The 86,984-nt window shown below is 68.1% G+C and carries 82 protein-coding genes, 2 tRNA genes and 2 pseudogenes (1 of these 86 running past the window's edge); 54 read left to right on the plus strand and 32 right to left on the minus strand.

The genetic code is table 11. The features are described from left to right. The 9 genes from trpB to ABZ412_RS28165 form a co-directional block, all read left to right on the plus strand. On the plus strand, positions 1 to 563 hold the final stretch of the coding sequence (gene trpB, locus ABZ412_RS28125; RefSeq protein WP_357285832.1) for a tryptophan synthase subunit beta. 724 nt of this gene lie to the left of the window's left edge; the window shows 563 of its 1,287 coding nt (coding positions 725–1,287); its start codon lies beyond the left edge, outside the window; the stop codon is at positions 561 to 563. Then, on the plus strand, positions 560 to 1,360 hold the full coding sequence (trpA, locus tag ABZ412_RS28130; protein ID WP_357285835.1) for a tryptophan synthase subunit alpha: 801 nt from the start codon (positions 560 to 562) through the stop codon (positions 1,358 to 1,360). The genes trpB and trpA overlap by 4 nt, the downstream gene beginning before the upstream one ends. A gap of 138 nt (positions 1,361 to 1,498) precedes the next feature. Then, positions 1,499 to 2,701 (plus strand): prolipoprotein diacylglyceryl transferase, encoded by a 1,203-nt coding sequence (gene lgt / locus ABZ412_RS28135; RefSeq protein ID WP_357285838.1) that lies wholly within the window; start codon positions 1,499 to 1,501, stop codon positions 2,699 to 2,701. Between the two features lie 228 nt (positions 2,702 to 2,929). Further along, entirely contained in the window at positions 2,930 to 3,301 is a 372-nt protein-coding gene (locus ABZ412_RS28140) for a hypothetical protein (RefSeq protein ID WP_357285840.1), read from the plus strand. A 55-nt stretch (positions 3,302 to 3,356) separates the two neighbouring features. Next, complete coding sequence (locus ABZ412_RS28145) at positions 3,357 to 3,857, plus strand: NINE protein (protein WP_357285843.1); 501 nt, start codon at positions 3,357 to 3,359, stop codon at positions 3,855 to 3,857. A 193-nt stretch (positions 3,858 to 4,050) separates the two neighbouring features. Beyond that, positions 4,051 to 4,806 (plus strand): transporter substrate-binding domain-containing protein, encoded by a 756-nt coding sequence (locus ABZ412_RS28150; RefSeq protein ID WP_357285846.1) that lies wholly within the window; start codon positions 4,051 to 4,053, stop codon positions 4,804 to 4,806. Between the two features lie 20 nt (positions 4,807 to 4,826). Further along, positions 4,827 to 5,495 (plus strand): amino acid ABC transporter permease, encoded by a 669-nt coding sequence (locus ABZ412_RS28155; protein ID WP_357285849.1) that lies wholly within the window; start codon positions 4,827 to 4,829, stop codon positions 5,493 to 5,495. 90 nt (positions 5,496 to 5,585) lie between these two features. Continuing rightward, positions 5,586 to 7,010, plus strand: coding sequence for a pyruvate kinase (gene pyk, locus ABZ412_RS28160; protein WP_357285851.1), 1,425 nt, complete (start codon positions 5,586 to 5,588; stop codon positions 7,008 to 7,010). 13 nt (positions 7,011 to 7,023) lie between these two features. Further along, positions 7,024 to 7,935 carry an acyl-CoA thioesterase II gene (locus ABZ412_RS28165; RefSeq protein ID WP_357286008.1) on the plus strand — a complete coding sequence of 304 codons (912 nt, stop codon included), beginning with the start codon at positions 7,024 to 7,026 and terminating at the stop codon, positions 7,933 to 7,935. Positions 7,936 to 8,050: 115 nt separating this feature from the next. Here the strand turns inward: ABZ412_RS28165 and ABZ412_RS28170 are convergent, their stop codons facing one another. The 3 genes from ABZ412_RS28170 to ABZ412_RS28180 all read right to left on the minus strand — a co-directional run bounded on the left by ABZ412_RS28170 (position 8,051) and on the right by ABZ412_RS28180 (position 10,008). Further along, on the minus strand, positions 8,051 to 8,452 hold the full coding sequence (locus ABZ412_RS28170) for a hypothetical protein (RefSeq protein WP_357099926.1): 402 nt from the start codon (positions 8,450 to 8,452) through the stop codon (positions 8,051 to 8,053). 155 nt (positions 8,453 to 8,607) lie between these two features. Next, the gene (locus ABZ412_RS28175; protein WP_357285854.1) at positions 8,608 to 9,300 is read right to left on the minus strand and encodes a low molecular weight phosphatase family protein; all 693 of its coding nucleotides are present in this window, start codon (positions 9,298 to 9,300) and stop codon (positions 8,608 to 8,610) included. Between the two features lie 195 nt (positions 9,301 to 9,495). Then, entirely contained in the window at positions 9,496 to 10,008 is a 513-nt protein-coding gene (locus ABZ412_RS28180; RefSeq protein ID WP_357285857.1) for a DUF4188 domain-containing protein, read from the minus strand. A 183-nt stretch (positions 10,009 to 10,191) separates the two neighbouring features. Here ABZ412_RS28180 and ABZ412_RS28185 point away from each other — a divergent pair, with 183 nt between their 5' ends. Beyond that, positions 10,192 to 11,676: an NAD-dependent epimerase/dehydratase family protein gene (locus ABZ412_RS28185; RefSeq protein ID WP_357286010.1), complete on the plus strand. Its 1,485-nt coding sequence runs from the start codon at positions 10,192 to 10,194 to the stop codon at positions 11,674 to 11,676. Between the two features lie 44 nt (positions 11,677 to 11,720). Further along, entirely contained in the window at positions 11,721 to 12,476 is a 756-nt protein-coding gene (locus ABZ412_RS28190) for a ferritin-like domain-containing protein (RefSeq protein ID WP_357285859.1), read from the plus strand. A 107-nt stretch (positions 12,477 to 12,583) separates the two neighbouring features. Here ABZ412_RS28190 and ABZ412_RS28195 read toward each other — a convergent pair. Beyond that, a tRNA-Leu gene (locus ABZ412_RS28195) sits at positions 12,584 to 12,670 on the minus strand. A 222-nt stretch (positions 12,671 to 12,892) separates the two neighbouring features. Between ABZ412_RS28195 and ABZ412_RS28200 the strand changes: the two genes are divergently transcribed. From ABZ412_RS28200 to ABZ412_RS28225, 6 genes and pseudogenes are all read left to right on the plus strand, one after another. Then, on the plus strand, positions 12,893 to 13,516 hold the full coding sequence (locus ABZ412_RS28200) for an ANTAR domain-containing response regulator (RefSeq protein ID WP_357097904.1): 624 nt from the start codon (positions 12,893 to 12,895) through the stop codon (positions 13,514 to 13,516). Positions 13,517 to 13,787: 271 nt separating this feature from the next. After that, positions 13,788 to 14,978 (plus strand): branched-chain amino acid ABC transporter substrate-binding protein, encoded by a 1,191-nt coding sequence (locus tag ABZ412_RS28205; RefSeq protein WP_357286013.1) that lies wholly within the window; start codon positions 13,788 to 13,790, stop codon positions 14,976 to 14,978. A 79-nt stretch (positions 14,979 to 15,057) separates the two neighbouring features. Beyond that, positions 15,058 to 16,098: a branched-chain amino acid ABC transporter permease gene (locus tag ABZ412_RS28210; RefSeq protein ID WP_357285862.1), complete on the plus strand. Its 1,041-nt coding sequence runs from the start codon at positions 15,058 to 15,060 to the stop codon at positions 16,096 to 16,098. Then, on the plus strand, positions 16,095 to 17,327 hold the full coding sequence (locus ABZ412_RS28215) for a branched-chain amino acid ABC transporter permease (protein ID WP_357285866.1): 1,233 nt from the start codon (positions 16,095 to 16,097) through the stop codon (positions 17,325 to 17,327). Before ABZ412_RS28210 ends, ABZ412_RS28215 begins: the two co-directional genes overlap by 4 nt. Before the next feature lie 206 nt (positions 17,328 to 17,533). Next, positions 17,534 to 18,250: pseudogene (locus tag ABZ412_RS28220) on the plus strand (ABC transporter ATP-binding protein); the annotation flags it as partial. A gap of 153 nt (positions 18,251 to 18,403) precedes the next feature. Further along, complete coding sequence (locus ABZ412_RS28225) at positions 18,404 to 19,099, plus strand: ABC transporter ATP-binding protein (protein WP_357286016.1); 696 nt, start codon at positions 18,404 to 18,406, stop codon at positions 19,097 to 19,099. A 76-nt stretch (positions 19,100 to 19,175) separates the two neighbouring features. Here ABZ412_RS28225 and ABZ412_RS28230 read toward each other — a convergent pair. After that, positions 19,176 to 19,248, minus strand: a tRNA-Trp gene (locus ABZ412_RS28230). 121 nt (positions 19,249 to 19,369) lie between these two features. Here ABZ412_RS28230 and polA point away from each other — a divergent pair. After that, positions 19,370 to 22,105 (plus strand): DNA polymerase I, encoded by a 2,736-nt coding sequence (polA, locus tag ABZ412_RS28235; protein ID WP_357285868.1) that lies wholly within the window; start codon positions 19,370 to 19,372, stop codon positions 22,103 to 22,105. A 539-nt stretch (positions 22,106 to 22,644) separates the two neighbouring features. Then, on the plus strand, positions 22,645 to 23,076 hold the full coding sequence (locus tag ABZ412_RS28240; RefSeq protein ID WP_357285871.1) for a 2-keto-3-deoxygluconate kinase: 432 nt from the start codon (positions 22,645 to 22,647) through the stop codon (positions 23,074 to 23,076). A 70-nt stretch (positions 23,077 to 23,146) separates the two neighbouring features. Here ABZ412_RS28240 and trxA read toward each other — a convergent pair whose 3' ends face one another. Both trxA and ABZ412_RS28250 read right to left on the minus strand, forming a co-directional pair. Then, a complete protein-coding gene (gene trxA / locus ABZ412_RS28245; RefSeq protein ID WP_357285874.1) occupies positions 23,147 to 23,515 on the minus strand; it encodes a thioredoxin in 369 nt (122 codons plus the stop codon). 61 nt (positions 23,516 to 23,576) lie between these two features. Then, the gene (locus tag ABZ412_RS28250) at positions 23,577 to 24,098 is read right to left on the minus strand and encodes a 2'-5' RNA ligase family protein (protein ID WP_357285877.1); all 522 of its coding nucleotides are present in this window, start codon (positions 24,096 to 24,098) and stop codon (positions 23,577 to 23,579) included. A 102-nt stretch (positions 24,099 to 24,200) separates the two neighbouring features. On the opposite strand from ABZ412_RS28250, the gene ABZ412_RS28255 reads away from it, so the two are divergent. From ABZ412_RS28255 to ABZ412_RS28270, 4 genes are all read left to right on the plus strand, one after another. Continuing rightward, positions 24,201 to 25,286, plus strand: a complete 1,086-nt coding sequence (locus ABZ412_RS28255) for an isocitrate/isopropylmalate family dehydrogenase (RefSeq protein ID WP_357285880.1) — start codon at positions 24,201 to 24,203, stop codon at positions 25,284 to 25,286. Between the two features lie 151 nt (positions 25,287 to 25,437). Continuing rightward, positions 25,438 to 26,343, plus strand: coding sequence for an ABC transporter substrate-binding protein (locus tag ABZ412_RS28260; protein ID WP_357285882.1), 906 nt, complete (start codon positions 25,438 to 25,440; stop codon positions 26,341 to 26,343). Positions 26,344 to 26,349: 6 nt separating this feature from the next. Then, the gene (locus tag ABZ412_RS28265) at positions 26,350 to 27,288 is read left to right on the plus strand and encodes an amino acid ABC transporter permease (protein ID WP_357285885.1); all 939 of its coding nucleotides are present in this window, start codon (positions 26,350 to 26,352) and stop codon (positions 27,286 to 27,288) included. Between the two features lie 84 nt (positions 27,289 to 27,372). Next, positions 27,373 to 28,125 carry an amino acid ABC transporter ATP-binding protein gene (locus ABZ412_RS28270; RefSeq protein ID WP_357098025.1) on the plus strand — a complete coding sequence of 251 codons (753 nt, stop codon included), beginning with the start codon at positions 27,373 to 27,375 and terminating at the stop codon, positions 28,123 to 28,125. Between the two features lie 48 nt (positions 28,126 to 28,173). Here ABZ412_RS28270 and ABZ412_RS28275 read toward each other — a convergent pair whose 3' ends face one another. Further along, positions 28,174 to 29,013 (minus strand): alpha/beta fold hydrolase, encoded by an 840-nt coding sequence (locus ABZ412_RS28275; RefSeq protein WP_357285888.1) that lies wholly within the window; start codon positions 29,011 to 29,013, stop codon positions 28,174 to 28,176. Then, positions 29,010 to 29,435: a helix-turn-helix domain-containing protein gene (locus ABZ412_RS28280; RefSeq protein ID WP_357285890.1), complete on the minus strand. Its 426-nt coding sequence runs from the start codon at positions 29,433 to 29,435 to the stop codon at positions 29,010 to 29,012. Before ABZ412_RS28280 ends, ABZ412_RS28275 begins: the two co-directional genes overlap by 4 nt. A gap of 112 nt (positions 29,436 to 29,547) precedes the next feature. On the opposite strand from ABZ412_RS28280, the gene ABZ412_RS28285 reads away from it, so the two are divergent. Continuing rightward, positions 29,548 to 29,709, plus strand: a complete 162-nt coding sequence (locus ABZ412_RS28285) for a hypothetical protein (RefSeq protein ID WP_357285893.1) — start codon at positions 29,548 to 29,550, stop codon at positions 29,707 to 29,709. On the opposite strand, the gene ABZ412_RS28290 is transcribed toward ABZ412_RS28285, so the two are convergent. Continuing rightward, the gene (locus ABZ412_RS28290; RefSeq protein WP_357285895.1) at positions 29,667 to 30,608 is read right to left on the minus strand and encodes a LysR family transcriptional regulator; all 942 of its coding nucleotides are present in this window, start codon (positions 30,606 to 30,608) and stop codon (positions 29,667 to 29,669) included. The two genes, ABZ412_RS28285 and ABZ412_RS28290, sit on opposite strands and share 43 nt — an antisense overlap. A 71-nt stretch (positions 30,609 to 30,679) precedes the next feature. Between ABZ412_RS28290 and ABZ412_RS28295 the strand changes: the two genes are divergently transcribed. From ABZ412_RS28295 to ABZ412_RS28305, 3 genes are all read left to right on the plus strand, one after another. Further along, positions 30,680 to 32,041, plus strand: coding sequence for an FAD-binding oxidoreductase (locus ABZ412_RS28295; RefSeq protein WP_357285898.1), 1,362 nt, complete (start codon positions 30,680 to 30,682; stop codon positions 32,039 to 32,041). 128 nt (positions 32,042 to 32,169) lie between these two features. Continuing rightward, on the plus strand, positions 32,170 to 33,045 hold the full coding sequence (locus ABZ412_RS28300) for an SPFH domain-containing protein (protein ID WP_357285901.1): 876 nt from the start codon (positions 32,170 to 32,172) through the stop codon (positions 33,043 to 33,045). Next, complete coding sequence (locus tag ABZ412_RS28305) at positions 33,045 to 33,209, plus strand: hypothetical protein (RefSeq protein ID WP_357097856.1); 165 nt, start codon at positions 33,045 to 33,047, stop codon at positions 33,207 to 33,209. Before ABZ412_RS28300 ends, ABZ412_RS28305 begins: the two co-directional genes overlap by 1 nt. On the opposite strand, the gene ABZ412_RS28310 is transcribed toward ABZ412_RS28305, so the two are convergent. Together ABZ412_RS28310 and ABZ412_RS28315 are read right to left on the minus strand one after the other, a co-directional pair. Then, positions 33,210 to 33,365: a hypothetical protein gene (locus ABZ412_RS28310; protein ID WP_357285904.1), complete on the minus strand. Its 156-nt coding sequence runs from the start codon at positions 33,363 to 33,365 to the stop codon at positions 33,210 to 33,212. Positions 33,366 to 33,425: 60 nt separating this feature from the next. Beyond that, positions 33,426 to 34,298 carry a methyltransferase domain-containing protein gene (locus tag ABZ412_RS28315; protein WP_357285907.1) on the minus strand — a complete coding sequence of 291 codons (873 nt, stop codon included), beginning with the start codon at positions 34,296 to 34,298 and terminating at the stop codon, positions 33,426 to 33,428. A gap of 267 nt (positions 34,299 to 34,565) precedes the next feature. Between ABZ412_RS28315 and rpsA the strand changes: the two genes are divergently transcribed. Together rpsA and ABZ412_RS28325 are read left to right on the plus strand one after the other, a co-directional pair. Next, positions 34,566 to 36,032: a 30S ribosomal protein S1 gene (gene rpsA, locus ABZ412_RS28320; RefSeq protein ID WP_357285909.1), complete on the plus strand. Its 1,467-nt coding sequence runs from the start codon at positions 34,566 to 34,568 to the stop codon at positions 36,030 to 36,032. A gap of 180 nt (positions 36,033 to 36,212) precedes the next feature. Next, positions 36,213 to 37,736, plus strand: a complete 1,524-nt coding sequence (locus tag ABZ412_RS28325; RefSeq protein ID WP_357285911.1) for an alkaline phosphatase family protein — start codon at positions 36,213 to 36,215, stop codon at positions 37,734 to 37,736. A 115-nt stretch (positions 37,737 to 37,851) separates the two neighbouring features. Here ABZ412_RS28325 and ABZ412_RS28330 read toward each other — a convergent pair whose 3' ends face one another. Continuing rightward, positions 37,852 to 38,070 carry a hypothetical protein gene (locus ABZ412_RS28330; RefSeq protein ID WP_357285913.1) on the minus strand — a complete coding sequence of 73 codons (219 nt, stop codon included), beginning with the start codon at positions 38,068 to 38,070 and terminating at the stop codon, positions 37,852 to 37,854. A 288-nt stretch (positions 38,071 to 38,358) separates the two neighbouring features. On the opposite strand from ABZ412_RS28330, the pseudogene coaE reads away from it, so the two are divergent. After that, positions 38,359 to 39,303 (plus strand): annotated as a pseudogene (coaE, locus tag ABZ412_RS28335) (dephospho-CoA kinase); the annotation flags it as partial. 76 nt (positions 39,304 to 39,379) lie between these two features. Here the strand turns inward: coaE and ABZ412_RS28340 are convergent. Then, entirely contained in the window at positions 39,380 to 39,904 is a 525-nt protein-coding gene (locus ABZ412_RS28340) for a DUF402 domain-containing protein (RefSeq protein WP_357285915.1), read from the minus strand. A gap of 212 nt (positions 39,905 to 40,116) precedes the next feature. Between ABZ412_RS28340 and ABZ412_RS28345 the strand changes: the two genes are divergently transcribed. Next, positions 40,117 to 40,593 carry a hypothetical protein gene (locus ABZ412_RS28345; RefSeq protein ID WP_357097840.1) on the plus strand — a complete coding sequence of 159 codons (477 nt, stop codon included), beginning with the start codon at positions 40,117 to 40,119 and terminating at the stop codon, positions 40,591 to 40,593. Between the two features lie 73 nt (positions 40,594 to 40,666). Here ABZ412_RS28345 and ABZ412_RS28350 read toward each other — a convergent pair whose 3' ends face one another. Then, on the minus strand, positions 40,667 to 41,251 hold the full coding sequence (locus ABZ412_RS28350; RefSeq protein WP_357285917.1) for a DUF402 domain-containing protein: 585 nt from the start codon (positions 41,249 to 41,251) through the stop codon (positions 40,667 to 40,669). Positions 41,252 to 41,617: 366 nt separating this feature from the next. Here ABZ412_RS28350 and uvrB point away from each other — a divergent pair, with 366 nt between their 5' ends. After that, a complete protein-coding gene (gene uvrB, locus ABZ412_RS28355) occupies positions 41,618 to 43,783 on the plus strand; it encodes an excinuclease ABC subunit UvrB (protein WP_357285919.1) in 2,166 nt (721 codons plus the stop codon). Between the two features lie 158 nt (positions 43,784 to 43,941). Here uvrB and ABZ412_RS28360 read toward each other — a convergent pair whose 3' ends face one another. Continuing rightward, positions 43,942 to 44,412: a VOC family protein gene (locus ABZ412_RS28360; protein WP_357285922.1), complete on the minus strand. Its 471-nt coding sequence runs from the start codon at positions 44,410 to 44,412 to the stop codon at positions 43,942 to 43,944. A 56-nt stretch (positions 44,413 to 44,468) separates the two neighbouring features. On the opposite strand from ABZ412_RS28360, the gene ABZ412_RS28365 reads away from it, so the two are divergent. From ABZ412_RS28365 to ABZ412_RS28375, 3 genes are all read left to right on the plus strand, one after another. Continuing rightward, positions 44,469 to 45,332, plus strand: a complete 864-nt coding sequence (locus tag ABZ412_RS28365) for a helix-turn-helix domain-containing protein (RefSeq protein WP_357285924.1) — start codon at positions 44,469 to 44,471, stop codon at positions 45,330 to 45,332. Between the two features lie 89 nt (positions 45,333 to 45,421). Further along, positions 45,422 to 45,841 (plus strand): DoxX family protein, encoded by a 420-nt coding sequence (locus ABZ412_RS28370; protein WP_357285926.1) that lies wholly within the window; start codon positions 45,422 to 45,424, stop codon positions 45,839 to 45,841. A gap of 349 nt (positions 45,842 to 46,190) precedes the next feature. Further along, entirely contained in the window at positions 46,191 to 46,643 is a 453-nt protein-coding gene (locus ABZ412_RS28375) for a universal stress protein (RefSeq protein WP_357097823.1), read from the plus strand. Positions 46,644 to 46,757: 114 nt separating this feature from the next. Here the strand turns inward: ABZ412_RS28375 and ABZ412_RS28380 are convergent, their stop codons facing one another. Both ABZ412_RS28380 and ABZ412_RS28385 read right to left on the minus strand, forming a co-directional pair. Beyond that, complete coding sequence (locus ABZ412_RS28380) at positions 46,758 to 49,043, minus strand: ATP-binding domain-containing protein (RefSeq protein ID WP_357285928.1); 2,286 nt, start codon at positions 49,041 to 49,043, stop codon at positions 46,758 to 46,760. Between the two features lie 158 nt (positions 49,044 to 49,201). Further along, complete coding sequence (locus ABZ412_RS28385) at positions 49,202 to 50,536, minus strand: diguanylate cyclase (RefSeq protein WP_357285930.1); 1,335 nt, start codon at positions 50,534 to 50,536, stop codon at positions 49,202 to 49,204. A gap of 178 nt (positions 50,537 to 50,714) precedes the next feature. On the opposite strand from ABZ412_RS28385, the gene ABZ412_RS28390 reads away from it, so the two are divergent. Beyond that, positions 50,715 to 51,860 carry a beta-ketoacyl synthase N-terminal-like domain-containing protein gene (locus tag ABZ412_RS28390; RefSeq protein ID WP_357285932.1) on the plus strand — a complete coding sequence of 382 codons (1,146 nt, stop codon included), beginning with the start codon at positions 50,715 to 50,717 and terminating at the stop codon, positions 51,858 to 51,860. Between the two features lie 7 nt (positions 51,861 to 51,867). On the opposite strand, the gene ABZ412_RS28395 is transcribed toward ABZ412_RS28390, so the two are convergent. Both ABZ412_RS28395 and ABZ412_RS28400 read right to left on the minus strand, forming a co-directional pair. Then, the gene (locus ABZ412_RS28395) at positions 51,868 to 53,613 is read right to left on the minus strand and encodes a GAF domain-containing sensor histidine kinase (protein ID WP_357285934.1); all 1,746 of its coding nucleotides are present in this window, start codon (positions 53,611 to 53,613) and stop codon (positions 51,868 to 51,870) included. Positions 53,614 to 53,684: 71 nt separating this feature from the next. Continuing rightward, on the minus strand, positions 53,685 to 54,332 hold the full coding sequence (locus ABZ412_RS28400) for a response regulator transcription factor (RefSeq protein WP_357285936.1): 648 nt from the start codon (positions 54,330 to 54,332) through the stop codon (positions 53,685 to 53,687). 261 nt (positions 54,333 to 54,593) lie between these two features. On the opposite strand from ABZ412_RS28400, the gene ABZ412_RS28405 reads away from it, so the two are divergent. Together ABZ412_RS28405 and uvrA are read left to right on the plus strand one after the other, a co-directional pair. Beyond that, positions 54,594 to 55,430: a sigma 54 modulation/S30EA ribosomal C-terminal domain-containing protein gene (locus ABZ412_RS28405; protein WP_357285938.1), complete on the plus strand. Its 837-nt coding sequence runs from the start codon at positions 54,594 to 54,596 to the stop codon at positions 55,428 to 55,430. Positions 55,431 to 55,577: 147 nt separating this feature from the next. Then, positions 55,578 to 58,580: an excinuclease ABC subunit UvrA gene (gene uvrA / locus ABZ412_RS28410; RefSeq protein ID WP_357285940.1), complete on the plus strand. Its 3,003-nt coding sequence runs from the start codon at positions 55,578 to 55,580 to the stop codon at positions 58,578 to 58,580. Positions 58,581 to 58,763: 183 nt separating this feature from the next. On the opposite strand, the gene ABZ412_RS28415 is transcribed toward uvrA, so the two are convergent. From ABZ412_RS28415 to ABZ412_RS28430, 4 genes are all read right to left on the minus strand, one after another. Continuing rightward, entirely contained in the window at positions 58,764 to 60,680 is a 1,917-nt protein-coding gene (locus tag ABZ412_RS28415; RefSeq protein ID WP_357285942.1) for an ATP-binding cassette domain-containing protein, read from the minus strand. Between the two features lie 36 nt (positions 60,681 to 60,716). Further along, positions 60,717 to 61,826, minus strand: coding sequence for a 3-oxoacyl-[acyl-carrier-protein] synthase III C-terminal domain-containing protein (locus tag ABZ412_RS28420; RefSeq protein ID WP_357286018.1), 1,110 nt, complete (start codon positions 61,824 to 61,826; stop codon positions 60,717 to 60,719). Positions 61,827 to 61,994: 168 nt separating this feature from the next. Further along, complete coding sequence (locus ABZ412_RS28425; protein WP_357285945.1) at positions 61,995 to 63,479, minus strand: fatty acid desaturase; 1,485 nt, start codon at positions 63,477 to 63,479, stop codon at positions 61,995 to 61,997. Between the two features lie 212 nt (positions 63,480 to 63,691). Beyond that, positions 63,692 to 64,522 (minus strand): LppX_LprAFG lipoprotein, encoded by an 831-nt coding sequence (locus ABZ412_RS28430; protein ID WP_357285947.1) that lies wholly within the window; start codon positions 64,520 to 64,522, stop codon positions 63,692 to 63,694. Between the two features lie 403 nt (positions 64,523 to 64,925). On the opposite strand from ABZ412_RS28430, the gene ABZ412_RS28435 reads away from it, so the two are divergent. Further along, positions 64,926 to 65,762: a class I SAM-dependent methyltransferase gene (locus tag ABZ412_RS28435; RefSeq protein WP_357285949.1), complete on the plus strand. Its 837-nt coding sequence runs from the start codon at positions 64,926 to 64,928 to the stop codon at positions 65,760 to 65,762. Between the two features lie 6 nt (positions 65,763 to 65,768). Next, positions 65,769 to 66,377 carry a TetR/AcrR family transcriptional regulator gene (locus tag ABZ412_RS28440; protein WP_357285951.1) on the plus strand — a complete coding sequence of 203 codons (609 nt, stop codon included), beginning with the start codon at positions 65,769 to 65,771 and terminating at the stop codon, positions 66,375 to 66,377. A 75-nt stretch (positions 66,378 to 66,452) separates the two neighbouring features. On the opposite strand, the gene ABZ412_RS28445 is transcribed toward ABZ412_RS28440, so the two are convergent. Then, entirely contained in the window at positions 66,453 to 66,821 is a 369-nt protein-coding gene (locus tag ABZ412_RS28445; protein ID WP_213560615.1) for a DUF1844 domain-containing protein, read from the minus strand. A gap of 332 nt (positions 66,822 to 67,153) precedes the next feature. Here ABZ412_RS28445 and infC point away from each other — a divergent pair, with 332 nt between their 5' ends. The 4 genes from infC to ABZ412_RS28465 all read left to right on the plus strand — a co-directional run bounded on the left by infC (position 67,154) and on the right by ABZ412_RS28465 (position 69,471). Next, the gene (gene infC, locus ABZ412_RS28450) at positions 67,154 to 67,852 is read left to right on the plus strand and encodes a translation initiation factor IF-3 (RefSeq protein WP_357286021.1); all 699 of its coding nucleotides are present in this window, start codon (positions 67,154 to 67,156) and stop codon (positions 67,850 to 67,852) included. Between the two features lie 64 nt (positions 67,853 to 67,916). After that, a complete protein-coding gene (gene rpmI / locus ABZ412_RS28455; protein ID WP_033090982.1) occupies positions 67,917 to 68,111 on the plus strand; it encodes a 50S ribosomal protein L35 in 195 nt (64 codons plus the stop codon). A 69-nt stretch (positions 68,112 to 68,180) separates the two neighbouring features. Then, a complete protein-coding gene (gene rplT / locus ABZ412_RS28460; protein ID WP_040807291.1) occupies positions 68,181 to 68,561 on the plus strand; it encodes a 50S ribosomal protein L20 in 381 nt (126 codons plus the stop codon). A gap of 106 nt (positions 68,562 to 68,667) precedes the next feature. Next, positions 68,668 to 69,471: an RNA methyltransferase gene (locus tag ABZ412_RS28465; RefSeq protein WP_357285954.1), complete on the plus strand. Its 804-nt coding sequence runs from the start codon at positions 68,668 to 68,670 to the stop codon at positions 69,469 to 69,471. A 6-nt stretch (positions 69,472 to 69,477) separates the two neighbouring features. On the opposite strand, the gene ABZ412_RS28470 is transcribed toward ABZ412_RS28465, so the two are convergent. Continuing rightward, positions 69,478 to 70,050 carry a TetR/AcrR family transcriptional regulator gene (locus tag ABZ412_RS28470; RefSeq protein ID WP_357285957.1) on the minus strand — a complete coding sequence of 191 codons (573 nt, stop codon included), beginning with the start codon at positions 70,048 to 70,050 and terminating at the stop codon, positions 69,478 to 69,480. A gap of 104 nt (positions 70,051 to 70,154) precedes the next feature. On the opposite strand from ABZ412_RS28470, the gene ABZ412_RS28475 reads away from it, so the two are divergent. Both ABZ412_RS28475 and ABZ412_RS28480 read left to right on the plus strand, forming a co-directional pair. After that, positions 70,155 to 71,606: an MFS transporter gene (locus ABZ412_RS28475; RefSeq protein WP_357285960.1), complete on the plus strand. Its 1,452-nt coding sequence runs from the start codon at positions 70,155 to 70,157 to the stop codon at positions 71,604 to 71,606. A 29-nt stretch (positions 71,607 to 71,635) separates the two neighbouring features. Next, entirely contained in the window at positions 71,636 to 72,157 is a 522-nt protein-coding gene (locus tag ABZ412_RS28480) for a hypothetical protein (protein ID WP_357285963.1), read from the plus strand. Here ABZ412_RS28480 and lipB read toward each other — a convergent pair. Next, the gene (gene lipB / locus ABZ412_RS28485) at positions 72,135 to 72,806 is read right to left on the minus strand and encodes a lipoyl(octanoyl) transferase LipB (protein WP_357285965.1); all 672 of its coding nucleotides are present in this window, start codon (positions 72,804 to 72,806) and stop codon (positions 72,135 to 72,137) included. The genes ABZ412_RS28480 and lipB overlap by 23 nt on opposite strands. Before the next feature lie 185 nt (positions 72,807 to 72,991). Between lipB and pheS the strand changes: the two genes are divergently transcribed. The 3 genes from pheS to ABZ412_RS28500 all read left to right on the plus strand — a co-directional run bounded on the left by pheS (position 72,992) and on the right by ABZ412_RS28500 (position 77,433). Further along, on the plus strand, positions 72,992 to 74,050 hold the full coding sequence (gene pheS / locus ABZ412_RS28490) for a phenylalanine--tRNA ligase subunit alpha (protein WP_357285968.1): 1,059 nt from the start codon (positions 72,992 to 72,994) through the stop codon (positions 74,048 to 74,050). A gap of 32 nt (positions 74,051 to 74,082) precedes the next feature. Then, on the plus strand, positions 74,083 to 76,584 hold the full coding sequence (gene pheT / locus ABZ412_RS28495; protein ID WP_357285970.1) for a phenylalanine--tRNA ligase subunit beta: 2,502 nt from the start codon (positions 74,083 to 74,085) through the stop codon (positions 76,582 to 76,584). A 63-nt stretch (positions 76,585 to 76,647) separates the two neighbouring features. Then, a complete protein-coding gene (locus ABZ412_RS28500; protein WP_357285973.1) occupies positions 76,648 to 77,433 on the plus strand; it encodes an alpha/beta hydrolase in 786 nt (261 codons plus the stop codon). On the opposite strand, the gene rho is transcribed toward ABZ412_RS28500, so the two are convergent. Beyond that, complete coding sequence (rho, locus tag ABZ412_RS28505; RefSeq protein ID WP_357286024.1) at positions 77,420 to 78,652, minus strand: transcription termination factor Rho; 1,233 nt, start codon at positions 78,650 to 78,652, stop codon at positions 77,420 to 77,422. The genes ABZ412_RS28500 and rho overlap by 14 nt on opposite strands. Before the next feature lie 149 nt (positions 78,653 to 78,801). Here rho and ABZ412_RS28510 point away from each other — a divergent pair, with 149 nt between their 5' ends. The 4 genes from ABZ412_RS28510 to ABZ412_RS28525 all read left to right on the plus strand — a co-directional run bounded on the left by ABZ412_RS28510 (position 78,802) and on the right by ABZ412_RS28525 (position 81,352). Next, complete coding sequence (locus ABZ412_RS28510) at positions 78,802 to 79,311, plus strand: hypothetical protein (protein WP_357285975.1); 510 nt, start codon at positions 78,802 to 78,804, stop codon at positions 79,309 to 79,311. Positions 79,312 to 79,343: 32 nt separating this feature from the next. Continuing rightward, positions 79,344 to 80,375 carry a hypothetical protein gene (locus ABZ412_RS28515; protein WP_357285978.1) on the plus strand — a complete coding sequence of 344 codons (1,032 nt, stop codon included), beginning with the start codon at positions 79,344 to 79,346 and terminating at the stop codon, positions 80,373 to 80,375. A 200-nt stretch (positions 80,376 to 80,575) separates the two neighbouring features. Beyond that, a complete protein-coding gene (locus ABZ412_RS28520) occupies positions 80,576 to 81,016 on the plus strand; it encodes a hypothetical protein (protein WP_357285981.1) in 441 nt (146 codons plus the stop codon). Between the two features lie 45 nt (positions 81,017 to 81,061). Next, positions 81,062 to 81,352 carry a hypothetical protein gene (locus tag ABZ412_RS28525; protein WP_357285984.1) on the plus strand — a complete coding sequence of 97 codons (291 nt, stop codon included), beginning with the start codon at positions 81,062 to 81,064 and terminating at the stop codon, positions 81,350 to 81,352. Here ABZ412_RS28525 and ABZ412_RS28530 read toward each other — a convergent pair. From ABZ412_RS28530 to ABZ412_RS28545, 4 genes are all read right to left on the minus strand, one after another. Further along, a complete protein-coding gene (locus ABZ412_RS28530) occupies positions 81,328 to 82,443 on the minus strand; it encodes a helix-turn-helix domain-containing protein (protein WP_357285987.1) in 1,116 nt (371 codons plus the stop codon). The two genes, ABZ412_RS28525 and ABZ412_RS28530, sit on opposite strands and share 25 nt — an antisense overlap. 2 nt (positions 82,444 to 82,445) lie before the next feature. Beyond that, positions 82,446 to 83,324, minus strand: a complete 879-nt coding sequence (locus tag ABZ412_RS28535; RefSeq protein WP_357285989.1) for an alpha/beta hydrolase — start codon at positions 83,322 to 83,324, stop codon at positions 82,446 to 82,448. Between the two features lie 123 nt (positions 83,325 to 83,447). Beyond that, a complete protein-coding gene (locus tag ABZ412_RS28540) occupies positions 83,448 to 85,022 on the minus strand; it encodes an FAD-dependent monooxygenase (RefSeq protein ID WP_357285992.1) in 1,575 nt (524 codons plus the stop codon). A gap of 161 nt (positions 85,023 to 85,183) precedes the next feature. Next, positions 85,184 to 85,921, minus strand: coding sequence for an alpha/beta hydrolase (locus ABZ412_RS28545; protein WP_357285995.1), 738 nt, complete (start codon positions 85,919 to 85,921; stop codon positions 85,184 to 85,186). 272 nt (positions 85,922 to 86,193) lie between these two features. On the opposite strand from ABZ412_RS28545, the gene ABZ412_RS28550 reads away from it, so the two are divergent. Next, the coding region (locus ABZ412_RS28550) for a DUF222 domain-containing protein (RefSeq protein WP_357285998.1) at positions 86,194 to 86,984 on the plus strand (791 nt) is incomplete at its 3' end.

Here is an 86,984-nt window from a genome sequence, read left to right on the forward strand (position 1 = left end):
AGATCCAGGCCCACATCGGCCGGCTGCCCGACGCCGTAACCGCCTGCGTCGGTGGCGGTTCCAACGCGATCGGCATCTTCCACGCCTTCATCGACGATCCGGGCGTACGCCTGATCGGCTACGAGGCCGCCGGCGACGGCGTCGAAACCGGCCGCCACGCAGCCACTTTCACCGGTGGCACCCCCGGCGCGTTCCAGGGCGCGTACTCGTACCTGCTTCAGGACGAGGACGGGCAGACCATCGACTCGCACTCCATCTCCGCGGGTCTGGACTACCCGGGCGTCGGCCCGGAGCACGCCTACCTCAAGGACACCGGGCGCGCCGAGTACTACCCGATCACCGATACCGAGGCCATGGACGCGCTCATGCTGCTGTCCCGCGCCGAGGGCATCATCCCGGCCATCGAGTCCGCGCACGCGGTCGCGGGTGCGATCAAGCTGGGGCAGGAGCTGGGGCCGGAGAAGGTCATCGTCGTGAACCTGTCCGGCCGCGGCGACAAGGACATGGACACCGCCGCCCAGTGGTTCGGGCTGTTCGACAAGCCCGAGGGGGACGACAAGTGAGCCAGCAGTCCCGTCTCGCGAACACCTTCGCGGCCTGCCGCGAGGAGAACCGCGCCGCGCTCATCGGCTACCTGCCCGCGGGTTACCCCGACGTGCAGGGCTCGATCGACGTGTGCAAGGCGATGGTCGAATCCGGTTGCGACATCATCGAAGTCGGCGTCGCCTACTCCGATCCGGTGATGGACGGCCCCACCATCCAGCGCGCCGCCGAGCAGGCGCTGGCCGGTGGCGTGCGGGTGCGCGACGTGTTCAAGGTCGTGGAGGCCATCTCCCAGGCGGGCGGCAAGGCCGTCGTCATGACCTACTGGAATCCGGTGCTGAAGTACGGCGTGGACAGCTTCTCCCGCGATCTCGCGGCGGCGGGCGGTCTGGGCCTGATCACCCCCAACCTGATTCCGGAGGAGGCCGACGACTGGTTCGTGGCGTCCTCCACCCACAACCTGGACCGCATCTTCCTGGTCGCGCCGTCCTCCACCGAGGAGCGGCTCGTCAAGACCCTCGAGGCCTCGAAGGGCTTCGTGTACGCGGCCTCCACGATGGGTGTCACCGGCGCGCGTGACGCGGTGTCGTCCATGGCTCCGGCGCTGTGCGCCCGCATCCGCGCCCACTCCGACATCCCGATCGGCGTCGGCCTGGGTGTGCGCAGCGGCGCGCAGGCCGCCGAGATCGCCTCCTACGCCGACGGCGTCATCGTGGGCTCGGCCCTGGTGACGGCGGCGGCGCAGGGCCTGGACGCGATCCGGGCGCTGACCGAGGAGCTGGCGCAGGGCGTTCGCTCGGCGGCGGTCGCTTCCTGACCGAGGGACCTTCTCGAAAGGTGTGTACCGAATTCGGTATACACCTTTCTTTTCGGCCGCGGATCACTCGGTGGTTCGCGGCCAGTCTCGCTCTGGACTGAGCGGAGGGCAGATCAAACACTGCTACGGTGGGGACTCGTGACCTTACGAGCCCTTGCCGAGAGCACCGGCGCCGATGTCCTGGCCTACATTCCCAGCCCGCCTCGCGGCGTGTGGTACCTCGGGCCGTTCCCGCTGCGCGCCTACGCGATCTGCATCATCATCGGCATCGTCGCGGCGATCTGGCTAGGTGACAAGCGGTGGGTGGCCCGCGGCGGCGAGTCCGGCGCGGTGCTCGACATCGCCATGTTCGCGGTGCCGCTGGGCCTGATCGGCGGGCGGCTCTACCACGTGGCCACCGACTGGGAGAAGTACTTCGGGCCGCATCGCAAGCCCGACGCCCATTGGTGGGCGATCTGGCAGGGCGGGCTCGGCATCTGGGGCGCGGTGCTGCTGGGCGCGTTCGGCGCCTGGATCGGCTGCCGCCACTATCGAATCCCCTTGCCCGCCTTCGGTGACGCCATCGCGCCGGGCGTGCTGCTGGCCCAGGCCATCGGACGCCTGGGCAACTACTTCAACCAGGAGCTCTTCGGCCGCGAGACGACCCTCCCGTGGGGCCTGGAGATCTTCGACCGCTTCGACGCCAACGGCGGCTCCGACCCGATGAACGGCGTCTCCAACGGTGTGGTGGTGCACGTCGTGCAGCCGACCTTCCTCTATGAGCTGCTGTGGAATCTGCTCGGCGTCGCGATCCTGCTGTACGTGGACCGCAAGTTCCGCATCGGCCACGGCCGCCTGTTCGCCCTGTACGTGGCCATCTACTGCTTCGGCCGGTTCTTCGTGGAACTGCTGCGCGACGACGAGGCCACCCACATCGCGGGCCTGCGCGTGAACACGTTCACCTCGGCGATCGTCTTCGTCTGCGCCGTGGCCTATTTCCTGCTCGCCACCAAGGGCCGGGAGACCCCCGCGCAGGTGCGGGCGGGCGTGGAACGCCCCTGGCCGTGGCAGTTCGGCGCCCTGCGCGCCTATGGAGCGGCCGGGGCCGCCGCGGCCGAACCCGCGATTCCGGGCACGGATGCCGCGGCGAAGGAGCCCGCTGCCGAGAAGTGCGGCGTCGACGACTCCACCGACAAGACCGACTCCGCCGCCGAATCCGAATCCGAATCCGCCGACAAGGCAGAGCCTGCCGACGAAGCGGAGCCCGCCGGCAAGGCGGAGGCCGCCGAGGAGCCGGAGAAGGTCGAGGTCGGCAAGAAGTCCGACACCGCGGACAAGGCGGACAGCAAGGGCGATTCCTGATCATGGAATCGTTCGAATCCCGTAGCGCGGCGCGGTGATTCGGGAGACAATCGGGCATCGACGGCCGCCGGTGCGGCCGTAGGGGGAACGGGTCGGCGGGAGCACCCGTACGCATGCCAGGAGGGGCGAGTGACCGGTCCGTATCAGCAGCAACCCGTTCCCGGTGGGCCACAGTACGGTCCACCGGGAACGGGACCGTCGGGGCAGCAGTACGGACTCCCGGCTCCGATGCCCGCGATCGTGCCGCAGCAACCCGGGTTCCTGATCGCGATCGGCGATATCGCGGTCTCGGAGGGCCTGATCACCACCCCGTCCGGCAGTTTCCCGCTGCGCGGGGCGATCTGGACCGCGACCGATATGTCGCAATCCTCGGAGCGGACCCCGCCCTACGCCATCGTGCTGGCGATCCTGTTCCTGCCCTTCTGTTTTCTCGGGTTGCTGTTCCTGCTCATCAAGCAGAAGGTGGTCGCCGGATACGTGCAGGTCACCGTGAACAGCGCGGGCCGGTTCCACTCGGCGATGATCGCGGTGCAGAACGAATCCACCTTCCCGATGGTCATGCACCAGGTGAATTACGCGCGCACACTCAGCGCCATGTAGCGGTCGATTCGCTTCGCCCGGCAACGAATCCGCGACAACACGCGATAATTCCTGCGTGACCGATCCCTTCCAGAAACAGCCGCCGCAGGACGGCCCCCAGTACGGCGCGCCCGGCACGGGCCCGCAGTACGGACAGCCCTACGGCCAGCAGCCCTATCCGGATCCTCAGCAGTTCGCCGCGCCCGGCCAGCAGTTCGGCCAGCCGGGTGACCAGTTCGGCCAGCCCCAGCAGTTCGCGCAGCCGGGTCAGCCCTACGGCCAGCCCCAGCAATTCGCCGCGCCCGGCCCGTACGGTCCCTACGGCGGGGACCCGGAGGCCCCGTTCGGCCGGGATCCGTTCGGAGTTCCGTTGTCGGACAAGAGCAAGCTGACCGCGGGCCTGCTGCAGCTGCTCGCCGGCGGTTTCGGGATCGGCCGTTTCTACCTGGGCTACACCACGATCGGCGTGCTGCAGCTGGTCACCTGTGGCGGTTGCGGTATCTGGGCGCTGATCGACGGCATCCTGATCCTCACCGGCAAGGTGCCCGATCTCCAGGGGCGCCCGCTGCGCGACTGAGCGCGACGCGCGCATATCGGCGGCCGTCACTCGACCGGGTGACGGCCGTGCGCGCATATCATCGGGCCGGAGCCGGATCCAGGTTTTCGCGCATCGTGATGGTTGCCGTGCCGCCCGGTCGGTCCGCGGCGTACCCTTTGTCGGTTGTTTGTCGCGTGTTGTTCACCCACACGCCCGAGGAGAGGTCCCCGTCGTGCGCCACAAGCTAGCCGCCGCCCTGCTCGCCGTCGTCGCCGCAGCGGGGCTCGTCGCCTGCAGCTCGAGCAAGGACGACGCGAACACCCTGAAGGTGGGCACCGAGGGCAACTACTCTCCGTTCACCTACCAGGACAACGGCAGCCTCACTGGCTACGACGTCGACGTGATCAAGGCCGTCGGCGACAAGCTCGGCAAGAAGGTCGAGTTCACCACCGCGCCCTGGGACTCGCTGTTCGCGGCCCTGGAATCCAAGCGCGTGGACCTCATCGCCAACCAGGTGACCGTCAAACCCGAACGCGAGCAGAAGTATTCGCTCTCGCAGCCCTACACGGTCTCCGAGGGCGTCATCGTCACCAAGACCGGCAACGGCGGCGTCCACGCCCTCACCGACCTGTCCGGCAAGACCTGCGCCCAGTCCGAGACCAGCAACTGGGCCGAGGTCGCGCGCGGCGCGGGTTGCAAGGTCGAGGCCATCCCCGGCTTCGTCGAGGCCGTGCAGCTGCTCAAGACCGGCCGCGCCGACGCCACCGTCAACGACACCCTCGCGGTGAACGCCTACGCCAAGCAGCAGGGCGCGGGCATCGTGCAGGTCGCCGGGAAGACCGGTGAGACCTCCAAACAGGCCTTCGCCGCCCGCAAGGACTCCCAGGCCCTCACCGATCAGGTGAACAAGGCCCTCGACGAGCTGCGCGCCGACGGCACCCTGGCCAAGATCTCCGAGAAGTACTTCGGCACCGACGTCAGCAAGTAAGCGGCGCGGGGCATTTCGACATGGACGACGCCACCTGGGCGCTGATCCGGCACAACCTGTGGCCCATGCTCGAGGCCACGGTGAGCAAGACGCTGCCGCTGACCGCGATCAGTTTCGCGATCGGGCTGGTGATCGCGCTGTTCGTGGCGCTGGCGCGGATGTCGAGCGTGTGGCCGCTGTCGGCGGCCGCACGCGTGTACATCTCGATCATTCGCGGCACGCCGCTGCTGGTGCAGCTGTTCATCATCTTCTTCGGCCTGCCCGCGTTCGACATCGTGCTGGAGCCGTTCCCGGCGGCGATCATCGCGTTCAGCCTCAATGTGGGCGGGTACGCGGCGGAAATCATTCGAGCCGCGATCCTTTCGGTCGCCCACGGACAGTGGGAGGCGTCGTACTCGGTCGGCATGAGCTATGCCCAGGCGCTGCGGCTGGTGATCCTGCCCCAGGCCTCCCGCATCGCGGTGCCGCCGCTGTCCAACACCTTGATCTCGCTGGTGAAGGACACCTCACTGGCGTCGACCATCCTGGTCACCGAATTGCTGCGCACCGCCCAGATGGCCGCCGCGCCCACCTTCGATTTTTTCGCCCTCTACGGCGTGGCCGCCATCTATTACTGGGTTGTCTGCCTCATCCTGGGATTCTTCCAAACCCACCTGGAGACTCGTCTGGCCAGGCACGTCGCTCGCTGACCAGCTGATAGCTGAACGGGTGCTTACGAGAACCGTATATGTGTGTGCCGGGGTCGGCATGAGCCTTACCACAGGTCTAGGGTTGAACGCGTGATGCGACGAACGAAGATTGTGTGCACCCTCGGACCCGCAGTGTCATCCGAGGACCGGATTCGTGAGCTCGTCGAAAGTGGCATGGACGTTGCGCGCCTGAACTTCAGCCACGGCGAGCACTCCGATCATGCCGAGAACTACAAGAAGGTGCGTGCGGCCAGCGATACCGCCGGTCGCGCGGTCGGCATCCTCGCCGACCTGCAGGGCCCCAAGATCCGGCTGGGCCGGTTCGAGGGCGACGGCAAAACGGTGTGGAACACCGGCGAGGAAGTCCGGATCACCGTCGACGACATGATCGGCAACCACGACCGGGTCTCCACCACCTACAAGCACCTGGCCAAGGACGCCAAGCCCGGCGACCGACTGCTCGTGGACGACGGCAAGGTCGGGCTGACCGTGCTGCGCGTCGAGGACAACGACGTGGTCTGCGAGGTCACCGAGGGCGGCCCCGTCTCCAACAACAAGGGCGTCTCGCTGCCCGGCATGGACGTGTCCGTGCCCGCGCTGTCCGAGAAGGACATCGACGACCTGGAATTCGCCCTGAAGCTGGGCGTGGACTTCATCGCGCTGTCCTTCGTGCGCTCGCCCTCCGATGTGGAGCTGGTGCACGACATCATGGACCGCGTGGGCCGCCGCGTGCCGGTCATCGGCAAGCTCGAAAAGCCCGAAGCCATTGACAATCTGGAGGCCATCGTGCTGGCCTTCGACGCCATCATGGTCGCCCGCGGCGACCTCGGCGTCGAGCTGCCGCTCGAGCAGGTGCCGCTGGTGCAGAAGCGTGCCGTGCAGATGGCGCGTGAGAACGCCAAGCCGGTCATCGTGGCCACCCAGATGCTGGAATCCATGATCACCAACTCGCGCCCGACCCGCGCCGAGGCCTCCGATGTGGCCAATGCGGTGCTCGACGGCGCGGACGCGGTCATGCTCTCGGGCGAGACCTCGGTCGGCGACTACCCGATCGAGGCCGTGCGCACGATGGCCCGCATCGTGCACGCGGTGGAGTCCGAGTCCTCGACCCGGGTTCCGCCGCTGACCCACGTGCCGCGGACCAAGCGCGGTGTCATCTCCTACGCCGCCCGCGACATCGGCGAGCGCCTCAATGCCAAAGCGCTGGTGGCGTTCACGCAGTCCGGTGACACGGTGCGCCGCCTGGCTCGCCTGCACACCCCGCTGCCGCTGCTGGCCTTCACGCCGCAGTCCGCGATTCGCAGTCAGCTGGCCTTGACGTGGGGCGTGGAAACGTTCATCGTTCCTCCGGTGGGCACGACCGACGAGATGATCCACCAGGTCGACAACGCGCTGTTGTCGATCGGGCGGTACAGCAAGGGTGATCTCGTGGTCATCGTGGCCGGCTCCCCGCCGGGTACGGTCGGGTCCACCAACCTGATCCACGTGCATCGCATCGGCGAGGAGGACCACTAATTTGAGTGCGTCGCTGGACGAGACGTCCGCGGACGTCGTCGCGGACCCCGAGGGGACCGGGCTATCGGATGATCTGCGGGTGTTGCTGCGTCTGCTCGATCTCGAGGAGAACGGCCCCGACATCTTCCTCGGACATCACCCAGAGAAGGTGTGGAGCCGCACGTTCGGCGGCCAGCTGGTCGCCCAGGCGATCATCGCCGCGGGCCGGACCGTGGGACCGGAACGGCCGATCCACGCGGTGAACGCGCACTTCGTGCGCGGTGGCGACCCGAAGCAGCCGATCGAGTACCACGTCGATCGGCATCGCGACGGCCGCTCCATCGCCAACCGCACGGTGACCGCGTACCAGGACGGGCAGGAGCTGTTCGTCATGCTCGCGGCCTTCCAGGACTGGGGCAAGGGGCTCGAGCACGGCACGCCCCTGCCCGACGTGCCGGGGCCGGAAGGCCTTCCGCGCGTGGAGGAGTCGTTCGCGGGCATGGAGGACAAGCTCCAGATGTTCGTGGACGCACCGCATCCCATCGAGATGCGCTACACCAACGACCCGGCTTGGATCCTCAAGGGCAAGGGCGAGAGCCTCGGCCACAATCGGGTCTGGATGCGCACCGACGGCGCGATGCCCGATGATCCGCTGATTCACGTTGCGGCGCTGGCGTATTCGTCCGACACCACGGTGCTGGACTCGATCATCACCACGCACGGGCTGTCGTGGGGCTGGGACCGCATCATCGCGGCGACGGTGAACCACTCCATCTGGTTCCACCGGCCGTTCCGCTTCGACGACTGGTCGCTCTACGCGACCGAGTCGCCGGTGGCGGCGGGCTCGCGCGGCCTGGCCCGCGGGCACTTCTACGCCCGCAACGGCGACCTGCTGGCGACGACCGTCCAGGAAGGCGTGATCCGCCACTTCCCGGCACGTCGCTGAGATACGGACACCGGAGATCGGGCCGCGCCCTTCGGGGTGCGGCCCGATGTGCGTCCCGAGGTCCGAGTCCCGAAATCCCCGAGGGTCTCAGGGGAACCCCTGAGAGTTTTGTGAGTCAGATCAACTCGCGGTTCTCCTCGAGGTCGAAGTTCTCGCGTTGCAGGGCGTGCACGATGTAGGGGATCGGCTCGCCCGCGGAGAGCTCCAGCAGCAGCCGCTGCTCCAGTTTGGCGATGCCCGCCTTGGTGAGCTGGCGGGCTTCCCCGACGAGGCTGAGCGCGATCTCGTAGGTGCGGCGCTCGCCCGGCTCGGCGGCGGGATGATCCAGCCGCCACTGGGTTTCGAGCACCGTGTGGGCGGGATCGTCGCACTCCACCGGGAGGGTGAAGCGCCACGCGAAGATATCTCGATCGGCGACGTATTCGTCGACCACCCGGCACACGGTCTCGGTGACGCGGCGCAGGGTGTGGGGTGTCACGTAAACATGGAGCGAAACATCCGAAATGCGCTTCGGCATGTCCTTGGTCCTGTTCTTGTGTCGAACCACCGGCAGTGGCGTTCGGCGGAACGGATAAGTGTTCCGCGCGAGAGTGTAATCCCTTACCGGACCATCGCGTCAGCAAGGTGTATTGACACGCGGACTCCGACCGGCCGGTTTGCCGGGATCGCCTGCTATCCGGCGGATTCCGCCGCGCGGCGGGCCGGCGGTGCCGAATGGGGCGACTGCGTGGCCGGTCGCGGAGAGTGCACAGCCGTTCGGGGAGATTCGCCGCGTCCGCCGTCTATCACCAGCAGCGGCGGCTGTCCGTCGGCGGCGCTGCGCGGACGCAGCGTGGCCTGCGGATGCTGATGCGCGTGCAGCGCGAGCAGCAGCGGCACCAGCGCCTCGGCGATCTTGTCGCCGACATCGCAATACTGTTGCGGGGACAGGCCGACCGGGTCGGAGATGTTCTCGCGGCCGACATAGGCGAGGTCGTCGCGCGCGGCGTGCAGGCCGACCACGGTGCGCGCACCGCTGACCTTCGCGATCCGGTACGCCTCGAGCAGGGTGAAGGTGCGGGGGAGCGCGGCGGGCACGAGTTCGCGGACCTGGTCGCGGATCTTCTCGGTCATGGTGAGCACCAGGTCGGCGCGGTGCACCATCTCGGCCTTGAGCCGCCGGGCCTTGAAGTTGGAGGCGTCACCGCCGAGGCCGGTAATCGTCTGTGCGGCCAGGGGTTCCACGGGGAAGCCCACCAAGGCGCGCACGCCCGCGCTCTCGGCGGTGAGTTCTTGTAGTCCGTGGTCGGCGGCCACCGCCACGGTGAGGCGTTCGGCGATGACGGATCGGCAAACATTTCCGCTGCAGACGAACAGGACGTGCATGCGGACAACCTATGCCCGCCGTTGTCGATTCGAAACAGTTCCGTGACCGAATCACACGTTTCAACCGCATTGTTCACGCGGTGGCCGGATGTCGCTCACTCACTGTCGACTCTCGTTTACCGGAGTGTCCGGTGGGCGACTCGTCGTGGAAGATCAGCATGCCTTTTCGCGCACGCCGAATCAATACCTGAACCGCTATTTGTCGGTCGTTCCGTATAGCGCGGATTCCGTTACCGCGGGCGCGATTTCGGATGCGGTGCCCCGGGTGCGGCCGCGAGTGGAGAACAGCCGTCCGCGGGCGGGAACGGTGGGCGCGAATCGGCCCAGTCCGGTAGCCGCGGCCATATCGTCGTAGACGGAATCGATTCCGCCCCTGGCGAAATAGGCTTCGTGCCAGAATCCGGTGCCGCCGGAATCGCGCAGGAACCGTTGCCACCATTCGCGATGCGGTTCCGAGCGGGTCCAGCGTTCCAGGCTGTCGAGATCGCGCCAATACTGCCGGGCGCCCCAATGCGGCGGCCACATCGACCACACCACGTCCTCGTGCGACAACAGCCCGTCGGGCCGGTCGTGATGGGATTGGTACAGCTTGGGTCCGATTCCCAGCAATCGCAGCATTCCCCGCGGCTTGTGCACGCGCATACCGAGCAAGATCACGACCAGGTCCGGATAGTCGGACAGGTCCGCGGTCATTCTCTTCACCGGCATTCGTGGCCTCCGCACTTCTCGGTGATCTGTGCGGGTCTACGTCACTCCCGTGCTCGCGGTTCGAAACGCGGCCCTTCACTTCCCGAGTCTACGGCTCGGGCCGTCGGCTAGGACGTACTCAGCCGCAGCACCGCCGAGCTGCCCTGGACGGCAACTATCTTCACGGTCAGGCCATTGAGGAAAATGGTGCCGCCGACGCCGGTGGATCCCGATACCGGCAACCCGAAGACGGTCGTGGACGCCGTGGTCGACAACGCGCTGATCTCCCCGATCCGCACACTGCCCCCGATCCGCGAGAACCCCGGGACCGGAATCGTGGTCGGCCCGTCCACCCGGATTTCGCAGTTGCCCTTCGCGCAGGCCCCGAGATCGGCCCCGTTCGCCGCCGCGGGCAGCCCGTCGGCCGCCTTCGCTGTCGTCTTCGCCGAATTCGTCGTGCTCGATGTATCCCGCATCGTGGTGGCCACTCCCGTCTGTGTCGTCTCCGGCACCGCGTGCCCATCGGTCTGCGCCCCGCATCCCCCCACCAGTGCGGCCATCACCACCCCCGCGCCGATCCTGGCCCATCCGGCTCTCGCCGTCGAGGTCATCGGGATTCGCATGCGCCCTCCATACTGCTGTGTCGACTACGGCTCACCGATCATGCGCGACGCGCCACCCCCGCGGCACCGCTTCCCCGAGATCAATCCCGACCGGTCTCCCTTGCCCTGTCAGAATGGCCCGGTGCGCGTACTCGTCACCGGAGCCGCCGGCTACCTCGGCCGCGCCGTCGTCGCGGCACTGCACGCCGCCGGCCACGAACCCGTCGCCATGGCGCGCCCCCCCGGGGCCGTCATCCCGGGCGCGGCCGAGGTCCGTCCGGCCGACCTGCTCGACCCCGCGGCCCTCGCGCGAGCCGTCGACTCCGTGGACGCGGTCTGCCACCTGGCCGGGCTGGCCCGCGCCCGCGAATCGATCGCCGAGCCCCTGCGCTATTTCCGCGCCAACACCACCGCGACCCTCGCCCTGCTCGAAGCCATGTCCGCCGCCGCCGTCGGCACCATCGTGTTCGCCTCGACCGCCGCGATCTACGGGGCCCCCGATCGCCAGCCCATGACCGAAGACCTCCCCGACGCCCCGCCCCATCCCTACGCCCACAGCAAGCTGGCGGCCGAGCTGGCGATCCAAGCCGCAACCCGGACCGGCGAATTCTCGGCCGTGATTCTGCGCCTGTCGAACATCGCGGGCGGACCCGACCGCGACCTCTCCCGCCTGATCCCGCGCGCGGTGGCTGCGGCGGCAGCCGATTCGCCATTGCCCGTGAACGGCGACGGCACCGCCACCCGCGACTACCTCCATGTCGAGGACGCGGCCCGCGCATTCATCGCGTGCCTGCACACCCCACCGCGTCCCGGCACGGCCACCCGCTACAACGTCGGCAGCGGCCGCGGCACGACAATCCTCGAGGTGGCCGCGGCGGTCCGGCGGGTGACCGGTGTGTCCCTCGCCCTCGATCATCGCCCTCCGGCCCCGGAACCGCCCACCCTGATCGTCGACCCGTCCACGGTCACCGCCGAAACCGGTTGGAAGCCAATCCATTCCACGATCGATCAGATCGTCGGCGACACCTGGCGCGCCGTCACAGAATCTCCACTCGGTGTCCGCCCGGTCCGCACATCCGGTTTCTAGAGTCGGTTCGGGAACGGCCCAGTAGTCGAGATCGGAAGGCTCGTATGCGCGACTCTGATGAATTCACCCGGTGGACAACGGAATTCGAGGCGAAGGCGCGAGCCCGGGCTCGCGCGGGCGATCCCGACAGCGCCGGTGGGGTGACTCTGCATCCCGACCTCGCGCGCAGCATTCAACGCTTTCAGGTGGGGGAGTCGGGCGATGGGGCGCATCTCATCGCCAAGGCCGACGGGGCGGGTGATCCGGTCTACGCGGCGGCGGTCCGGCTGTTCGTCGCCGAGGAACGCAACCACGCGCGCCTGCTGCTGAACCTCCTGCGGGCGGCGGGGGAGAAACCGATATCCGGTCATTGGACCGACGCGATCTTCGTGCGGCTGCGCCGGGGCCTGGGCCTGCGCCTGGAGCTCATGGTGCTGTCGGTCGCCGAGGTCATCGCCGTCCCCTATTACCGGACCCTGCGCGACGGCGCCCGCGACCCGCTCACCACCCGTACGGCCGCCCTCATCCTGGCCGACGAGCAACGCCACATCCCGTTCCACACCCACCGTCTGCGCCTGGGCTTCGCCTCGACCCCGGCGGTGTTCCGCCGCCTCATCCGCGCAGCGTGGTGGACCATTCTGCACGCCGCCATCCTGGTCGTCCTGCTCGACCACGGCCCCGCCCTGCGCCACTTGGGCAGCACCCGAACCGAATTCGCCCGCGCCGCCCGCGCCCTCTTCGCCCCGATCTGCGCCGCCGCCCTCCCGCCGCTCCGCGCCGAGAGCGTCCCGGCCCCTGAAGCGGGACCATCGGGCCGATGAGTAAGCGGGAACTTCTTGGCTCGGAGAATGATTCGGGCTGCCGCGGACCGCAGGGAAAAGCAGAGAAAAAGGGCCGTCCCGATGATCATCGGAACGGCCCTCGACCTTGGTGCCGAGTGTGGGAATCGAACCCACACGCCCTTCCGGGCAACGGTTTTTGAGACCGTCGCGTCTGCCAATTCCGCCAACTCGGCGCACCGGAGGGAAATGATAGCGGGTCGTGGTGCAAACCAACTAATCGAGGGGGTCGGCGCGCGACAAGGTTGTGATACTGGTCGGTTTGCGCTGGGTACGTGGGTTGTAGGGCCGGGTGAACGGTACTCTTTGGGAGACTCGGGTGCGTGCTGGTCCTGTGTGGGTGGCGCAAGACGAGGTGGCATCGGGTATCGGATTTCGGAAGCGACAGGGGTTCATCTATGGGAACGACAGCAGGGGGCGGTTCGAAGAAGGACGCTGCGGCGTCCGCCCCCAAGCGGGTGGTGGTTGCCGAGGACGAGGCGCTGATCCGGATGGACCTGGTGGAGATGCTCTCCGAGGAGGGCTATCACGTGGTGGGTGAGGCGGGTGACGGTCAGCAGGCCGTGGACCTCGCCGTGGAGCTGCGTCCGGATCTGGTGATCATGGATGTGAAGATGCCGCGCCGCGACGGCATCGACGCGGCGGCCGAGATCGCGTCGAAACGCGTTGCGCCGGTGGTCATCCTGACCGCCTTCAGCCAGCGCGACCTGGTCGAACGGGCGCGCGACGCGGGGGCGATGGCGTACCTGGTGAAGCCGTTCACCAAGTCGGATCTGGTGCCGGCCATCGAATTGGCCGCATCGCGATTCCATGAGATCGCCGCGCTCGAGAGCGAGGTCGCGAACCTCACCGACCGGCTCGAGACGCGCAAGCTGGTGGAGCGTGCCAAGGGTGTGCTCATGCAGACCCAGGGGCTGTCCGAGCCGCAGGCGTTCAAGTGGATTCAGCGCACCGCCATGGATCGACGCACCACTATGAAGGCGGTCGCGGAAGTGGTGCTGGAGAACCTCGCACCGAAGTAAGTCGCATTTGCCGGGTCGTCGCCCTGTTGTTGCCACTAATGCACTGAAGAAATTTACAGTGCGGTAACAACAGGGCGTTCCACTTTAGTTGCGATGTCACATGAATGATTCGAATGTGATGCGGACCTAACGTGGCCCGACTATGTTTCTGTGCGGGCCGATCGATGGGGCGGCCCTCCTCGGTCACCCCGGGGGCGCACAGAACATGAGGTGAATCGTGCTTGGTTCAATGACGCGCACGTCGACCATGCGGCACAGTCGCGCGGTCAGGATGCTTGTCGTCGGGGCCGCGGCCGTACTCGCATTGGGCAGTGCCGGCTGCAGTAGCAAATCGACGGACAATTCGGGCGGAGGCGGGTCGAATCTGACCATTTCGCCCCTGGTGCAGGTGGACTCGCAGGGCAAGGAGGTCCCGGTCACGGACTCCAGCGCGGCCGCCGACCCCGCCGGTGACGGCAAGGGCAAGTGCGCCCCCCAGACCATCGCGATGGCTGGCCCGCTGACCGGCGACAACGCCAACCTCGGCCTCAACATCATCCGCGGTGTGAAGCTGGCGCTGGACCAGCACAACAAGGCCAACCCCGGCTGCCAGGTCTCGGTCAAGGAATTCGACACCGAGGGCGACCCGCAGAAGGCCACCCAGGTCATTCCGACCATCGTCAGCGACCCGTCGATCGTGGCGCTGATCGGCCCCACCTTCTCCGGTGAGACCAAGGCGACCGGCGCGATCCTCAACCAGGCCAACCTGCTGTCGCTGACGCCGTCGGCCACCAACGTCACCCTCACCACCAACGGCTGGACCAACTTCTTCCGCGGTCTGGGCAATGACGGCATCCAGGGCCCGGCCGTGGCCGGATACCTGAAGGGCACCGGCAAGTTCAAGAAGATCTGCGTCATCGCCGACGACTCCGACTACGGCACCGGCCTGGCCAAGACGGTCACCGAGGGCCTGGGCCCGATCGCCGACCCGAGCTGCGCGGCCAATGTGAAGGCCAAGCAGAAGGACTTCTCCGCGACCGTGTCGAAGATGGCCTCCGCCAAGCCGGACGGCATCTTCTACTCCGGCTACTACGCCGAGGCCGCGCCGCTGGTCAGCCAGCTGCGCGACGGTGGCGTGACCGCGACCTTCATCTCCGACGACGGCACCAAGGACGTCGAGTTCACCAAGCAGGCCGGCAGCAAGTCCAAGGACGCGCTGCTCTCCTGCCCGTGTGGTCCGGCCGGTGACAAGTTCGCCTCCGCCTACAAGGCGTTCAACAACTACGAGCCCGGCACCTACTCGACCGAGGGCTACGACCTGACCACGATCGTGCTCAAGGGCATCGAGGCCGGTAAGGTCACCCGCCCCGACCTGGTCGAATACGTGCGCGGCTACGACGGCCAGGGTCTGGCCCGTCAGTACAAGTGGAGTCCCACCGGTGAATTGGCCAACGCGTTGATCTGGATGTATCAGGTCAAGTAGCGATCACCGTTAATCGGAACAGCGTGTGCCGAATTCGTTTTCGGCACACGCTGTTTTCCACGACAGCGGAAAGTAACGAATGTCTGCACCCGCTTTGGCCGATGTGACCCTCCTCGCGAGCGGATCCATCAAGTTCGATCTGTCCGGCGTCGCCGATCAATTCTGGCGGCTCACCGTCGAAGGACTGACCTACGGCTCGATCTATGCCCTGGTCGCGGTCGGCTACACACTCGTCTACGGTGTGTTGCGGCTGATCAATTTCGCCCATTCAGAAGTATTCATGCTCGGCACCTTCGGCCAGTTGGTCGGATTGATGGTGTTCGGATTCGCGGCGAGCGGTGATACGTACTCCCAGGGTGTCGGACTGACCGTGGTCTACCTCGCAGCGGCCATGGTCTTCGGCATGCTGGTCTCCGGCGCGGCCGCGGTGGCGCTGGAGCGAGTCGCGTACCGGCCACTGCGCAAACGCGGCGCGAAACCGCTGATCTTCCTGATCACCGCGATCGGAATGTCGTTCGTCCTGCAGGAATTCGTGCACTACATCCTGCCCAAGCTCACCGGCAACAAGCTCGGCGGCACCAACGCGCAGCAGCCGATCCAGCTGGTGACGCCCACCGAGCAGTTCAAGTTCTTCGGCGCGTCGGTCACCAATGTCGCGCTGGTGATCGTGCTGGCCGCGGTCGCGCTGGCGCTCACCACCGAATTGCTGATCAACCGCACCAAATTCGGCCGCAGCATTCGCGCGGTGGCCCAGGACCCCGACACGGCGACGCTGATGGGCGTCTCCCGGGAGCGGGTCATCATGCTGACCTTCCTCATCGGCGGTGTGCTGGCGGGCGCCGCCGCGCTGCTGTACACGCTCAAGATCCCCAACGGCATCATCTACAACGGCGGATTCATCCTGGGCATCAAGGCTTTCAGCGCCGCGGTGCTGGGCGGTATCGGCAACCTGCGCGGCGCGCTGCTGGGCGGGCTGCTGCTCGGCCTGGCCGAGGACTACGGCCAGGTGCTCTTCGGCGATCAGTGGCGTGACGTGGTCGCGTTCGTGGTGCTGGTCGCGGTGCTCATGGTCCGGCCGACCGGCATTCTCGGGGAGAGCCTGGGGAGGGCGCGCGCATGACGGACACGAAAACGGCTCCCGCGCCGCAGGGCTCGCCCGCGGGACGGGGCGTCGGCGACGCCATCCGCGCCTGGTGGGCCGGGCTCTCGCGACCGGCGCAGTGGGCGTTCGGCATTCCGGCGGTCATCGTGCTGGCCGCGCTGCCGCTGTTCAAGCTGCCGCTGCTGGACACGCCCGGCACCAGTTTCGGCGGGGTGATGGCGCAGTTCGCCATGTACGCGCTCATCGCCATCGGCCTGAATGTGGTTGTCGGACAGGCGGGCCTGCTCGACCTGGGCTATGTCGGCTTCTACGCGGTCGGGGCGTACTCGGTCGGTCTGCTGACCAGTCCGAACAGTCCCTGGAATCAGACCAATGGCGGCTGGCTCGATCCGCAGTGGGCGTGGCTGGCGTGTGTGCCGATCGCGATCCTGGCGACCGCGATCTCGGGTCTCATCCTGGGCACGCCGACGCTGCGCCTGCGCGGCGACTACCTGGCCATCGTGACCCTCGGCTTCGGTGAGATCGTCCGGCTGCTGGCCGACAATCTGCCCGAGATCACCAACGGCAGCCTCGGCCTGTCCCGCATCCAGTACCCGCACGTCGGCGAGTCCGACACCCATCCGGGCGGCTACTTCTCCTCCGGCAATCTCGGTGACGTGCACACCTGGAATGTGCTGGACCGGGCCAACTCCGGCACCTGGTGGTACTGGCTGGGCATCGTCCTGGTGGTCGCCGTGCTCATGCTGGTCGGCAATCTCGAGCGCAGCCGGGTGGGCCGCGCGTGGGTCGCCATCCGGGAGGACGAGGACGCCGCCGAGATCATGGGCGTGCCCACCTTCAAGTTCAAGCTGTGGGCGTTCATGATCGGCGCGGCCATCGGCGGCCTGTCGGGCGCGCTGTACGCGGGTCAGGTGCAGTACGTGAATCCGCAGGGGTTCAACGTCATCAACTCGATGCTGTTCCTGTGCGCGGTGGTGCTGGGCGGGCAGGGCAACAAGCTCGGCGTGATCGTCGGCGCGTTCCTGATCGTGTACCTGCCCAACCGGTTCATGGGCGTGAACGTGGGCGGGCAGTCGCTCGGTGACTACAAGTACCTCTTCTTCGGTCTCACGCTGGTGGTCGTGATGATCTTCCGGCCGCAGGGGCTGTTCCCGGCGCGGCAGAAACTGCTGACCTACGGGCGGCAGGTGTATCGGGCGGTGCGACGGCCCGCGGTGGCCGCGCAGACGACGGGAGCTGGACAGTGACGGGGCCGGGCGACGCGCTGTTCGACAACGAGGACATGGCGGCCGGGTACGCGCGGCCCGAGGTCGAGCCCAGCGCGGGCATGCTCGACGTGACCGAGGTGCTGCCCGTCTACAAGGACCCCGAGGTGGTCGCGGAAGTCGTTGCGCCGCACCGTGACATCGAGACCGAGGTCGGCGCGCCGCTCTTGCGCACCGACGGACTCACCATGCGGTTCGGCGGCCTCACCGCGCTCGACAATGTGAGCTTCGAGATCCGCCGCGGCGAGATCCTCGGACTCATCGGGCCCAACGGGGCGGGCAAGACGACCTGCTTCAACGCCATCTCCGGGGTGTACCGCCCGTCGGACGGCACGGTCTATTTCGACGGCAAGCCCCTGACCAAGACCAAGCGCAACGAGATCACCCGGCTGGGCATCGCGCGCACCTTCCAGAACATCCGGCTCTTCGGGGAGATGACCGCGCTGGAGAACGTGGTCGTCGGCGCGGACGCCCGGCACAAGACCTCGGTCCCGGGTGCGCTGTTCCGCACCCCGCGGCACCGCGCGGAGGAGAAGGACGCGCTCGAGCGGGGCATGGCGCTGCTGGAGTACGTCGGCATCGCGGCGCACGCGGTCGAGAAGGCGCGCAACCTCTCCTACGGCGATCAGCGCCGCCTGGAGATCGCCCGCGCGCTGGCGACCGAGCCGAAACTGCTGTGCCTGGACGAGCCCGCCGCCGGGTTCAATCCGAGCGAGAAGTCCGCGCTCATGGATCTGATCCGCAAGATCCGCGACGACGGCTACACGGTGCTGCTCATCGAGCACGACATGCGACTGGTCATGGGCGTGACCGACCGCATCGTGGTGCTGGAATTCGGCCGCAAGATCGCCGACGGGTTGCCGGAGCAGATCCGCCAGGATCCCGCGGTGATCAACGCCTACCTGGGCGTGCCCGACGAGGCCGACGCCGAGTCGGCCGAGGACGCGGCCGAGGCGCGAAGCATTGCCGCCGAACCGGTTCCGGACCTCGCCACGCAGGCGCCCGGTTCCGTCGCGCCCACCACCTCGACCGGCGGCCCGCTGCTGACGGTCGAGGACATGGTCGTGAACTACGGCAGAATCCAAGCGCTGCACGGCATCTCGCTCGAGGTCGGTCAGGGTGAGCTGGTCACCCTGCTGGGCGCGAACGGCGCGGGCAAGACCACCACCATGCGCGCCCTGTCGGGCCTGCTGCCGCTGACCCGCGGCCGCATCATGTTCCAGGGCCGCGACATCACCCGCATGAAGGCCCACGAACGTGTGGTGGCGGGCCTGATCCAGGCTCCCGAGGGCCGCGGCGTCTTCCCGGGCATGACGGTCCAGGAGAACCTCGACATGGGTTGCCACGCACGGCCGTTCGCGTCCAAGGCGGACTACACGACAACACTGGACTGGGTCTTCGAGCTGTTCCCGCGCCTGCTGGAGCGCCGCCGTCAGGTGGGCGGCACCCTCTCCGGCGGCGAGCAGCAGATGCTGGCCATCGGCCGCGCCCTCATGGCCCGCCCGCAGCTGCTGCTGCTCGACGAGCCGTCGATGGGCCTGGCCCCCATGGTGATCCAGCAGATCTTCCGGATCATCGCCGACATCAACGCCCAGGGCACCACGGTCCTGCTGGTCGAACAGAACGCCCAGCAAGCCCTGACCCGCAGCGACCGCGCCTACATCCTGGAAACCGGCGAGGTGACCAAGACCGGCGAGGGCCGGGCCCTGCTCACCGACCCCGCCGTCAAGTCCGCCTACCTCGGCGTCGGCTGACCGGCGTCGGCCGGCCCGTCCACCCCGAAAAGCATTCGGGCCGGTCACCTTCCGGTGACCGGCCCGAACCTTCAAGCAGGGGCGACAGGAATCGAACCTGCAACCTGCCGCTTTGGAGACGGCTGCTCTGCCAATTGAGCTACACCCCTTGGCGGGGGCAACGCTACCAGGTAGCGGGTCCTGGATGAAATCGGTTTCGCTGACCTGGGGCGACGGGCCGAGTATGCCCGCTGCCCACGGATGTCGGGGGCGGTACCTAGACTCTTGCGGGTGACCCCTGCCTCTACTGATCAGCGCCCTGTTGCCGTGTCCGCATCGCCGTCCGGGGAGCAGCCGACCCTGCTGCTGCTGGATGGGCATTCGCTGGCCTATCGGGCGTTCTACGCGCTGCCGGCGGAGAACTTCAAGACGCAGAGTGGGCAGACCACGAACGCGGTGTACGGGTTCACGGCGATGTTGATCAATCTGCTGCGGGACGAGAAGCCCACGCATGTGGCGGCGGCGTTCGACGTGAGCCGCAAGACGTTCCGGACCGAGGCGTACCCGGAGTACAAGGCCAATCGGGCCACCACGCCGGACGAGTTCAAGGGGCAGGTGGAGACCACCCAGGAAGTGCTGGGTGCACTGGGGATTCCGGTGATGGCCATCGAGGGGTACGAGGCGGACGATGTCATCGCCACCCTCGTCACGCAGGCCGTGCCGGAGGGGTTCAAGGTGCTCGTCGTGACCGGCGACCGGGATTCGCTGCAGCTGGTCAACGACGACGTGACCGTGCTCTACCCGAAGAAGGGCGTCTCCGAGCTGACCCGGTTCACCCCGACCGCGGTGGAGGAGAAGTACGGGCTCACCCCGGCGCAGTATCCGGACTTCGCGGCGCTGCGCGGCGACCCGAGTGACAATCTGCCGGGTATTCCGGGCGTGGGGGAGAAGACCGCGACCAAGTGGATCCGCGAATACGGGGATCTGGCGACGCTGGTCGACCAGGTGGACAAGGTGAAGGGCAAGGTCGGAGACGCGTTGCGCGCCAACCTGTCCAGTGTCGTGCTGAACCGACAGCTCACCGAGATGGTGAAGTCGGTGCCGCTGCCGTACACGCCCGAGCAGCTGGCCATGCAGCCGTGGGATCGGGACAAGATCCACCGCCTGTTCGACGAGCTCGAGTTCCGCGTCCTGCGCGACCGTCTGTTCGACACCCTGGCCCCGGTGGAGCCCGAGGCCGAGTCCGGGTTCGAGATCAGCGGCAGCGCGCTGGCGGCGGGCACCGTCGCCGCCTGGCTGGCCGAGCACGCCGGACCCGGTGTGCGGCACGGGGTTTCCGTGGTCGGCAACGGCTCGCCGGTCGCCGGTGACACCCAGGCCGTCGCGCTGGCCGCCGCCGACGGCGAGGGCGCCTACATCGACGTCCACACCCTGACCCCCGAGGACGAGAAGGCGCTCGGCGCATGGCTCGCCGACCCGGAGATCCCGAAGGCGCTGCACGAGGCCAAGAACGCCATGCACGCCCTGCGCGGTCGCGGCTGGCGGCTGGCCGGGCTCACCAGCGACACCGCGCTGGCCGCCTACCTGATCCTGCCGGGCCAGCGCACCTTCAATCTGGAGGATCTGTCGCTGCGCTACCTGAGCCGGGAACTGCGCGTCGACAATGCCGGGGAGACCCAGCTGTCGCTGCTCGACGACGAGGACGAGGTCGACGCCGAGGTCGCCAACGCCCAGATGCTGCGCGCCCGAGCGGTTTACGACCTCGCCGACGCCTTCGACGCCGAACTCGAGCGCATCGAATCCACCGCGCTGCTGCGCGATATGGAACTGCCCCTGCTGAGCGTGCTGGCCGACCTGGAGGCCGCGGGCGTCGCGGTCGACTCCGCTCAGCTCGAGCAGTTGCAGCGCGAGTTCGCCGACCGCGTCGCCGAGGCCGCCGAGGCCGCCTACGGCGTCATCGGCAAGCAGATCAACCTGGGCTCGCCCAAGCAGCTGCAGGTGGTCCTGTTCGACGAGCTCGACATGCCCAAGACCAAGCGCACCAAGACCGGCTACACCACCGACGCGGACGCGCTCGAGGGCCTCTACGAGAAGACCCAGCACCCGTTCCTGCAGCACCTGCTCGAGCACCGCGACGCCACCCGCCTCAAGGTGACCGTCGACGGCCTGCTCAAGTCGGTCGCCGACGACAGCCGCATCCACACCACCTTCAACCAGACGGTCGCCGCCACCGGCCGCCTGTCCTCGACCGAGCCGAACCTGCAGAACATCCCGATCCGCACCGACATGGGCCGCCGTATCCGCGACACCTTCGTCGTCGGCCCCGGCTACGAGTCGCTGATGACCGCGGACTACAGCCAGATCGAGATGCGGATCATGGCCCACCTGTCGAAGGACGAAGGGCTGATCGAGGCCTTCAACTCGGGTGAGGACCTGCACAACTTCGTCGCCTCCAAGGCCTTCGACATCCCGATCGCCGAGGTCGACCCGGAGCTGCGCCGCCGGATCAAGGCCATGTCCTACGGCCTGGCCTACGGTCTGTCCGCGTACGGCCTGTCGCAGCAGTTGAAGATCAGCGCCGACGAGGCCAAGGTCCAGATGGACATCTACTTCAACCGTTTCGGCGCCATCCGCGACTACCTGCACGACGCCGTCGATCAGGCCCGCAAGGTCGGCTATACCGAGACCCTGTTCGGCCGCCGCCGCTACCTGCCGGACCTGGATTCCAGCAACCGGCAGCGCCGTGAGGCCGCCGAGCGCATGGCTCTCAACGCCCCCATCCAGGGCACCGCGGCCGACATCATCAAGGTCGCCATGATCGACACCCAGCGGGCGATCCGGGCGGCGGGCCTGAAATCCCGCATGCTGCTCCAGATCCACGACGAACTCGTCTTCGAGGTCGCCGCGGGGGAGCGTGAGCAACTGGAATCGCTTGCGCGCGAGCACATGTCCAATGCCATCGAGCTGTCGGTGCCGCTGGAGGTGTCGGTGGGCGTGGGCCGCAGCTGGGATTCGGCCGCGCACTAGGGAACTCGACACGCACTCGCGAGTCGCGCGACACGCGGACCGCCCGCACCGGGTTTCGGTGCGGGCGGTCCGCGTCTCGGACGCCGTCCGCGCGTGCTGGGGCACCCGCTCGCTACCCGCTGTACGGGTTGCCGGAATTGCGTCGACCTGGGGATGTTCACGAAACGGATGTTTGCCGGGCCCACAATGTTTGCTCGCGGCCGCGCCGGAGGCCGTGTGGCGCCCGTCGCATTGGCGGTGACCTGCGACGAAGTTACTCGTGGGTCCCTCACGAATGTGGTTGCCATTGCGTGAGCGTCCCCCTATGCTCGACCCCGTGCCGAATCCCGCCTCCAGCCGCAGCGCAGCGCTCGATGTCGCAGACCGCGACCGCGCAGCGCTTATTTCGCTTACCGCGAATGTGGCCGGCGATCGCGTACTCGTAGTTCTCCGCCGTAGCGGGGTCTGATTCGGACCGGCCCCTCGCTGCGGCCGATAGAACTTTCTTTTGCTGGTCCCCTCTGTCAATTCTTCGGAAGAAGTCGGGAAGACCTAGTTCAATGACCATCACCCTGGATACCGCCATGTTCATCGCCGCCGCCCCCGCGAGCCTGCGGGCCGAATGCGCAGGACTGACCCCCGCCGAGTTCCACGACCGCTACTGCGACCCGATGGGCCCGGTGAAGCTCAGCGACTGGACCCCGATCGGCGACCGCGCCGGTACGGCCACCCTGGAAATCGCCTCCCACCTGCGCACCGTCGTGGCGACCGGCAGCCCGGTGGCCGCGCTCACCTCGGCGCTCTACGACGAGGGCTACCCGGTGGAGATCCTCGCCTTCCACCAGCGCCGCACTCAGGACGGCACCGCCACCTTCGTGCAGTGCGAGTTCAACGGCCGCCGTGGCTGGGGCGCCGCCCTCGCCGACGACGCCGCCGAGTCGACCATCCGCGCCATGATCGCGGGCATCAACCACCTCGGCTCGCGCTTCTGATCCCTCCGTGAAAAGCGAAGCGCCGCAACTCCTTCGGGAGTCGCGGCGCTGACGCTGCGGCGGGAGGCGGCTACTTGGCGGATTCCTGCTCGGCGAGCTGCTTGCGCACCTCGTCCATGTCGAGGGCCTTCACCTGGGTGACCAGATCCTCGAGCGCGGCCGGGGGCAGCGCGCCGGGCTGCGCGAAGACGAGCACGCCCTCGCGGAACGCCATGATGGTCGGGATGGAGCGGATGTTGGCCGCGGCGGCCAGTCCCTGCTGATCCTCGGTGTCGACCTTGCCGTGCACCACGTCGGGGTGGGCTTCGGACGACTTCTCGAAGGTGGGGGCGAAGCTGCGGCACGGACCGCACCACGAGGCCCAGAAGTCGACGAGAACCACGTCGTTACCGGTGACTACCTCGTCGAAGTTCTGTTCGGTCAGGGTCTGGGTGGCCATGGCTTCCTCTCGTATCGATGTCCCCGGTCCAACACCGGGCCCTGCGGTTATCTTCCCCGCGCTACCGGGCGGGCCGGTCACCGGCGGTCACCGACCATTCGGCGCGCCGGTCACCGTCCCATCGGCGGATGCCCTCCACGGTAGCCCGCACGTCCTTGTCCCAGCCCACCGCGCCCAGTGCGGCGTCGAATTGGCCCGGTTTCAGCCGGCGGGCGAGGGTGACGTGCGGGGTCCAGCTGTCGGGCCGGACATTGCCGGGGATGCCGGGGCAGTCGGCGATGACCCGGAACAGCCTGTGCTGCAAGGAGATCAGCGGTTCGGACGGCACCACCGCCCGAACCAGCACGGCGGCACGGGATCCGAAGACCAGCAGTCCGCCCAGGCGCACCGGGAACGGCCGGAAGTCCTGCTGCGCCAAGACCTTGTCCAGCCGGGGCCAGATCTCGGCAGCCACCGCGATGGTGATGTGCGGCCGGTACCCGGGCCCGGGCGTGTGCAGGCCGAGTTCGCTCAGCGCCGCCCACTGCCGCCGCACCGCGGCCTCGGACGCCTCGTCGAGCACCAGTTCCACCGATTGCACCATGGTGTCCTGAACTTACGCGCGATCCCCGTCCAGGTCTCGAAACAGGCGTGGCAGCGTGTGCCGGAGCGCGACGGCGGCGGGCGTTGCGCGAGGATGACTGCCATGACCGACAGCGACACTCGAATCCGGCTGGGCTTGCTGGAGGGCGACGGCATCGGCCCCGAAATCGTCCGTGCCACCCGGCATGTGGTCGACGACGCCTTCGAGACCACCGGCCTGCCGCCGGTGGAGTGGGTCCCGCTGCCACTGGGGCACGAGGCGATCGAGCAGTACGGCGACCCGGTGCCCGAGCAGACGCTCGCCGCGCTGGCCGAACTCGACGCCTGGATCATGGGCCCGCACGACAGCGCCTCCTACGCTCCCGAACACCGCACCGGCCTGCCGCCCGCGGGCGCGGTCCGCAAGCGCTTCGGTCTCTACGCGAACATCCGCCCGGCCCGCAGCCTCGAAGGGGTGCGCGCGCTGGCCCAGGGCATGGATCTGCTGATCCTGCGGGAGAACACCGAAGGCCTCTACGCCGACCGCAATATGGCCGCCGGTTCCGGCGAGTTCCAGCCGTCGCGGGATGTCGCGCTGTCGGTCGGCGTGTTCACCCGGGCCGCGATCGAACGCATCGCGCGACTGGGGTTCGAGATCGCGTCGGAGCGTTCGAAGAAGCTGACCGTCGTGCACAAGGCCAATGTGTTGCCCATGACCATGGGCATGTTCCGTGACATCTGTTATGAGGTGGCCGCGGACTACCCGGACGTGGAGATCGACGACGAGCACGTGGACGCGGCGGCCGCGCATCTGGTCCGCGCGGCCCGCGACTACGACGTGATCGTCACCGAGAATCTGTTCGGCGACATCCTGTCCGATCTGGCGGGCGAATTGAGCGGTTCGCTCGGTATGGCCGCCTCGGTGAACTGCTCCGATACCCAGATCATGGCGCAGGCGGTGCACGGCGCGGCCCCGACCCTGGCGGGGCGCAATCGCGCGAATCCGGTGGCGCTGTTCGGCTCCGCGGCGGCGATGTTGCACTGGATGGGTCGCACCCAGCGCTACAGCGCGTTGCGCCGGGTCGGCGACCGCATCGAGCGCTCGGTTGCTGATACGTTGCGAGCTGGTGTTGCAACGTCCGATTTGGGTGGGCTAGCCTCTACCTCCGAATTCACCGAGCAGGTGCGCGCACGGCTGCACCGCTGGTGAGCGCGCATTCCGGGCCGGGCGTGTTCGGCCCCGCTCTGGCGTGTCGCCGATTAATCTTCGGTTACCGGCCGACGCGGACGGTGTCACTCGCTTACATTTCAAACGGCGGGCGACCCACGGATGTCGCGCACCCGAACTGTGGAGGACTGCTGTGTCTGTTCGTAACTCTTTTCGCGGGCGTGCCCTGCGAGCCGCTGTCGTCGTCGCCGGTGGCGCTCTCGCGCTGACCGCGTGTACCAGTAATTCGGAGTCCAGCGGTCCCGAGGTGGCCAAGGTCGACGTGGCCAAGGTCGACACCATCGCGGCCAAGGTGCCCTCCGACATCAAGTCCTCCGGCAAGCTGACCGTCGGCGTCAACGTTCCGTATCAGCCCAACGAGTACCGGGATCCGTCCAGCGGCAAGATTGTCGGCTTCGACGTCGACCTGATGGACGCGGTCGCCAAGGTGCTGGGCCTGAACGCGGACTACAAGGAAGCCGACTTCGAGAAGATCATCCCCTCCATCGAGGCCGGCACCTACAACCTCGGCATGTCCTCCTTCACCGACAACAAGGAGCGCGAGGCCACCGCCGACTTCGTCACCTACTTCTCCGCGGGCAGCCAGTGGGCCCAGCAGAAGGGCAAGACCGTCGACCCGGACAACGCCTGCGGCAAGCGAGTCGCGGTGCAGCGCACCACCGTTCAGGACACCGACGAGATCCCGGCCAAGTCCAAGGCGTGTGTCGCCGCGGGTAAGCCGGAGATCCAGAAGGTCGCCTACGACGAGCAGTCCGCCGCCGCCAACGCGCTGGTCCAGGGCCAGGTCGACGCCATGTCCGCCGACTCCCCGGTGACCGCGTACGCGATCAAGCAGGCGGGCGACAAGATCGAGCCCGCGGGCAAGATCTTCGATTCCGCGCCGTACGGCTGGCCGGTCAAGAAGGGCTCCACGCTGGCGCCGGTGCTGCAGGAAGCCGTGCAGTACCTGATGGACAACGGCCAGTACAAGAAGATCGCCGAGAACTGGGGTGTCCAGGAGGGCGCGATCACCAAGTCCGTCATCAACGGAGCCAGCTGACCTCTTATGTCGCAGGACAAGAACCACCTCTCGATGCCGGTCGAGAGCGCCGAGCCCGAGCCGATCAAGGCGATTCCGCTGCGACGGCCGGGCCGGTGGATCGCCGCCGCGATCATCCTGATCGCCCTGGCCCTGTTCCTCTGGGGCGCCAAGACCAACGATGCCTACCACTGGAACACCTACTTCAAGTATTTGGGTGACAAGCGAATCGCCCAGGGCGCGTTGGTGACTCTGGAACTGACCGTGCTGGCCATGTTGATCGGCGTGGTGCTCGGCGTGCTGCTGGCGGTCATGCGCCTGTCGCCGAATCCGGTGCTGCGCTCGGTGGCGTGGGCGTATCTGTGGATCTTCCGCGGGACGCCGGTCTATGTGCAGCTGGTGTTCTGGGGCCTGTTCCCGTCGCTGTACAAGACGGTCACCGTGGGTGTGCCGTTCGGGCCGTCGCTGGCGCATTTCGATGTGCAGCACTGGTCGGCGCCGTTCTTCTTCGCCATGATCGGCCTGGGTCTCAACGAGGCCGCCTACATGGCCGAAATCGTGCGCGCCGGAATCAATTCCGTGGGCGAGGGGCAGCGCGAGGCGTCGGTGGCGCTGGGCATGTCGTGGTCGCAGACCATGACCCGCACGGTGCTGCCGCAGGCCATGCGGGTGATCATCCCGCCGACCGGCAACGAGCTCATCTCCATGCTGAAGACCACCTCGCTGGTGACGGCCATCCCGCTCACCACCGACCTCTACGGCCGGGCCCGCGACATCTACAGCGTCAACTTCCAGCCGATCCCGCTGCTGCTGGTCGCCGCCACCTGGTATCTGGCCGTCACCAGTGTGCTCATGATCGGCCAGTACTACCTGGAGCGGTACTACTCGCGCGGTTCCTCCCGGCAGCTGACCGCGAAACAGTTGCGCGCCTTGGCCCAGGCGCAGGTCGCCGGCGGAACGGGATAGGTGCACATGTCCGAGGATTCGATGTCGTTCTCCCAGGAATCCACGCCGCTGATCGACGGCTCGCTGCCGCCCTCGGCGGTGCCGATGGTGCGCGCCGACCGGGTGTGCAAGAGCTTCGGCGCGCTGAACGTGCTCAAGGGCATCACCCTCGAGGTGAAGCGCGGCGAGGTGCTGTGCCTGATCGGCCCGTCCGGTTCCGGCAAGTCCACCTTCCTGCGGTGCATCAACCACCTCGAGCGGGTCAATGCCGGACGCCTGTACGTGGACGGCGATCTGGTCGGGTACCGCGAGAAGAACGGCAAACTCTACGAGCTGCATCCGCGCGACGCCGCCAAGCAGCGCCGTGATATCGGCATGGTGTTCCAGCACTTCAACCTGTTCCCGCACCGCACGGCGCTGGAGAACATCATCGAGGCGCCGACCCAGGTCAAGAAGCTCAAGCGGGCCGACGCGGTGGCCCGCGCCCGCGACCTGCTGGCCCGAGTCGGCCTGGCGGACAAGGCCGATGCCTACCCCGCCCAGCTGTCGGGCGGTCAGCAGCAGCGTGTCGCCATCGCCCGCGCCCTGGCCATGGACCCCAAGCTGATGCTCTTCGACGAGCCCACCTCGGCGCTGGACCCGGAGCTGGTGGGTGAGGTGCTCGGCGTCATGCGGGAACTCGCGGCCTCGGGCATGACCATGGTGGTGGTCACCCACGAGATGGGTTTCGCCCGCGAGGTCGCCGACCAGCTGGCCTTCATGGACGGCGGTGTCGTGGTGGAGGCGGGCGATCCGCGCGAGCTGCTCGCCAACCCCCAGCACGACCGGACCAAGGCGTTCCTGTCGCGAATCCTCTAGGTCCGCAACGAGATCAGGGAGCCCCCAGTACGGGGGCTCCCTGATCCGTTATGTGCGGAGGAACTCCAGCACGGGCGCGGTCTGACCGAGGACGGCGTGACCGACGCCCGGGAGCACCCGGATGGTCGCGTTCGGGATGGATCGCTGGGCGCGGCGGGCGGTGTCGGCGGACTTGAACATGACGTCGTCCGCGCCCACGATCACCAGGACCGGCATGGTGAGGGCGCTCAGCTGCGCGTCGGTGAAGATGGGCAGTTTGCCGGTGCGCGGGTTGAAGTGGGTGAAGGTCAGCGTCACGTCGTCGAGGATCTCGGCGTGGTCGGTGAGGTTCAGGCCGGTGACGATGGCGGCCGAGCGGCGCAGGTCGTGGTTGCTGAACAGGTGGTCGAGCAGGTTCTTGAAGATCCAGCCGAAGCGCTGCTTGCCGATCCCGCCGGGGCACAGCAGCGCCAGTTTGGTGACGGCGCCGGGCCGGCGGACCGCGTAGTCCAGGGCGGTCCAGCCGCCCAGCGACATGCCGACGAAGGCCGCCGCGGAAATGCCCAGTCCGGCAAGGACATCGTCGAGCCACGACGCGACCGCGTCCGAGCCGAGCACCGGGCGCGACTCGGCGCTGCCGCCGGGCTCGCCCACCATGTCGACGGCGTAGACGCGGAAATCGGTTGCCCAGGAGGCGATGTCGCCGAGCCAGGTGGCGGAGTTGGCTCCGGACCCGTGCAGCAGGATCACCGGCGGCGCGTCCTTCGGGCCGGAGGCCAGCACGAAGGTGTCGCCCTCCCGGGTCGGAATGTGCAACTGCTCCACCGCGACCGGCCAGCGGCGCACCAGTTCCTGATAGCGGGCCTGGATGGCGGCCCGTCCGGCCTCGGACTTGTAGATCGCGTTCACGACGCGAGAACTCCTTCCATGTATTCGAGCAGCCGAGCGGTATCGCCCAGGCCGCCGACGAGAATGACCTTCAGCCGGGCGCGTTCGCGGTCGTAGAAGGTCTGCACCCGCAGTGGTTGCCCGTCTCCGGTGTGGGTGCCCGCCGCCGCGGTCAGCAGCGTGCTCACCCGGTCGGCGATCGAGGGATCCGCGGCGTCGACCTCGACGATGCTGGACACCTCCGAATACCGTTGCGGGGCAGTCGATCCGCCCTCGGGTGCGGGCAGGCCGGTGAAGGCTTCCAGATCGGCCCGGGTGATGCGGTACTGCTTGCCGATGCGGGTGGCGGGCAGCTTTCCTTCGCGCACGTACCCGCGCACAGTGCGCACGTGCAGGCCGAGGCGTTCGGCGACTTCCTCGACGGAGTAGAGACGATCGGTCACGAAAACTACCCTAATGTTCCCTATATGGAGTAGCAATAGGGAAGTTTAGGTAATTATGTGATGGCACTTACGCGCCTGGCACTGCGTGATCGCCGCTGTCGGAGGCGGATTCGTGGTCGGGATCCGGGCGCTGTTCGCGCACAACGTCGTGATGTTCAGCCTCCCGAATCACCGCAGCGACGCCATCGAGCACATCGTGACCGGCGTCGTGCTGCTGGCGCTGGTCGGGATTCAGGCCGTCCGCGACCGCGGCCTGCGGGCCGTGTTCGCCTGACCAGGCGTCTTCCAGCTCGCCAGCGCGATGCGGAGTTGGCCGAGCAGGACTTTCGTGGCCGGGCTCAGGGGACGCTCGGTGCTCCACGCCAGCACCAGGCGGCCGCACATCGCCGGATCGATCTCCAGGGTGCGGATCCCGAGGCGAGCGGCCTCCTCCGCCGGGATTCTCGGAATGACGGCGATGCCGAGGTCGTGGGCGGCCAGCCGGATGAGCAGCGGGGGCGCGGCGGCCTCGAATGCCACATCGGGTATCAGAGAGGCCGCGGCGCAGGCGTTCTCGAGTAGTGCGCGCAGCCCCGTGCCGGTGGGCAGGCAGATGAGTGGGTGCTCGCACAGTTCGGCCAGGGTGATCCGGGCTCCGAAGCCCTCGGCCGCCACCGGCACGGCCGCCACGATGGTGCTCTCGTAGATGAGCTCTGTGCCGATGCTCGGGTCCAGATCCTCCGAGATGGAGAGCAGGCCGATGTCCAGCTCGCCGCGACGCAGAGCGCCGTACATGGCGTCGGAGGTGTCCTCGGTGAGGGAGATGCCGATCTGCGGATGATCGCGGTGGAAGTCGGACAAGACCTGCGCGATGTCGATCTCCTCGCCCGCCGCGCCGGAGATCAAGCCGACCCGCACGTGCCCACGCAGCAGACCGGTGAATTCGTCCACGGTGTGGGTGATGCGCTCGACCTGTTCGAGGGCCGCGCGGGCGATCGGCAGCACCGCCTCGCCGACCGGGGTGAGCGTGACCGAGCGGCTGGTCCGATCCAGCAAGGGTTGTCCCAGTTCGCGTTCCAGCTGCCGGATCTGCGCGCTCAGTCCGGGCTGGGCGAGGTGCAGACGGGCCGCTGCCCGGGTGAAGTTCGCCTCCTCGGCGACCGTCACGAAGTAGCGCAGCTGACGCAGTTCCATAAGTGATGATTCTAGCTACGAGAAAAACTATCTGTTGGAGTTCTTGTTCCGGGGCGAGCAGGGTAGGAGACATGACGAAGACAGCGATCACCGAACTGCCCACCACCGGCCCCGTCTTCCAGCCCGGCGACACCGGCTACGACGCCGAAATCGCCGGATTCCAAACCGCTTACACCCACCGGCCCGCCGTTATCGTCGCCGCCGCCCACGCCCAGGACGTGCGGGCCGCCGTGGAATACGCCGCGCGCCACGGTCTTCCGATCGCCGTGCAGGCCACCGGCCACGGCCTCTCGGTAGCCGGCGACGGCGGTGTGCTCATCACCACCCGCCGCCTGACCGACATCCGCGTCGACCCGGCCGCCCGCACCGCCCGCATCGGGGCGGGCGTGCGGGCCGGGGCCTTGATCGAGGCGGCCGCCGCGCACGGCCTCGCGCCGCTGAACGGCTCGTCGCTGTCGGTCGGCGTGGTCGGTTACCTCCTGGGCGGCGGGGTCGGCATCCTGGCCCGCGAATACGGTTACGCCGCAGAGCATGTGCGGGCCATCGAGATCGTCACCGCCGACGGGCGGCTGCGCACGCTGGCGCCGGGCGACGAATTGTTCGGCGCGGTGCTGGGCACCGGCGGCAACTTCGGCGTCGTCACCGCGCTGGAACTGGACCTGCTGCCCGTCACCCGGGTGTACGGCGGCCAGCTGCAGTTCGACACCGCGCTGGTGGCTCCCGCACTCGAGGCGTGGCGGCTGTGGACCCAGGACGTGCCCGAGACCGTCACCTCGGCCATCACCATGCTGACCTTCCCCGACATCCCGCAGCTGCCCCCGCACCTGCGCGGGCGGTACGTGGCGACCATCAATATCGCGTTCACCGGCACCGAGGAGGACGGCGAGCGCCTCGTCGCTCCGCTGCGCGCGGCCGGCGAGCGGATGACCGACGACCTGCGGATGATGCCGTACACCGAAAGCCATGCCATCTACCGGGATCCGGATCACCCGCACGCCTACACCGCCACCAACGCGCTGCTCTCGGAGCTGCCCGCCGACGCCGCCGACGCCTTCCTGGAGGCGACCGGACCCGGGGCCGCGCTGCCGACGGTGGCCGGATTCCGGCACCTGGGCGGGGCGTTGAGCCGCCCGGGGCCGCACGGAATCTCGATGGACCACCGCGACGCGCAGTACATCGCGCGGGCGCTGGCCATGCCGCGGCCGGACAACGCCGAGCAGGTGCGCGATCAGCTGGATCTGGTGCGAAAGACGTTGGAGCCGTGGACCGTCGGCCACAACCTCAACTTCCTGTACGGCGGCGGCGATGAGGCCGACGAGGCGCAGACGCGCGCCGGATACTCCGATGCCACCTACGACCGGCTCGCGGCGCTCAAAGCGCGGTTCGACCCCGCCAACCTGTTCCGCAACAACCGCAATATCCGGCCGAATTGATCGGCCGGGACCCGTAGTCCCTTGCCCCGCCGCACCGTTGCGCGGCGGGGCGATCTGCTGTTTCAACCTTGCCGCACCGCTGTGCTCGCGCTATCGTCGTGATATCACTTCGATACTAGGAGAGTGTCATGGAGTTGCGTCGAGCCTTCCGGTTGAACGGCTTCCTCGTGCTGGGGGTCTTCATCCTGTTGGTGATCGGAATGGTGCTGGAGTCGCACGCGCTGAGCACCGGAGCCGAAGGGGGTGCGCGGACCGTCATCGGCATCGCGCTGGCGGTCACCATCCTGGCCGCGGTGCTCGCCGCCAGCGGCTTCATCACGGTGAATCCCAACCAGGCCAAGGTGATCCAGTTCTTCGGCCGCTACATCGGCTCGGTCGGCGAGTCCGGCTTCCATTGGGTGACCCCGCTGTCCAGCCGCCGCGGCATCTCGCTGCGCATCCGCAACTTCGAGACCCAGAAGCTGAAGGTCAACGACCTGGACGGCAATCCGGTCGAGATCGCCGCGGTCGTCGTCTACCAGGTGGTGGACAGCTACAAGGCCGCCTTCGCCGTCGACGACTACGAGGACTTCGTACGCACCCAGTCCGAGACCGCGGTCCGGCACCTGGCCACCACCCACCCGTACCAGACCGACGACGCGAGCACCTCGAGCCTGCGCGACGGCGCGGAGGTCGCGGGTGAGCTGACCGCGGAGCTGCGCGCCCGCACCGAGCTGGCCGGCATCGAGATCATCGAGGCCCGTATCACCCACCTCGCCTACGCGCCGGAGATCGCCCAGGCCATGCTGGTTCGCCAGCAGGCCGCCCAGGTGGTCGCCGCCCGCAGCCGCATCGTCGAAGGCGCGGTCGGTATGGTCGGCATGGCGCTGGACCGGCTCGCGGAACAGGGCGTGGTCGATCTGGATGAGGAGCGCAAGGCGGCGATGGTGTCCAACCTGCTGGTCGTGCTGTGCGGGGACCGCTCCGCCGCACCCGTGGTCAACGCCGGCACCCTCTACGCCTGATGTCCGCCGCCAAACGCGAGCCGAAACGCGTGCTGCTGCGCCTGGACCCGGCCGTCCACGACGCCATCGCCAAATGGGCGGCCGACGACCTGCGCAGCATCAACGCCCAGATCGAGTACGCGCTCCGGATGGCTCTCAGGCAAGCGGGCCGCGAACCCAAATAGTCACGACACCGGTTCGGCACTGTCGATCAGGTAGCTTCCCCCGGACGGGACCAGTCGCGCACGCCGCGGCTCGGTCCCGTTCCGGCCGTCGGCGTAGCGCGGGGTCGGCCGATAGGTCACCGTCGACCGCCCGGTGTCGGCCGACAGTTCCGCCACCGCGACGGAATCGACTTCGCCCCCTGGGCGTGTCGCTGGAAGCGATCGGGTCGATCGGTCTCAGTTCGCTTTTTCGGTGACGAAAATAGCTGTGCCGGGGAAGATCTCGCCCCGGAGGGGGCTCCACTGGCCCCATTCGCGGTCGAGCCATTCGGGCCAGTCGGGCTCGATGATGTCCTTCACGATCAGCCCCGCGGCGACGATCTCGCGGACGCGGTCGCCGATGGTGCGGTGGTGCTCGACGTAGGTGGGCTCGCCGTCGGGTCCGACCTCCACATAAGGAGTGCGGTCGAAATAGGGGATGGTGGCGCGCAGGCCGCCGGGGCCCGGATCATCGGGGAAGATCCAGCGCATGGGGTGATTGACGGAGAAGACCCAGCGGCCGCCGGGACGCAGGACGCGGTGAACCTCACGCATCACCCGGGCCGAGTCGGCGACGAAGGGGACCGCACCGAAGGCCGAGCAGGCCAGGTCGAACGATTCGTCGGCGAACGGCAAATCCTCGGCGCCCGCCTGAATCAAAGGGACGCGGGGTCCGCCCGCCGCCATCGCGGCCAGACCGCGGTCCAGCATGGAACGGGAGATATCGAGGCCGACGGGGTGCGCGCCGTGCGAGGCGAGCCAGCGCGAGCAGGGGGCCGAGCCGCAGCCGATCTCCAGGATCCGCTTGTCCTCTATATCGCCGAGCAGATGCCAGTCACCCTCGTGCAACCCCTCCGGGCACCACACGAACTCGCCGGCGGGGGAGTCCACGCCGAGGAAGTCGGCGTGCGTCTCGTGGTAGGCCGCCGCGTCGGCGTCCCACCACTTGCGGCTGGCGCGCTGACTCGACTCCGAATCGACCTTGGCGCGGGTCACTCCCACCGTGCCGAGCAGGGCATTGGCCTGGGCGTGCCGGGCGTCGTCGGGGGTGGCAGAGTGATCTTCGGACATGGACACACCCTAGCGAGGCTTGCGATGAGACCCATGTTTGCTTGGTACAACACCCGTCGCGTACGCTGTTTTCCGCGAGTGTCTTCTGTACCCGGTTTCTCGAGACCGCGTAGAGCAGATAATCGTGCTGTGAGTCCGCAAGCTGTCTTTGGAAGTTACAGCCACGGCAGCGTTGTGCAACGTTAGATCCATTGCCCGCTGTTCGCAGCAAAACCGAAAGTCCACATGTCCACTACCGACCACAATCCGTCCGGAGCCTCCCAACACATGCCCACCACTGTCACCTCGCCGCAGGTTGCCGTCAACGACATCGGCACTGCCGAGGACTTCCTCGCCGCCATCGACAAGACCATCAAGTACTTCAACGACGGCGATATCGTCGAAGGCACGATCGTCAAGGTCGATCGCGATGAGGTCCTTCTCGACATCGGTTACAAGACCGAAGGCGTGATCCCGTCTCGCGAACTGTCCATCAAGCACGATGTCGACCCCAATGAGGTCGTTTCCGTGGGCGATGAGGTCGAGGCCCTCGTTCTCACCAAGGAGGACAAGGAAGGCCGCCTGATCCTGTCGAAGAAGCGCGCTCAGTACGAGCGGGCTTGGGGCACGATCGAGGAGCTCAAGGAGAAGGACGAGGCCGTCAAGGGCACCGTCATCGAGGTCGTCAAGGGCGGCCTGATCCTGGACATCGGTCTGCGCGGCTTCCTCCCGGCGTCGCTGGTCGAGATGCGCCGTGTCCGCGACCTCCAGCCGTACGTCGGCAAGGAGATCGAGGCCAAGATCATCGAGCTCGACAAGAACCGCAACAACGTGGTCCTGTCGCGTCGCGCCTGGCTCGAGCAGACCCAGTCCGAGGTCCGCAGCGAGTTCCTGCACCAGCTGCAGAAGGGCCAGGTCCGCAAGGGTGTGGTCTCCTCCATCGTCAACTTCGGTGCCTTCGTGGACCTGGGTGGCGTGGACGGTCTGGTGCACGTCTCCGAGCTGTCCTGGAAGCACATCGACCACCCGTCCGAGGTCGTCGAGGTCGGCAACGAGGTCACCGTCGAGGTTCTCGACGTCGACCTGGACCGCGAGCGTGTCTCCCTGTCGCTCAAGGCGACCCAGGAAGACCCGTGGCGTCAGTTCGCCCGCACCCACGCGATCGGTCAGATCGTGCCGGGCAAGGTCACCAAGCTGGTTCCGTTCGGTGCGTTCGTGCGCGTCGAAGAGGGCATCGAGGGCCTGGTGCACATCTCCGAGCTGGCCGAGCGCCACGTCGAGGTCCCGGACCAGGTTGTCGCCGTCGGCGACGACGCCATGGTCAAGGTCATCGACATCGACCTCGAGCGTCGCCGGATCTCGCTGTCGCTGAAGCAGGCCAACGAGGACTACACCGCCGAGTTCGACCCGTCGAAGTACGGCATGGCCGACAGCTACGACGACCAGGGCAACTACATCTTCCCCGAGGGCTTCGACTCCGAGACCAACGAATGGCTCGAGGGCTTCGAGAAGCAGCGTGAGGAGTGGGAGACCCGGTACGCCGAGGCCGAGCGTCGCCACAAGATGCACACCGCTCAGATGGAGAAGATGGCCGCCGACGCCGCCGCCGAGGCTGCCAACGGTGGACCGCAGAACTACTCCTCGGAGTCCGGTTCGCAGGCTGCCGCTTCGTCCTCGGACGCGCCGGCCGGTGGCTCGCTCGCGAGCGATGCGCAGCTGGCCGCGCTGCGTGAGAAGCTGTCGGGCAACGCCTGATCCGCTGATCCGCGTTAAGCGATAACGAAAGTCCCCTGGTCCTCGACCAGGGGACTTTCGTTTACCAGCGGTTCGCTGGGCTGTCATGATGCGCAGGTTGGATACGAACTGGACGTGCGACCGATCCGTGTCGGCACCGTCCCTTCACTGTCACTTCTAGTGGGAAGGCACCACCGGAGCATGGGCGTGTTCGCCGGAGTCAACAGGCGGGAATTTCTGGCGAAAGCCATGGCAGCGGGCGGTGCGGGCGCGCTCGCGTCGGTCGCCGGACCGATCATCGAAAAGGCTTACGCCGCAGACCCGGCGGGCATGGGCGGCCTCGGCGACATCGAGCACTTCGTATTGCTCATGCAGGAGAACCGCTCCTTCGACCACTACTTCGGCACCATGTCCGGGGTGCGCGGGTTCGACGACCCGTCCCCGGCCTGGAACCAGTACGGCTACACCCCCGGCGTCGGCCCCACCGCGGACGGCTTCCTGAACCCGTTCCGCCTCGACACCACCCGCGGCGCCAGCCTCGACGGTGAGTGCATCAACGACCCGGACCACAGCTGGGCGGCCATGCACAAGGCGTGGAACAACGGCCGCAACGACGGCTGGATGCCCATGTCGATCGCCTCGGTCGGCCCCGGAAACGCGCCCGCCGCAATGGGTTACTACACCCAGGCCGACATTCCGGTGCACTGGGACCTGGCCAATGCCTTCACCCTGCTCGACAACTACCACTGCTCGGTGCTCGGCCCGACCGACCCCAACCGGCTGTACTGGATGTCGGCGACCATCGACCCCGAGGGTCACCATGGCGGACCGCTGCTCGAGACGCCGACCCTGATCCCGCAGAACGCCTACAGCTGGCGGACCATGCCGGAGAACCTCTCCGATGCCGGCGTCAGCTGGAAGATCTACAACAACCGGGACGTCGGTCCGCTGTCGTCGGTGATCCTGGACGGCATGATGGGCTGCTTCAAGCAGGCCGCCGACCCGAATTCCGAACTGGCCCGGCGCGGTAAGGCCCCGGCGTATCCGCAGGACTTCGCCGCCGACGTCGCCGCCAACCAGCTGCCCGCCGTGTCGTGGGTGATCCCGTCGCTGCTGAACTGCGAACACCCCGCGCTGCCACCGGCTTTCGGCGCGGTCGGCATCATGCAGGTGCTCGACATCCTCACCTCCAACCCGGCGGTGTGGGAGAAGACCGCGCTGATCATCAGCTACGACGAGAACGGCGGCTTCTTCGACCACGTCACCCCGCCGACGGCGCCCGCGGGCACGCCGGGGGAGTACGTCACGGTGCCGATCGACAAGAAGCACGAGGGCATCACCGGGCCGATCGGTCTCGGCTACCGCGTACCGGGCCTGGTCATCTCGCCCTACAGTCGTGGCGGCCTGGTCGCCTCGGAGACCTTCGACCACACCTCGCAGCTTCGACTCCTGGAGCGTCGCTTCGGAGTCGACGTGCCGAACCTGACGGCGTGGCGGCGCAGCGTCACCGGTGACATGACCTCGGTCTTCGACTTCGGTTCCGGCCCCGATGCGTCCAAGCCCGTGTTCGCCCCGGCGGACCGGAAGGTCAACGACGCCATCGCGCAGTGCGGTCCGAACATCGCCCTCGGGACCGCGACCGTCGGCACCCCGTACCCGGTGCCGCCGAACTCCATGCCGCGTCAGGATCCCGGCACTCGGCGCAAGCCCAGTGGCATCGTGTAATTCCGCTGCCGCGTAAGGAGACACGCGCACAACACAGTGGCTCGGTCCGGTTCGGACCGAGCCACTGCGTGTGTATGTGGCGAATCAGGGAGCGGTGCTGGAGATTCCAGCGGGATCAGCCGACGGTGGCAGGCACCCAGCGGCGGACGACGCCGGACTCGGGTGACGGTTTTCGCCTGGCGGTCGCGCTGTGCCGGGCCGGCCTGAACAGTGCGGTCAGCCAGGACCGTCCGTGCTCGGCGAGAGCGGCTGCGACGGCGGGGATCTCGATGCAATGCACGGTGCCCGCCAGGCCCAGACGGTGGCGACCCGTCTGGAGGTTCTTGGTGCTCACTGATGTTCCTTCTCTTGCGTGTTAACCGGCCTGAAGATCGCCTGCGGCGAACGATAGCCGAACAAAAGTGTGAGTCACCGAATTTTGCGGGGCGTGTGCCCCGGCGTGTCGGAATGTTGCCGACAAACGGTCGGGATTGGCCGGAAAAGTTGCGAAATGATCTCGCCGGCATCACGGAACGGGCAAGGACTGTGCTTGCAGGTGAAAAGACCGGGTCGAGTGGGTAATCCTGACAGGCCGAGTAACCCTGGCACGCGCCGGAACCGGCGGCGGTGCGAGACTGGTCGAATGTTGCGAATCGGTCTCACCGGAGGCATGGGCGCGGGCAAGTCCACCGTGGCCCGCATTCTCACCGAGCGCGGAGCCGTGCTCGTGGACAGCGATGTCATCGCGCGCGAGGTGGTCGCCCCCGGCACCGAGGGCCTGGCTGCCCTGGCCGCCGCGTTCGGCGACGACATCCTCGCCGCCGACGGCAGCCTCGACCGGCCCGCCCTGGCGGCCAAGGCCTTCGCCACCGACGAGGCCCGCGCCACCCTCAACGGCATCACCCACCCGCTGGTCGGCAAGCGCACCGCCGCACTCATCGCCGCCGCGCCCGCCGACGGCATTGTGGTGCAGGACATTCCGCTGCTGGTCGAGAACGGCCTGGCGCCGTTCATGAACCTGGTGGTCATCGTGGACGCGGCCGAGGAGACCCGGGTGCGCCGCCTGGTGGAGTTCCGCGGCATCGATGAGGCCGACGCCCGCGCCCGCATCGCCGCCCAGGCCACCGACGCGCAGCGCCGCGCCACCGCCGACGTTCTGCTCGACAACAATGGCGCGACCGGCCTGATCGACGCCGAGGTGCACCGGCTGTGGGACGAGCGCCTCGTGCCCTTCGAACGCAATCTGCGCACCCGCACGCCCGCCGCGCGGCCGGAACTGCCCGTGGTGGAACCGAATCCGGAATGGCCCGCGCAGGCGCGGCGGGTGATCGCCCGCCTCGCGCTGGCGTGCGCGGCCGACGCGGCGAGCATCGAACACGTCGGGGCGACCGCCGTGGCCGGCAAGCCCGCGGCCGACGTCCTCGACATCCGGATCACGGTCGCGGCCGGGGTGGACCCGGACTCGCTTCGGGATCGCTTGGCGGACATCGGTTTTCCGCCGGTCGCCGCGGACGCTCCGCCGGCCGCGGGTGTCGAGCTCGCGGCGGGGGAGCGGCTGCACGCCAATGCCGACCCGGGCCGTCCGGTCAACCTGATCATCGGCGCCTAGCCGACGAAAAGGGCCGTCGGCACCCCTCGGTGCGGACGGCCCCTGGTTTCTCGGTCTACATCCAGGTGAGCGTGATGCCCTGGGAGGCCAGCCAGTCCTCGAAACTGTGTCCGTGCGCGGCGATTCCGTCGATGGTCGCGGTGGCGGACTCGATGGCCTGCTGGGCCTCGGCCAGGGTCAGGTAGTCGGCGGCGTGGGCGGCCAGCAGCTCGTCCACGTCGAGGAGCTCCACCTCTCTGCCCTGCCGCACCACCAGATCCAGGTAGTGGTCCACCGACTTCCACTGCTTCGGCCCGACCTGTGCGAACTCGCCGATGTCGATGTAGTAGTCCTGGTCGCGCAGATGCGCGGGGGTGAAGTGGAAGACGGTGGCGCGCAACGACACCGTGGGCAGCAGCCAGGATTCGATGTAGTGGAACTCGGGATGGTCCGAGGTGCGGGCCATGTACAGCCCCCACGGCTCCACCTGGTAGCGCTCCACCTGCCGCACGAAACCCTTGGGATCGATATTGGTGAGCTCGTCGATATTGAAGTACTCCACCTTGGGTCGGTGCAGATCCACCGCGGGCGCCCGAGTCATGTCATTCAGCATCGCGTGTCGAGCGGCGGCCGTCCAGGGGAGCGGGGGTGGCGTCGCTCGCGGATTGCTGGAATCCGGCGCGGAGCGGGGCGAATATTTTGAAAACTCTATTTGAAGCGAGCGTGTTTCGCTATGGTTCGGTTGCGCTGTATCGTCGCGCACGACGACCCGCCGTTTCGTGGGCGGGGCCTCAACCGTAAGGGAATACCTGCATGAGCGAACAGAAAACCCGTGCCCGCCGGGTCGGCATGGGCCTCACGACCTTCGGCGCGGTGGCTGGAACCATCGTCCTGGCCGCGCCCCAGGCCGGTGCGTGGCCGACCGGCCTCGAGGTTTCCGGCACCAGCCACAATGTCGGCTGCTCCTACACGCTGACCGCGTCCATCGATGTGGACCGGCTGCTGTCGGTGGCCTTCCGTGACAACGGCACCGAGCTGCCGGGCAGCCCGGTCACCCCGTCGCTGCTGAGCGGCAAGGTCACCATCAACTGGACTCCGAGCACCGCGGGCAAGCACACGCTGACCGTGACTCAGACCCTGATCTCGAAGTCGATCGACGTCGACGTCGCCGAGGCCAACCCGCTGACCAGCACCGGCAGCGTCGGCTGCGGCCTGAGCAGCGGCTCGAGCAGCCTGTTCCCGAGTCTGTCGGGCGGTCTGAACGGCCTGCTGCCGAGCATCTCCGGCTAGTCGGAGGGCGGAGATACCCGCAAGACCTCGCCCGGTCCGGATCCATCCGGACCGGGCGTTCGCGTTCTCGGAGTCAGAGCCAGGTGAGGGTGACGCCCTTGGTGGCGAGCCACCGGTCGACATCGTGCCCGCAGGCGCCGAGGCCGTCGACCACGGCGGCCGCCCGCTCGATGGCCCGGTGGGTCTGCGCGGTGTCGAACTGCCCGGCCGCGTGCGCGGTCAGCAGGTCGTCGATGCCGAGCAGTTCGGGCGCCCGGCCGGGCCGGGCCACCACGTGGAGATAGTGGCTCTCGGCGCGCCACTTCTTGTCCTCGCACGGCCCGTACTCGCCGATGTCGAGGTAGTGGGTCTGGGTCCGATCGTGGCCCGGGCGCAGGTGATAGACCGTGGCGCGCAGCGACAGCTCCGGCAGCAGCCAGGACTCGACGTAGTGGTACCGCGGATTGTCCACTGTCCGTTCGATATACAGACCGAACGGTTCGGCGTGTAAACGCTCCACGGGGTGCAGAAACCCGCGATAATCGGTCCACGACAGATCCGCGAGATTGAAATACTCGAGTCTGGGGCGATGCGGGGACACCGCGGGGGTGCCGTCGGCCGTCCGGTGCGGGCGCGCGCCATTGGTGGAATTCCGCTGTGGCGTAAACAAACCGGTCATCGCCATGCCTTCTCTCGAATCGTGCGACCAGCGAGCTCAGAGTACACCCGGAACGTGGGATTCAAACCGTCGTGAACGGACTGAGATCTACGCGACACCGATCGGTATGGACGGCCTGAAATCCGTTGCGGTAACGGTCAATTCAGACATTGGAAGTCCTTTACCGAAATGAGTACCGGACTAGAGAATTCGGAGCCGGCGCGCGATTGGACGGGTGTGCTCCGCGCGGGCAGCCATCGCGCGGCGACGAGTCCGATCGTGACCGGGGTCACCGCCGATCGTGGCCGGGGCCACGGCCGGGTCCGCCGTCGGTGAACAGGCGAGCGGCTCCGTGTTCTTGTCGGTGGTCCGTCCTAGGCTGGTGCCATGGCTTTCGCAACCGAGATCCCGGACGACCTGCCGCTGGCCCATTCGGAGCATCGGCCCATCGGTGAGGTCGAGCGGACCGACAGCCAGTTCCAGGTGGTCAGCGAGCACGTTCCGGCCGGTGACCAGCCGGCCGCCATCGCCGAACTCGAGCGGCGCATCCGCTCGGGGGAGAAGGACGTGGTGCTGCTCGGCGCCACCGGTACCGGTAAGTCGGCGACCACGGCCTGGCTGATCGAGCGGTTGCAGCGGCCCACCCTGGTCATGGCCCCCAACAAGACCCTCGCCGCGCAGCTGGCCAACGAGCTGCGCGAGATGCTGCCCAACAACGCGGTCGAGTACTTCGTCTCGTACTACGACTACTACCAGCCCGAGGCCTACATCGCGCAGACCGATACCTATATCGAGAAGGACAGCTCGATCAACGACGACGTCGAGCGGCTGCGCCACTCGGCGACCTCGAGCCTGCTCTCGCGCCGCGACGTCGTGGTGGTCGCGTCGGTGTCGTGCATCTACGGCCTCGGCACGCCGCAGTCCTACCTGGACCGGTCGGTGCAGCTGGAGGTGGGCACCGAGATCGATCGGGACCGGCTGCTGCGCCTGCTGGTGGACGTGCAATACACCCGCAACGACATGTCGTTCACCCGCGGTAGTTTCCGGGTGCGCGGCGATACCGTCGAAATCATTCCCTCGTACGAGGAATTGGCGGTGCGCATCGAATTCTTCGGCGACGAGATCGAGGCGCTCTACTATCTGCACCCGCTGACCGGTGATGTGGTGCGCCAGGTGGATATGGTCCGGATTTTCCCGGCCACCCATTATGTGGCGGGTCCCGACCGTATGGAACGCGCGGTGCGCGACATCGAGGCCGAACTCGAGACGCGGCTGGCGGATTTGGAGAAGCAGGGCAAACTGCTGGAGGCGCAACGGCTTCGGATGCGCACCCAATACGACCTGGAGATGATCAAGCAGGTCGGTTTCTGCTCGGGTATCGAGAATTACTCGCGGCATATCGACGGGCGGCCCGCGGGTTCCGCGCCCGCCACCCTGCTGGATTACTTCCCCGACGATTTCCTGCTCGTCATCGACGAATCCCACGTGACCGTGCCGCAGATCGGCGGCATGTACGAGGGCGACATGTCCCGCAAGCGCAACCTGGTCGAGTACGGCTTCCGGTTGCCGTCGGCGGTGGACAACCGGCCGCTCACCTGGGAGGAGTTCGCCGAGCGGATCGGGCAGGCGGTGTACCTGTCGGCCACTCCCGGCCCGTACGAATTGGGCCAGACCGGCGGTGAGTTCGTCGAACAGGTGATCCGCCCGACCGGCTTGGTGGACCCGCACGTGGTGGTCAAGCCGACCAAGGGGCAGATCGACGATCTGGTGCACGAGATCCGGCTGCGGACCGAACGCGACGAACGCGTCCTGGTCACCACGCTGACCAAGAAGATGGCCGAGGACCTCACCGACTATCTGCTGGGACTCGGTGTGCGGGTGCGGTATCTGCACTCGGAGATCGACACCCTGCGCCGCGTCGAATTGCTGCGCCAGTTGCGCCTGGGCGAATACGACGTGCTGGTCGGCATCAACCTGCTGCGCGAGGGCCTGGACCTGCCCGAGGTGTCGCTGGTCGCCATTCTGGACGCCGACAAGGAAGGCTTCCTGCGCTCCTCCACCAGTCTCATCCAGACCATCGGCCGCGCGGCGCGCAATGTGTCCGGTGAGGTCCACATGTACGCGGACAAGATCACCGACTCCATGCGCCACGCCATCGACGAGACCGAGCGCCGCCGGGCCAAGCAGGTCGCCTACAACGAAGAGCGCGGCATCGATCCGAAACCGTTGCGCAAGAAGATCGCCGACATTCTGGACCAGGTGTACCGCGAGGCCGAGGAGACCGAGGTCGAGGTGGGCGGCTCCGGCCGCAATGCCAGCCGCGGCCGCCGCGCCCAGGGCGAGCCCGGACGCGCGGTGAGCGCCGGCGTCTACGAGGGCCGCGACGTGCGGAACATGCCGCGCGCCGAACTCGCCGACCTCATCAAGGACATGACCGCGCAGATGATGAACGCGGCCCGCGAGCTGCAGTTCGAGCTGGCCGGTCGCCTCCGCGACGAGATCGCCGACCTGAAGAAGGAACTACGCGGCATGGACGCCGCCGGTCTCTCGTGAGAGAGGGCCTGCGGCGCAAGGGCATTCGGCGGCCGGGGCGGGGAGGTGACGCGCGTCGGGCGGATTGCGGCCGGGCGTGCGCCGGAACGGTGGCCGGATTGTCCGAACTCGGCGGTCCCCGCTCGGCGAACCGGTCGCCGGGCGGGGAAGCGGCGTGCTCAGGCCTGCTGGGCCATCCACTCGTTCACGCGGCGTTCGGCCTCTTCACGGGAGACGTCCTCGACCCGGGTCATGACGATCCAGCGGTGGCCGAACGGATCCATGACCCGGCCGTAGCGGTCACCGGTGACGAAGGTCTGCGGCTCGGAGACGAAGCGGGCCCCGTTCTCGGTGGCCAACTTCGAGACCGCGTCCACATCGGGGCAGTAGTGCACCACGCTGGTGTGGACCCAGTCGTCGGCGGGGGCGCGCAGGCCCTCGTCGGGGATCGGCATGCCGACCTGGATGGTGGAGTCGCCGATCAGCAGTTCGGCGTGCGCGGCCTGGCCGTCGGGAAGATCGTTGCGGCTCAGTACCTTCGCGCCGAACACGGCGCTGTAGAAGTCGATGGCCGCATTGGCGTCGGGGACGGCCAGGAAGCAGGTGATGGAGTGGTAGTCCTGCGGGATCGGATTCACTGTGTCGCTCATGGCTACTACCTTCCTCGGCGCGGCCGCGATGGTCTTGTAAGAAAGCGACAGGGACTATGACCAGCGCTGACAATCCCGAGAACCGGTTCGCGCCACGGCCGGTGCCGCCGCCGGAGACCGCCAAGGGCATCCTGCGGCCGCGCCAGCAGAACGCCACCAACAATCACGCCCGTCTGCCCGCGGGCGAACGGGTGTCGCGCTATGTCGAGTGGTACTGGGCGGTCCGCTGGGACCGCCGCGGTGAGCCGCCGTTCCATGCCGAGGTGCTGCCCTACCCGTGCGTGAACCTGACCTTCGAGCGCACCCACGAACGCACCGGCGCCTTCGTCACCGGCGTGTGGACCACCAAGTACGTGCGCGAATTGGCCGGGGCGGGTGAGACGTTCGGGGTGAAGTTCCGGGCGGGTGGCTTCGGCGCGTTCACTGGGCTGGATGTGGGCGCGCTCAGCGACACCTCGGTCCCGGCGGCCGAGATCTTCCCCGCCGCCGACACCCTGGCCGAGGCGGTGCTGGCCACCGGCGACCCGCTGCTCCGCCGCGAGCTGATCGAGGACTTCCTGGTGGCGGCCCAGGGCGTCGAGGGCGACCAGAGCGCCTACCGTCAGGTGCTGACGATCATCGAGGCGATGGAGCACGATCGCGACCTGACCCGCGTGGACCAGGTCACCGAGCGTTTCGGCATCCCGGTCCGCACCCTGCAGCGCCTGTTCCGCCGCTATGTCGGGGCGGGCCCGAAGTGGGTCCTGCGCCGCTATCGGCTGCAGGACGGCGCGCACCTGCTGGCCGAGGGCCGCACCTCGGACCTGGCCGCGCTGGCCCTCGAGCTCGGCTATTTCGATCAGGCGCACTTCTCCAACGAGTTCGCCAAGGAGATTGGAATGCCTCCGCTCGAATACGCCCGCATCTCGCTACCGTCCTGACAAACTGGCTGGTACGGGAATAGCGGTGGACCTGATGATGTTGGTTGCCATGTCACCCAATGGCATATCGATCATCGAAGGAGCGGGCCATGGACGTGCTGGTGTTGATCGGACGGATCCTGTTCGCATTGCTGTTCCTCGGCTCGGGCTTCGGGCATCTGGCCCAGAGTGCGTCGATGGCGCAGTACGCGCAGTTCAAAGGCATACCGATGCCCACGCTCGCGGTGCCCGCCTCGGGCGTGCTGCTGCTGGCCGGCGGGTTGAGCGTGCTGCTGGGCGTCTGGGCCGACCTCGGCGCACTGTTGCTGATCCTGTTCCTGGTGCCGACCGCCTTCCTCATGCACGCGTTCTGGAAGGAGACCGATCCCGAGGCGAAGCAGGGCGAGATGGTGCACTTCAACAAGGACATCGCGCTGGCGGGCGCGTCGCTCATGCTGTTCGCCTTCTTCGCCTACGTCGGCCACGATCTCGGATTGACGCTCACCGGACCGCTTTTCGACCTCTCCTAGGAAATCCGCGGCGACCGGCAAAACGAAGTCACTGATTCCCGGGCCGTTCGTTGTGACGTGACACAACGAACGGCCCGCGGACATTTCGGGCTTGTGACGAATCTCCCAGGCGTGCAAGGCTGTTGGCATTGTGTGTTCCGCGTCGCGATCGCCGGGAAATTCGCTGGTAGCCGGGGCTGCGTTCGGAGCGTGCCGGGAATGTCACAGTCGCCGATCCCGCCACGCGGTGTGATGTGTTGCGATATCGAATATTTCCGCCGGTTATGCCGCTATTGTCAGGCGAAGTTGCCGCGGTGAAAACCCCACTGTCGAGGAATCCGCGGCCCCGACCCTTGTACTTGGAGGAGAAATGACCGCCTACCGGACGATCGTCGTCGGTACCGATGGCTCGGACTCGTCGTACGTCGCCGTCGAGCGGGCCGCGGCTCTGGCCGGCGACGAGGGCGCCACGCTGTACATCGCCTGCGCCTACTTCCCGACCGACGACCGCGATGTCGCCGCGGCCGCGGATGTGCTGAAGGACGAGGCCTACCAGGTGCGCGGCTCCGCGCCCACCAGTGAGATCCTGCGCGTCGCCCGCGACAAGGCCGTCGCCCTCGGCGCAGTGAACGTCGTGGAGAAGCCCGTCGTCGGCGAGCCGGTCGAGTCGCTGCTGGACCTGGTGAAGGACGTGGAGGCCGACCTGCTGGTCGTCGGTAACCGCGGCCTCAACACCCTGGCCGGTCGCCTGCTCGGCTCGGTGCCCTCGGACGTGGCCCGCAAGTCGCGTTGCGACGTGCTGATCGTGCACACCGTGCGCTGAGTGGGGCTGCCGCCCCACACTCCAGGACGAAATCGGGGGCCTGGCCCCCGAACCCCCGTTCCTACGAAGCGGACGAGCCCACCGGGCTCGGCCGCTTCGCTGTTCACCGGCGGGTCAGGCCAGCCGGTGCAGTACCGCCGGCAGGTCCTCGGTGTGCACCACGGCCAGCCGCTGGGTGGCGCGGGTCAGCGCCACGTACAGGTCGTTGAGTCCGCGCGGCGATTCGCTCAGGATCCGGTGCGGTTCGGCCAGGATCACCGCGTCGAATTCCAGGCCCTTCACCTCGTGGACGGTGAGCACCCGCGTCGAATCATCGGACAGGTGACCGAGTTCGGCGGCCAGATCGTGCGGCACGATGACCGCCGTGGTGCCGGGATGCTCGGCTTCGGCCGCGATCAGCCGTTTCACCTCGTCGGCCAGCTCACCCGCCGTCACCTGGGTCGCGGCCGGTTCGAAACCGGAGTCGCGGACCGAGCGCGGCGCGGGCGCGGCCGGATCGATGGCGGCCAGCACGTCCCCGGCCACCGCCATGATCTCCGAGGGCGTGCGGTAGTTGACGGTCAGCTCGGTGAGCTTCCAGCGTTTGGCCACATACGGTTCCAGCACCTGCTGCCACGACGAGGCGCCCGCCGGATCGCCGGTCTGGGCGACGTCGCCGACCGCGGTGATCCACCGATTCGGGATGCGGCGCATGACCATCCGCCACGCCATGGCCGAAAGCTCCTGCGCCTCATCCACGATGACGTGCCCGTAGGTCCAGGTGCGATCCCCGGCGGCGCGTTCGGCGGTGGTCTGGCGGGTGCGGACCTGCTGACGCTCGGCGAGCTGGGAGGCGTCGATGAGGTCGTAGGCCATGAGCAGTTCGGGGTCGAGGTCGTCCTCGAGATCCTGTGGCGCGGAACCGGTCAGGATGTCGAGGGCGTCCTGCGCCTCGGCGAGCTGGGCGCGCCAGCGGCGGCGGGAGCGCTCGCGCTCCTCGCTGTCGTCGATGCCGAGCAGTTCGGCCAGTTCGTCGAGCAGCGGCGCGTCGGCGTCGCTGAACTCGCCGCTGTCGGAGCGCCGCAGTTCGGCCCGATCGGCCGCGCTGAGCTGTCCGCCCGCGTTGGCCAGGCGTTTCGGGTCGGCCCACAGCCCGCCCAGCACCTCCTGCGGGGTGAGGATCGGCCACAGTCCGGCGATGGCGCGCTGGATCTCGGCGTCGGCGCGCATCTCGTCGCGGATCTCGGTGAGATCGGTCTGGCTCAACAGGTTTCGCCCGCCCAGCGGGTTGGAGCCGATGGCGGCGGCGAGCTGATCGGTGAGCGCGTCCACCACCGCGGCCGCGAAGATGGGCCGGGCCAGGTTGTGCGGGCGGCGCGAGGAGCGGGCGCGGCCGCGGGCCTTGGTGACGATCTTGCGGTCGAGTTCGAGCTGGTGGCCGTCGAAGTAGAGCGGGATGGTCTCGCGCGGCACGTCCTGCCAGTCACGCACCGCCTTCTTGAGCACCTCGAGCATGTCGAGGGAACCCTTGAGTTCCCCGGCGCGCAGCGAATCCTCCAGTGTCGCTTGCACTCCCGGGTACAGGTTGCCGACGGTGGACAGCAGCACGCCGGTCTCACCGAGCGAGGGCAGCACCTGGCCGATGTAGTCGAGGAAGGTGGAGTTCGGCCCGATGATCAGCACACCGGCCTTGTCCAGCTGCTGGCGGTAGGTGTAGAGCAGGTAGGCCGCACGGTGCAGCGCCACCGCGGTCTTGCCGGTGCCGGGCCCGCCCTGCACCACGAGCACGCTCTTGTGCTCGGAGCGGATGATCGCGTCCTGCTCGCTCTGGATGGTCTCGACGATGTCGTTCATGTGCCCGGTGCGGGCGGCGTTGAGGGCGGCCAGCAGCGCGCTCTCGCTGCCGACGCCGCCGTCGGCGCCGATCACCCCCGCCGCCTGGGCGGCCTCGAGGCTCAGGTACTCGTCATTGACCCCGGTGACCTTGCGGTTGCGGGAGCGGATGTGGCGCCGCCGGGTCACCCCGTCGGGGGCGGCGGTGGTGGCCAGGTAGAACGGCCGGGCCAGGGGAGCGCGCCAGTCCAGCAGCAGTGTCTCGTAGTCGGCGCTCTCGTCGAGGATGCCGATGCGGCCGATGTAGCGGTTCTCGCCGTCGCCGTCGTTCTCGCCCGGGGCGATGTCGATGCGGCCGAAGCACAGGCCGTGCTCGGCGGCGTCGTACTTGGACAGATCCTCGGAGTAGAGCTGGGTGAACGACTCGCGCTCACTGCGCGCCTGCGGGGTGCCACCGGTTTCCAGGAGCACGGTGCGCAGCCGCCGCTGGGCGTAGGCGCGCATGCCGTCGAGCTGTTCGTAGAGCTTCGTGAGGTACTGCTGCTCGCGTTCCAGGTCCGGGGATACCGCGTCAGCGGAATCGGGCACAGAACGCTCCTCGGTGAGGTCGGGCAAGACGGAACTCCTTGTTCACCACGTCCGCCGTGCGGGGACGGCGCGTGAAGCATCGAGAACAGAGTTGTCGAGTCTAGTGCGCCTTGCTTGCCCGCGCCGTATCGCCAGGTGACGAGGCGTGGGTGCCCGGGTTACGAGGCGTGGGTGCTGTCGGTGCGTCGCGCCAGCGGACTGTTGTGGTGGTTGGGCGGCTTGGCCCGGTACATGGCCAGGTCGGCGTCGTGCAGTACGGCTTCCGGTGTGCGGGTGTCGCCGGCGTGCAGATGGGTGACGCCGATGGAGGCGTCGACCTGGATGCGGTGTCCGCGCGCGACGATCGGCTCGGAGGTGGCCTGCCGCAGCCGGGCGATGAGGGCGTCCAGATCGTCGCCCAGGGTGCGCCCGGACAGCAGTACCAGGAATTCGTCGCCGCCGATGCGGCCCACCACGTCGTCGGCGCGCAGCCCGCGCTGCAACCGCTGGGCCACGATCTGCAGGACCGTGTCGCCGATGGCGTGGCCGAGGGTGTCGTTGATGGTCTTGAATCCGTCCAGGTCGATGAACAGCACGCTCGATACCGGCAGTGTCTCGGTGGTGCCCAGCGCCGCGGCCAGCTTCGACAGCACCAGCGACCGGTTGGCCAGCCCGGTGAGCGGATCGTGGGTGGCCTGGTACTCCAATTGCCTTCGGCTGGCCCGGAATTCGGTGATGTCGTTGAACGAGGACACCGCGGGGGAGTTCGGGTCCTGAGGGTTGAGCAGGCGGCTGTTGGCCGAGAGCCAGCGCCGCTGCCCGTCGGGGCGGTCCAGCCCGAACACGAACCGCGTCACGTCCTCGCCGGTGGTCAGGGTGCGGATGACCGGATACCAGGTCGAGGGCATGGGCTGGGCGTTCGCGTCGAGCAGGCACAGTGGCAGGTCGTCGATATGGGTGCCGATCAGGTCCTCGGCGTCGTAGCCGAAGATGCGGCGCGCGGCCGGATTGGCGGATTCGATGCGGCCGTCGCGGCCGATCACCACCACGCCCTCGTCCAGCTGCGACACCACGGAGGTGAAGAACTGCTCGGCGCGCCGCTGGGCGGCCTCGGCGCGGCGCTGCGAGGTCAGGTCGTGCACGACGACCTGATAGGCCAGATGGTCGTGCCAGGCGGTCAGCACCGACACGGTCTCGACCTCCACCGAGTGCCCGTCGCAGCGCAGCAGGGTCATCTCGGCGGGGTCGGAGGCGGTGCCGGCGATGGTGAGCCGGCGGATGCGGTCGAGCATGGGCGCGACCGACGGCGGCGCGACGAACTCGGTGACGGGCCGCCCGATGACGTCCTCGGGTTCTGCGGCCGCGAGCATGCGCAGCAGCGCCGGATTGGCGTAGACGATCATTCCGCGTTCGTGGACCACGATCCCGTCCGGGCTGTAGTCCACCAGGGACCGGTAGCGCTGGGCCAGCTGTTCGGCGTCGGCCGGGAGGTTTGCCCGATCGTTACCCACCATTTCGTTCACCCCCTGATCGTCGGTGCGGAACACGTCGATGGAGCACGGCACCATTCTGTTATCTGGAAATTTGCTGATGCAGCTTGCCGACCGTATTGAATGAATTAACCGGAGAGGAGCGATGTAAATGCCTGGCACTATCCCCGTCCCGATCGCCGACGGTCAGCATCAAGATCATATGACGATTGCCGGTATCGGTGCCGTGACCGGGTACGGCTGGGGCCGAGAAACCCTCTGGGAGGGTTTGCTGAGCGGCAAATCCGCGGCCCGGCTACATCCAGGGTACGGGCCCGAACGTGATCGGCACGGGTGGGTTGCTCGCGTGCCGGAGGGCGGTGATCCGGACTTGCCGCCGAGCCGCTACCTGCGCGCGGTCCTGGACTCCGCGCGCGAAGCGGTCACCGACGCCCGCAGCCGCGGCTGGCGGCCCGGCCGGACCGTCGGACTGCTGCACGCGATCGTGCTCGGCAACCTCGACGAGTGGCAGGAGTTCTTCACCATCGACGGCGGACAGCGGCGCTCGCGCGACTATCTGCGGCTGATCCCCTCGACCCCGGTGTCGATGCTCATGAGTGAGTTCGGCTTCCACGGACCAGCCATGAACGTGAGCGCCGCCTGCTCCTCGCTCAACGTGGCCCTGGTCACCGCCCGACTATGGATGGACCACGGCCTGGCCGACGATGTGCTGGTGGTCGCCACCGACCTGTCGGCCTCCCCGGACATGGTGCAGGCGTTCGTGAATCTGGGCGCGGCGGTCTTCGACGCCGATCCGCTGGAGGCGTGCCGGCCGTTCCAGGAGGGCAGTCGCGGCTTCGTCTTCGGCGAGGCGTCGGTCGCGTTGATGCTCACCCGCGACGCCGACCGCCCCTACGCGGCGGTGCTCGGCGGGGCCATGACCAGCGACGCGTACCACGTCGTCTCCGTGGAGCCGTCGTTCGAGCAGATCTTCGACTGTGTGCACCGCGCCCTCGCCGCGGCGCAGGTGCGCCCCGAGGAGATCGCCTGCCTCAGCGCCCACGCCTCCGGCACCGCCCAGTGCGACGCGGCCGAAACCGCGCTGCTGGCCCGGATTTTCGACGACCGCCCGCAGGTGACGGTGCTCAAGCCGCTGGCGGGGCACTGCCAGGCCGCCTCGGCCGGGATCGAGGTGGCCGCCGCGGCCATGGGCTACGAGCGCGGTCTGCTGGTGTCCGCGCCGATCGTCGCGCCCACACGCACCCGCCTGGTGGACGGCGTGCAACCCGGCATCCGCGGCCTCACCCTGAAGACCGCGCTCGGCATGGGCGGCAGCAACAGTGCGGTGGTGCTCGGCCCGATCGTGTGACTCCCGGTCAGTGCAGCGGCACCGACCAGTGCAGTTTGGTTCCCGTGGTGGTGGCGTCCTCGTCGTCGCCGTTGGTGGCGCGGCGCGGGTATACCGCCAGCCGCCCGCCCGACTGTTCGGCCCGGCGCGCGAGGTTGGTGAGCCCGCTGGGCGTGATCGAGTCCGGGATCCCGCGGCCGTTGTCGGCGACCACGATGGTCAGATCGTCGGCCACCCCGATGTCGATGGTGATGGTGTCGGCCCCCGAATGCCGGACCGCGTTCGAGACGGCCTCGCGCACAACGGCTTCCGCGTGATCGGCGAGCGCGGGCTCGACCACCGACAGCGGTCCGGTGATGTGCATGAGCGCCCGGATGTCGGTGGCGGTGGTCTGCTGCTTGACCGCGCGCTCGATGCGCTGGCGCAGCCGGGTGCTGTGCCCGTCGCCGCCGTGCAGATCGAAGATCGAGGTGCGGATCTCCTCCACCACGTCCTGCAGATCGTTGATCGCGTCCGCGAGCCGGCGCTGCACTTCGGGCACCCGCGCGCGCGGCACCGTGCCCTGCAGCGCCAGCCCGATGGCGAACAGCCGCTGGATGACGTGGTCGTGCAGATCGCGGGCGATGCGGTCGCGGTCGGTGAGGATGTCGAGTTCGCGCATGCGCCGCTGCGCCACCGCCAGCTGCATGGCCAGCGCGGCCTGATCGGTGAAGGCGGCGATCAGCTCCACCAATTCGTCGGAGTAGGGCGCGGATTCGGCCGAGCGCAGCGTGATCAGCACGCCCAGGGTGGAATCGGGGGTGTGCAGGGGCAGCACCAGGGCCGGGCCGATATCGGCGATCGGCGTGCCCAGGTCGATGTGGCGGCCGTCGTCGAAACGCAGCGGGGTGCGGGTGGTGAGGGCCTGGCCGACGGCGGTCTCGACAGTGTGTACCGCGTGCCCCGCGGGCGGCTCGCCCGGCCCGGACCACTGCGCCACCACCAGCTCGGTGATGTGCTCGGGCGCTTCCTCGGGGTCGGCGACCACGGCCAGCAGCGCCTGCTGGGAGGCGGTGAGTTCGCGCGCGTGCGCCACCACGTGCGCGAGCACCTTGCTCGGTTCGGTGTCGGCGAGGAATTCGGTGGCGATGTCGCGGGTGGCCTCGATCCACGCCTGCCGGGTGCGGGCCTGCTCGTAGAGCCGGGCATTGTCGACGGCGATACCGGCCGCGGCGGCCAGCGCCTGCAGCAGCACCTCGTCGTCCTCGGTGAAGGGGTGCCCGCCGGATTTCTCGGCGAGATACAGGTTTCCGAAGATCTCGCCGCGGATGCGCACCGGCATGCCCAGCAGGGTGCGCATCTCCGGATGGTGTTCGGGAAAGCCGACGGCGGCGGGATGGCGGGTCAGATCGTCCAGGCGCAGCGGTTCGGGCTTGTCGAGCAGCAGTCCGAGCACGCCGTGGCTCTCGGGCATCGCCCCGATCTGGACCCGGGTCTGCTCGTCGATGCCGTGGAAGATGAACTGGCTGGGCTGTTGTTCGTGCCCGAGCACCGCCAGCGCACCGTAGCGGGCGTCGACCAGGATGGTGGCCGCGCGCACGATGGTGCTCAGCGTCTGGTCCAGATCGAGCCCGGAGGTGACCAGCAACATCGCCTCGACCAGCCCGTCGATCCGATCGCGGGCGTCGATGATCTGTTCGACTCGGTCCTTGACCTCGGTGAGCAACTCGCGTAATCGCAGCTGCGACAGCGTTTCACGCACCGAGTAAGGGCCGGTGCGGGGAATGTCGTGCATGTATGTCCTGCGGTCCGGCGGATACGCCACGTCAGCGCGATTCTATGCGCGCCGAGGTTGCCGTGCGGTTGTCATGCCGAACGTGGTTGCCCCGTACGCAATTTCGACGCCAGCACGGCCGCCTGGGTGCGGCGTTCCATCCCGAGTTTGGCCAGCAGCCGCGACACGTAGTTCTTGACCGTCTTCTCCGCCAGGAACATCCGTTCGGCGATCTGCCGGTTGGTGAGGCCGTCGCCGAGCAGGTCGAGCAGTTTGCGTTCCTGATCGGTCAAACCGGCCATCGGGCCGTCGAATTCGGTGCTGCGCCGCAGCCGGGCCATGAGGGCGGCGGCCGCTCGATTGTCCAGCAGCGAGCGGCCCGCGCCCACCTCCTTGATGGCCTTGGCCAGCTCCATGCCCTTGATGTCCTTGACCACGTAGCCGCTGGCGCCGGCCAGGATGGCGTCCATCATGGCCTGCTCGTCGGTGTAGGAGGTGAGGATCAGGCAGCGCAGATCGTCGATGTCGGCCAGCAGGTCCCGGCACAGTTCGATGCCGTTGCCGTCGGGCAGGCGCACGTCGAGAACCGCCACGTCGGGGTGCAGCGCCGGGATCCGGGCCAGTGCCTGGGCGACGTCGCCGGCCTCGCCGACCACGGTCAGCTCGGGGTCCTCCTCCAGCAGATCGGTCAGACCGCGGCGGACGATCTCGTGATCGTCCACCAGGAAGACTCTGATCACGACGGCCTCCAGGATGTCGGTGATGCGCGCTCGGTTCGCGCGCGTGCGCGAACGGTCCCGGTCAACGTAACTCGCGGCGCGGCAACGGGATACCGCCGAAGGTCCCTAATCTCCGGGTGGATCGGCGGCCCGAGATCTTTTGTCGGAGACTTTTCCCCGAAAGTGGTCTGTTTCGGGACTTTCGGCACTGTCGGGCCCGCGTGACGTGTGTTGCCATGGAGTTCGGTTGCCGGGTCGGATACAGGGAGAGCGGGGTCGGCGATGGGCGCGTTCGATGTGTGGTCGAGTGGAATCGATCCGGATTTCGTGGTGACCACACACGGGCCTGTCCCGTCGGGGGAGGTGACCCGCGTGGCGCGCGGACTGGGCAGGGTATTGCGCCGGCACGGGGCCGACGGGCCGGTGCGGGCGCGCCTGCACTGGCCCGATCCCGACGACGGCGATCCCGAGGCCGGCACCACCCTGGCGCAGGCGAGCGTCCGAGCACTGGGGAAGGCGTTCCGGGTGCAGGTCGCCGGGCCGGGACGGTTCGCCGCCACCTTCGCACTGGAACGGCTGGACCTGCGACTGGGCTGCCCGCCGGACGAATTGTCCAGGCCCTGGCCGGATCCCGCGCGGCCGTCGCTGTCCGCGATCACCGAGCCGCGGCCGATCGTGCGGCGCAAGGACTGCCGACTACAGGTGGCCACGCCCGCGGCGGCGGCGCGGGTGCTCGACGCCATGGACTACGACGCGCACCTGTTCATCGACGCCGACACCGGATCCGAGGCGGTGGTCTGCTGGACCGGGCCGCTCGGGGTGCGCACGCTGGGCCGTCCGCGGGACGGCGTGCCCGTGCTGCTCGAGGACGAGGCGGTGGCCCGGCTGTGCCTGGGCGGGTTGCCGTACCTCTTCTTCATCGACGCCGACGTCCGCCGCGGGCGGCTGCTCTACCGCCGCTTCGACGGCGATCTGGCCCTGGTCGCCGCGGCCGGGTCCGAGGATCGCGCCCGCGATCGGGAGCGGGCGCGGCAGCCGCGGGTGATCTCGAGCTGTGTGCGCCGGGCGCTGCCCAGCGCGGCCGGGGCCGCCGGGGCGATCACCGAGAAGTCGGCCTGAGCCGGGTGCGGGCGACATCACCCTCACCCGTCGCAATAAACACACTGTGACCAGCGTTTCAGCTCTCGTATCCAAACTTGTCGGTGGGTGCCCCTAGCATGGCGTCGGGGGTATGTCTGGATGCCGGAACGTTGGAAGGATGGCCAGGTGGCGGATCGCCTGACGGTGCGCGGAGCGCGGGAGCACAACCTCAAAGGGGTCGATCTCGACCTACCCCGTGACAGTCTCATCGTTTTCACTGGTCTGTCCGGGTCCGGAAAATCCTCGCTGGCCTTCGACACCATCTTCGCCGAGGGACAGCGCCGCTACGTGGAGTCGCTGTCCGCGTACGCCCGGCAGTTCCTGGGCCAGATGGACAAGCCGGATGTGGACTTCATCGAGGGCCTGTCCCCGGCGGTGTCCATCGACCAGAAGTCGACCAACCGCAACCCGCGGTCCACGGTCGGCACCATCACCGAGGTCTACGACTATCTGCGTCTGCTGTTCGCGCGCGCGGGCACCCCGCACTGCCCGGTCTGCGGTCACCTGATCGCCAAGCAGAGCCCGCAGCAGATCGTGGATCAGGTGCTGGCCATGCCGGAGGGCACCAAGTTCCAGGTGCTCGCGCCGGTGGTGCGCACCCGCAAGGGTGAGTTCGTGGACCTGTTCGAGTCGCTGAACGCGCAGGGCTATTCGCGGGTCCGGGTCGACGGCGTGGTGCATCCGCTGACCGATCCGCCCAAGCTGAAGAAGCAGGAGAAGCACGATGTCGAGGTGGTCGTCGACCGCCTCGCCGTGAAGCCGAGTTCCAAACAGCGCCTGACCGATTCGATCGAGACCGCGCTGCGGCTGGCCGACGGCATCGTGGTGCTGGACTTCGTGGACCGCGACGAGCACGCCCACGATCGGGAGCGGCGCTTCTCCGAGCGGCTGGCCTGCCCGAACGGGCACCCCCTCGACATCGAGGATCTGGAACCGCGGTCGTTCTCCTTCAACTCGCCCTACGGCGCCTGCCCGGATTGCACCGGTCTGGGTATTCGCAAGGAGGTCGATCCGGATCTCGTTGTGCCGGACCCGGATCTGAGCCTGGCCGACGGCGCGATTGCCCCGTGGTCGCGCGGGCAGACCGCCGAGTACTTCACCCGCCTGCTGTCGGGTCTGGCCGAGGCCGTCGGCTTCTCCATGGACACGCCGTGGAGTCAGTTGCCGCTCAAGGCCCGCAAGGCGGTGCTGGAGGGCAGCTCCGAGCAGGTGCACGTCTCCTACACCAACCGCTACGGCCGCAAGCGTTCGTATTACGCCGATTTCGAGGGTGTGATGCCGTTCCTGCAGCGGCGCATGGACGCCACCGAGTCGGAGGCGATGAAGGAGCACTACGACGGGTACATGCGCGACATCCCGTGCCCGGTGTGCGCCGGCGCGCGTCTGCGGCCGGAGATCCTCGCGGTCACGCTGTCGGCCGGCACGGAACGCCGCTCCATCGCCGACATCTCGGATCTGTCGATCGGCGATGCCGCGCACTTCCTGAACACCCTCACCCTCGACGACCGGCAGGCCGCCATCGCCGCGCAGGTGATCAAGGAGATCCAGGCGCGTCTGGGCTTCCTGCTCGACGTCGGCCTGCAGTATCTGACGCTCTCGCGCGCCGCCGCCACCCTCTCCGGCGGTGAGGCGCAGCGCATCCGCCTGGCCACCCAGATCGGGTCGGGCCTGGTGGGCGTGCTGTACGTGCTGGACGAGCCGTCCATCGGCCTGCACCAGCGCGACAACCGCCGCCTGATCGAAACCCTCACGCGCCTCAAGAGTCTCGGCAATACGCTGATCGTGGTCGAGCACGACGAGGACACCATCCACGCCTCGGACTGGGTGGTCGACATCGGCCCGCTGGCCGGTGAGCACGGCGGTCAGGTGGTGTACTCGGGTCCCTACGAGGGGCTGCTGAAGGACAAGGATTCCCTCACCGGCGCTTACCTTTCCGGGCGCGAGCGCATCGACCTGCCGCTGGTGCGGCGGCCGATCGACAAGAAGAAGCAGCTCACCGTGGTCGGCGCGACCGAGCACAACCTGCGCGACATCGACGTGAATTTCCCGCTGGGCGTGCTCACCTCGATCACCGGCGTCTCCGGTTCGGGTAAGTCGACGCTGGTCAACGACATTCTGGCGACCGTGCTGCAGAACAAGCTGAACGGCGCGCGTCAGGTGCCGGGCCGCCACACCCGGGTCAACGGCCTCGATCACCTGGACAAGCTGGTGCAGGTGGACCAGTCGCCGATCGGCCGCACCCCGCGCTCGAATCCGGCCACCTACACCGGTGTCTTCGACAAGATCCGCACCCTGTTCGCGGCCACCACCGAGGCCAAGGTGCGCGGCTATCAGCCGGGCCGGTTCTCCTTCAATGTGAAGGGCGGCCGCTGCGAGGCGTGCTCGGGTGACGGCACCCTGAAGATCGAGATGAACTTCCTGCCGGACGTCTATGTCCCGTGCGAGGTCTGCCACGGCGCGCGGTACAACCGCGAAACCCTCGAAGTCCACTACAAGGGTAAGACCATCGCCGAGGTGCTGGACATGCCGATCGAGGAGGCCGCGGACTTCTTCGAACCGGTGACCTCGATCCACCGCTATCTCAAGACGCTGGTGGACGTCGGTCTCGGCTATGTGCGCCTGGGCCAGTCGGCCCCGACGCTGTCCGGTGGTGAGGCGCAGCGCGTGAAGCTGGCCGCCGAACTCCAGAAGCGTTCCACCGGCCGCACCATCTACATCCTGGACGAGCCCACCACGGGCCTGCACTTCGAGGACATCCGCAAGCTGCTGACCGTCATCAACGGCCTGGTCGACAAGGGCAATACGGTGATCGTCATCGAGCACAACCTCGATGTCATCAAGACCTCCGACTGGGTCATCGACATGGGCCCCGAAGGTGGTTCCGGCGGTGGCATGGTCATCGCCCAGGGCACCCCGGAAGACATCGCGGCGGTACCGGACAGCTACACCGGCCAGTTCCTGAAGGACGTGCTCGCGGCCCAGCCGCCCGCGCTCGCCGAGCCGAAGCCCGCGAAGAAGGCGGCGGCCAAGAAGGCTCCCGCGAAGAAGGCCGCCCCGAAGACCGAGGCCCAGGCCGCGGCCACCAAGAAGGCGGCGGCCGCCCGCCGCAAGGCCGCCGCGTTGCGCTGACACCGCGGTTAGCGGGCCCCGTCCCCACGGGCGATGGGGCCCGTGCCTTTCGCGGGGAGTGGAGCCGGTTCGTATCCCGCGCCGGCAAGTTCGCGTCGCGCCCAGCGCGACAGCGGGTGCGCCCACTGGCAGTCACGACGAAGCCCCGCACCGAATTCCGGTGCGGGGCTTCGTCTCTGCGGCTCAGTCGGCCGTGGCAACAGGCGCGGCGAGTTGCTTGACCTCGGCGATGCGGCCGAAGTCGAGTTTGATGAGCTGGTCGGCGCAGTCGAAGTACCGGTCGTCGTGGGTGATGACGATGACGGTCTTGCCGCGGTTCTTCAGCGAGACCAGGATCTCGCGGTAGAACACGTCGCGGAACTTCGGCTCCTGATCGGCGGCCCACTCGTCGAACATGTAGATCGGGCGGTCCTCGAGCAGCGCGGTCAGCAACGCCAGCCGCTTGCGCTGCCCCTGGGACAGCGAGATCGTGGACAGCCGGCCGTTCTCCACGGTGACCTTGTGGTCGATCTGGAGTTCCTTCAAGTACTTCCGGACCTCGTCGTCGACACCTTCGTCGAAGCCGAGGTAGTCCTCGAACAGGTGGAAGTCGGTGAAGACGGCCGAGCTGTGCTGCCGGAACCACTCGATGTTCTCGTGATCGACGGCCTCACCGTTGAGCGACAGGTGGCCGTGCTGCGGGACATAGAGGCCCGTGATCAGTTTGGCCAGGGTGGACTTGCCGCTGCCGTTGCCGCCCACGATGAAGCTGATCTGGCCGGGCTCGAAGGTCAGGTCCAGCGGTCCCAGATGGAAGCCGGAGCCGTCGGCCTGCGGCGGGGCCATGGGCCCGCCCATCGGCACGGGCCGTTGGCGTCCGCCGTGGCCGACGAACCTGTGCCCGTTGACATCCGGCCGGTCGACGCCCTGCGGGCCGTGGCCCGGCGGTGGGCCGGCGGGGCGTCCGCCCGGATGCGGTCCGGGCCGTCCGCCCACGGGCGCGCCCGGCGCTCCCGGCCGTCCGCCGCCGTCACCGGGATGCGGTCGCGCACCGCCGCCGGGATGGGGTCCGCTGCCGGGCGGCGGCGGGAACGCGGGCGGGGCCTCGGTCAGATAGTTGTAGCTGACGTCATTGAGCTCCAGCCGCGCCGACGTGACCGCCGGCCGGTCGGTGTAGGGCAGCGTCGACTCATCGTGCGCGGTCTGAATCGACAGGTTGAGCGACCGGATCTTCGACAGCGCCACGTCTCCGCGCAGCAGGTCCGGGATGCGGTGCATGAAATTCTGCATCGGCATCGCCAGGAACGTGGTGACGAGCACGTAGCCGACCATCACGTTCTGCGGCAGGTCCAGCGCCCGCGCCAGCCCGAACAGGATGAGCGCCATGGTGGCCAGCTGCAACAGCTGCCCGAACCCTTGGGCCACGGTGAATTTCGATCCGGCGTCGATGTTCTGCGCCCGCAGCGTCTCCGCGGAGCCGAGCAGGTGCTTGTCCATGAAGTCGCGCCGCCGCCCGCGGTGCAGCTTGAGCTCCTTGATGCCCAGCGACACCGCCTGGAAGGAGCGCAGCAGCCCGTCCTCGTTCTCCCGCGCGGACTGGTACAGCGCTCGCACCCGCTTGAGAACCAGTTCCACACAGGCGATTCCGAGCAGCGTGCCCGCCACCGTGGTGGCGAATATCGGCCCGGACACGACCGCGAGGAACACGAAGCAGCCCACGATGGTGGCCAGGTCGATGCAGATGCTCGGGATGGCCGTGACCGCCTGCGACAGCGCCCGCACGTCCTCGGTGAGGGTGGCGATCAGCCGGTGCTGGCCCAGCCGCTCCAGGTGTTCCAGCGGCGCGGACACGATGCGCGAGCTCAGGTCCGCGCGCAGCCGGTAGATGGCGTCCTGCGCCAGCCGGATCAGCAGCACCTGCGAGATCACGCCGCTGATCAGGATGACCAGGGCGGTCGCGACGAACGCCTGGACGGTGACGCCCGGGTGCGGTTCCGGTGACACCACTCCCCGAATCAATGTCACCAGGTAGGTATTGGCCGCACCGCAGACGAGACCGGAGGCGATGACGCCGGCGATCCGCATCCACGAGATGGAGATGAGGAATCTGATGAGTTGCATGACTGCTGGCTCTCTGGACTGGACGGGTCGGGCTGGTCAGGAACAGATGACGTCGAACACGACGCCCTCGAGGGTCACGCCGGGCGCGAAGGAGAACGCCACGCCCGTCGAGATCGGCCGGGACGTCGACTGCGCGACCATCTGCTCGAGTACGAAGATCAGCGAGACGCTGAGCATGTTGCCGTACTCGGCGAGCACGTCCCAGCTGGTGGCGGCCTCTTCGGCGCCGAGGCCGAGCGAGCGCACCGACTCCTCGATGATCTTGGGGCCGCCCGGGTGGATCGCCCACAGATCGATGTCGGACTTGGTGAGGCCCTGGCGTGCGAGCACCTCGGTCACCACCGGGTCCACGCCCCGCAGGATGTACTGCGGCAGGTTCTCCGACAGCTCGCAGGTGATGCCGTTGTCGTTGACGCCGAGCACGATTCCGTCCTCGGCGTCGTCGAACAGGTAGCTGAAGCTGTCCCGGATCACGATGGATCCGGCCGGCAGCTTCTGATGCGCCTGCCGGGCGCCGATGACCACCGCGCCGCAGCCGTCGCCGAAGAGGCTGTGGATGATGACGTCGTTGACATTGTCGTCGAACACGGCGTTGACCGAGCTCAGCTCGATGCAGATGACCAGTGCCTTCTTGTCCGGGTGTGCCCGCACGTAATCCGTCGCGGCGCGTACCGAGTTCATGGCCGCGGCGCAGCCCATGAAGTTCACGACCACCCGGTTGACGGTGGGGGACAGGCCCAGCTGCTTGACCACGGCCACGTCCACGCCGGGCGCGATGAACCCGGTGCTGGTGGCGAAGACCAGCATGCCGATCTCGGCGGCCGGGTCCTCGAGGTGGGCGACGGCGCGCCCGGCCACGTCCACGGCCAGCGGCACCGCGTGGTCGTAGAAGGTGTTCATGCGGTCGCGGATGGTGCCCGATTCCCGGCTGTAGGACAGGAATTCGGGGTCGATCGGGTTCACCGCGAGGTGGCGGGTGGTGACCCGGGTCTTCTGGTAGATCCGCGGGATCCGGGCCTGCTGGGCCGGATCGGTGAACAGTCCGGCGACCTGGGCGGCGGCGTCGGCCTGCGCGAAGATCTGCGCGGGCGCGCCGGTGGCGATGGACTCGATCACGCCGACGGTGGTCGGCGGGGCCGGCGGCAGCGGGGTCGGCGCGAAGTCGTAGCCGGGTTCGCCTCCCGCGAACCGGGCGGCGGGCCGGGCGGCCCCTTCGTCGATGGTGATGGACACGAATGACTCCCCTCGTATTCTTTGGTGGAACCCGCGGTGCGGTCGGCGCATGTTCCGGCGCGCCGCGGTGTCGGAATCGGTTCAGACCGTGCCGATTCCGGTGAAGCCCTGCGCGGTGTAGACGACACAGGTCTTCAGGGCGAGCGGCGAGAAGTGCTCCTTGACGAACCCCCACTTGCGTTCCACCGCGTCGTCGGACGGCGCGAGGATGTAGGTGCGGATCTGCTTGGGGAAGCGGTCGGTGAAGAAGCTCTTGGCGGGAAGCCATTCCACGCCGAACTTCGCCGACTCCTCACGCAGCACGTCCTCGGTGGCGATATTGGCGAAACCGCTGCGCTGGTAGGGCAGTACGTGATGGACGCGGTGCGAGCTGAGGCCCGCCGACAGGAAGCAGTCCAGGTAGCGGTTGCCGACCACCTTGAGGTCGTAGGCTTGTTCGATCTGGTCGACGCCCCAGTCCTCGGAGTTGTGCTCGAGTTCCTCGGTCTCGACCTCGAAGTCGTGGCTGGCCACCACCAGGAAGGTGGAGACCCACAGGGTGATCACGAATTGCAGGGCCCAGGCCCAGAAGTCGCCCATCACGGTGAAGGCGATGAGCTCGCCCAGCAGCAGGAATCGCGCGCCGAAGGACCCGATGAAGTGCGGCAGCGCCCCACCCCAGGTGCCGTACATGTCCTTGATGCCCACCTTGCGGGTGAGGCGGCAGACGTCGAGCAGGCGGAAGGTCATGCCGGTGACGGTGTGACCGAACTTGTGCAGGGTGTGGATCGGCACCCGGTACAGCCGCGGGATCCGCATCATCATGGTGAAGACGTTCTTCTTGATGTCGACTTCACTCTGGGTGTGCGGGTGGTGCAGCAGGGCGTGGCCGTCCGCGGTCACGAATGCCAGTGCGACGTAATTGAAGTCGAAGGCGTTCGTGTAGATCTTGTTCATGCCCTTCTGGGCACGGTGGATGGCGTAGTGCCCGAACCCGGCCAGGGAGCTGCGCAGCAGCACCATGGCGATCACGAAGACCGGCAACGGCATCCAGGACCGCTCGAACAACCGCAGGCCCTGCACCGCGAAGTACGCCACCGCGAGAATGGCGACCACGATATTGAAATAGGTGTCCATGCGCCGGATCCGGGCGGCCAGCTCGGGTTCCTTGAGCCGCGCCTTCACCTTGTGCAGCAGGTCGTCCTTGTTGTCGAAGCTGAACTTCGGGGTGTCGCGCCAGCTGTCGAAACCCTCGTTGAACAGGAACGCGGGCGCGTTGGCCTTGGGGTGGATGTCCTCCGGCAGGGCGTCGCGGTCGAGCGCGTACTTCTTCAGAATCTTGCCGATGGCTTCCGGATTCTTGTGGTACGAACCGACAATCGAGGTGATGTCGCGGTTCTTGGTGCGGCCGATGAAGAACTCGCCGCCCGGATGCTTGGAAATCCAGTCGGAGAGGTCGTAGGCTTTCCCGTCGTAGACCCAGACGTTGGAAATCGGCGGCGGTCCGTCGAGCGGGGGCCGGCGGAATTCATCTGCTGGCGCCTGCCGTTCGATCGTCGCCTCGGCCTCGGGCCGTTCGATCGTCATAGCTTTCCTCCACACGCACACACCGCGTTCGAACTTACGAATGGAATCGTCGGCGTTGCGGCTTGCAATTCACTGAACAATCTCTTAAGTGGGCTTTTGTTAACAGCAGCCCGAAAAAAATGCGAAAGCCGGCCGGGGTCGGACGACAGCTGTTGCCGCCGTTGCTCGTTCCCCGAACCGGCTCCCCACTCACAGGGCGGATAGACGGGTGACTAGCCGCCGGGCTTGGTGACGTGCACCGGCTTCGCCCAGTCGGACAACGTCACGGTGACGGTGCCCGAGTCCTTGGTGACGATGGCGCGCACCAGGTTCGGGCCGGTGCCCGGCGAGGCCGCGGTCGAGGGCAGGGTGGTGCCCGCACCGCTCGGCGGCGCGACGTCCTTGATGTACAGGGTGATCGGGAACTCGCCGCCGTCCTTGCCGATCTGCGGGACGACCGGGTCCATGACGTCGGCGGAGATGGTGCCGCTGACCTTCACGGTGTCGACGCCGTCGATCTTCTCGCGGCCTTCGGCCTTGGCGTTCTTCACCTGCGAGATGGCGTAGGCCAGACCCTTGTCCTTGTCGAGCAGGACGCCCGGGTCGTAGATCTTCTCGGCGGGGCCGACGGGGGCGTACTTGGTGCCGTCACCCGTGTAGAGGGTCTTGTCGACGACCATGAACTTGGTCTTGGTGAAGTCGCCGTCCTGCTTGACCTTCACCTCGGCGTCACCGATGGCCTGGCCCTGGCCCTGCGGCTGGTTGGTGACGTCGGCCTTGATGCTCTTGACCGACAGTGTGGGCAGGTTCTTCACGTCCAGCACCACGTGCACCGACTGCAGGGTCTGGGTGGTCTTGGCCGATTCGGCGACGATCTGCGCGCCCTCGGGCAGCTGCGCCGGCGGGGCGGCCTGCGAGGTGGTGGCCTTGCTGTCCGAGTTGGAGGACGAGGTGCAGCCCGCCACCAGCGCGGCGGTCGCGGCCGCGGCGATCATGATCGGGAGGACGCCGCGCCGAATCCGGCTGCCGGACGTGCGGTTCCCTTGGGATATCAGGTCATTCATGTACAACCCCCGAAGTCCATTCGATCTCGTAGTGAGGGCAGCCTTGCCGCTGCCCGTCGTAGTATGCAGGACGTCGCCCGCGCTCGCGCCGATCGGTGCGATACTCCGGCATCCAACCAGCACCGGCTCGATGTCGCCACGCTGTTTCGATCATCCAGCCGCACAGGCGATCAGCCCGCAACCAGCTATGTCGCATGTCCGGTCGAGCGTTAACAATCCGGCCGAGATCACGGCAGGCCGATGCGGCCGATTCTCCGGATGCCCCTCCGTCGCTGGACGTTTGCCAGCCGGTCGCTGAGCGTTCAGCGTAAACCGTTACCCGGGGCGGGTATTGACACGTTCCTCCGTCCGCGCGCAATATGAACGTGCGTTCATGAACAATCGTTCATAATAGGAGTCGAGCATGACCGAGATCGTGAATACCGCCCAGTCCGAGGCCTGGAACGGCTACGAAGGCGAACACTGGGCGGGCCACTACGACCGCTACGACGCCGTGAACCACGGCTTCGACGAACCCCTGCTGACCGCCGCCCGCATCGCCGACGGCCACCGCGTCCTCGACATCGGCTGCGGTAACGGCCAATTGACCCGAGCCGCCGCCCGCCGCGCCGGCGCCGGCTCCGCGACCGGTGTCGACCTCTCCGGCCCGATGCTCGCCCGCGCCCGAGAACGGGCCGCCGCCGAAGCCGTCCCCAATGTCGGCTTCGAACAGGGCGACGCCCAGATCCATCCCTTCCCCGCCGCCGCCTACGATGCCGCGCTGAGCCGCTTCGGCATCATGTTCTTCACCGACCCGGTGGCGGCCTTCGCCAATATCGCCTGCGCCCTGCGCCCCGGCGGCCGCCTGGCCTTCGCCGCCATGACCCCGCTCCCGGGTACCGATCTGGGCGCCGTATTCGGCGCCGCCGCAGCCCATCTCGAGAACTTCGCGGTCAGCCCCGCCGAAGGCCCGTTCTCCGAGCCCGACCGCATCCGGGACCTGTTGTCCGCCGCGGGTTTCGGGGAGATCGGCGTCGAATACCGTGAGGCCGATGGCATCTGGGGTGACGATATCGCCGACGCCACCGACTTCATCATGGGCTGGGGCCCGGTCCGCTATCACCGCTCCCTGGCCGGATTCGCCACCGACGCCGAAGTCCGCCAGGCGATCTCCACGGCCCTGATCCCCTACGCCACCCCCGCCGGCATCGTCCTGCGCGGGTCGGCCTGGCTCGTGACGGCCGCGACCCCGCTACCGTAGCCATCCATGTCACCCCGCAAGGCCGCGGCGCTGCGCGCCACCGACGACACCCTGCGCGATCACCTCGTCGCCACCGCGCAGCGCCTGCTCGCCGAGGGCTCGGCCGCCACCCTCACCGTGCGCGCCATCGCGCGCGCGGCCGAGGTGGCCGACGGCGTCCTCTACAACCACTTCCCGGACAAGGATGCCCTGCTCGCCGCCGCGGTCCGAGCGCACGTCGACGCCGCGCACCGCGCGCTCGGCGCACTGCCCGCCGCGGGGGAAGCGACGGTCGCGGAGAATCTCCTTATATATCTGAGCGCGGGCTTGGACCTGCACCGCGCGGTGCTGCCGGTCTTCGCGGGCCTGCTGTCCGCTCCGGTCGTGCTGGATCGCTTCGCCGAACTGCCGACCGATCAGCCCGACTGGCGAGTGCTGCTCTCGGACTACCTGGCCGGTGAGCGGCGACTCGGCCGCCTCGCCCCCGACACCGACACCGCCGCCGCGGCGGCCGTCCTGGTCGGCATCTGCCACGACCGGATCCTCAACGCGGTGCTGCCCGGCATGTCGCCACCCGCCGTCGAGCCCGCGGCGGTCGTCGCAACGCTCCTCGACGGCATCGGCCCCAGGACGTAGAGGCCGCGCGAACAAAAACGGCCCGCCCCGAAAGAACTCGGGCGGGCCGTTTTCGACAGGTCGATACCGGTTCGGTCAGTACACCGGGCCGGTGTACTTCTCGCCCGGGCCCGCGCCCGGCGCGTCCGGGTACTCCGAGGATTCGCGGAACGCGCGCTGCAGCGACTGCAGGCCGTCGCGGATCGGACCGGCGTGCGGGCCGAGGTACTCGACCGACGCGGTGACCAGACCGGCGAGCGCGGTGATGACGCGACGCGCCTCGTCCAGGTCCAGGTGGGGGCTGCTGGCCGGGTCGGGTTCGCCCAGGCCGAGCTTCTCGGCCGCGGAGCTCATCAGCATGACGGCGGCGCGGCTGATGACCTCGACCGCGGGGATCTCGGCCAGTTCGCGCACGACCTCGCCGTCGATGAGGGCGGAATCGTCGTTCAAGGTAGCCTCGCTCATGGGGTAGAGAATGCCATCGCGCGGGTCGGCGCTGGTCGCGGGGGCGGCCGATTCGGAGCTCACCGCTATGAGTGTTAGACTCTTCCGCGACGACCGCCCTGGACTGGTTCCTGCAACCGACTCGGGGCATCAAGTGGAGCCCGACTCCCACCGTCAACCAGCGCTGACAGCGCGAGGTTGAACGGTCCGGTCGCCCATCATTTGCGTGATGGGTTCTGCGCGTGGGTTTTTCCTGCGCGTGGTGCGATGCGAGCTGTTTGCGTCGCGGATCGGTCGACTCGGGCCCCGTGCCGGTGAAATACCGGAGCGGGGCTTTCGTGTTGAAATTGGGGTTGCAGTTATTGCTTGCGGTCGTTGACGAACCGCTTGACCTAGGAGGCCCCATCAGCACTGAGACCCGCATCAACGATCGCATCCGCGTTCCCGAGGTCCGACTCATCGGACCCGGCGGCGAGCAGGTTGGGATCGTGCGTGTTGAAGATGCACTACGCGTCGCTCAGGAAGCTGACCTCGACCTGGTCGAGGTCGCGCCCGATGCACGCCCGCCGGTGTGCAAGATCATGGACTACGGCAAGTTCAAGTACGAGACCGCGCAGAAGGCGCGTGAGTCCCGGAAGAACCAGGTCCAGACCGTGATCAAGGAGCAGAAGCTCCGCCCGAAGATCGATGACCACGACTACGCCACCAAGCGCGGCCACGTGATGCGCTTCCTGGAGGCCGGGTCGAAGGTCAAGGTCACCATCATGTTCCGTGGTCGCGAGCAGTCGCGCCCCGAACTCGGGTTCCGGCTCCTGCAGCGACTGGCCGCCGACGTCGCCGACCTCGGATTCGTCGAAACCTCGGCCAAGCAGGACGGCCGAAACATGACCATGGTCCTCGCGCCGCACAAGGGCGCGAAGACGCGGGTGAAGGCCCAGAACGACGCGAGCTCGACGCAGCAGCGCAGCAGTGCGCCCGCGCCGGCTCCCGCCGAGGCGGCCCCGGCCGAGACCGCAGCCCCGGCTGCCGAATCGGCCACCCCGCAGCAGTAATAACGAGAAGCTCCGGAGGCGTGTGGTACTCGCGCGCCTCCGGCACGACAGAACTGAGGAATCCATGCCGAAGATGAAGAGCCACAGCGGCGCCTCGAAGCGATTCAAGGTGTCGGGCAGCGGCAAGCTGCTGCGTCAGCAGGCGAACCGTCGCCACCTGCTCGAGCACAAGCCGACCACCCGGACTCGTCGTCTGGACGGCGTGGAGGTCGTCGCCAAGGCCGACGTCGCTCGCGTCAAGAAGCTGCTCGCCAAGTAATTCGGCTGAGCCGACCGACCAACCTCCGGGTGCGATCGCCGCACCCCCTATTCGATCAAGGACTGAAAAGTGGCACGCGTCAAAAGGGCCGTCAACGCTCAGAAGAAGCGCCGTTCCGTTCTCGAGGCCTCCAAGGGCTACCGCGGTCAGCGGTCGCGCCTGTACCGCAAGGCCAAGGAACAGCAGCTGCACTCGCTCACCTACGCCTACCGGGACCGCCGGGCGCGGAAGGGTGACTTCCGTCAGCTGTGGATCACTCGTATCAACGCCGCCGCGCGTCTGAACGACATGACCTACAACCGCTTCATGCAGGGCCTCAAGGCCGCCGGCATCGAGGTGGACCGCAAGATCCTGGCCGAGCTCGCCGTCTCCGACGCCGAGGCCTTCGCCCAGCTGGTCGCCGCCGCCAAGGCTGCCCTGCCGGCCGACGTCAACGCCCCGGCCGCCTGATTCGGTCTGCGTGACAAAGCAATAGCCGAAACGACCCGCGGACGATGTTCCGCGGGTCGTTTCGTTTCTTCTCGTATCTCCGCATATCTCCGAGGGACAGGTGGCCGTGAGCGCTGATTCCATCGACTGGCGTAACTCCCGGATCGTGTCGGCGGTCAAGCTGCACCGCAGTCCGGTCCGCCGCAAAACCGGCCTGTTCCTGGCCGAGGGCGCGAATTCGGTCGAGGCGGCGCTGGACACCGGCCGGGTCGAGGAGCTGTTCTTCTCGGAGAAGGCCGCCGAACGCGAGCACGCGCTGGTCGCCGGGGCCGCCGCCCAAGGGGTGCGGACCACGATGGTGACCGACCGCGCCGCGGAGATGCTGGGGGAGACCGTGACTCCGCCGGGTCTGGTCGCGGTGTGCCGCCAGGTGGACGTGCCGCTGCGCGAGGTGCTCGACGCCGCCCCGCGCATGCTCGCGGTGCCCGTCGAGATCGCCGACCCGGGCAATGCGGGCACCTTGATCCGCGTGGCCGACGCCGTCGGCGCGGACGGCGTCGTGCTCGCCGGTGATTCGGTGGATCCGCACAACGGAAAATGCGTACGCGCCTGTGCCGGAAGCCTTTTCCACGTCCCCGTGGCCCGCTCCCGCGATATCGGCGCCACCCTGGACGCGCTGGAGGCGGCGGGCATCGCGATCCTGGCCACCACCGCCAAGGGCGAGGTCGACCTGGACGACGCCGACGAGATCCTGCGCGGCCCGGTCGCGTGGCTGTTCGGCAACGAGGCGCACGGCCTGGACAAGGCCATCGCCGCCCGCGCCACCCACCGGATCCGGATTCCCATCCACGGCCGCGCGGAGAGCCTGAATCTGGCTGCCGCCGCGGCTATCTGCCTCTACTCGAGCTCGCGGGTGCAGCACCGCGCGTAGTCCCGCTCAGATGCCGTCGGCTTCCAGGTTCTCCATGATCTCCTCGGCCCAGGGCGCGGCGATCGGGTTCGGGCCGGTGAGTCCCATGGCTGTCATATTGGTGAGCAGCATGCCGGTGCCCATGAAGCGGCGGACCTCGTAGGCCGACGCCCCGGTGAGCTCTCGCGCCACCAGGTAGATATTGCCGAAGCGGGCACGGATGACGTCGCCGATGGCAGGGTCCGTTCCCGCCGCGGCGATCCCCTGGAGAAAAACCCGGGGCAGGTCGCCGTCGAGCAGGAAGTCGCCGAAGCGTTCGCCCATGGCGTCGAGTCGCTCCTTGGGGGTCGCGTCGGCGGGGGCCTGCGCGGCCCCCTCGCGGAAGAGTCCGTCGACGCGGTCGCAGACTCGTTCCAGCACCGCCAGGAACAGTTGCAACTTGGTGCCGAACAGCCGGATGACATACGGCTGCGAGACCCCCGCGCGGCGGGCGATCTCATCGGTTTTCGTTGCTGCGTAACCGGATTCGGCGAAGGCGGAGATGGCCGCGCGCAGCACTTCCTCGCTGCGTTCCTCGGCCGTCATCCGGGTCCTGGTCATGGTGGGTGCGCCTCCTCGTCGTCGGGAATCATCCTTCCCATTGACATGTTATCAGTCGATGCATACTCTCTAGTTATCAGTCGATTACAACAAGGGGATCGGACATGACTGAGACACTCGACACCTCCTCGCTCACCCGCACGGTGGCCGAACAGGCCCGGCAGCGCCCGCTCGCCGCCGTCCTCGCCGCCGTGGGCATTCCGATGTTCATGGTCACGCTCGACAACCTCGTGGTGACCAACGCGCTGCCGGTGATCCGCACCGAACTGCACGCCTCGCTCTCGGACCTGCAGTGGTTCGTGAACGCCTACACCCTGGCCTTCGCCTCGCTGCTGCTCACCGCCGCCGCGCTGGGCGATCGGCTCGGCCGCCGGCGCGTCTACCTGGGCGGCATCGCGCTGTTCACGCTCGGATCGGCCGCGTGCGCGCTGGCCACCGAACCGTGGATGCTCATCGCCGCCCGCGCGGCCCAGGGCTTCGGCGGGGCGGCCGTCATGCCGCTGTCGCTGACGCTGCTGTCCGCGGCGGTGCCGGAGAAGATGCGCAGCGCCGCCATCGGCATCTGGGGCGGCATCTCCGGCCTGGGCATCGCGCTGGGCCCGGTGGTCGGCGGCGCGGTCGTCGACGGCCTGAACTGGCAGTGGATCTTCTGGCTGAACGTGCCGATCGGCCTGATCGCGGTGCCGCTGGTGGCCCGGGTGCTGAACGAATCCTTCGGTGGCGCACGGCGATTGGACCTGCTCGGCCTGCTGCTGTCGGCGGGCGGCGTGCTCGCGGTGGTGTGGGGCGTCATCCACGGTGCCGACGACGGCTGGACCTCGGCCAAGGTGCTGACCGGGCTGATCGGCGGCGCGATCGCGCTCACGGTGTTCGTGATCTGGGAGAGCCGGACCACTGATCCGATGCTGCCGCTGCGCCTGTTCCGTCAGCGCGGCTACGTCATCAACGTGGTGTCGTTCACCTTCTCGCTGGGCACCTTCGGCTCGATCTTCCTGCTGGCCCAGTACTTCCAGGTGGTGCAGGGGTATTCGCCGCTCGCTTCCGGTGTGCGGACGCTGCCGTGGACCATGGCTCCGATGGTGGTGGCCCCGCTGGCCGGTCTGATCGTGGACCGGGTCGGCGCGCGGGTGCTGGTGTCGATCGGGCAGGCGCTGCTGGCGGTCGCGCTGCTGTGGATGGCCCTCACCACGAGCGTGGACGTGTCCTACAGCCACTTCGTGCTGCCGTTCGTCCTGGGCGGCGTGGGCATGGGCCTGACCTTCGCGCCCACGGCCACCGTCGTCATGGCCACGGCGTCACCGGCGGATCAGGGCATGGCCTCGGGCGCCAACAACACCATCCGCGAGGTCGGTGTGGCCATGGGTGTCGCGGTGCTGGCCTCGGTGTTCGCCTCGCACGGCTCCTACATGAGCCCGGCGGACTACGTCGACGGCCTGATCCCGGCGGTGAAGGTCGGCTCGGTCATCGTGGCGCTGGGCGCGTTCGTGGCGCTGCTGCTGCCCGGCCGTCGCACTGCTGCCGAATCGGGTTCCGGCGCAACCGTTCTCGCGCACTGAGCCGGATCGAAATCCAAGGGAGACGCATCATGTTCGAGACCCTCCTGCTGCTGGCGATCCCGACCCTGATCCTGCGGCTGCTCGGCGCCGTCGGCGTGGCCCGCTTCGCGACCTGGCGCTCCGCCGCCGCGCACGGCCTGGCGTTCATGCTCGTCATGACCGGCACCGCGCACTTCGTCCCCGACTCGGTGACGGTCATGCCGCATCACAGCGATCTGGTCGCCATGGTCCCGTCGTTCGTGCCGTTTCCCGACTTCACCGTCTACGCGACCGGCGTACTGGAGTACCTGGGTGCGCTGGGGCTGATCCTGGTCCCGTTCCGCCGCCTCGCGGGTCTGGCCCTGGTCGTGCTGTTCGTCCTGCTGCTGCCCGCGAATATCCATGCGGCCGTGGACAATGTCTCCTTCGACGGCCAGGCGGCCACACCGTTGTGGTTCCGGATTCCCGAGCAGCTGGTCTACATCGCGGTGGCCCTGTTCGCCGCCCTGGGAACCGCGCCGATCGTGAACGCGATCCGGCGGGTCCCGGTCAGAGCAGGGGAGACGGGGTAGCGCTCGCCTCGAAGGCCCCGGCGATGGCCGCGACGACGCGCTCCATCGTCGGGGCTTCGTCGTCGTTCAGTTCCCTTTCCACCGAGGTCATGTCGACATCGGGCAGCCCGCAGGCGACGGCGAGCTTCCACGGCGACAGGTCGCCGGTGACATTGAGCGCGAAGCCGTGGGTGGAGACATTGCGGCCGACGCGCATGCCGATCGAGGTGATCTTGCGGCCGGTGTCGCGGGTCCAGACGCCGGTGAGCAGCTCCGAGCCGGGCGGGGTGACGCGGCGCTCGGCCGGGATGCCGAGTTCGGCCAGCGCCGCGACGAGGCGCAGTTCCATATCGCGGATCAGGTCCACGACGCCCTCGCCGGGCCGCAGCTTCACGATGAGATAGCCAACCAGCTGGCCGGGGGCGTGGTAGGTGAGCTGGCCGCCCCGGTTGGTGGTGAAGACCGGGATGTCGGTGTCGGGGGCCGGCAGGTGCTCCTCGGGGGTGCGGCGGCCGATGGTGAAGGTCTGTTCGTGGCTCAGCAGCCACAGCGTGTCGGGCCGCTGGTCGGCGACGCGCTCCTCCCACATCTGCTGCATGCGGTCCATCGCCGCCGAGTACTCGATGAGGCGGGCGGAGTCGTCGATCAAGGTCAGGGGCCGGGACTTCACGAGTCCATTGGTACCACCGTTGTGGTCACCACCACGCCGAAGGGTGGGCCCGAGCTGGGAAAATCCAGGTGAGGTGGGCTGATTACAAGGTTTACGATGCGACCAGCAAGAATGGGTGGGCAGTAACCATTAGCGATCAGACTTTCCGCCCGACCCGTAACCAGCCTGGGGAGTGACGAACCATCGTGGCCGATGACAACAGTGCCGAGCAGACCGCCGCGTTGAGCGAGGAGTCGCTCTCCGCCGCCGCGGAAGCCGCGGAGAAGGCGTTCGCCTCGGCCTCGACCCTGGACGAGCTGGCCACGGCCAAGACCGAGTACATGGGTGGCAAGTCGCCGATCTCGCTGGCGCAGCGGTCACTGGGCACGCTGCCCAAGGAGGAGAAGGCCGACGCGGGCAAGCGGGTGAACGTGGCGCGCGGCCGGGTGTCGCAGGCCTACGAGACCCGCCAGGCCGAGCTGCTCGCCGAGCGCGACGCGGCGGTCCTGGTGGCGGAGACCATCGACGTGACCCTGCCCGCCGACCGGCGCGCCCCCGGCGCGCGGCACCCCATCTCGGTGCTGTCCGAGCGGGTCGCGGACGTGTTCGTGGCCATGGGCTGGGAGGTCGCCGAGGGCCCCGAGGTCGAGACCGAGCACTTCAACTTCGACGCCCTGAACTTCCTGCCCGACCATCCGGCCCGCACCATGCAGGACACCTTCCACATCGCGCCGGAGGGGTCGCGGCAGGTGCTGCGCACCCACACCTCGCCGGTTCAGGTGCGCACCATGCTGTCTCGCGAGCTGCCGATCTACGTGGTGTGCCCGGGCCGCACGTTCCGCACCGACGAGCTGGACGCCACCCACACCCCGGTGTTCTCGCAGATCGAGGGCCTGGCTATCGACAAGGGCCTGACCATGGCCCACCTCAAGGGCACCCTGGACGGTTTCGCGCGGGCGCTGTTCGGCCCGAACACCACCACCCGCATGCGGCCCAGCTTCTTCCCCTTCACCGAGCCGTCCGCCGAGGTGGACGTGTGGTTCGAGGACAAGAAGGGCGGCCCCGGCTGGGTCGAGTGGGGCGGCTGCGGCATGGTGAACCCGAAGGTGCTCATCGCCAGCGGCATCGACCCCGAGGTGTACAGCGGCTTCGCGTTCGGCATGGGCCTGGAGCGAACCCTGCAGTTCCGCAACGGCCTGCCGGACATGCGCGACATCGTCGAGGGCGATGTGCGGTTCACGCTGCCGTTCGGCATCCAGTCCTGACCTGACCCCGATACGAGGAAGCGAAACGTCAAGTGCGAGTAGCTCAGTCCTGGCTGACGGACATCCTGCAGCGGACCACCCCCGGGTGGTCGGTGACGGCCGAGGAGCTCGACGCGGGGTTCGTCCGGGTCGGTCTCGAGGTCGAAGAGGTCGACCATCTGGCGCCCATCGGCGGTGACATCGACAAGCCGCTGGTGGTCGGCCGGGTCGCCGAGATCACCGAGCTGACCGAGTTCAAGAAGCCGATCCGCTTCTGCAAGGTCGACGTCGGCAACGCCGAGCTGCAGGAGATCGTCTGCGGCGCACGGAACTTCGCCGTCGGCGACCTGGTCGTGGTGGTGCTGCCCGGCGGCGAGCTGCCCGGCGGATTCAAGATCTCGTCGCGGAAGACCTACGGCCACACCAGCAATGGCATGATCTGCTCGGTCGCCGAACTCGGCATCGGCAAGGACCACAGCGGCATCCTGGTACTCGAGCCCGGCACCGCCGAGCCCGGCGCGGACGCCAACGAGCTGCTGGGCCTGGGCGACACCATCATCGAGCTGGCCATCACCCCCGACCGCGGCTACGCGTTCTCCGCGCGCGGTCTGGCGCGTGAGCTGGCCTGCGGCTTCGACCTGGAGTACGGCGATCCGGCCGTGCGGCTGCTGCCGGACTCCGAGGTCGAGGCGTGGCCGGTGAAGATCGAACCCGCGTCGGGCTGCACGCGTTTCGCGGTGCGCCGCGTCACCGGCATCGACCCGAAGGCCGTGAGCCCGTGGTGGCTGCAGCGCCGCCTGCTGCTGTCGGGCGTGCGCCCGATCTCCCCGGCCGTGGACGTCACCAACTACGTGATGCTCGAACTCGGTCAGCCGCTGCACGCCTTCGACGCCGCCAAGGTGCGCGGCGGATTCGTGGTGCGCCGCGCCAACACCGGCGAGACCCTGCGCACCCTCGACGAGGCCGAGCGCACCCTCGACGCCGAGGACGTGGTGATCACCGACGAGTCCGGGGTCATCTCGCTGGCCGGCATCATGGGCGGCGCGAGCACCGAGGTGTCGGACACCTCCACCGACATCCTGCTCGAGGCCGCCACCTGGAACCCGGTGGCCGTGGCGCGCACCGCGCGCCGCCACAAGCTGGGCTCCGAGGCCAGCCGCCGTTTCGAGCGGATCGTGGACCCCGAGGTCAATATCGCCGCCCTCGATCGCGCCGCCACCCTGCTGGCCGAGATCGCCGGTGGCACCGTCGAATCCGTGCTGACCGACGTGCGCGTGCCCACCCCGGCCGCGGCCCCGATCACCATGGACATCGATCTGGCCGACCGCACCGCGGGCGTGCACTACGCGCCCGGCGCGGCCACCCGTCGCCTGCAGCAGGTCGGCTGCGCCATCGAGGTCGGCGTCAGCGAGGCCGGTCACCCGCAGCTGATCGTGACCCCGCCGTCCTGGCGTCCCGACCTCACCCAGCCCGCCGACCTGGTGGAGGAGGTGCTGCGCCTGGAGGGGCTGGACCAGATCCCGTCGGTGCTGCCCACCGCCCCGGCCGGGCGCGGCCTCACCGCCGCTCAGCTGCGTCGCCGCGCCGTGAGCAAGGCGCTGGCGTTCGAGGGCTGCGTCGAGGTGCCCGCCCCGGTCTTCATGCAGGCCGGTGTCTTCGACACCTGGGGTCTGGACGCCGACGACCCGCGCCGCAACACGCTGCGGGTGCTGAACCCGCTCGACGTCGAGCGCGCGGAATTGTCGACCACGCTGCTGCCCGGTCTGCTGGAGATCGCGGCCCGCAATATCTCCCGCGGCCAGCGCGATCTCGCGATCTACGCGATCGGCCAGGTCACTCTGCCGACCGAGCGGACCGCGCCCGTCGGGCTGCTGCCCGTGGATCGCCGCCCGACCGACGACGAGATCCAGGTCCTGCTCGACTCGCTGCCCGAGCAGCCGACCCGCGTCGGCGCGGTCCTCACCGGCCGGCGCGAGCCGCGCGGACCGTGGGGCCCGGGCCGCCCGGTCGAGGCGTCGGACGCTTTCGCCCTGGTCGACGCGATCGCCCAGGCCGCCGGTCTGACCATCGAACGCCGTGCGGCGCAGTTCCTTCCGTGGCACCCGGGCCGTTGCGCCGAGCTGCTGGTGGACGGCGTCGTCGTCGGCCACGCGGGCGAACTGCACCCCGCCGTGCTGGAGCGCTCCGGTCTGCCGCCGCGCACCTGCGCCTTCCAGCTCGACCTCGACGCCCTGCCGCTGCGCGAGATCCGGCCCGCCCCGGTGGTTTCCGCGTTCCCCGCGGTGCTGCAGGACGTCTCGGTCAGCGTCGACAAGGCCGTCCCCGCCGTGACGGTGGAGAACGCGCTGCGCACCGGCGCCGGCGAACTGCTCGAGGACATCTCCCTGTTCGACGTGTACGAGGGCGCGCAGGCGGGTGAGGGCCGCAAATCCCTGACCTACGCCCTGCGCTTCCGGGCCACCGACCGCACCCTCACCGAGGACGAGGCCAGCGCCGCCCGCGACGCGGCCGTCGCCCGCGCCTCGGACACTGTGGGCGCGGTCCTGCGCGGCTGATCCCAGGCCACCGCGAAGGGCCCCGATCCTGATGGATCGGGGCCCTTTGGGTATGAATGAACCATGTGGCATCCGGCGACGCCCGTCCTCAACGCCCTCAGCTATCAACCGGGCGAGCGCGGCATCATGGAGACTCCCGAAACGTATGGGTTCGCCTATGCGGACCTGTACTTGCGTACCTCCGACGGGGAGACCGTCAACGCGTGGTTCGTGCCGGCGGTGGGGGAACCGGTGGGGCACATCCTGTTCGCGCACGGCAATGGTGGGAACATCGGGGACCGATCACCGATGCTGGGCATGCTGGCGTCGGCCGGATTCGATGTGATGACGTTCGATTACCGGGGGTACGGGCGCAGTACCGGGCGGCCGGGCGAGAGCGGGACGTATCAGGATGTGCGGGCCGCGCGGGAGGCGTTGCTGGCGCAGCCCGGGGTGGATGCCGAGCGGGTCGTGTATCTCGGCAAGTCGCTCGGCGGGGGAGTGATGCTGGAGTTGGCGAACGCTGTGCCGCCCGCGGCATTGCTGCTCATGTCGACGTTCACGAGCATGCGGGACGCGGCGACGGCGGTGTATCCGTTCCTGCCGAAGATCTTCGTGCCCAACGCTTATCCGAGTCTGCGGCGGATTCGGCGGTTGAGCTGCCCGGTCCTGATCATGCACGGGGACGCGGATGAGCTGTTGCCCGTGCGGATGGGGCGGGAGTTGTTCGCGGCGGCGCCGGAGCCCAAGGAGCTGGTGATCTATCCGGGCGGGCTGCACAACAACCTGATCGGATTCCCCGGCTGGGCCGAGCGGGTCGCGTCCTGGGCGGCGGGCGTACTACCGCCCAAGCGGCTCATTTCCGGCTGATATTGGCGAGGAACTCGGCATTGCCGCCGGTCTTGCGCAGGCCGTCGAGGAGCAGCTCGAGGGCGCGCTGATCGTCCAGATCGGCGAGGGTGCGGCGCAGGGTGGCGATGGCCTGGCGTTCGGCCGGGTCGAGCAGCAGATCGTCGCGGCGCGTGCTGGACTTGGCGATGTCCACCGCCGGGAAGACATGGCGGCCGGCCAGGGCGCGGTCCAGTTTGAGCTCGGCATTGCCGGTGCCCTTGTACTCCTCGAAGATGACGGTGTCGGCGAGCGAACCGGTTTCGACGAGCGCGCTGGCCACGATGGTCAGCGAACCGCCGTGCTCGATATTGCGGGCCGCGCCCAGGAACCGCTTGGGCGGCAGCAGCGCGGTGGAATCCACACCGCCGGAGAGGATTCGGCCCGAGGCCGGTCCGGAGGTGTTGTAGGCGCGGGCCAGCCGGGTGAGCGAGTCGAGCAGCACGACGACGTCGCGGCCCTCCTCGACCAGGCGCTGCGCCCGTTCGATGGCCAGTTCGGCCAGGGCGGTCTGCTCGGCGGGGGAGTGGTCGAAGGTGGCGGCGACCACCTCGGCGGGGACGCCGCGGGACAGGTCGGTGACCTCCTCGGGGCGCTCGCCGACCAGCACCAGCATCAGGTGGGCCTCGGGGTGATTGACGGCGATGCCGTGCGCGATCGACTGCAGCACAGAGGTTTTGCCCGCCTTGGGCGGTGCGACGATCAGCGCGCGCTGGCCCTTGCCGATCGGCATGATCAGGTCGGTGACGCGGGTGGTGAGCTGGTTCGGCCGGGTTTCCAGGCGCAGCCGCTCGTTCGGGTGGATGGGGGTCAGTTCCCGGAAGTGCGGTCGCGCGGCCGCCTCGGCGGCCGGTCGGCCGTTGACGGTGTCGACGCGCACGAGCGGAGCTTGCTTGCCGCCCTTGGGATTCGGTTGCGCGAGTCCGGCGACCAGGTCGCCGGGGCGCAGTCCGTGCGTGCGGATCAGGCGGGCCGGGACGTGGACGTCGTGCGGGCCGGGCAGGTAGCCGTCGCGGCGCAGGACGCCGGTCTGACCGTGCATATCCAGGATTCCTGTTGCGGGAGTGAGTGTTTCTATGTGGTCGAGGGCCGGGGTCGGATCGGTGGATACGACCGGGGGCCGGATTTCGGTGGTTGTTATGGTGTTTCTCCTTGCTGTGGCCGGATACGGCCGAGGGGCGGTGGGAGACCGCGGATGAATGCCGAGGGATCACCGCATGGGGCGGGATCTGCTCGGTGAGGAAGGAAATCGCGGTGGGAGGGACTCTGCGTCGACCTGCGTCCACGGGATCGCGACGCCACCACGGTACGTCACCCCGCGCTGCGCGGTCAATGCGTAGCCTGGAACCCATGAGCGATGCCCAGGAACTCGCGGCGTTGTTGGCGCAGCTGCCGGACGCCGAACTCGCGGCCGTGGTCGCCGCCGCCACCGAGGGCCGGGCCGGTCTGGCCGCCCTGCACGCGGTGGCGCGGTCCCTGACCGATACTCTCGGTCATGCGCCGGATGTCATCGATGTGACTCCTGACACCCTGCCGGTGGAAAGCTATTCACAGTCTGAGACGGTCGGGGGATCCGGGCAGGTCGGAGCGGGTCCGGTGGCGACCGGGATACCGGTACCGCCTGCGGGTATCCACACCGGGCCCGCGGTGGGCGGCTATACCTCCGCCGGCGTCCCTACTTTCGAGTCAGTTCGCGATAAGGTCGAGCAGCGCTACGGGACTTCGCAGGGGATGGGCGAGCTCGATCGGCAGACACCAGTGGGCCGTAGCGTAGAGGAACAGTGGGATGCGCGCGCCAAGGCCGCGCGGGAACGCCTGGATCAAATTCGAAAATCGATGCACGGCAACGATTCCGAGTAGGTCCGGCGTTCCGTCTAAGATTGGGTGGAACTTTGACCGAGCCTCGTGAAATCGCCGAGAAGCTGCTGGATCTGCAGGTCGACTTCATTGTCGCCGAGGTCAGCGGCGACCGCTTCGCGGAAGTGATCGCCCGCGACGTGAAAGACGTGATCGGCGTCGCCGACACCATCATCTTCCGCGACGTGGTCGAGATCGATCAGGCCAAGCAGACCGTCGCCAATGTCATCGACCTCATCGGCGGCAGCCCGGTGCTGGGCGAGATGGTCGGCACGCTGGCCGACACGCTCTACGAGGACATCGCCGGGAACACCGAGTACACCCTCGGTGACGTGGTCGACCGCGAACCGGTCGAACAGCTGCTGGAGAAGCTCTTCGGCATGCACCAGGCCCAGGAGCGGATCCTGGAACGCCTCACCGAGAGCCCCCTGATCGCGACCGTGGCCGCCAAGTTCGTGGACAAGCTGGTCGACGATCTCATGGAGACCAACAAGCAGATGGCCTCGAAGATTCCCGGGGTCGGCTCGCTGGTGTCGATGGGCACCAATGCCGCCAAGACCGCGCGCAAGGCGGCGGAGAAGGCCGGTGGCACCTTCATCGGCGAAATGGCCGGGAAGGGAGCGCAATTCGCGCTCAAGCGGACCAATAACGCCATCCGCGAGATGCTGCGCGACGCGCCCGTGCACGACGCCGCCATGGAGTTCTGGGACCTGCACGCCGGGGAACCGGTCAGCGGCCTGCGCGAGTACCTGTCGCAGCAGGACCTGAAGGATCTGGCGCTGATCATCCACCGGATCGCGGTGACCACCCGCAACAAGGAATACGTCGGCGTGCTGGTGGACCAGGGCGTCGAGGTGTTCTTCGAGAAGTATGGCGACCACACCCTGGCCGCCATGCTGCCCGAGCTGGGCCTGTCCGAGGCGGTCATCGCCGAGGAGATCCTGCGCTACGGCCCGGCCGTGGTGGAGGCCGCCAAGCGGAACGGCGTGCTGGCCAAGCTGATCCGCGAGCGGCTGGAGCCGTTCTTCCTGTCCGAGCCGGTGCTGGCGGTGCTCGCCGGGAACTGACGGCCGGTACCTGCCACAGGGCCGCGCGCGGAATCCGCGTGCGGCCCTGTGTCGTTCCCGCGGGGGCGGTGTTCGCCAGTCCCTGGAGGGTGGTGCTCGTCATTCCCTGGGGGGCTGTGTGCGTCATTCCCTGGAGGGCTGTGTGCGTCATTCCCTGGAGGGAATCGCGCACCTCATCGATTCCTCGCAGACTCATGGTCATGACGAACAGCAACGAGACCGCCATCGACATCAATGACCTCACCGATCGCTACATCGCGCAGTGGAACGAGCCCGACCCGCAGGTGCGCCGCAAGCTCATCGCCGACCTGTGGGCCGAGGACGGCGCGCAGATCCTCGTCGATCCGCCCGAGGACCTGCGCAACGCGGCCGCCGAGCTGAACTTCCCGATCCCGGCCCTCGAGGTCCGCGGCCACCACGCCATGGAACGTCGCGTGGAGCGCGCCTACGACATGTTCATCGGCACCGGCCACCGTTTCGTGCGGCGCGGGGAGGCGACGGCGCTGCTGAACCATGTCGTCGCCGTCACCTGGTCCATGGTGACCGAGGACGGCGCCGTGGTCGGCGGCGGCCTGGACGTGCTGGCGCTCGACGAGCACGGCCGCATCCGCACCGACCACCAGCACATCGCGGTCGCCTGACGGCGTGGATGAAAACCGTTGTGCGACCGGCGATATCGCCCGGCGGTGGACCCCTCATCGGGTCCACCGGCGCGACCCGGGCCTGTCTTTCGGCACGCCTCACGGACTACGGCGACCCGAGGTGCCCGCGTTCGTGGCGTCCCCTGGCAGACACCCGATATCGCCGTCCGGGAGCGGTTCTGGTCGACCGAGGTCGCGCCCGCCGATACCGAGCGCCGTCCCATCCGGGTGCGCTCACCCGAGACCGGCGAATGGGTGAGCATGCACGTCCAGCTCTTCGAATTCGAACTGCCGCAGCGGCCGTGGTGGATCTACTCGCTGGTGCCGGTCGGCTGAGCCGGGCCCAGGGCGAAATGCTGGCGGTAGCGTTCGGGCGTGGTGGCCAGGCGGCGGGTGAACACCCGGTGCAATGTCTCCCCGTGGCGGTAGCCGACCTGCCGGGCGATCGCGGCGATCGTCAGTTCGGTGGACTCCAGGAGTCGGCGGGCCGCCTCCACCCGCAGGTCCTCCACGAATGCCGCGGGCGTGCAGCCGGTTTCGGCGCGGAAGGCGCGGGCGAAATGACGTTCGCTCATACCCGCGCGGGCGGCGAGTTCGCTCACCGTGAGCTCGTCGCCGAGGTGGTCGGGCAGCCACTGCTGTACGGCCTGGATGGCGGGCGTGCGGGCGGGCTGACTGCGCAACTGGGCGCTGAATTGGGCCTGACCGCCCGGACGGCGGGTGAACACCACGTACACCCGCGCGATCATGGCGGCCGTCTCGCGACCGTGGTCGTCCTCGACCAGGGCCAGCGCCAGATCGACGCCCGCGGACATGCCCGCGGAGGTCCAGCGATTGCGGTCGCGGACGTAGATGCGGTCCGGTTCGACGGTGACCCGCGGATAGCGTTGGGCGAGTAGAGCGGTCGAACCCCAGTGAGTGGTGGCCCGGTAGCCGTCGAGCAGACCCGCGGCGGCCAGCAGCAGCGCGCCCGCGCACACCGACGTCACCCGGCGAGCCTTACGGGCGAGGGTGGGGAGAGCGGGGACCACCGCCGCCGCCCCGGGACCGTGGACATCGCCGCCCACCACGATGAGGGTGTCGAAGTCGTCCCCGGCGGCGATGTCCTCGAGCGAATGCGCGACCGAGAGGGTCAGTCCGCCATCGGCTTCGATGGGCAGTCCGCCCGGCGACGCCGTCAGCAGCCGATACGGCAGTGCGGGGGAGTCGTCGCCGGAGGCGTCCCCGGTCTTGCCGAGAGTGCCGGCCGGACCATGCAATTCCGGTGGCAGCCGATCCGGCGGCGTCTCGACGATGGTGTTGAGGAGCGCGAACACATCGAGCGGTCCCGCCAGTTCGGAGATCTGCATGCCTTGGAAGACGACGAAGACGATGGTGCGAGGCGCGGGCACCTCCCGATCATCGCAGTCGGCGCGCGCGGCTGTCATGGTCAGTTGCTGACCGATCCGGCCGGATCGCGGGTGGTGTGGCGGTCCAGGAACGGGATCATCAGCGCGGCCACCCGGTCGGGGAACTGGGCGTGCGGATAGTGGCCGCCTCGATCGACCAGGACGAACTGGCCGAACCCGGTCGGCAGGGCCGCCACGATCGCGCGGGCCTCGTCCTCGGGGTGGGGGAAGTCCGGATCGTCCACGCCCATGATCACCAGTGCGGGACAGCGGACCTCGGGCAGCCGGGCCTCGGCGTCGGCGGGGGTGGTCTTGCCGGTCTTCATGAATTCCGCCCAGCGGCCGGGGCGTTCCAAGAGGGTCCGCAGTTCGGCGAGGTAGTCGTCGTGATCGGCGGGCGCGGTCGGGTAGGCCACGCCGTCGAGGTACCGGAACCACAGCCGGGACGACTTCAACAGCTGGGTGCCGACCAGCTCGAGCAAGCCGCGGCGGTGACGGCGATCCGACCACAGCGCCCCGAAGTCCACACTCTGGGTGAGCGTGAAAGGGTTGATCTCGACGATCGCCGATACCAGCTCCGGCGCCTCGGCCGCCGCGATGGTGGCCGAACCACCCGACAGCGAATGCCCGACGATCACCGCCGGACCCCCGAAATGCCGGATGACTCCGAGCAGGTCGAGGGCCACGTCGGTGCGGCTGATGGCGGCCTTGCCGGTCACCGACGGCCAGTCCACGCTGGACTCGCCGTGCCCGCGCATATCGACGTTGACCACGCGGTACCCGGCGGCGGCCAGCGGGGCGACCAGATGACGGAAATCCCGCCGCCAGGTCCCCATCCCGTGCGACAGCACCACCAACGGGCCGTCACCGGTCACGTCACACGCGATCCGCCCGTGCTCGAGCTCTACATACTCGGTCATTTCCCGGTCCTTCCCAGCGATTTCGCTCCGATGCCGCGATGGGCGGCATGCAGGAATTGAACGCCGGAAGCGGGGTTTGGCCGACGGCTCGGGCAGGGCGGATCAGTGGTGTGGCCGATCCGGTCAGTCGCTGACCGCCCCGACCCGCACCTCGGTCTTCGCCGTTTCGGCGGCGCCGAACCAGGTGGTGAGCGCGTCCCGCAGCGCCGGCTCCGCCGTGTCCGCGGGTTCGTCGACCGTTGCGGCCCAGGCGATGTGGGCGTCCGGGCGGATCAGCAGGGCGTCGCCGGGACGGTCGTCGGTGGCGGCGACCCGGAGGTCGACACGGCCGGCCCACTCCTCGGCGATGGCGCGAAGGTCCGGGCGGTCGGCCAGGACGAGCAGAACCGGGCGGGCCGTGCGCAGGAGTTCGGCGACGCGGGTGTCTCCCGCGTCGGTGCGCAGCGGCAGATCCGGGACGACGGTGCCGGTCACGAGGTGCTGGTTGGGGTTCGGCAGCGGGTAGCGCAGCTCGGTGCCCGCGATGAGAGCTCCGACCCGGCGCAGGGCGGGCTCGTCGGTGAGGAGTTCCTGGAACAGTTCCCGCAGCGCCAGCGCCGCCGGATCGTCACCGCGCCGCAAGGCCACCTGAGCCTGGGTCTGCATCATGATGCGGGTGCCGGCGAAGTACCGCTCCGCGTGATAGCTGTCCAGCAGTCCCTCCGGCGCCCGCCCGTGCAGGTCGGCGGCCAGTTTCCAGGCCAGGTTGATCGCGTCGAGCATGCCCGCGTTGAGGCCGACACCGGTCATGGGAAAGGCGTGCGCGGCATCACCGGCAATGAAAACCCTTCCGGCCCGGTACCGTTCGGCCTGGCGGGCCTGGAACTGGTAACGGGACAGGCGGATCGGGTCTCCCAGTGGAAGGTCGACGCCGAGGACGCGGCGGATGCTGTCCTGCAGTTCGGTGAGGGTCAGCGGCTCGTTGTCATCGGTGTCGTCGATGGTGTCCTCGGTGGTCTGGATCGCCATCGTGCCCGGGGCGAGCGACCCCATCGCGAACACGCCGTGCTCGGTGCGGGTGAAACCGGCCGTGACGGTGCCGAACCCGGGGACGTCGAGGTCCCCGTTCTCCCGCTGCGTCACCGAATCCGGCACGCTCACCTGCCCCAGCCGGTTGACTTCCGGATAGGTGGAGCCCGGGAAGTCGACTCCCACCAGGTCGCGCACGCGGCTGCGCGAACCGTCGCAGGCCACCACATAGCGCGCGGTGAGCCGGTGGTCGCCGCCCGGGCCACGCACGTCCACGGTCACCGTGGCGTCGTCCTGTTCGAGGGCGGTCACCTCGTGACCCCGGCGCACTTCCGCGCCGAGCTCGGACGACCAATCATCCAGCAGCTGTTCGAGTTTCTGCTGCGGCAGGTGCATCGCCTGCAACGGCGAATCGACCAAGGGGCTGAAGTCCACGTGCAATCCGCCGAACGGAATCGCCGCCGTGGGACCGGCATCCACGCCGATCTCGCCGAGCCGCTCGGTCAGCCCCCGATAGTCCAGCAAGCGCAGGATCTGCCCACCCAGACCATTGGCCTTCGGAACGGTCCGCAGCTGCGGCTGCCGTTCCAGCACAATCGGCCGCACCCCGGCCAGCCGCAGTTCGGCGGCCAGCATCAGACCCGTCGGGCCCGCACCCACGATGATCACGTCGGCATCGGTACTACGCACTCGCATTACTCCGTTTCCGTGGGTTTTCGCTACGGCGAGCGATTCTGCGGCATCACAGGGGTCTTGTGGCAAGCCCCGGGGTGCGATATACGTTGAAGAGGGAAGTGGTTCGACCCACCCCCCCACTCCGTCCGTCCGCCATCGCCGGGCGGTTTTTTCGTTTACCGGCCCAGGTGGTGTCGCAGGAACGCGGCCGCGAAATCGGGCTGCGTCTTGGACATCTGGTTGTGCCGACCGGGTGTGGCCAGCAGCGTCTTGTCCTCCGAGGCGAAGGCCTCGAACAAGTCGAAACTGGGTCGGCGATCGATTTCCGCGTCGTTCCAGGCGACTTGGAACGTGAGCGGGACGGTGATCTTGCGGGCGATGTCGAACAGCGCGTCGAAGACGCGCTGTTCGACAGTCGCGGCCTGGATCCGGGGTTCGACCGCGGTGAGCCACATCCCGATGACGGTGCCCAAGGTGATGCCGCCATAACCGATCGGCGCGTCCGGGCCGATCTCCGGCAGTGCCTGGAGTGCGTCCAGGGTGGCCTGCCACTCCGGCGCGGCCCGCTCCGCCAGCGACGTGTTGTAGTCGGCGATAATCGAATCCATCGGTTCGCCGGCCGCCCGCGCCACGTGCAGCGCCTCGGCCCACCGCTGATCCTCCGCGTTGCGCGGCCGGTCGCCATGCCCGGGAGCATCGATAGCGGCGACCCGGTAGCCGCTCTCCGTCGCGAAATGGCGCGCCATGGTCACCAGGTTCGGCGCCTTCTTGTGCATGCCGCCGCTGTGACCCAACAGGATCAGCGGCGCGCCCTCGGAATGGGATTCGGGGGACCACAGCACACCGGTGATCTCGCCCAACTGGAATTCACGTTCTACGACACCGCTCACCGATGTCCGCGCAATGAAATGCATGATGTTCTGCTCTCGGGAATGCCTTGCTACACAAGCGCTCCCGGCGACAGCTACTGCGTACGCCCGACCGCGACCACGATGGGGAGCATCCACATGAAATCAGCGTTCATGGGTCTCACCTCCTTGCGTGGTGTCACGGTCGTGAGAACCGTACCGACCGGCATGGGGAGTGGCAAGCAATTGGTTGGGAATGGGCTTCCGTGTCTCTGAAAATCCTTGTATCACAATGTAATTCGCCTATCTGAGTCACTCTATCGCGGTAGAATCAGGGCATGGATTCGAATGGGGTGACACTCGACGACTGCGGTATTGCTGAACTGGCGGCCGCGGTGGCGACTCTGACCGAATCCGTGCGGGGTGGGGAGATGGCAGGGTTCTCCGACGAGGATGTTGTGTCGTTGATGCGGCAGGTTGAAACCTGCAAGCGTCAACTCGCGGCGTTGGATACGTGTCTGATCATCGAAGCGGGAGAGCGTTCGCTGCACTCGCGTAGCGGGGCGGGGAAGATGGTGCCGTTCCTGCGCCACACTCTTGGGCTGTCGCGGTATGACGCGTCGGTGCGGGTGAAGATCACTCAGCAGTGTGGGGAGTTCGTGCAGCAGACCGGGCATGTCGCGCCGCCGGTGCTGCCGGTGACCGCCGAAGCGTTTGCCGCTGGGGAGATCTCGCGTGATCATGTGCGTCACATCCTGGACGTGATGAACCACCTGCCTCTCGATGTTCCTGTTGAGGCGCGGGTGGAGGCCGAGCAGATCCTGGTGGATTACTCGCGTAGTGGGTGGCCGGATGATCTGTTGAAGATCGGGCGTGACATCCTCGCGCGTCTGGACCCGGACGGGAAGGTCGTGTCGGACGCGGATCGTCGCCGCCGTCGCGGGATCACGTTGTGTCGTCCTGGTGTGGACGGGATGACGCGGATCGAGGGCTGGATCACTCCTGAGCTGCGTGCGTTGCTCGATGCTGCGTTTGCGAAGCTGGCGCGTCCGGGTATGTGCAATGTGGAAGATGCTGAAAGCCCGACCGCGCGTGATGGGTTCATCGAGAATTCGGTGCTCGATGCTGC

It is taken from the genome of Nocardia sp. NPDC005746 (genome assembly GCF_040630785.1).
GTDB lineage: Bacteria > Actinomycetota > Actinomycetes > Mycobacteriales > Mycobacteriaceae > Nocardia.

Coding starts and splice junctions, on each gene's coding strand:
- ABZ412_RS28265 (WP_357285885.1), top strand. CDS start 26,350: ATGTCGCAGGACAAGAACCACCTCTCGATGCCGGTCGAGAGCGCCGAG.
- ABZ412_RS28445 (WP_213560615.1), bottom strand. CDS start 66,821: ATGAGCGAGGCTACCTTGAACGACGATTCCGCCCTCATCGACGGCGAG.
- ABZ412_RS28200 (WP_357097904.1), top strand. CDS start 12,893: ATGGGAACGACAGCAGGGGGCGGTTCGAAGAAGGACGCTGCGGCGTCC.
- ABZ412_RS28315 (WP_357285907.1), bottom strand. CDS start 34,298: ATGTCCGAAGATCACTCTGCCACCCCCGACGACGCCCGGCACGCCCAG.
- ABZ412_RS28255 (WP_357285880.1), top strand. CDS start 24,201: ATGACCGACAGCGACACTCGAATCCGGCTGGGCTTGCTGGAGGGCGAC.
- ABZ412_RS28190 (WP_357285859.1), top strand. CDS start 11,721: ATGCGCGACTCTGATGAATTCACCCGGTGGACAACGGAATTCGAGGCG.
- ABZ412_RS28520 (WP_357285981.1), top strand. CDS start 80,576: ATGACGAACAGCAACGAGACCGCCATCGACATCAATGACCTCACCGAT.
- ABZ412_RS28290 (WP_357285895.1), bottom strand. CDS start 30,608: ATGGAACTGCGTCAGCTGCGCTACTTCGTGACGGTCGCCGAGGAGGCG.
- ABZ412_RS28395 (WP_357285934.1), bottom strand. CDS start 53,613: ATGCACGACATTCCCCGCACCGGCCCTTACTCGGTGCGTGAAACGCTG.
- ABZ412_RS28470 (WP_357285957.1), bottom strand. CDS start 70,050: ATGACCAGGACCCGGATGACGGCCGAGGAACGCAGCGAGGAAGTGCTG.
- ABZ412_RS28180 (WP_357285857.1), bottom strand. CDS start 10,008: ATGCCGGTGAAGAGAATGACCGCGGACCTGTCCGACTATCCGGACCTG.
- ABZ412_RS28440 (WP_357285951.1), top strand. CDS start 65,769: ATGTCACCCCGCAAGGCCGCGGCGCTGCGCGCCACCGACGACACCCTG.
- ABZ412_RS28530 (WP_357285987.1), bottom strand. CDS start 82,443: ATGACAGCCGCGCGCGCCGACTGCGATGATCGGGAGGTGCCCGCGCCT.
- ABZ412_RS28510 (WP_357285975.1), top strand. CDS start 78,802: ATGAGCGATGCCCAGGAACTCGCGGCGTTGTTGGCGCAGCTGCCGGAC.
- ABZ412_RS28365 (WP_357285924.1), top strand. CDS start 44,469: ATGACCAGCGCTGACAATCCCGAGAACCGGTTCGCGCCACGGCCGGTG.
- ABZ412_RS28170 (WP_357099926.1), bottom strand. CDS start 8,452: ATGCCGAAGCGCATTTCGGATGTTTCGCTCCATGTTTACGTGACACCC.
- rpmI (WP_033090982.1), top strand. CDS start 67,917: ATGCCGAAGATGAAGAGCCACAGCGGCGCCTCGAAGCGATTCAAGGTG.
- ABZ412_RS28240 (WP_357285871.1), top strand. CDS start 22,645: ATGACCATCACCCTGGATACCGCCATGTTCATCGCCGCCGCCCCCGCG.
- ABZ412_RS28225 (WP_357286016.1), top strand. CDS start 18,404: ATGGTCGTGAACTACGGCAGAATCCAAGCGCTGCACGGCATCTCGCTC.
- ABZ412_RS28405 (WP_357285938.1), top strand. CDS start 54,594: ATGGGCGCGTTCGATGTGTGGTCGAGTGGAATCGATCCGGATTTCGTG.
- ABZ412_RS28350 (WP_357285917.1), bottom strand. CDS start 41,251: ATGACCGGTTTGTTTACGCCACAGCGGAATTCCACCAATGGCGCGCGC.
- ABZ412_RS28385 (WP_357285930.1), bottom strand. CDS start 50,536: ATGGTGGGTAACGATCGGGCAAACCTCCCGGCCGACGCCGAACAGCTG.
- ABZ412_RS28295 (WP_357285898.1), top strand. CDS start 30,680: ATGACGAAGACAGCGATCACCGAACTGCCCACCACCGGCCCCGTCTTC.
- rpsA (WP_357285909.1), top strand. CDS start 34,566: ATGCCCACCACTGTCACCTCGCCGCAGGTTGCCGTCAACGACATCGGC.
- ABZ412_RS28325 (WP_357285911.1), top strand. CDS start 36,213: ATGGGCGTGTTCGCCGGAGTCAACAGGCGGGAATTTCTGGCGAAAGCC.
- ABZ412_RS28250 (WP_357285877.1), bottom strand. CDS start 24,098: ATGGTGCAATCGGTGGAACTGGTGCTCGACGAGGCGTCCGAGGCCGCG.
- ABZ412_RS28545 (WP_357285995.1), bottom strand. CDS start 85,921: ATGCATTTCATTGCGCGGACATCGGTGAGCGGTGTCGTAGAACGTGAA.
- ABZ412_RS28430 (WP_357285947.1), bottom strand. CDS start 64,522: ATGAATGACCTGATATCCCAAGGGAACCGCACGTCCGGCAGCCGGATT.
- ABZ412_RS28205 (WP_357286013.1), top strand. CDS start 13,788: ATGCTTGTCGTCGGGGCCGCGGCCGTACTCGCATTGGGCAGTGCCGGC.
- ABZ412_RS28425 (WP_357285945.1), bottom strand. CDS start 63,479: ATGACGATCGAACGGCCCGAGGCCGAGGCGACGATCGAACGGCAGGCG.
- ABZ412_RS28340 (WP_357285915.1), bottom strand. CDS start 39,904: ATGACTCGGGCGCCCGCGGTGGATCTGCACCGACCCAAGGTGGAGTAC.
- ABZ412_RS28215 (WP_357285866.1), top strand. CDS start 16,095: ATGACGGACACGAAAACGGCTCCCGCGCCGCAGGGCTCGCCCGCGGGA.
- ABZ412_RS28435 (WP_357285949.1), top strand. CDS start 64,926: ATGACCGAGATCGTGAATACCGCCCAGTCCGAGGCCTGGAACGGCTAC.
- ABZ412_RS28300 (WP_357285901.1), top strand. CDS start 32,170: ATGGAGTTGCGTCGAGCCTTCCGGTTGAACGGCTTCCTCGTGCTGGGG.
- ABZ412_RS28475 (WP_357285960.1), top strand. CDS start 70,155: ATGACTGAGACACTCGACACCTCCTCGCTCACCCGCACGGTGGCCGAA.
- ABZ412_RS28175 (WP_357285854.1), bottom strand. CDS start 9,300: ATGCACGTCCTGTTCGTCTGCAGCGGAAATGTTTGCCGATCCGTCATC.
- ABZ412_RS28305 (WP_357097856.1), top strand. CDS start 33,045: ATGTCCGCCGCCAAACGCGAGCCGAAACGCGTGCTGCTGCGCCTGGAC.
- ABZ412_RS28480 (WP_357285963.1), top strand. CDS start 71,636: ATGTTCGAGACCCTCCTGCTGCTGGCGATCCCGACCCTGATCCTGCGG.
- ABZ412_RS28155 (WP_357285849.1), top strand. CDS start 4,827: ATGGACGACGCCACCTGGGCGCTGATCCGGCACAACCTGTGGCCCATG.
- ABZ412_RS28185 (WP_357286010.1), top strand. CDS start 10,192: ATGGTGCCGCCGACGCCGGTGGATCCCGATACCGGCAACCCGAAGACG.
- ABZ412_RS28370 (WP_357285926.1), top strand. CDS start 45,422: ATGGACGTGCTGGTGTTGATCGGACGGATCCTGTTCGCATTGCTGTTC.
- ABZ412_RS28375 (WP_357097823.1), top strand. CDS start 46,191: ATGACCGCCTACCGGACGATCGTCGTCGGTACCGATGGCTCGGACTCG.
- ABZ412_RS28270 (WP_357098025.1), top strand. CDS start 27,373: ATGGTGCGCGCCGACCGGGTGTGCAAGAGCTTCGGCGCGCTGAACGTG.
- ABZ412_RS28345 (WP_357097840.1), top strand. CDS start 40,117: ATGAGCGAACAGAAAACCCGTGCCCGCCGGGTCGGCATGGGCCTCACG.
- ABZ412_RS28390 (WP_357285932.1), top strand. CDS start 50,715: ATGACGATTGCCGGTATCGGTGCCGTGACCGGGTACGGCTGGGGCCGA.
- ABZ412_RS28140 (WP_357285840.1), top strand. CDS start 2,930: ATGCCCGCGATCGTGCCGCAGCAACCCGGGTTCCTGATCGCGATCGGC.
- ABZ412_RS28535 (WP_357285989.1), bottom strand. CDS start 83,324: ATGACCGAGTATGTAGAGCTCGAGCACGGGCGGATCGCGTGTGACGTG.
- ABZ412_RS28360 (WP_357285922.1), bottom strand. CDS start 44,412: ATGAGCGACACAGTGAATCCGATCCCGCAGGACTACCACTCCATCACC.
- uvrB (WP_357285919.1), top strand. CDS start 41,618: ATGGCTTTCGCAACCGAGATCCCGGACGACCTGCCGCTGGCCCATTCG.
- ABZ412_RS28210 (WP_357285862.1), top strand. CDS start 15,058: ATGTCTGCACCCGCTTTGGCCGATGTGACCCTCCTCGCGAGCGGATCC.
- ABZ412_RS28415 (WP_357285942.1), bottom strand. CDS start 60,680: ATGCAACTCATCAGATTCCTCATCTCCATCTCGTGGATGCGGATCGCC.
- ABZ412_RS28500 (WP_357285973.1), top strand. CDS start 76,648: ATGTGGCATCCGGCGACGCCCGTCCTCAACGCCCTCAGCTATCAACCG.
- trxA (WP_357285874.1), bottom strand. CDS start 23,515: ATGGCCACCCAGACCCTGACCGAACAGAACTTCGACGAGGTAGTCACC.